Below are 111,480 nucleotides of genomic sequence, written 5' to 3' on the forward strand. Positions count from 1 at the left end.
CAAGCGCGCCGACGAGATCCAGACCTCCGAGGGCAAGGGCGACACCTACTGGTTCGCGCCGATCATTGCCGACGCCGAGGCCGGCTTCGGCGGCCCGCTGAACGCCTTCGAGCTGATGAAGGCGATGATCAAGGCCGGCGCCGCCGGCGTGCACTGGGAAGACCAGCTGGCTTCGGAAAAGAAGTGCGGCCACCTCGGCGGCAAGGTTCTGATCCCGACGCAGCAGCACATCCGCACGCTGAACGCCGCCCGTCTGGCCGCCGACACCTGCGGCACCTCGACCCTGGTGATCGCCCGCACCGACGCCGAGTCGGCGCAGCTCATCACCTCGGACATCGACGAGCGTGACCATCCCTTCATCGACTTCGACAGCGGCCGCACCACCGAGGGCTTCTTCCGCCTGAAGAAGGGCATGGGCGTCGATCACTGCATCGCCCGCGGCCTGTCCTACGCGCCGTATTCGGACCTGATGTGGTGGGAGACCTCCAAGCCGAACCTGGACGAAGCCCGCCGCTTCGCCGAGGCTGTGCACAAGCAGTTCCCGGGCAAGATGCTGGCCTACAATTGCTCGCCCTCCTTCAACTGGAAGGCCAACCTGGACGACGCCACCATCGCCAAGTACCAGCGCGAGCTGGGCGCCATGGGCTACAAGTTCCAGTTCGTCACGCTGGCCGGCTTCCACAGCCTGAACTACTCGGCCTTCACGCTCGCCAAGGGTTACGCCGAGCGCGGCATGGCCGCCTACTCCGAACTGCAGCAGGCCGAGTTCGCGGCCGAGAAGGACGGCTACACCGCCACCAAGCACCAGCGCGAAGTCGGCACCGGCTACTTCGACGCGGTCGCCACGGCGATCTCCGGCGGCACCTCCTCGACCACCGCGTACAAGGACTCCACCGAGGCTGACCAGTTCCATTGATCGCAGGTTCCGATCAACGGGATTGGTCCGTGATCCAGTGTGCGAGCTGGATCTTTTCGAACGGCTGATGCTTTGACTTGCCGACGGCCGGGGGCCTTCCCCCCGGCCGCTTTTTTTTGGCCTCGTCTCCGCCGCCACACGGTTCATTCGGAATAATCCTTCGGCGAAGCCACGCCCCTGTGGTATGGCTGACCTGCGCCGCATCAACCGGTGGTATGGGGCGGTTGGCCCGAAAGTCTTGAACTGGGCTGGTAAATGCAGTCGAATCCACCGGTTCCGGCGGAATCCGGCACGCAGCATCCTTGGGTGCGCCGCGGAATCCCTTGTTGACTTGGGGCCTCATCGGGACCAATTAAGTCCCCATGCTGAAAACAAACCGATCCGGGACGTAAAGGTCCCACACGCCGGCACCCGACTTCGGGGTCCCGGCGGGCGGAACTGGCCGCCGCGCATCCCCATGCGCGGCGATGACCGTTTCCCGACCGCCTCCCCTGCTTCGGCGGGCCCCCGGCGGGTTCTCCCCTGGCCGACATGCCATCGGAGATGCTCCGGCGTTCTATTGGTGAAACGATGAAAGGACAAGACAGTATGGATCAATCGCTCGCAGGAAAGTCCATCGCCATCCTCGTCTCCAACGGCTTCGAAGAAGCGGAGATGACCGAGCCGCAACGCGCCCTGATCAAGACCGGCGCCACGCTGCGTACCATCTCGACCGAGACGGGTCTGGTCAACGGCTGGCACGGCAAGTCCTGGGGCCATTACTTCCCGGTGGACAAGCATCTGAGCGAGGCGCTCGGCGCCGACTTCGACATGCTGCTGCTGCCGGGCGGTGAGCGCAGCGTGGCGAAGCTGCAGCAGTCGGCCCACACCCGCCGCATCGTCGGCCACTTCCTGGATGCCGGCAAGCCGATCGCCGCCATCGACCAGGGCATCCAGCTGCTGGCGATCCCCGGCAAGCTGCGCGGCCGCCTGCTGGCCGCCCCGGAGGCCTACCGCGCCGACCTGACCGCCGCCGGCGGCAAGATCAGCGACGAGGCCCTGGTCGTCGACGACATCACGGTCTCGGCGCTGGGCCAGGACCAGCTGAACGAGTTCGTCGAAGCCGTGGTGAAGCTGTTCACCGAGCTGGGTTCCGTTCGCAAGGCCGCCTGATCTCCATCCTCAGACGGTCCCGAAACGGCCGCCGCACCACCCGGGTGCGGCGGCCGTTTCGTTTTCAGCCTCCCCGCGCTGGTTGGCCTTGAGCGCCAGAACCTGGTCACCGTCGCCGCCATCCGCATGATGATCCACCGGCTCGGCTATCCCAACCGACGACATCCAACCGCTCCACAGTCTGTCGAAACGGGGACCGTCGAAATGGGGTCTTACGCGGTGTCGCGTCCCAACTTACCCGATTGCCCTGCAGTGCGCTCTTGTGACAATGTATGATCCATCAATAGTGGAGTATATTGAAAGATGAGCGTAGATATGTCTGGATTCAATGGCTTGTCCAGCAGAACGATATTTTGCGCATGGACTGGAAAAAACCCGCTTAGCCAACAAAGACTTAACTGTCTATTTTCTCTCATGCAGAACCCTTGCTGCCCAGTAATACTTTTAAAGAGCAGCACACTTTCCAATTGGATATTGCCGGACTCTCCATTGCATCCCGCTTACGAATACCTAAGCGAGACTCATAGGAGTGACTATCTCAGGTGTTATCTAATGCATCATTTCGGAGGTGGTTATTCAGATATAAAGTTGACTGGCTACAACTGGCTTCCTGCATTTTCTGCACTGGAGAACAGTGACGCAGATGGAGCTGGATACACTGAGCTTGGTCCAGGATGCGTTGCCGTTCATCCCTCATCCGATGGCCCCGCGCTGAGGGCAGCATATAAGAAATTGATCGGGAATGCAGCTTTCCTGTTCAAGAAAAGAAGCAGTTTTACAACGGAATGGTTCAAAAGAGTGAATAACGCTCTTGACGAGAAAATGGATTTACTTAAAGAAAACCCTTCAAAACACCCACAGGATGTCTTGGGAATGCAATTTAGTGATGGAACGATATCAAAATATCCACTCCGATGGGCTGAAATCCAAGGAGAGGTGTTCCATCAATTAACGTTCGAGAGAGTGGACAGCGTGATACATGTCGACATTGTGCCGTTATTGCATTCTTATCGCTAATCGTCTCCAACGGCTTCGAAGAAGCGGAGATGACCGAGCCGCAACGCGCCCTGATCAAGACCGGCACCATGCTGCGTACCATCTCGACCGAGACGGGGCTGGTCAACGGCTGGCACGGCATCAGCGACGAGGCTCTGGTCGTCGACGACATCACCGTCTAGGCGCTGGGCCAGGACCAGCTGAACGAGTTCGTCGAAGCCGTGGTGACGCTGTTCACCGAGCTGGGTTCCGTTCGCAAGGCCGCCTGATCTGCATCCTCGGACGATCCCGAAACGGCCACCGCACCAACCGGGTGCGACGGCCGTTTCGTTTTCGGGCTTCCTTCACGCCCCATTCGACTGGCAGCCTGTGACCATTGCCCGACACCCTGGATTTCCGACGAATTCACTCACCTTCCGCGTTGATAATTTTAAACATTCGGATTAGTAAGGTTGAGGGTCGAATAATACCTTCGGGTGGACAAGGTTCTTGCCGAGGGTTTGGCGGGGATGCGGGCAAAATGGCTAAAATTCGAGCATTCGGACAGTTGACCATCCGTGCCAAGATCATCGTCGCGGTGCTGGGCACTGTGGTGATGGCCGGCGCCTTCGGAATTTTCACGCTCAGCCGGCTTGAAATCCTAAACAATGCTGCCGAAACCATGCGCAGCCGTTCGCTGCCGGCGACCCAGCTGGCCGGTCAACTGACCTCCGCCGCCCAGAGCCACCGCATCGCCGAAGCCGCCTATGCGCTCGCCACCAACGAGATGCAGGTGAACCAGGCGGAAAAGGGCTGGACCGATGCGGTGACCGAGGTTGCAACGCGCCGTCAGGCAGCCGGTACCCGCTTCACCGGCGGCGACGGCGCCGCAAGGCTGGCCGCCTTCGACGAGGCCTGGACCGCCTATGCCACCGCGGCCGACCGCGTGCGCGGCCAGGCCCGCGACGGCAACGCCCAGTCCGCCGTCAGTGTCTTCAAGCGTCCCAGCGCCGTCGCCTTCGCCCGCGTGCAGGAGGCGCTCGACGCGCTGGTGGACAGCACGATGGCCGATGCCGGCGCCGTCGCCGACCAGGGGGCGGCGGTCTACAGCAGCGCCCACGGCATGGTGCTGGGCGGGGTGACGCTGTGCACCCTGCTGGCGCTGGGCTTCGGCGCCGTGCTGGTGCGCGGCATTTCCCGCCCGATCCTCGATGTCGCCGGTTCGCTGGAGCGGCTGGCCGCCCGCGACTTCACCGCCACCTTCGAAGAAGGCCGCCGCGACGAGATCGGCCGCATGGCGACCGCCGCCCGCGTCTTCCGCGACACCATGCTCGACACCGAACGCCTCCAGCAGGAGCAGGAACGGCTGAAGACCGCCGCCGCCGAGGAGCGCCGGCGCGAACTGCGCACGCTCGCCGACGGCTTCGAGGCGACGGTGAAGCGGCTGGTCGAGGCACTGTCGAATTCGACCGCCGAGATGGCCGCCGCATCCTCCGCGATGGCCGAGGGCGCCGCCGAGACGGCGCGCCATTCCGACGCGGTGTCGTCGGCCGCCGGCCGCGCCTCGGCCAATGTCGACAGCGTCGCCGCCGCCACCGCCGAACTGTCGGCCAGCTTCACCGGCATCGCCCGTCTGGTCGCCGATTCCGCCGGCATCGCCGCCGATGCCACCCGCGACGCCGAACGCAGCACCACGGTGATGGGCAGCCTCGCCGAGGCGGCGGAGGAGATCGGCAAGGTGGTGGAGATGATTTCCGGCATCGCCGGCCAGACCAACCTGCTGGCGCTGAACGCCACCATCGAAGCGGCCCGCGCCGGGGAGGCCGGCAAGGGCTTCGCCGTCGTGGCGAGCGAGGTGAAGCAGCTCGCCGGCCAGACGGCGAAGGCGACCGCCGAAATCCAGGCGCGCATCGCCGAGATTCAGAGCGCGTCGGGCACCGCGGTCGACACCATCGGTGCCGTGACCCGCACCATCGCCCGCCTGAACGAGATCTCCAGCGAGGTCGCCGCCGCGGTCGAACAGCAGACCGCCGCGGTGGGCGAGATCGCCGCCAACATCCAGGACGCCGCCGACGGCACCCGCACCGTCTCCGACAACATCGCCGCCGTCACCTCCGCCGCCGCGTCCGCCGAACGGGCCAGCGGCGTGATGGTGCGCTCAGTGGACACGGTGCAGGACGACGCCGGCCGGATGCGCCAGGAGGTCGACGGCTTCCTGGGAGCGTTGCGGGCGTCTTAACAGGCAGGAATGAAACCGCCGGTGTGCGTTTCCCTCTCCCCTTCGGGGAGAAGGCGTTTTAAGCCTGCTTGGCGTCGATGATTCCCCGGCGCACGGCGCGGGTCTTGGTGAAATGGTCCTGCAACTGCTCCCCCTCGCCCCAGCGGATGGCGCGCTGCAAGGCCGTCAGGTCCTCGGTGAAGCGCTGGAGGATTTCCAGCACCGCCTCGCGGTTGTTCAGGAACACGTCGCGCCACATCACCGGATCGCTGGCGGCGATGCGGGTGAAGTCGCGGAAGCCACCAGCCGAGAATTTGATGACCTCGGACTTGGTGTCCTCCTCCAGGTCCGACGCGGTGCCGACGATGGTGTAGGCGATCAGGTGCGGCAGGTGCGAGGTGATGGCCAGCACGCGGTCGTGGTGGCTGGCCTCCATGATCTCGACGGTGGAGCCGACGCGGCGCCACAGCTCGGTCACCTGCTCCAGCGCGTGGCGGTCGGCGCCGGGCGGCGGGGTCAGGATGCACCAGCGGCCCTGGAACAGCGTGGCGAAGCCGGCCTCCGGCCCCGAATGCTCGGTGCCCGCCACCGGATGGCCGGGGATCAGATGGACGCCGTCGGGCAGATGCGGCCCGACGTCGCGCAGGGTCGCCTGCTTGACCGAGCCGACATCGGTGACGATGGTCCCAGGGCGCAAAAGCGGCCCGATGGCCTCGGCCACCGCGGCATAGCTGCCGACCGGGGTCGACAGCACCACCAGATCGGCGCCGGCCAGTGCGGCGGCCGGATCGGTGGAGGCCTCCGCCACGATGCCCAGTTCCAGCGCCTTGGCGCAAGCCACGGCGCTGCGGTCGGTGCAGACCACCTGCCGCGCGATCCCATACTCCGCCAGCGCCCGCGCCAGGGACGAGCCGATCAGACCGATGCCGACGATGGCGACGCGGTCGAACAGGGGTGCGGTATTGGTGGCGGTGGTGGACATGACGCTGGGTGTCCCGAAAGCGGAGTGAACGGGCGAAAAACCGTCCCGTTTAAACCACCTCGCACCCGCGGGACCAAGCGAATCTTTCGCCACCGCTCCGTCAGCCGTCCTTCGCCGTCATCTCCGTCCTGAGCGCTTCGGCCAGCCGCTGGAAGGTTTCCTTCCGCCCCGAGGTTTTCCTCCAGGCCAGCGCGATCCGCCGTCCCGGCCGGTCGCCGGCCAGCGGGCGTACCGCCAGATCCAGCCCGCGCAGGATGCCGGAATCGACCGCCATCTGCGGCAGCAGCGTCACCCCCAGCCCGTTCGCCACCATCTGCACCAGCGTGTGCAGGCTGGTGCCCTGGAAGGCGGTGTTGTGCGGCGTGGCGTCCAGCGCGCAGGCCGCCATGGCGTGGTCGCGCAGGCAGTGCCCGTCCTCCAGCAGCAGCAGATCCTCCGACGGCACCGTCACCGGCTGCGCCGGATCGCCGACGCCCAGCCGGTGCCCGGTGGGGCAGACGAAGGAGAAGCGGTCCTCGGCGATGTCCTCCGTCTCCAGATCGCCCATCGGGTAGGGCAAGGCCAGCAGCGCCGCGTCCAGCTTGCCGGCGTTCAGCTGCTCCAGCAGCCGCGCCGTCTGGTCTTCGCGCAGATAGAGCCGCAGCCGCGGGAAGCTCTCGCGCAGGGCCGGCATCACGCGGGGGATCAGGAAGGGGCCGATGGTCGGGATCACCCCGAGATGGAGCGCGCCCGACATCGGGTCGGCGGCGGAGCGGGTGATGTCCACCAGCTCCTCCGCCCCCTTCAGAAGCTGGCGCGCCCTCTCCGCGATCTCGCGGCCGAGCGGCGTCGGCAGCACGGAACGGCGCGTGCGCTCCACCAGCGTGGCGCCCAGCAGATCCTCCAGCTCCTGCAAGCCGGCGCTCAGCGTCGACTGGCTGACGAGACAGGCCTCGGCCGCCTGCCCGAAATGGCAGCGGTCGACGACGGCGACGAGATAGCGGAGCTGGCGCAGGGTGGGGAGCGGTTTCATGCCCGGTTATGTAATCGGATTTATCGATCAGTTCAATTGGTATTTTCTACTTCTCTTGATCACAGATTTCCCGTATTCCTCCACGGGTCAACGGGACACAGGGAACATCGCCCCGCACACTGGCCACACGGCAGGCCCTCTTGTTCGACCCGGTGCGCCGCACTAAGTCGGGCATGTCACGGCCACCGGCCGGGGCCAACGGCCAGGGATTGGGGCGACAACCAATCATCGCATCCATCGGAGAACACAAATGTCCTTGATCAACAGCGAGATTAAGCCCTTCAAGGCGACCGCGTACAAGAACGGCAAGTTCATCGACGTTACCGACGCCGACCTGAAGGGCAAGTGGTCGGTCGTGTTCTTCTACCCGGCCGACTTCACCTTCGTCTGCCCGACGGAGCTGGAAGATCTGGCCGACAACTACGCCGAATTCCAGAAGCTGGGCGTCGAGGTCTACAGCGTCTCGACCGACACCCACTTCTGCCACAAGGCCTGGCACGACACCTCGCCGGCCATCGGCAAGATCGGCTACACCATGATCGGCGACCCGACGCTGGCGATCAGCCGCAACTTCGAGGTCCTGATCGAGGAAGTCGGTCTGGCCGACCGCGGCACCTTCGTCGTCGATCCGGACGGCAAGATCCAGATCGTCGAGATCACCGCCGGCGGCGTCGGCCGCGACGCCAAGGAACTGCTGCGCAAGATCAAGGCCGTGCAGTACGTCGCCGCCCATCCGGGCGAGGTCTGCCCGGCCAAGTGGCAGGAAGGCGAGAAGACCCTCGCCCCGTCGCTCGACCTCGTCGGCAAGATCTAAGGCTTTCCCTTAACAGGGAAACCACGGATCGGGGGCCGGCTCCGGCCGGTCCCCACCCCCGCTCCCGCGGGTTTTGAAAACGAGTACCCTTGATCGGTCCCCATGAAGCAAGGGGGCCGGCCGCAAGGCAGGTTGTTACGGGCCGGCTTTCAGAAGCCCCCCGGTTCGGGTTCCGTCATCGGTTTCCCCATCCCCGCGAAGGCGGGCATCCAGGCGCGTTTTGTCGCAGACCTTTCAAAATCTGGATCCCCGCCTGCGCGGGGAGGACGATGACGTTCCGAACCCTCCGCTGTTTCAAAACCAGACCGCCCGCCCGACCGGCTCTTCCTGCTCGGGCCACAATTTGCTCCGCCCGGACCGCCGCGACACCACGCAGGCGATCCGCCCCGGACACGAGACGTTGGGAACGAAAGCCATGCTGGACGCCAATCTGAAGACGCAGTTGAAGGCCTATCTGGAGCGCATCACCCACCCGATCACCCTGGTGGCGTCGCTGGACGACGGTGCGAAGTCGCAGGAGATGCTGGGCCTGCTGGAGGACATCGCCTCGCTGTCCGGCAAGATCACGCTGGACCGCAACGGCGCCGACGCCCGCCGGCCCTCCTTCGCCATCAAGCGCGACGGCAGCGACATCGGCGTCGCCTTCGCCGGCCTGCCGATGGGGCACGAGTTCAACTCGCTGGTCCTGGCCCTGCTCCAGGTCGGCGGCCATCCGTCGAAGGAGTCGGAGGAGCTGCTGGAGCAGATCCGCACCCTCGACGGCGATTTCCGCTTCGAGACCTATTTCTCGCTGTCCTGCCAGAACTGCCCGGACGTGGTCCAGGCCCTGAACCTGATGAGCGCGCTGAACCCGCGGATCAAGCATGTCGCCATCGACGGCGCGCTGTTCCAGCAGGAGGTCGAGCAGCGTCAGGTGATGGCCGTCCCCACCGTCTTCCTGAACGGCGAGCCCTTCGCCCAGGGCCGGATGGACGTGGCGCAGATCGTCGCCAAGCTGGACACCGGCGCCGTCGCCCGCGCCGCCGAGAAGATCAAGGCCAAGGCGCCCTTCGAGGTGCTGGTGATCGGCGGCGGCCCCGCCGGCGCCGCGGCTGCCATCTACGCCGCCCGCAAGGGCATCCGCACCGGCGTGGCGGCCGAGCGGTTCGGCGGTCAGGTGCTCGACACCATGGCGATCGAGAACTTCATCTCGGTCTCGCATACCGAGGGGCCGAAGCTGGCCGCGGCGCTGGAACAGCACGTCAAGGACTATGAGGTCGACGTGATGAACCTGCAGACCGCCACCGCCCTGGTGCCGGCCACGCAGGAAGGCGGCCTGATCGAGGTGAAGCTGGCGAGCGGCGCCTCGCTGAAGTCCCGCACCGTAGTGCTGTCGACCGGCGCCCGCTGGCGCTCGATGAATGTGCCGGGCGAGGCGGAATACCGCAACAAGGGCGTCGCCTACTGCCCGCACTGCGATGGACCGCTGTTCAAGGGCAAGCGCGTGGCGGTGATCGGCGGCGGCAACTCCGGTGTGGAGGCGGCCATCGACCTCGCCGGCATCGTCTCGCACGTCACGCTGATCGAGTTCGACAGCCAGCTGCGTGCCGACGCGGTGTTGCAGCGCAAGCTGCACAGCCTGCCCAACGTCACCGTTCTGCTGTCGGCCCAGACCACCGAGGTGCATGGCGACGGCAACAAGGTGGTCGGCCTGTCCTACAAGGAGCGCAATAGCGGCGAGCTGAAGCGGGTCGATCTGGAAGGCATCTTCGTGCAGATCGGCCTGGTGCCGAACACCGAGTGGCTGAAGGGCACGCTGGCCCTGACCCCGCGCGGCGAGATCGAGGTGGACAACCGCGGCCAGACCTCGCTGCCCGGCGTGTTCGCCGCCGGCGACGCGACGACGGTGCCGTTCAAGCAGATCGTCATCGCCATGGGCGAGGGTGCCAAGGCTGGGCTCGCCGCCTTCGACCACCTGATCCGCACCGTGCCGGCCGAGGAACCCGCCCGCGAGTCCATCGCGGCTGAGTGACCGGTTCGAGATGAAAAAAGCCGGCGATCCCGCAAGGGGCCGCCGGCTTTTTTGCTGTTCGATTCGGTGAAGAGCCTACTTCTTCACCGCCGCCTTTTCCTTCTCCGCCGCATCCAGGATCCGCTGCAAGGCCTCGGTGCTCAGGGCCGAGTCCATCGTCAGGCTGTCCCCGAACTTGCGCAGCGCGCCGATAACGCGGCGGCGCGCGACGAACTCGTCGTCGCCCTGCTCGAACGGCTCGACTACCGGACCCTTGTAATAGCCGCCGCGGAAGCTCCACTGCCGGCGGCCGTCGGCGCGCCACTCGCTGCCGTCGGACAGCACCATGCAGCGCCCTCCTTCGGTGTAGCGCTCCACCGTGGCGATGGATTGCGGAATGGACTGGCCGCTGCGGATGGTCACGCGGTCGCCGACGCGGAAGCTGGCGGCAGTGAACATGCTGTCTCCCAAATCACACCTGCTGAATGGCGTTGGCCCTCTCAACCGGAGCGCAGCGCCGCAAAAATCCCGAAGACGCTGTTGTCCACCAGTTGCGCCCCCGAATCCAGCACCATGTCCGGCCAAGTGGCCGAACGCGGCGATGGGTTCAAGGCGAAGCACCCGGCTTCGCGCCGAGTTCACGGGCGAGGCCGATGAACGCCCTGAGGGCAGCCGAGGGATTGCGCCGTCCGGGATAGTAGAGGCAGAGCCCGGCACGCACCGGGGTCCAGCCGTCGAGCACACGGACGAGGCGGCCCGCCTCGATGTCGCCACGCACGTCCTGCTCCATGAAGAAGCCGAGGCCGATGCCTTCCAGGACGGCGGTCCGTGCGAGACTGGCCTCGTCCAGGGTGATCGGTCCGCGCACGTCGATCTGCGTCGCCTGCCCGTCCTTCTCGAACTGCCAGCGATACAGGGCCCCGTTCGGCAGGCGGACACGGATGCAGGGGTGGTTGAGCAGGTCGGGCGGGACACGGGGCTTCTCATGGCCCTCGAAATAGGACGGCGAGCCGACGACGGCATATCGCTGCGGGCGGCCCAGGGAAACCGCGATCATGTCGCTGGGCACGAGGTCGGCCACCCGGACACCCAGATCGAATCCTTCGGCGACGATGTCGACCAGCCGCCCCTCGGTGACGAGATCGACATGCACCTGCGGATTCCGGCGGAGGAACTCGAGAACGAGCGGCGAGAGGATTTCACGGGCCGCCATCGCGAACGCATTGATGCGAAGCGTGCCCGACGGCGTCGTCTGCTGCGACCGCACGGCTTCCAGGGCGCCGTGGACATCCTGCAACGCCGGACCGACCTGCTCGACGAACAGCCGTCCGGCATCGGTGAGCGAGACGCTCCGCGTCGTCCGATTGAACAGACGGACGCCCAGTTCCGCCTCGAGCTTCCTGACGGCGTTGCTGAGTGCGGTCGTGGACATGCCGAGATCGAGTGCCGCGGCACGGAACGAGCCCCTGCGCGCAATGGCGAAAACGGCGTCGAGATCGTTCAGGTCAGCCCGCGTCATTGTCCCGCAAAACGAAATTCGACATCCCATTTTATCCTGATTATCGAAACCGATGTCCACGCTCATCTTGAAAGGACAGAAGACATCCCGATCAGGAGACAGCACGATGACACTCCCTGCACCGATCCTGGCCTACATCGATGCCGACCGCAGGTGCGACGGCGCGGCACTGCTCGCCGCCTTCGCGCCCGACGCGGTCGTCAGGGATGAAGGGGGGTCCCATTCCGGCCACGACGCCATCGATGCGTGGTGGCATGCGGCGAAGGCCAAGTACGCCCATGTGATCGAACCGCTTGAACTGTCCGAGACGGACGGGGTCGCCAAGGTCCGTGCAAAGGTGTCCGGGCAATTCCCCGGCAGTCCCGCCACGCTGGTCTTCGCGTTCCGGATCGAGAGCGGGCGGATTGCCGGGCTGGAGATCGCCCCATGACCGGGTTCATCAGTCTTGAAGGCAAAAGAGCGCTCATCACCTCCGGCACGCGGGGAGCCGGTGCGGCCACCGTCGCCCTGTTCCGCGAGCTCGGCGCCCGCGTGCTGACCAGCGCCCGGTCCCGGCCGGACACGCTCGGCGAGGAGATGTTTGTCGGGGCCGACCTCACCACCGCGGAGGGCTGCGCCACGCTCGCCGCCGCGGTGCGCGAGCGGCTGGGCGGGGTCGACGTCATCGTCCACATGCTGGGCGGCTCGTCATCTCCGGCGGGCGGCTTCGCGGCGTTGGGCGACGCGGAGTGGGCCAGGGAACTCGATCTCAACCTGATGCCCGCCGTCAGGATCGACCGCGAACTCGTGCCGGCGATGGTGGCGCAGGGCCACGGCGCGGTCATCCACGTCACCTCCATCCAGCGCCAGTTGCCGCTGCCGGAGGCGACGACGGCCTATGCCGCCGCGAAGGCCGCGCTCTCGACCTACAGCAAGAGCCTTTCCAAGGAGATCTCACCCAAGGGCGTGCGCGTGGTACGCGTGTCCCCCGGCTGGATCGAGACCGAGGCGTCGGTAGGGCTGGCCGAGCGGCTCGCGAAGGAGGCCGGCACCGATTACGAAGGCGGCAAGCGGATCATCATGGACTCGCTCGGCGGCATTCCGATCGGCAGGCCATCCAAACCGGAAGACGTCGCGAACCTGATCGCCTTCCTCGCGTCCGACCGTGCCGGAACGATCACCGGCACGGAATACGTCATCGATGGCGGCACGGTTCCCACCGTGTGAGCCCCGTGTGCTCCAGCCGTTTGTGCCCTACAGCACGAAACCCGCCACCACCGGCGCATGGTAGCTGACCGGCGACGGCTCGTCGGCGTGCTCGACCTCGTCGGTCAGCTCCTCGTTGTGGATCGCCACGTCGTGCAGCAACTCCGTCAGCCGCGGCGAGGCCAGCAGATGGTCGAGCAGCACCGGCGTGCCGCCATGCAGCACGGTGTAGCGCCGCTCCTCCGGGATCGCCTGCTCCAGCGGCTCCAGCACGCGGTTGGCAAGCTCGGCATTGCCGGTGAAGTCGGGCCCGGCGCGGATGATGCGGACGGCGGTCTGCTCCAGATCGGCGTTGCAGTCGCCGGCCACCAGGATCAGCGCGTCGGGATCGGCGTCGAACAGCCGGTCCACCGCCATCCGCGTCTCCAGCGCCTGCCCCGCCCGCTTGATCGAAGCGAGATAGAAGCCCTCGGCCCAGCCGGCCGCCGTCTTCCAGATCTGGGCGCCGGCCTTCTGCCCCGGCACCGGCGCGGCGATGGGGGCCCGCAGATGCAGGTCGAACACATGCAGGATGCGGCCGTCCGGCATCTCGATTTCGGCATGCAGCACCGGCCGGTCCCAGCCGACCTCCGTCTCCCCCTCCGCCGCCGGATCGGCGGTGGCGAGCCGCACGCGGGCCGGCGGCACCAGATGATGGCGCAGCAGCCTCGCCACCCGGATCGGCCAGCGGCTGACGATCACCGGATTGTGGCGGTCGGCCGGCGACGCGGCGTCGCCCGCGGTGACGTGGTAGCCGGCATAGCGCGTGTCCTCCAGCAGCCGGGTCAGCGCACGCAGGATGCGCGGCTCGCTCTTCACCGGATGCTGGGCGTCGACCTCCTGAAGGCAGAGGATGTCGGCCTCCAGCCGTTCCAGCTGCGGGCGCAGCGTGGCGATCCGCGCCTCGAAGGGCGGCTCGTCGGCATCGTCGTCCAGGTTTTCCAGGTTGAAGGTGGCGATCCGGAACAGCGTGTCGGCCATGAAGGGCTCCGCGGAAGGACGGCGGGGTGGGAGCGCGCGGCGAGCGGGCGCACCCCCGGTCGAGCCTATCAGAACAGCTCGACGTCGCCTTCGATCCGCGTCCGGCCGAGATGCTCCATGTAGGACGACTCGTTGCGGGCGATCTCGTGCAGCGTCTCGCCGCCGATCAGCCGGCGCTGGCTGCGGCCGGTGGTGGGGAAGAAGCGGACGGCGCGCGGGGTGGCGCCGCCGACGTCCCAGCTGACGGTGGGGATGCCCTCCGTCGCCAGATACTCCATGACGAACTCGACGTTGCGCTGGCCGATGTTGGCGGTGCGCAGCGTGTTCAGGTTGACGTTGGCGCCGCCGAACAGCTTGGCGCGCAGCCGGTCGCGCCGGCCGGTGACGGCCAGCAGCCGGTTGATCAGATGCTCCATCGCCGTGGCGCCATAGCGCGACGACAGCGACAGCGTGTCACTTCCGGCGTCGGGCAGCAGGAAATGGTTCATCCCGCCGATCTCCGCCATCGGATCGTACAGGCAGGCGGCGACGCAGGAGCCCAGCGTGGTGGTGATAACGACGTTCGGGTCGTCGGTGACGACGCAGCCGCCGACGACGATGTTGACCACCTCCGCCCCCAGCCGGCGGTCGTGATAGCGGTTGGCGGCCACATCCTGACGTTCCAGCCGGCGGCGCAGGACGTTGCGCGCGGGTGAGGTGGCGGAACGGTCTGTCATCATCGGGTCGGGGGCTCTCGCTGCTGGTTGCCGACGCATATGGTCCGGATAGGCCCGCGATCAATCGACGCAGGCACGGCTTTTCTCAAATCGATTTCTCATCGAATCGACTTTGATCTGCATTTTACCGGTCGGGCTATCTTCTGTCCTATGACCTATCTCAGTCAATAGGTGAGAACCCAGCGTCCCAGCGTCTCGTCCTGCACCTTGCGGGCGGCGGCGGCCCAGCCGCGCGCCTCCGCCGGAATGGCGGTCACACGGCGGTCGAGCGCGGCGTCCAGCGCCGCCCGGCGTGCCGGATCGGCGATGAACAGGACGAAGCCGAGCCGCCGGCCGCTGGCCGTCGTCAACAGTCCCGCCAGCCCCTTTACATAGGCCAGCGTGCCCGTCTTGGCATGGACGCCGGAGGGCAGCGCCTTGCCATCCTCCTCCCCCGGCAGAAGCTCCCACAAGGCGGGTCCGCCGGCCCGCAGCAGCGCCGCCATCTGCCGCGGCGTGGCGCGCGACCCGGTGCCCAGCCCCGAATGGTTGGCAAGCCGCAGCCCGCGCCAGCCAGCCGCCACCTGCCCTGCCGCCTGCCCACCCGTCTCCATCGGCTGCCGCGTCAGCCAGCCCTGCAACAGCGCCGCCGAACGCTCCAGCGTCGCGACCGACGGGTCCAGCCGCTTCGAGGCCGCCAGCCCGATCACCTCCGCCGACAAATTGTTGGAATGGCGCAGCAGCCCGCGCGCCAACTCCGACAGCGGCAGGCTGTCCAGCACCGCCAGTATTGCTGCCCCGGCCGGCGCCCGCCCGACCTCGGGCAGCGGCAGGGCGATGCCGGCATCGCCGGTCAGCCGGCGGAACAGCGTGGCGGCGGCCAGCCCCGGCCGCGCCACCGGCACCCAGGCCCCTGCCGCCTCCCCGGCGGCCGGCGGCGCCATCAGCCAGCGGTCGGCGCCGTCCGGCAGCAGCGGAAAGCCCCCGGTCCCGGCCATCGGCCGCGCGGCGACGCTGTCCAGCGGCAGGCGCCCGGCATCGGCGACCGTCAGCACCTCCGGCCCGGCGCCGCCGCGCTTCCAGTTCAGCAGGGCGCGGTTGTAGTTCAGCGACAGCGCTCCGACCCCGGTGTTGTAGGGTGCGGCCCAGGGCTGCCCGGCGTCGATCTCCGCCAGATCGGGCAGCAGCGCCGTGTCGTACAGGAACCGTCCTTCCACCCGGCGCAGCCCGGCGGCGGCCAGCCCGCCCAGCAGCTGCACCAGCCCTTCCGTCGCCAGCGCCGGGTCGCCGCCGCCTTGCAAGATCAGATCGCCGCGCAGCACCCCGCCGGTCAGCGGTCCCGTCGCCAGCAGCCGGGTGGTGAAGCGATGGTCCGGCCCCAGCAGGGCCAGCGCCGCCGCCACCGTCGGCAGCTTCGCCACCGACGCCGGGATGAAGGGGGTGTCCGCCGCCCGCGACTCCAGCACGGTGCCGCTGCCCGGCTCGAACAGGATATAACCGACCGCGGAACTTTCTAAACCATTGGTGGTGGCCGCCAGGACCGGCAGCGGGTCCAACGCCGCCGTCAGGCCCAGCGATCCCAGCAGGCCGAGGAAGGGGCGGCGGCCCAGCATCGGACGGTTTCCAGGGCGGTTATCGGGCCGGTTATCGGGTCGGCTACCGGAGCGACGGATTGCGGTCACGGTTCGGGTCTTTCCGCTTCTGATGGAAGCTTTCATAAAGTATTTTGGGAAAAAATCGCCGGGAATCGCGAACAGGGACGTAGCCGGGCGGCGGTCGGAAAAGAGCGGTCCGACACGGGCAGGCCGGGGCGGCAGGCCAAAGGGGGACGGTATGGCGATGTCCAAGCGGCGCGAAGCGCGCTTCGAGGTGGTGGTCGAGCAGGGCGGCAAGCCCAACATCGACGGCGTCTTCGAAGACGAGAAGTCGGCGACGGAACGCGCCAACTTCCTGCTGCGCCTTGCCAAGTTCCCGGTGGTGCGCGTGGTGAAGGTCACCGGCACCGGGCGGGAAGAAACCATCTTCCAGAAGACGTCCTCCGGCGGCGCCAAGCTGACGACCATCTCGCCCATCGAGACGGCCACGCTGTGCACCGACGTGTTGCAGGTTTTCTCCTTCGACAGCCGGATGACCCTGCTGCGGCTGCTGCGCGGTTACTGGGACGACCAGGGCGTCATTCCGTCGGAGCAGCTCCACCGCTACTATCCGTTGCGCTACTTCGAACGCGAGGCTCTGCTGTTCAACCCGGCGGTCAGCCGGCTCGCCACCCTCCAGGCGCCGATGCTGGGGGTGAAACCGCACGAGCGCTACGACCAGATCATCCGCCTGTTCACCGCGCTGAAGGATCTCGCCCAGAAATCCGACACGCTCGCCCCCTTCGACCAGGCGCTGATGCGCGGCGGGATTTCCGGCCTGCTGCTGGCCGCCGTCGACCGCCCGGTGGAGGAGCGCGACCGCATCGTCACCCACGCCTTCGCCACCCTGCTGGAGCCGCACCGGGAATGGGGGGCCAAGCTGACCGCCGTCCTCCGCCTCCACCGGGAGGACGATGGCGAGAACACCCGGCTGGTGGATGAATTCTCCGCGGAGATCGTCGACGGGCGGGAGCCGATCCGCGCCCTGATCGGCTATGCGCCCGATCTCGCCTCCGCCCTGCTGGCCTTGCTGGCGGCGCTGCGCGGCGATCTGGACGACCGGTTGCCCCACACCGAACCGCTGCTGGCGCTGTCGAACGCGCTGGCGTCGGACGGAACCGGCTTCGGCTTCGCCCGCACGCGCGAGGCGCTGCTGCACCGCATCCGCGGCGGGCTGGACGGTCTGACCCCGCTGACCCGCAGCGGGGCGGCCAGCGATGCCCGCGCCTTTGCCGCCATCGTCGACGGCATGATCGCCTTCGACGGCTATATGGGCGGTCCGGCCATGGCCGAGTCGCTGACCCGCCGCGGCAAGACCGTGTGGGCCACCGGCGGCACCGACCTGCCCTTCGAGGAGACGATGGCGCGGCTGGCCGGCCGTTTCAACACGGCGGCGGGGCGGCTCGGCTATCTGCTCGACCTCGGCGCCAGCGCCTATGGCCACAAGAAGATCAGCACCGTCATCCAGCGCGTCGCCGACGAATTCAACCGGGTGAAGTCCGCGGCGGAGCTGGCCGCTCCCGGCGCCTCGCTCCAAGAGGTGCGCGAGGGGCTGGGCCGCCGCCTGCGCGCCGCCGGCATCCCGCGGGCGCTGGCCGACGGGCTGATCGCCAAGATCGCCGCCATCCCCGACGACCAGCGCGTGTCGATGACCGGCATCGGCGTGGTGACCGGCATGCGGACCGGAGCCGCACTGCATGCCCGGCCGACGGACATGACGGTCGACATGCAGGCCCCGCCTGCCCCGGCGCTGCGCCTGACGCTCAGCTACCAGGGCCGGACGGTGGCGGTGCCCGATGCCGGCGGCGATCTGGTGATCGGACGCGGGGCGGATTGCGGCATCATGCTGGACCACGCCTCCGCCTCGCGCCGGCATGCCATGATCCGGCTGCGCGACGGGGTCTTCACGCTGGAGGATCTGAGCCGCAACGGCACCCGTCTGGTGCCGCAGGCCGGCGAGCAGCGCCTGCTGAAGATGGGCGACGTGGCGCCGCTGTCCGGCCGGGGCGAGATCGTCATCGGCTCCCTCGACCTCGGCGAACATCCGGCACGCATCGCCTGGAGCGTGGCCGGGGGGCGCTGACTTCCTGACGATACCGGGGGGTCAGTCCCCGGCGCAGGCCTCGGCCAGCCGGGACTCGGACTTCAGCGACTCGGACTTCAGCGAGTCAGCCGCGCGGCTGGCGGCCCGCTTGGCCGTCGCCCGGTCGTCCAGCAGCGCCACCGCCCACACCGCCAGACCGCCCAGCGCCAGCGCCGCACCGACCCAGCCGGTGGAGGTCCAGCCCCAGCCGGCGGCGATCGCCATGCCGCCCAGCCAGGGGCCGAGCGCGTTGGCGGCGTTGAAGGCGCTGTGGTTCAGCGCGGCGGCCAGCGTCTGCGCATCCTCCGCCACATCCATCAGCCGGGCCTGCAGGGGCGTGCCGAGACCGCCGCCGCAGCCGATCATGAAGACGACGATGGACACCAGCCACACATTGCCGGCGGCGAAGGGATAGAGCGCCAGCGACCCGGCGCTCCACAGCAGGGTGAAGGCGACGGTCGGCATCAGGGCGCGGTCGGCGGCCCAGGCGCTGACCAGCGTGCCGACGGTCATGCCGGACCCGAACACCGCCAGCACGACCGGCACCATCGCCGGCGACACCTGCGTCACCTCCATCAGGGTGGAGGCGACATAGGTGTAGACCGCGAACATGCCGCCGAAGCCGATGGCACCGATGCCCAGCGTCAGCCAGACCTGACGCCGCTTGAGCGCGCCCAGTTCGCGCAGCGGGCTGGCATCCGGGTGCGGCCGGTCGTTGGGGGCGAGGAACCAGACCAGCACGACGGTCAGCAGGGCCAGCAGCCCGACCACGCCGAAGCCCCAGCGCCAGCCCAGCACCTGCCCGATCCAGTTCGCCATCGGCACGCCGATGACGGTCGCCACCGTCAGCCCCAGCATGGTCCGCGCCACCGCCTGCGCCCGGCGCTGCGGCGGCACCAGCGAGGCGGCGACCAGGGCCGCGACGCCGAAATAGGCGCCGTGCGGCAGCCCGCTCATGAAGCGGAAGGCCAGCATCCAGCCATAGGAGGGCGAAAAGGCGCTGGCAACATTTGCGGCGGCGAAGACCGCCATCAGCCCGATCAGCAGGGTCCGCCGCGCCACCCGCGCCGCCAGCACCGCGATCACCGGCGCGCCCACCACCACGCCCAGCGCATAGGCGCTGATGACATGGCCGGCGGTCGGCTCGTCGATGCCCAACCCGCTGGCGAAGTAGGGCAGCAGGCTCATGGTCGCGAATTCGGTCGTCCCGATGGCGAATCCACCCATGGCGAGCGCCAGCAGCACCAGACCGGGATGGGCCGAGGCCAGCTGTGCCTCGGCACGCAGGTCGCCGTGATGGCCGGCAGACGCCATTGTCGTTTCTCCGCTGTCGCGCTGGGTCAAGGAATGCAAAGCCCGGCGGCAGGGGAATCGAAAGCAACCGGGGCAGGGTCAGGGTCAGGGTCAGGGTCAGGGTCAGGGTCAGGGTCAGGGTCAGGATATTTGCCTACCCCCCACTGAGGCAATCCGCCGCAGGCCGTTAATTCCGCAGGTGCGAAATGACCGGCGGGCATGGCTTATGCCCTCTCTCCCCCGGGGAGAGAGGGCCTTCACGCACCGTTACAGCAGGTCCTTGAACAGCGGCATCTCCGCCGCCTTGTCCCGCTTGCGCGCCTTCTTCGGCTTGGCCGCTTCCGGCTGCTCCAGCGGCAACTCCGGCGCTGCCATCGGCATCGGCGGTTCGGCAGCGGGCGGTTCGACAGCGGGCGGCTTGGCAGTGGACGGCTTAGCGGCGCGGGGTTTGGCAGCGCGCGGTTTGGCGACCGGTTCCACGGGAACCGGCGGCGCGGGCTCCGGCGCGACGACGACTTCCGGCTCCGCCGACGGCACGGGCGGCTGCACGGCCGGCTCGACTTGCGGCTCCACCGGCGCCACCACCTCGGGCGGCAAAGCGGGAGCCACGTCCGGTGCCGCCTCGGCCTCGGGCTTCGCCGTCTTCTTCCGGGACGGCCGGCGCGGCGGGATGCCGACGCCTTCCTTGGCGCGCTGCTTGGCCTGGTCGCGGGCCTGCGCCTCCGGGGCGGCAGGGTCTTCGCTCAGCCATTTGCGGCGTTTGATGACCTCGTTCACCCGGCCCTGGTTCACCCCCAGCTGGAAGGCGATCTCCTGCTGGGTCATGTTGGTGGTCTCGTGCAGGTGCAGGATCTCGGTCGCCAGCTCCGGAGTCATCTTGCGCCCGGTCAGGCGGCGCGCCGGCCGGACGGAACGCTGGGAGCGGTCGCGCGCCCGCAGGGACTCCAGGATCTCCAGCGCGGCCGTGTTGCCCGACGCCTTCAATGCGTCCTCGAATTCCTTCAGCGTCGCCATAATCCCTCCCCTGCTTTCCCCTGCCCGTCCCCGCAGCAACCGGCAAGATCACAGATAGTTCTTCCGATGGCGACGGAAAAGCCGCGATCTCAGTCGGTGCAGATGCCGCATCAGGCGGGAAAATGCAATTCGATCCGCGTGCCGGTGCCGCCGGCAAGGCCATTTGCGGGGCCATGGCTCAGCCGGCCGGACAGCTGGGCGGCCAGACTCTGGATGATCTTCCAGCCCAGGCTGGGCAACCGCTGCACGTCGAAGCCGTCCGGCAGGCCGACTCCATCGTCCACCACCAGCAGACGCAGCTGGCCGGGCTGGTCCGGCAGCTCGGTCAGTTCGATGGTGACGGTGCCGCCGTCGCGGCCGGCGAAGGCGTGCTTCAAGCTGTTGGTCAGCGCCTCCACGATCAGCATGGCCAGCGCCAGCAGCCGCTCGGGCGACTGCGGTGCCGCCTGCACGGTCACGCGGCAGGTGACGCCGGACATGCCGGCCGCCGCCAGCATGTCCCGGCACAGCCCGTCGATGTGGCTGCCGAAATCGTCGCCGGATCGCGGGTCGTGCAGGCGCCGGTGCACCCGCGCCATGGTGTCGAGCCGCCGCTCCGCCTCCTCCAGCGCCGCCATCGCGGCGTCCGGCGACCGGTCGATGGACCGCCGTTGCAGGGAGAGCAGGGCGGAGACGAACTGCATGTTGTTGGCGACGCGGTGTTGCAGCTCGTGGAACATGGTGGTCTGCGCCTCCAGCAGGGAGGCGGTGCGGCCCCGCTCCTCCTGCAACCGGGCCAGCGTCACCTGCATGCCGTGGATCAGCGCGATGTCCACCGCGACCACCACCGCATAGAAGCCCAGCGCCACCCCGACCGAGGCATCGAGGGCGAAGGAATGGTAGGGCGGAATGAAGAAATACCAGGCCGCCAGTCCGGACAGCACCGCCGTCGCCACCCCCGGCCCCCGACCAGCCATGAAGGTGGTCACGATCACCGCCGGGAAGAAGGTGAGATAGGGAAAGCCGGTGGGCAGGGTGCTGTCGGCGGCCTGCCGCACCAGCAGGGCTGCAACGAAGATCAGCAGCGCTGCGCCGTAGCGCGGCAGCGGACCGTGCCGCAGCAGCGAAAAGCGCGCGACCCACTGCCAGACCGGCCGATCGGACCCCATTGCCTCCATGACTCCCAGAACTCCCGGCGCACACATATGACCGGCACCCATCGCTTGTAAGGGCATGGGGAAGCCCGTGCACGTGAAATATCAGTAGGCTTCCGTGACCATCGGCGGGCGAAGCCCGGCCATCGCCTTCGCCGCGTGCGCAGTCCATCTGTCCAAAGCTGTTCACATCTTCGCCACATCCGTTCATGACGGGCGGGCACTTTGTTCAATCCACGGAGCGATTGTGGCGGCATGCGGCGGCCGGAGCCCCCTGCCCCGGCGCCCAACGAACCACCAAGGCTGAAGGAGCCCCGCCCCGTGAAGTCCCCTCTGAGCGCGCTCGCCATCGCGGCCACCCTGTCCGTTTCCGCCCTCGCCATTTCCGGCACCGCCCAGGCCGGCGCCACCTTCGACGGCGTGAAGCAGAAGGGCTACGTCCAGTGCGGCGTCAACCTGGGCCTGTACGGCTTCTCCGCCCCGGATGACAAGGGCAAGTGGTCGGGCCTCGACGTCGACATGTGCCGCGCCGTCGCCGCCGCCATGTTCGGCGATGCCGAAAAGGTGAAGTACACCCCGCTGTCGGCGCAGCAGCGCCTGCCGGCGCTCCAGTCCGGCGAGATCGACCTGCTGGCCCGCAACACCACCCGCACCCTGACCCGCGACACCGCCAACGGCCTGAACTTCGCGCCGACCAACTATTTCGACGGCCAGGGCTTCATGGTGTCGGCCAAGCTCGGGCTGAAGAGCGCCAAGCAGCTGAACGGCGCCACCGTCTGCGTCCTGCCCGGCACCACGACCGAGCAGAACGTGTCGGATTACTTCCGCGCCAACAAGATGACCTTCAAGCCGGTCGTCATCGAGAAGAACGAGGAGCTGAACAAGGCCTTCTTCGCCGGCCGCTGCGACGCCCTGACCTCCGACGCCTCCCAGCTGGCCGCCATCCGCGCCGCCGAGGTGCAGAACCCCAACGACTACGTCATCCTGCCCGAGCTGATCTCGAAGGAGCCGCTGTCCCCGGCCGTGCGCCAGGGCGACGAGGAATGGATGAACCTGGTCACCTGGGCCTTCTACGCCATGGTCCAGGCCGAGGAGAAGGGCCTGACGTCGGAGACCGTCGACGCCGCCATGACCTCGCCCGATCCGGACGTGAAGCGCCTGCTGGGCGTCACCGCCGGCAACGGCAAGGCGCTGGGCGTCGAGGAGAACTGGGCCTACGCCATCATCAAGCAGGTCGGCAACTACGCCCAGAGCTATGAGCGCAACGTCGGCTCGGGCTCCAAGCTGAAGATGCCGCGCGGCCAGAACGCCCTCTACACCGAAGGCGGCCTGATGTACGCCCCGCCGATGAAGTAAGGGCGCCCTCCCTCTCTTCCCCTTCCGGGGGAAGAGAGGGCCTTTCACCCCCGCACGGAGCAACACCATGACAAACCCGGTCCAGGCGCTGAATTCCGCGCGCGTGCGGGGGTGGCTGTATCAGGCTCTGTTCCTGGCCTGCGCCCTCGCCGTCGCCTGGTATCTCGTCTCCAACACCCTGACCAACCTCGCCACCCGCGGCGTCGCCACCGGTTTCGGCTTCCTGCACCGCGAGGCCGGCTTCGAGATCGGCGAGAGCCTCCTGCCCTATTCCGCCTCCGACACCTATCTGACGGCCCTGGTGGTCGGCCTCTTGAACACGCTGGCGGTGTCGGCCGCCGGTGTCGTGCTGGCGAGCGTGCTGGGCGTGCTGATCGGCATCGGGCGGCTGTCGTCCAATTGGATGGTGAACCGCTTCGCCACCCTGTATGTCGAGACGGTCCGCAACGTGCCGCTGCTCTTGCAGCTGGTGGTCTGGTACACGATCCTGAACCGGCTCCCCAGCCCGCGCGAGGCGCTGGAGGTGTTGCCGGGCATCTTCCTCAGCAACCGCGGCATGAAGTTCCCGGTCCTGGTGGAGCATGCCGGCCATGGCTGGATCCTGCTGGCGCTGGTCGCCGGCATCGCCGCCGCCATCGCCGTCGTCCGCTACGCCCGCCGCCGCCGCGAGACCACCGGCAAGCCCTTCCCGACCCTGCCGGCCGCCATCGCCGCCCTGCTGCTGCCGCCGGCCCTGGCCTTCATCGTCACCGGCGCCCCGCTGGCCTTCGACGTGCCGGCATTGGCCGGTTTCAACTTCGAGGGCGGCGGCTCGGTCACCCCGGAATTCACCGCGCTGCTGATCGGCCTGTCGGTCTACACCGCCGGCTTCATCGCCGAGATCGTGCGCTCCGGCATCCTCGCCGTGCCGCACGGCCAGACCGAGGCCGGGCTGGCGCTGGGCCTGTCGCCGGGCAAGATCCTGCGCCTCGTCATCCTGCCGCAGGCGCTGCGCGTCATCGTGCCGCCGCTGACCAGCCAGTATCTGAACCTGACCAAGAACAGCTCGCTGGCCGTCGCCATCGGCTATCCGGATCTGGTCAGCGTCTCCAACACCTCGGCCAACCAGACCGGTCAGGTGGTGGAGGCGGTGGCGATGATGATGCTCGTCTATCTCATCATCAGCCTCGCGATTTCCGGCTTCATGAACTGGTACAACCGCCGCGTGGCTCTGGTGACCCGATGAGCAAGCACTCCCCGGCCGATCAGGCCCCGATCCCCACCGGTCCCGTCTCCCCCGCCCGCTGGGCCGCCTCTTATGAAGAGGAGCCGACCCAGGCCTCCGCCCCGCCGCAGGCCAACGGCATGACGGCGCTGAAGCCCTTCGGCTGGGCCAAGGACAACCTCTTCAACACGCCGCTGAACACGGCGCTGACGCTGGCCTGCCTGTTCCTGCTGTGGCTGGTGGTGCCGCCGATGGCGAACTGGCTGCTGCTGAACGCCAGCTGGTCCGGCTCGTCGGAGGCCTGCCGCGAGGCGGCCGGCGCCTGCTGGTCGGTGATCGTGGTCAAGCACCGGCTGATCTTCTTCGGCACCTACCCCTATGACGAGCAGTGGCGCCCCTTCCTGGCCTGCGCCCTGTTCGTGGCGATGCTGGGGGCCAGCGGCGTGCGCGCCTTCTGGCGGCCCTGGCTGGCCGTCGCCTGGGCGCTGACGCTGGTCGGCATGGGCGTGCTGATGTGGGGCGGCGTCGCCGGCCTCACCTATGTGCCGAACGACCGTTGGGGCGGGCTGCCGATCACGCTGATGCTGTCGGTCTTCTCCATCGCTCTCGCCTTCCCGCTGTCGATCCTGCTGGCGCTGGGCCGCCAGTCCTCGCTGCCGGCCATCCGCACCTTCTGCGTCGGCTTCATCGAGACGATGCGCGGCGTGCCGCTGGTCAGCGTGCTGTTCATGGCCTCGGTGATGTTCCCGCTGTTCCTGCCGGAAGGCGTCACGGTCGACAAGCTGCTGCGCGCTCTCGCCGGCATGACGCTGTTCACCGCCGCCTATCTGGCCGAGGCCGTGCGCGGCGGCCTCCAGGCGATCCCCAAGGGCCAGTACGAGGCCGCCGACGCCCTCGGCCTCAGCTACTGGCAGAAGACGATGCTGATCGTCCTGCCGCAGGCCCTGCGCATCGTCATCCCGCCCATCGTCAACCAGTTCATCAGCGCCTTCAAGGACACCTCGCTGGTCACCATCGTCGGCCTGTACGACCTGCTGACCGCCGCCACCGTGGCGACGACCGACCCCGAATGGCGCCCCTACTTCGCCGAGGTCTATGTCTTCGCCGGGCTGATGTTCTGGATCTTCTGCTTCAGCATGTCGCGCTACAGCCAGTGGCTGGAGCGTCTGGCCAACCGCTACACCCGCCGCTGACCGGCTCTGGAGACCGAAAAATGACCGCCAACGCCATCATCGAACTCCGCAAGGTCGGCAAGTGGTACGCCAGCTACCACGCGCTGCGCGACGTCAGCATCAGCATCGGCAAGGGTGAGAAGGTCGTCGTCTGCGGACCCTCCGGCTCGGGCAAGTCGACGATGATCCGCTGCATCAACCGGCTCGAAGCGCACCAGACCGGCCACATCATCGTCGACGGCATCGAGCTGACCGACGACGTCAAGGCGGTGGAGAAGATCCGCCGCAAAGTCGGCATGGTGTTCCAGAATTTCAACCTGTTCCCGCACCTGACGGTGCTCCAGAACCTGACGCTGGCCCCGATCTGGGTCCGCGGCATGGCGAAGTCCGAGATCGAGGAAATCGCCATGATGTACCTGAAGCGGGTGCGCATCCCCGACCAGGCGCACAAGTTCCCCGGCCAGCTGTCCGGCGGCCAGCAGCAGCGCGTCGCCATCGCCCGCGCCCTGTGCATGCGCCCGGAGATCATGCTGTTCGACGAGCCGACCTCGGCCCTTGACCCCGAAATGGTCAAGGAGGTGCTGGACGTCATGACCGAGCTGGCCGGCGAGGGCATGACCATGGTCTGCGTCACCCACGAAATGGGCTTCGCCCGGCAGGTCGCCGACTCTATTGTCTTCATGGCCGAAGGCTCGATCATCGAGAGCGGGTCGCCGGCCGAATTCTTCGAAAACCCGAAAAGCGAGCGCACCCGCCAGTTCCTGGGCCAGATCCTGGAGCATTGAGGCTTACGGCGCGCTGAGAGGCGGACAAGAGGGTCATGGCGGCGACCATTGCCATCACCGACGACGACGCGGTGACGCGCGAGACGCTGAAGTCCTATCTGACGGATGAGGGCTTCGACGTCCTGCTGGCCCGAAGTGCGGAGGAGCTGAAGGATCTGCTGGCGGCGGCGTCGGTGGACGTGGTGCTGCTCGACATCCGGCTGCCGCGCCAGGATGGGCTGACCCTGACCCGCGAGCTTCGCGCGGTGTCGGAGATCGGCATCATCCTGGTCAGCAGCCGGGCGGAGAAGCTGGACCGCATCATCGGGCTGGAGATGGGGGCCGACGACTACATCGCGAAGCCCTTCGAGCCGCGCGAGATCCTGGCCCGGGTGCGGAACCTGCTGCGCCGGCTGAAGGCGCCGGGCGACCAGCGCGACGACCGCCGGCGCTGCTTCTCCGGCTGGACGCTGTGGCTCGACCGCATGCGCCTGACCGACCCGCAGGGCAACCCGGTGCGGCTAACCGGCGCGGAGTTCGAGCTGCTGTCGACCTTCGTCTGCAACCCCGGCCGGGTGATGAACCGCGACTACCTGCTGACGGCGACGACGCGGCGCAAGACGGACGCCACCGACCGCACCATCGACAGCCTGGTCCGCCGCCTGCGCCGCCTGATCGAGACCGATCCGGCGGACCCGAGGTTGATCGTCACCGTCCACGGCACGGGCTACCTGTTCGCCGGCGACGTCACGCAGGATGGATGAACACGCCCTCTCCCGCCCTTCGGGTCCCCTCTCCCCCCCGGGGAGAGGGTTAGGGTGAGGGGGTCGCGCGGCGAGGATTCCCAAGAACCGCGCAGCCTCATTCGCCACCAAATCCCCCCCGCATCCCCCTCACCCCGGCCCTCTCCCCGCTTTCGGCGGACCTTTGGTCCGCCTGTCGCGTCAGCGCAAACGAAGTTTGCGCGTGAGCGGGGGGGAGAGGGCGACACACCCAACCCCGAGCAAACTCCCCCGTCGCTTCAGTCTCGCGGCGGCCACGCGCTCGGCAGCCTGGGCCACGGAAATCGCGAAATTTTTTCGCGCGCTTCCGTGGCCCATTTTTTATGCATCGACGCGGGCAACCAGCCTACTCCGAAGTCAATTCACCACATCCGGTTGCTTTTCATCTTGCCGAATTCCTCCCAGGGAAAGTCATAGGCGGTCCATCCGCCCAAAATTCCGCCTGTTTTCTTGCACCGTTCATCGCCGCTTGCCTCAAATGCAAACGAAAAGACACGAACTGTTCACAAATGAACGCTAAACCGTTCAAAGGGCCCTGCGACGATGTGCGTGTAGCAATCCGTTGAAACCGTTCACTGGCGGCGGGGGTTTGGGCATGACGGCGATCTCGACGAATGCGGGCGGCACCCTGGACGATGGCGGTGCGCGCCACCGCTTCTGGACCCTGCGCCGCGCCATGGTGTCGGTGGTGGGCGTGCTGGTGGCGGTGCTGATCGCCAGCCAGGCCTGGGTGTCGCAGCGTTACACCGACTTCGCGCTGACCACCTTCAACAGCAGCGCGGCGGCCACCCTGCGGGTTCTCGCCAACGACCGCATCCGCAAGAACTACACGGACTGGCTCCAGGGCCATGCCAACGAATGGAGCCGCGACGCCTTTCTGGTCGACAGCATCAACCAGAAGGACCCGGCCAAGACGATGCTGGCGCTGAAGAACATCAACGCGCGGCCCGTGGTGGTCGACCGCGAGGTGCGGCTGGTCTCGGTCGCCGTCTATGACGCCGACATGGCCCGCATCGCCGCCACCGGCGGGGAGCAGGACAGCGTCGCCACCGTCGCCCCGCTGTTCGAGGCGCTGAAGACCCGCGACATCGCCGACAAGCGCCGACCGGCCAGCCTGCTGTGGCGCGACGGCCAGGGCCGGCCGCTGTTCAGCATGATCGTCCCCATCGGCGGCTTCCGCGTCCTGGGCTTCCTGGAGGTGGTGACCGATCCCCTGCCCGCCCTGTCCAACCTCGGCGCGGTGCTGGACGCCGACATCCGCATCACCGACGCCAAGGGCGGCGTGCTGTTCGAGGCCAAGGGCGGCGAGCCGTCGGCCCATGCGCAGCTCTCCACCACCACCGTGTCGCTCGGCGGCGACGGCGGGCTGCCCTGGGCGACGGCGGAGATCTCGCGCGACGTGTCGGACTTCGTCGACGCGACCGAGGCCCTGCGCAACGACGCCCTCAAGATGGTCGCCGCCTTCGCGCTGGCCGTCGCCATCGCCGCCGCCCTGCTGCTGCGCGTCGCCGTCATCGCCAACCTGCGCAAGTTCGCCCGCGCCATGGAGCAGATCGCCGCCGGCGACCTGTCCATCGAGGTTCCCCGCACCGGCCGCGACGAGCTGGCGGTGATGGCCGCCGCGCTCCGCCGCCTGCGCGGCAGCGTCGAGCAGGTGCTGCTGATGAAGCGGATGGTCGACAGCAGCCCGGTGCCGACCGCCCTGCTGCGCACAGATGGTCAGGTAGGGTTCGTCAATCCCGCCGCCCGGAGCTTCTGCGAGGCGCACGGCATCGACCCGGCCGGCCCCGACCTGCTGGCCCAGGGGCCGGACTTCACCGCCGCCTGCACCGACCCCGCCCGCCCGCCGATCCCGCGCCGCACCCTGACCGTGGACGAAACGACGGTGGAGGCCCATGTCGACACCGTCTTCGACGACCAGGGCAACGTGCTGGGCAAGACCCTGTCCTGGACCGACGTGACCGAGCAGATGCGCTCCGCCGCGCTCGCCCGCCAGCTGATGGAGGACGTGCATCAGGTGGCGTCGGGCGTCGCCACCCAGTCGGGCCAGCTGCGTGAGCTGGCCGACGCGCTGCGCCGCGAATCGTCCGGCACAATCGACAGCACCGTCAGCGCCGGCAGCTTCGTCGCCGAGAGCAACCGCAACGCCAACACCTGCAACGACAGCGCCGGGGTGCTGATGGACACCATCGGCACCGTCTCCAGCCTGACGAGCGAGGCGGCAGGCGTGGTCGGCGACACGCTGGGCGAGCTGACCGCCGCCCGCGAGGTGGTCGGCCAGCTGGGCGAGAACACCGAGCAGATCCGCCGCATCGTCGACGTCATCACCAGCATCGCCCACCAGACCAAGCTCTTGGCGCTGAACGCCACCATCGAGGCGGCGGTCGCCGGCGAGGCGGGCCGCGGCTTTGCCGTGGTGGCGGCGGAGGTGAAGAAGCTGGCGGAGGAGACCGCCAACGCCACCGTGCAGATCGCCAGTTCGGTCAGCGCCATCAACGGCAGCATCCAGAACACCGTCGGCACCTTCGCCCGCATCTCCGGCTCGGTCGAGCGCATCAGCGAAGTGCAGGAGCTGATCGGCGGCGCGGTGGCGCGCCAGACCGACTCCTCCACCGACATCCGCAACCGCGTCGGCGTGATCGCCGGCAACACCGGCGAGGTGGCGAGCCTGATCGACGGCGTCAGCGCCCAGGCCGCCCGCACCGGCGACATCGCCGCCTCGCTGACCGAGACGGCGAACACGCTGGCCGAGGAAGCCGCTTCGCTGCATAGTCTGCTCGGCACGCTGCGCGCCGGGCAGGCGGCCTGATCCCGCCCGCCGCGGAGGTGCGGCTGCTGAGGCTGGTCAGGGGATGGGTGTCGGGATGCGGCTGGTGTTGCTTGTGCTGCTGGCGATGGTGTCGGCCATACCGGCGCTCACATCACCGGCTTATGCCGAGGACGGCGACACGCTGGAGCGCATCCATGGCCGCGGCTTCCTGATCTGCGGCCTGCGCAGCGGCGTCAGCGGCATCTCCTTCTCCGACCCGCAGGGGCATCTCGACGGCTTCCTGGTCGATGTCTGCCGGGTCTTCGCCGCGGCGACGCTCGGCAACGCCCAGGCGATCCGCGTCGTCCGCCTGCCGGAAAAGCCGCAGGAATTCCAGGCGGTGGAGAAGCACGAGGTCGATGTGGCGCTGACCACCACGACCTGGACCTTCAGCCGCGAGCTGTCGCACGACATCGAATTCCTGATGCCGCTGCTGCATGACGGCCAGGGCTTCGCCATCCTCGGCGACGGCACGCCGCCGCCGCTCGACCGGCTGGGCGTCCGCACCGTCTGCGTCAAGACCGCCACCACCACGGTCCGCAATCTGGAGGACCATATCCGCAAGTCGGACCTGCCCTGGACGATCCGCACCTTCCAGACGCTGGACGAGGCGTTGCAGGCCTTCCTCGCCCATGAATGCGACCTGCTGACCACCGACCGCACCGTGCTGGTGACCTCGCTGGCCGGCTACCGGCAGGCGGGGATGGGCATCCACATCTACCCCGACGTGATCTCGCGCGAGCCGCTGACGCCCTACATCGCGCGCGGCGACCGCAACTGGTACGACATCACCCGCTGGGTGCTCCACGCCATCGTGCTGGCCGACGCCAAGGGCGTCACCTCGGCCGACGTTCAGGCCGGCCGCATCCCCGACGATCCCGAGCTGCACCGGATGCTTGGCCACGCCGGCAGCGTCTCCCGTACGCTCGGCCTGCCCGACGACTGGGCCTTGCAGGTGCTGGCGCAGGTCGGGAACTATGGCGAGATCTTCGACCGCAACCTCGGCACCCCCTACAGCATGGACCGCGGCATGAACAAGCCCTGGACCCAGGGCGGCCTGCTCTACGCGCCGCCGTTCAGGTAACGCACGGCGGGGACAGTCCCCCTACGCCGCCAGCGCCACGCCCAGATGCCGCTCCAGCAGCGCCGGATCGGCCTTCGCCTGCGCCGCCGGTCCGGCATGAACCACCCGGCCGCGGTCGAGGAAGACCACGCGGTCGGCGAAGTCCAGCGCGCGGTCGACCTGCTGCTCCACCAGCAGGATGGTCATGTCGAGCCTCGACAGCGCCGCCATCAGCATGTCGCAGATCACCGGGGCCAGCCCCTCCAGCGGCTCGTCCAGCAGCAGCACCGTCGGCTTGCCGAGAAGCGCGCGGGCGACCGACAGCATCTGCTGCTCGCCGCCCGACAGCTCGCCGCCGCCGTTGCGCCGCCGCTCGCCCAGCCGGGGGAACAGCTCGTACGCCTCCTCCAGCGCCGAGCGCGGCCGCCCCTTCAGCCCGGTGACGAGGTTCTCCTCCACCGTCAGCGATTTGAAGATGTCGCGCGTCTGCGGCACATAGCCGAGCCCCGCCGCCGCCCGCGCCGAACTGCTCATCCCGCCGAGTTCGACCCCGTCCAGCCGGATGCTGCCACCATGGCGGGTGGTCTGGCCGACCAGCGTCGCCAGCGTCGTCGTCTTGCCCACCCCGTTGCGACCGAGCAGGGCCAGCCGCCCGCCCGCCGGCACGGCCAGCGACACGCCGTCGAGGATCAGCGTCTTGCCGTAGCCGGCGCGCAGATCCGCGACCTCGAAAGCGCCACGCGGTTCAGTGGGCATGGGCACGGCTCCCCAGATAGACCTCGCGCACGCGCGGGTCGGCTACGATCTCCTTGGCGGTGCCGCTGCACAGCAGCCGCCCCTGCGCCAGCACGACGATGGTCCTGGCGAAGCGGAACACCAGATCCATGTCGTGCTCGATCATCAGCACCGCCAGATCCTTGGGCAGCCGGTCGATGGCGTCGAGGATGCGCTGGCTTTCCGAATGGGGCACGCCGGCCGCCGGCTCGTCGAGGATCAGCACCTTCGGCTTCATGGCGAGCGCCAGCGCGATCTCCAGCAGCCGCTGCTGCCCATAGGCCAGCGAGCCGACCGCCGTGTGCGCCGCCTGGGTCAGCCCCATGGTGTCGAGCAGCCCCGCCACCTCGTCGGCCAGCCCGGCCACCTTGGCGACGCTGGCGAACAGGCGGAAGGTGCGGCGGTCGCGCTGGAGGACGGCCAGCTCCAGATGCTCGCGCACCGTCATCGACTTGAACAGCCGCGCCACCTGGAAACTGCGGATCAGCCCCAGCCGCACGCGCTCCGCCGCCGACAGCTTCGTGATGTCGCGGCCGTCCAGCCGGATGGTGCCGGCGCTGGGCGGGATCACCCCGGTGACGAGGTTGACGAAGGTCGTCTTGCCCGCCCCGTTCGGCCCGATCAGGGCGCAACGGTCGCCGGCAGTCAGCGTCATGGTGATGTCGGACGACACCTGGAGGCCGCCGAAATTCTTGCTCAGCCCCTCGACTTCCAACAGCTTCGTCATGCCCCGCCCTCCTTCCTCCGAAACAGCCCGCCCAGCCGTTCCAAACCTGAGGCGATGCCGCCGGGCAGGAACAGGACGATGCCGATCAGGAACAGGCCGATGAAGCCCATCCAGTGGAAGGGATCGCTGGCGGCCAGGATGTGGTGGATGCCCATGAAGGCCGCCGTGCCGATCACCGCGCCATAGAGCCGCCCGGTGCCGCCCAGCACCAGCATCACCAGCGCCTCCGCCGACCAGGGGAAGCCGGCGCTGTCCAGCCCGACGATGCCGCTGGTCACCGCGGTCAGCGCTCCGGCCACCCCGGCGAACACCCCGGCCACGCCATAGAGCGCCACCAGATAGGATTTCGGCGACCCGCCGATGGCGGAGATCCGCAAGGGGTCCTCCTTCACGCCGCGGCAGGCCAGCCCGAAGGGCGAGCGCACGATCCGCCGCGCCACCACCAGCCCGACCACCAGGACCGCCAGCGCGAACAGGTAGGAGGTGCGGCCGAACATGTCGAAGCGGAACAGCCCCAGCACCGGCGCCGGGTCGATGCCCGACAGCCCGTCGCTGCCGCCGGTCCAGTCGCGCGCCTTGTTGGCGACCTCCTGCACGATCTGCCCGACCGCGATGGTCAGCATCAGCAGGGTCAGCCCGCGCGCATGCAGGATCAGCGCGCCGGTCGCCAGCGCGACCAGCCCGCCGGCCAGCCCGCCGACCGCCAGCATGACGAAGGGGTCGTTGTTCCAGTTGACCGCGACGATGCCGGCGGCATAGGCGCCGGTGCCGAACATCGCCGCCTGCCCCAGCGTGGCGATCCCGCCATAGCCGAGCACGAGGTCGAGCGACAGCACGAACAGGGCCGAGGCGGCGATGCGGGTCAGCAGCGCCAGATCGTCCGGCAGCAGCCAGAAGGCGGCCAGCCCGACCGCGGCAATTAGCGGAATGCCGATCCAGCCGAGATCGCGGCGGCGCCCGAGCGGAGCGGGTCGGGTCACCGCGCCGGCCTTTCCGTCGCGCTCGGCGACGCTCGTCATGCCGTCCTCCCTTTGAAGAAGCCGTGGGGCCAGCGGAACAGGATCAGGATCAGGGCGGCGTAGAAGAAGAACTCGCCGAAATTCGGGATCAGGTATTTGCCGGCGGTGTCGACGATGCCCAGCGCCAGCGCCGCCGCCGCCGAGCCGAAGATGCTCCCCGCCCCGCCGACCGCCACCACCGCCAGGAACAGCACGATGTAGCGGATGGCGTAATAGGGCTCCAGCGGCAGCAGCTCCGCCCCCAGCACGCCCCCCAGCGCCGCCAGCCCGGTGCCGAGCGCGAAGGTCGCCAGATAGAGCCGTTCGGTGCGGATGCCCAGCGCCGCCGCCATGGCCGGGTCATCGACCGCCGCCCGCAGCCGGATGCCGAAATCGGTGCGCTCCAAGAGCCACCACAGCCCCAGCAGGGTGGCCGCCCCGGCGCCGATGACGAAGGCGCGGTGGGTCGGGATCGACTTCGGCCCCAGCTGCACCGTGCCGGTCAGCAGGTCCGGCAGCGGAATGCGCTTCAGCGTCGGGCCGAACAGGTAATTGATGCCGGCGACGATGACGAAGGTCAGCCCGATGGTCAGCAGCACCTGCGCCAGTTCGTTGGCCGAGCCGTAGATGCGGCGGTACAGCAGCCGTTCCAGCGGCAGCGTCGCCAGCACGGTCAGCGCCACCGCCACCACCAGCGCCAGCCCATAGGGCAGCCCGGCGCTCTGTGCGGCATAGGAGGCGACATAGCCGCCGACCATGGCGAAGGCGCCATGCGCCAGATTGACCACCCGCATCAGCCCCAGCGTCACCGACAGCCCGACGGAGATGATGAAGAGGATCATGCCGTAGGCGACCCCGTCGACGGCGATCCCGAACATGGTTTCCATGATGTCTCTCCACCCGCCCATCCCCCTCTCCCCCCGGGGAGAGGGTCGGGGTGAGGGGGAAGCACCGCGTGCCTCACCCTAAAATCCTGCCGTGTGCCCCCCTCACTTCGCCAGCTTGTACCCATAGTCCGGCTGCTTCGGGAACGACTGCTTCTCGACATTCTCCAATTTGCCGTCGACCATCTCGACGGTGCGCAGATAGATCGTCTGGGTGACGTGGCGGCTGTCGGGATCGATGGTCAGGGGGCCGCGCGGGCTTTCCCAGCTCATGCCCTTCACCGACTCCACCGCCTTGGCGCCGTCGATCTTGCCACCGCTGTTCTTGATCATCTGATAGATGACGTGCGTGCCGTCATAGGCGCCGACCGAGGTGAAGGTGACGCTGTCGTAGGAGCCGAACATCTCCTTGTGCTTGGCGACGAAGGCCTTGTTCATCGCCGAATCGTGGGCGCGGCTGTAGTTGAAGCTGGTGGTGATGCCCATCGCCGCCTCGCCCAGCGCCGGCAGGTCCGGTTCTTGGGTGATGTCGCCGGGGCCGAAGAACTTGATGCCCGCCGCCTTCAGCCCGGTGTCGTTGAAGGCCTTGGCGAAGGCCAGCGTCGTCGGGCCGGCGGGCAGGAAGGCATAGACCGCCTCGGCGCCCGAATCCTTGATCCTCTGCATGAAGGGGGCGAAGTCGGTGGACTTCAGCGGCATGCGGATGGTGTCGACCACCGTGCCGCCGTTCTTCTCGAAGGTCGATTTGAAGGCGGCCTCGCCGTCGATGCCGGGACCATAGTCGCTGACCGCCGAGATCGCCTTCTTGATGCCCTGCTTGGCCATGTGTTCGGCCAGCGGCACCGTGTTCTGCCACAGCGTGAAGGAGGTGCGGACATAGCGCGGCGACTTCTCCGTGATGGCGGAGGTCGCGGCGTTGAAGATCACGCAGGGGATGTTCGCCTCGTCGATCAGCGGGGCGACGGCCAGCGCATCCGGCGTGAAGAAATAGCCGGCGAGGAAGGACACCTTCTCCTTGACGATCAGCTCTTGCGACAGCGCCTTGCTCTGCGCCGGGTTCGCCTGGTCGAGGTCCTTGTAGATGAACTCCACCGTGTCGTTGCCGACGGTCTTGCCATGCTCGGCCTGATAGACTTCGATGGCTTCCTTGAAGCTCTTGCCCACCACGCCGAACGGCCCGGAGAAGGGCGCCACGACACCGACCTTGATGGTGGCGGCACCGGCCGGACCGGCCGCCAGCGCCAGACCGAACGCCGCACCCAGCAGCGCGTTGCCCAACAGCGCGTTGCGCAGAGTCCTCGTCATTGTCCCTCCCACATGTGACCATATGCCGGCGCCGGACTTCGCTATTCCGGTCATTGACTGTTCCGTCCACCGTACTGAGGGAGGACCGAACCGTCAAGTGCGATATTTGATATTGTGTTCTATAATCGCACAAAATTGACTCTCAAGTCAAATAATTGATAAACATCAATTTTTATCAAGAAACTCACGCCAGGGACCACACGCTCCTCATGTTGCGCCGCAATATGGGCGATCATCGCACGCATAATGCTTTTTTCGCCCTTGACACCGCGGCGCACCGCTCGCCACTCTGTGCGTAACGACGAATGTTCGTGCGATTTTCGCACATCCGGGAGGTCATATGGCGAAGATCACGCCCCTGCGCGAGGCGGTGGCGAGCCTCGTGCACGACGGCGACACGGTCGCCCTGGAAGGATTCACCCACCTGATCCCCCATGCCGCCGGGCATGAGATCATCCGGCAGGGCCGGCGCGACCTGACGCTGGTGCGCATGACGCCGGACCTGATCTACGACCAGATGATCGGCATGGGCTGTGCCGCGACGCTGATCTTCTCCTGGGGCGGCAACCCCGGCGTCGGCTCCCTCCACCGCTTCCGCGATGCGGTCGAGCAGGGCTGGCCGCGCCGGCTGGAGATCGAGGAGCACAGCCACGCCGGCATGGCGAACGCCTATGTCGCCGGCGCCTCCAACCTGCCCTTCGCCCTGCTGCGCGGCTACACCGGCTCCGACCTGCCGAAGGTCAACCCGAACATCCGCTTCATCGAGTGCCCCTTCACCGGCGAAAAGCTGGCCGCAATCCCGTCGGTCCGCCCCGACGTGACGGTGATCCACGCCCAGAAGGCCGACCGCCGCGGCAATGTGCTGATCTGGGGCATCCTCGGCGTCCAGAAGGAGGCCGTGCTGGCCGCCAAACGCTCCATCGTCACGGTGGAGGAGATCGTCGACGAGCTGGACGCCCCGCCCAACGCCTGCGTGCTGCCCCACTGGGCGCTGTCGGCCGTCTGCCCTGTCCCCGGCGGTGCCTATCCGTCCTACGCGCAGGGCTATTCGGAGCGCGACAACCGCTTCTACAAGGCCTGGGACCCCATCGCCCGCTCGCGCGACGGCTTCCAGGCCTGGATGCAGCGCCATGTGCTGGACACCGACGATTTCGCCGGCTTCCGCCGGGTGCTGGCCGAAAGCATGGCCGAGAGCATGAAGGAGGGTGCGTGATGGGTTCCGAAGACTTCACCGCGACCGAGATCATGACGGTGGCGGCCAGCCGCCTGCTGAAGGACGGCACCGTCTGCTTCGTCGGCATCGGCCTGCCCTCGACCGCCGCCAACCTCGCCCGGCTGACCCATGCGCCGGACGTCGTGCTGATCTATGAATCGGGGCCCATCGGCGCCAAGCCGACGGTGCTGCCGCTGTCGATCGGCGACGGCGACCTCGCGCTGACCGCCGACACCGTGGTCGGCACGCCGGAGATCTTCCGCTACTGGCTACAGGGCGGGCGGATCGACGTCGGCTTCCTCGGCGCCGCCCAGGTCGACCGCTTCGCCAACATCAACACCACCGTCATCGGCGCCTACGACTCACCCAAGGTGCGGCTGCCCGGTGCCGGCGGTGCGCCGGAGATCGCCTCTCAGGCCAAGGAGGTGTTCATCGTCCTCAAGCAGAGCCCGAAGGCCTTCGTCGCCACGCTGCCCTTCGTCACCTCGGCCGGCTATCTCGACGGCGGCGACGCGCGGGCCAGGGCTGGCATCCCCGGCGCCGGGCCGACCGCGGTCATCACCGACCTCGGTATCCTCACCCCCGATCCGGTGACCAAGGAGCTGACCCTGACCGGCATCCACCCCGGCGTGACGGTCGAGCAGGTGAAGGCGGCCACCGGCTGGGACCTGAAGATCTCGCCCGACCTGAAGACCACCGACATCCCGGACGCCGGAACCCTGGCGGCGCTGCGCGACCTGCACGCCCGCACCGCCGCCGCTCATGGTCAGGTCGGCGGAGAAGGATGACATCATGCGTGACGCCTACATCTGCGACGCCATCCGCACCCCCATCGGCCGCTATGCCGGAGCCCTGTCGTCGGTGCGCGCCGACGACCTGGGCGCCGTGCCGATCCGCGCCTTGATGCAGCGCAACCCCTCGGTCGACTGGGCGGCGGTGGACGACGTGATTTATGGCTGCGCCAATCAGGCCGGCGAGGACAACCGCAACGTCGCCCGCATGTCGGCGCTGCTGGCGGGATTGCCCGACGCGGTGCCGGGCACGACGATGAACCGGCTCTGCGGCTCCGGCCTCGACGCGCTCGCCACCGCCGCCTGCGCCATCCGGGCGGGCGAGGCCGAGCTGATGATCGCCGGCGGCGTCGAGAGCATGAGCCGCGCCCCCTTCGTCATGGGCAAGGCCGACGCCCCCTTCTCGCGGCAGGCGGAGATCTTTGACACCACCATCGGCTGGCGCTTCGTCAACCCGGCGATGAAGGCGGCCTATGGCACCGATTCGATGCCGGAGACGGCGGAGAACGTCGCCGACGACTGGAGGATCGCCCGCGCCGACCAGGACGCCTTCGCGCTGCGCAGCCAGGAACGCGCCGCCCGCGCCATCGCCGACGGCAGCATGGCCCGCGAGATCGTCCCCGTCACCATCAAGACCCGCAAGGGCGAGACGGTGGTGACGACCGACGAGCATCCCCGCGCCACCACCATCGAGGCGCTGTCGGCGCTGAAGCCCATCGTCCGCCCAGGCGGCACCATCACCGCCGGCAACGCGTCCGGCGTCAATGACGGCGCCGCCGCCCTGCTGGTGGCCTCCGAAGCGGCGGTGAAGCGCCATGGCCTGACCCCGCGCGCCCGCATCCTCGGCGGCGCCACCGCCGGCGTGCCGCCGCGGGTCATGGGCATCGGCCCGGTCCCGGCCATCCGCAAGTTGCTGGAGCGGCTCGGCCGGACCATCGGCGGCATCGACCTGATCGAGCTGAACGAGGCCTTCGCCGCCCAGGCGCTGGCCGTCCTGCGCGAGCTCGGCCTGCCGGACGATGCCGCCCATGTGAACCCGAACGGCGGCGGCATCGCGCTCGGCCATCCGCTGGGCATGAGCGGCGCCCGTCTGGCGACCACGGCGCTCCACCAGCTCGAACGCTCCGGCGGCCGGACGGCGCTCTGCACCATGTGCATCGGCGTCGGCCAGGGGATCGCGGTGATGATCGAGCGGGTGTAGCGTCGAACCCAGTCGCGACCGCCCCACAACAAGCGAAGGCAGCCCTCATGCCCTTCATCGAAGCAGCCGGCATCACTCAGCATTACGACCTGACCGGCCCGGCCGACGCGCCGGTGCTGCTGTTCGCCAACTCCATCGGCACCAGCTTCCACATCTGGGACGCGGTGGTGCCGCACCTGTCGCAGCGCTACCGCATCCTGCGCTACGACATGCGCGGCCATGGCCTGACCCAGGTGACGCCGGTCACGGAAGATGCCGGCTACAGCATGGACATGCTCGCCGACGACGCCGCCGGCCTGCTCGACGCGCTCGGCGTCAAGCGCGCCCATGTCTGCGGCCTGTCCATCGGCGGCATGATGGCGCAGCGCCTCGCCGTCAAGGCACCGGACCGGGTGCATGGCCTGATCCTGTGCGACACCGCCGGCGTCATCGGGCCGGCGTCGGTCTGGACCGACCGCATCGCCGCCATCCGCGCCCGCGGCATGGCGGCGATTGCCGACGGGGTGATGGCCCGCTGGTTCACGCAAGGCTTCCGCGACGGCCGTCCCGACCAGATCCGCGGCTACACCGCCATGGTCGCCCGCATTCCCGAGGACGGCTATGTCGGCTGCGCCATGGCGATCCGCGACGCCGACCTGCGTGCCGCCAACGCCGCCATCACGGCGCCGACCCTGGTGATCTGCGGCGCGGAGGATGTGGCGACCCCGCCCGACGCCGCCCGCGAGCTGGCGGCCGGCATCCCCGGCGCACGCTTCGAACTGCTGCCCGGCGCCGCCCACATCCCCGGCGTCGAGAAGCCGGCGGAACTGGCCGCCCTGATCGACGGCTTCCTGAGGGACCTGTGATGGACGCCCCAGAGATGAAGGACAAGGATCTGTACGACCGCGGCATGGCGGTGCGCCGCGCGGTCCTCGGCGACGCCCATGTCGACCGCTCGCTGGAGCGCGCCACCGGGTTCGACGCCGATTTCCAGGAGTTCATCACCAAGACCGCCTGGGGCCAGATCTGGACCCGGCCGGGGCTGGACATCCGGACGCGCAGCATGCTGACCATCGGCATGCTGGCGGCGCTGGGCAAGGATGGCGAGTTGAAGCTGCACATCCGCGCCACCCGCAACACCGGCGTCACCCGCGACGAGGTGAAGGAAATCCTGATGCAGGCCGGCATCTATGCCGGCGTCCCCGCCGCCAACCACGCGATTGCGCTCGCCCGCGCCGTCTATGCCGAGATGGACGAGGAAGACGCGAAGAAGGGGTGAGCAGCATGACGACCATCCACGCCGACCCCCTCCTCGACCCGCTCTTCACCAGCGACGCGGCGGCCGACGCCTTCTCCCCCTCGGCAAGGCTGCAAGGCATGCTGGATTTCGAGGCGGCGCTGGCGCGGGCGGAGGCGGCGGTCGGCGTCATCCCGTCCCGCGCCGTCCCGGCCATCGAGGCGGCGTGCAAGGTCGGCCTCTACGACCTGACCGCATTGGGGGCGGAGGCGGCGCTGGCCGGCAACACCGCCATTCCCCTGGTCAAGCATCTGACCGCCGCCGTGAAGGCCGCCGACGAGGAGGCCTCGCGTTACGTCCATTGGGGCGCCACCAGCCAGGACGCGATGGACAGCGGCCTGATGCTTCAGCTGCGCCGCTTCCTCGACGGGCTCGACACCGATCTGGCCGCCCTCGCCGACGGTTTGGCCGACCTCGCCGAGCACCACCGCGCCACGCCGATGGTCGCCCGCACCTGGCTCCAGCACGCCCTGCCCACCACTTTCGGGCTGAAGGCCGCCGGATGGCTCGACGCGCTCGGCCGCGACCGCCAGCGCATCGCCGCCGCCCGTTCGCGCCTCGCCCTGCAATTCGGCGGCGCCGCCGGTACGCTGGCGGCGCTCGGCGACGCCGGCCCGGCGGTGGCGGAGGCCCTGGCGAAGGAGCTGGACCTCCCCCTGCCCGCCCTGCCCTGGCACGCCAGCCGCGACCGCATCGCCGAACTGGCCTCCGCGCTCGGCATCCTCGCCGGCACGCTGGGCACGCTCGGCCGCGACATCTCGCTGATGATGCAGATGGAGGTGGGCGAGACGTTCGAGCCCAGCGCCCCCGGCCGCGGCGGCTCCTCCACCATGCCGCACAAGCGTAACCCGGTGTCCTGCGCCGTCCTGCTCTCCACCGCCATCCGCGCCCCGGCGCTGGTCGGCGGGCTGCTGGCGGCGCAGGTGCAGGAGCATGAGCGCGGTCTCGGCGGCTGGCATGCCGAGTGGCAGGCGCTGCCCGACCTCTGCCGCCTCGTCGCCGGCGCCGCCCGCCATGCGCGCGAGACCATCGCCGGCCTGACCGTCGATGCGGAGCGCATGCGCGCCAACCTCGACCTGACCCGCGGCCTGATCCTGGCGGAGGCGGTGACGATGGCGCTGGGCGACCGCATGGGCCGCATGGCCGCCCATTCCCGCGTGGCCGAGGCCAGCCGCCGCGCCGCCGCCGACGCCCGCCCGCTGCGCGACGTGCTGGCCGAGGATGGGGAGGTGGTGCAGGCGCTGGGCGCGGACGGCCTCGACCGGCTGTTCGACCCGCTGCGCTACACCGGCGCCGCCTCCCACTTCATCGACCGCGTGCTCGCCGAGCACAAGACCACACCCGGCCATAAGAACACACAAGGTCGGCAAAGCTGACCGCTCCCAAGGAGGGACACCCGCGATGGACACCGCCGTTCACGAGGCTGAAGGCGATTTCACCCCCCGCGACTGGGCGCAACACCCGCCCTACCTGTCGCCGCTCTACAAATCGACGGTGCTGCGTTCGCCGTCCAAGCCGCTGATCCCGATGAAGCAGGGGCTGTCGGTCCGCACCGGCCCGGTGTTCGGCCATGACAGCCTCGATCCGCTCGACCACGACCTGACGAAGAACGGCCGCGTCAACGGCGAGCCGATCGGCGAGCGGATGATCGTCACCGGCCGCGTGCTGGACGAGAGCGGCCGGCCGGTGCCGCACACGCTGCTGGAGATCTGGCAGGCCAACGCCTGCGGCCGCTACGTCCACCGCTGGGACCAGCATGACGCGCCGCTCGACCCCAACTTCTTCGGCGCCGGCCGCTGCCTCACCGACGCCGACGGCCGCTACCGCTTCACCACGATCAAGCCCGGCGCCTATCCCTGGGGCAACCACCACAATGCGTGGCGGCCGGCGCACATCCATTTCTCGCTGTTCGGGCCGTCCTTCCTGACCCGTCTGGTCACCCAGATGTATTTCCCGGGCGACCCGCTGCTGCCGCTCGACCCCATCTACAACGGGGTGCCGGAGGGTGCGCGCGAGCTGCTGGTCTCGCGCTTCTCCATCGACGTGACCGAGCCGGTGTGGGCGCTCGGCTACGAGTTCGACATCGTCCTGCGCGGACGCCACGCCACGCCGATGGAGGGCTGACCGCCATGAGCCAGACCTTGAAACAGACCCCGTCCCAGACCGTCGGCCCCTATTTCGCCTATGCCTGGACGCCGGAACTCTACGGCCGCCGCCCGCTGGCGACCAACCGGCTGGCCACCCCCGACATGGCCGGAGAGCACATCCGCATCGAGGGCGTAGTCTATGACGGTGCGGGTGCGCCGATCCGCGACTGCGTGGTGGAGATCTGGCAGGCCGGCGCTGACGGCAAACACGCCCCCGGCGCCGCCGGCTTCGGCCGCTGCGGCACCGACGACGCCGGCCACTACTTCTTCGACACGGTGAAGCCCGGCGCCTGCGACGAGGGCCACGCCCCGCACATCGCGGTGACGGTGTTCGCCCGCGGCATGCTGAGTCATGCCTTCACCCGCCTGCACTTCTCCGACGAGACGGCGGCGAACGAGGCCGACCCGGTGCTGGCGGGCGTCCCGGCCGACCGCCGCGACACGCTGATCGCGACCCGCGCCGAGACGCCCGGCGGGGTGGTCTACCGCTTCGACATCCGCATCCAGGGCGACGGGGAAACGGTCTTCTTCGACTGCTGAGAGGCGACTGCTGACAAGGAGGGAGCCGCCGACCGGCGGCTCCCCCACCGTCACGCCTCGCGGATCGTCGCCACGAAGCGCTGCACCTCGCCGCGCAGCTGCGCCGACTGGTGCGACAGCGTGTCGGCCGCAGCACGGGCCTGGGCGGCCATGCTGCCGGTTTCGCTGGCGGCACGGGTCACGCCCTCGATGTTGGTCGACACCTCGCGGGTGCCGCTGGCGGCCTGCTGGACGTTGCGGCTGATCTCGCGCGTCGCCGCCCCCTGCTCCTCGGCGGCGGCGGCGACGGCGGTGACCGTCTCGCTGATGCCCAGGATGGTGCGGCCGATGGCCTGGATGGCGCCGACGGCGCTGCCGCTGACCGACTGGATCTCGGCGATCTGTGCTGCGATCTCCTCCGTCGCCTTGGCGGTCTGGCTGGCGAGGTTCTTGACCTCCTGCGCCACGACGGCGAAGCCCTTGCCGGCCTCGCCCGCCCGCGCCGCCTCGATGGTGGCGTTCAGTGCCAGCAGGTTGGTCTGGCCGGCGATGGACTGGATCAAACTCACCACGTCGCCGATCTTCTGCGCGGCCTGGGCCAGACCGGCCACCGTGCCGTTGGTCTTCTCGACCTCGCCCACCGCGTCGTTCGCCATGCGCGACGAGGCGGCGATGCGCTGGTTGATCTCCTCGATGGAGTGCGCCAGCTCTTCCGCTGCGGCGGCCACCGTCTGCACGTTGCCGCTGGCGACGTCGGCGGCGCTGGCGACGGCCAAAGCCTGGGCGTTGGTCTGCTCGGCGATGGCCGACAGCCCTTCGGAATCGGTGCGGATCGCCTCGGCCTGCCGGGCGACGCTGGCGACCACGTCGCCGACCGACCCCTCGAAGCGCTGGGCCAGCCCGGCCAGATCCTGCTTGCGCTGCTCGGCGGCGCGCTGCTCGTCCAGGCGGCGCTGCTCCTCCATCTCGGCGACGCGGCCGGCATTCTCCTTGAACAGCTGGAGCGCCGTGTTGATGGAGCCGATCTCATCGGCACGGTCGCGGTCGGCGACCTCCACGTCGCGCCGGCCGGCGGTCAGCGCCTGGATGGTGGCGATGATCCGGCGCAGCGGCTGGCCGACCACGACCCGGCTGGTCAGCCATAGCGCAACCAGAAGCGCGGCGGTCAGCAGCACCGCTCCCACCGCGATGAAGGTCCGCAGCTCCTGCTTCGGCACCTCGACCTTGTTGAGCGGCAGGTTGACCAGGATCGACCAGGGCGTGCCGGTGTTGCCGATGACGACCGGGCGGAACAGCTGCTTCACGTCGGTGCCCAGGCTGGCGGACACCGAGAAATGGGCGAAGGACCGGCCTTCGCGGACGGCGGGCATCGCGTCCTTCAGCCGGGCGTTGGTCTCCAGGATCGGCTTGCCCAGATGGTCGGGGTTGCTGTAGGCCGCCCAGGCGCCGGCGTTGGAGATCAGGAAGACCGACCCGGTCTCGAACGGCTTCGCCGTCTTCAGCTCGTCCCAGATGGCGTCGGTGGCGATGTCGACGCCGGCGACGCCGATGAACTTGCCGTTGTCGAGGATCGGCACCGCCAGCGATACCATCAGCACGGTCTTGCCGGCGACGACATAGCTGTAGGGTTCGACGATCACCTCTTTGCCGGTGCGCTTGGCCTGCTGGTAATAGAGGCCGTCCGGGCCGGGATCGTCATAGCCGACCAGCGATTCCAGCTGGGCCTTGCCGCTGCCGCGGTTCCAATAGGGGATGAAGCGGCCGCTGGCATCGGTGCCGGGGCTGTTGGCGAAGGCGGCGTCCTTGCCGTCCAGCGCGTTCGGCTCCATGCCGACCCAGACGCCGATCAGGCCGGTGTTGGCCTCCAGCAGGCTTTTCAGCCAGTCGTTCAGCGCGCCGCGGTCGGTCACGCCGCTCCGCTTCAGGCTGAGCAGCGTCGTGCCCATGTTGCGGCTGATGTCCAGCGCATCGTTCAGCCGGCGCTCGACCGTCGCCGCATGGTACTTGCCCAGTTCCTCGCCCACCTGGAAGGACAGCGCGTCGGTGTCGGCCCCGCTCTTGACGGAGATCACCACCGACCCGGCCCCCAGCCCGATCGTCATGACCAGTCCGATCGCGAGAACCAGCTTGGTCACCAAAGGCAGCTTCTTGAACATCGACAGTCCCCACGACACACCCGGACAAGGGCACGGACACCCCGGAGCAACTGTCTCGCAGTTCTGTTAAATTCGAGTAAATTATTCACCAATCAATCCGTCAGACCTACAGTTCCTGAGAGTTGTTCTCAAAAACCGCGAAGAACTCGGACCGGCATCGGCAAACCGTCCGTAAGGACCAATCTGAGAATCGTTCCAATCTCTGCAACCCGAACTTTGTACCCGCATGACAAAGGGGGCGGACCGGTCGATCCGGTCCGCCCCCGTCATCCCCGCAATCGGGGTCGCTGCGCTTACTTGCGCGAGGCGGCGATGGCGCCCTGCAGGTCCTTCAGCACCTCGGCACCGCCGTCGGCGGCGTACTTGTCGAAGGCCGGCTTGACCATCTCGCGCATGCGCTCCAGCTCGGCCGGGCTCAGCTCGTTGATCTGCATGCCCTTTTCCTTCAGATAAGCGATGCTCTGGGCCGAGGCCTCGCGGCTGTCCTTGCGCTCGAAATCGCGCGAGGCGACGGCGGCCTCGTTCAGCATCTTCTTCTCGTCGGCCGACAGGCCGTCGTACCAGCGCTTGCTCGCCAGCATGATCCACGGGCTGTAGACGTGGCGGGAGATCGTCAGGTACTTCTGCACTTCATAGAACTTGGACGACTGGATGGTGGTGACCGGGTTCTCCTGGCCGTCGACCGTGCCGGTCTCCATCGCCGTGAACAGCTCGGAGAAGGCCAGCGGCACCGCGTTGGCGCCGAAGCGGTTGAACATGTCGATGTAGACCGGGTTCTGCATCACGCGCAGCTTGATGCCGCCCATGTCCTCCAGCTTGGTGATCGGCCGCTTGCTGTTTGTCAGGTTGCGGAAGCCGTTCTCCCAATAGACCAGCCCGACCAGCCCCTTGTCGTTCAGCGACTTCAGCAGCTTCTCGCCGAACGGACCGTCGAGGACGGCGTCGGCCTCCTTCTCGTTGTTGAACAGGAAGGGCAGGTCGTAGACGCCGAAATCCTTGACGATGCCGACGAGGGTGGCGGTGGAGCCGACCATCATCTCCTGCGCGCCGCCGATCAGGGCGTTCTGCATCTGAATGTCGCTGCCCAGGCTGGCGTCGCCGAAGCCCTTGACCTTCAGCTTGCCGCCGCTGCGCTTGGACAGCTCCTCGGCGAAATACTTCACCGCGCGGCCCTGGTTGCTGCTTTCCGACAGGCCGTAGCCGAAGCGGATGATGCGGGTCTTCACGTCCTGCGCCGAAGCGGCGACCGGGGCGAGCAGGGCGGCGGCGATGCCGGTGGCGAGCAGCAGTTTGCGGAACATGGGGTCGATCTCCCTTGCCATTTGGTGATTGGCGTCTGGTGTTTGGTTGGTTTTGGGCTTTTGGTTTTGGGTACGCGTCAGTGGAACAGGTGCAGCGGGGCGGTGACGATCTCCGGCACGGCGATCAGCAGGCCCACCAGCACGATGTAGGTCAGCAGGAAGGGCCAGATGCCCTTGGTGGCGCTTTCCAGCGAGATGCGGGCGACGCCGCACACCACGTTCAGCACCGTGCAGACCGGCGGATGGATCAGGCCCAGCGTGCCGATCAGGACGAACATCACGCCGAAATAGGTCGGGTCGATGCCGGCCTTGATCGCCAGCGGGGTCAGCACCGGACCCAGCACCAGGATGGTCGGGGTCAGGTCCATCACCGTGCCGACGGCCAGCAGCAGGACGGCGATGGCCAGCATCAGCATCTTGGGATGGCCCATCAGCGGGGCCAGCAGCTCGGTCATCTGCTGCGGCAGGTCGGCCAGCGTCACCATGTAGGACGACACCAGGGCGGCGGCGCACAGGAACATGACGGTGCTGGTGGTGCGCGCCGCCTGGACCAGCAGCGGCACCAGCTGCGGCAGCGTCACCTGCCGGTAGATGAACAGCGCCACGAACAGCGAATAGACGGCGGCGACCACCGCGGCCTCGGTCGGCGTGAAGATGCCGCCGCGCAGGCCGCCGATGATGATGACCGGCAGGGCCAGCGCCCAGACGCCGTCGCCCAGCGCCTTCAGCCGCTCGCGCCCGCTGGCCTTCGGCTGCAGCTTCACCGTCATGTCGCGCACCACGAACATCCAGGCGCCGATCAGCCCCAGCCCCATCAGCAGGCCGGGAACGATGCCGGCCATGAACAGCGAGCTGATCGAGGTGTTGGTGGTCACGCCGAAGATGATGAAGGGCATGCTGGGCGGAATGATCGGGGCGATGATGCCGCCCGACGCGATCAGGCCGGCGGAGCGCGGCACCGGATAGCCGTGGTCGCGCATCATCGGGATCAGCAGCGTGGCGAGCGCCGCGGTGTCGGCGATGGCCGAGCCCGACAGGCTGGCCAGCATCACCGAGGCGCCGATGGTCACGAAGCCCAGGCCGCCCTTGATGTGGCCGACCAGGCTGACCGCCAGGTTGATGATGCGCTGGGAGATGCCGCCGGCATTCATCAGCTCGCCGGCCAGGATGAAGAAGGGCACCGCCATCAGCGGGTAGTTGTCGGCGCCGCTCAGCATGTTCTGGGCGACCAGCTGGGCGTCGAAGAAGTCGAGGTGGACCATCAGCGCGACGCCGGTCAGCATCAGCGCGAAGGCGATGGGCATGCCGAGCAGCATGAAGCCGAACAGCGAGCCCAGGAAAATGGTGAGCGTCATGGCGGCGTCTCCGTCCGCAAAAGGTCTTCTGGGCTGGGCTTCAGCGCTTGGCGACGGCCGGGCCGGGGGCAGCGCCGGGATGGCTGCCGGGTGCCGGCGGCGCCACGGCGGGGCCGTGCGACTCCGGATGGTCCAACATGGTGTCGGGATCGCCGGGGATGCGGGCGCCGGGCTGGCCGGTGACGATCCGCCACAGGTTCGCCAGCACGATCAGCGCCATGGCGATGGCCGGGAAGAAGCCGGCCGCGGCGTAGAAGGCCATGGGGAAGCGCAGGACGGTGGAGAAGGTCTCCATGCCGATCAGCAGCTGGATCCAGCTGCCCTGCACGAACAGATAGAGCGCGTACAGCATCATCAGGTGCGCGATCACCGCGCAGGCGCGCCGCACCTTGAAGGGCAGGCGGGCCTGCAGGATCTCCAGCCCGAGATGCCGCTGGTGGCGCAGCGCCACGGTGGCGCCCAGGAACACCAGCCAGACGAACATCAGCCGCGCGATCTCCTCCGCCGCGACGAGGCCGCTGTTGAAGATGTAGCGCAGGACGACATTGCCGAAGACGAGACCGACCATGACCGCCAGCATCGCCGCCATGATCCATTCGGTGATCCGCTCCAGCAGATCCGCAACGCTCTTCATGCGTTCCTCCCAGATTTTTCCCCGGTCTTCCGGTCGGCGATCTTCCGGTCGCCAGTCAGGCGGGCACAGGCATCGGCGACGATGGCCTCGGCCGGCAGCGTCACCTCGTAGGACAGCACGACTTCGTCGGCCATCGGCATCTCCAGGTCGGCGAACTGGCTGTCGACCAGGGCGGTGGGCATGAAATGGGCGGTGCGCGCCCCCATGCGGGACGAAATCAGCGCCTTGTCGCCATGCAGGTGCAGGAAGACCACCCGCTCGCAGTCGCCGCGCAGCCGGTCGCGGTAGCGCCGCTTCAGCGCCGAACAGGCGACGACCAGCCCGCGCTCCGCCCGATGCGCCTCGGCGATGAAGCCGGCCAGCGTCGCCAGCCAGCCGTCGCGGTCGGCGTCGGTCAGCGGGATGCCGGCCGACATCTTCTCGATGTTGGCGGGCGGATGGTGGGCGTCGCCCTCGATGAACTCGTCGCCCAGCGTCGCGGCAAGGCTCTGGCCGACGCTGGACTTGCCGCAGCCGGCGACGCCCATCACCACGACGATCAGCGGCGCGCCGCCCGACAGCTCAGGGGGAATGGTGTTCATGCCGGGGGACGGCGCGATGGGGGGACCATTCATGAGGCTCGTGTTCCCGAAGACCGGTGCGGCACCGCCGCCCTCAACCGGAGTCGCGGCGGGCCTCGCACCGACATAATTATGTTAGCGCTATCATCACCGGGTCAAAACGACGCTGGCAGCCTGCTGGCCGGAAATCGCGGATGACGCCGGGATGAGGTGGCGATACTGTTAGCGCTAACCTTGACGGCCGTAAAGAGTTTTGTTTGAGTTGCGGACAAACTGATCGGGGATGGCCGCGGGTTGCGGATCCCGGCTCCCTATGGGGGCTCCGGATGGGATGCCCGTGCATGGACCGCGGCCGTTGCCGAGTATGATACACACCGGTGACCAGCGAGCCCGCGCGACCTTCCGTCGCGCCGGCCGGAAACGGAAGGACGAAGCCCTGTGACGACCCGTGGCGGCGATGGGACGGCAACCCCGGCGGTCAAGACGCGCAAGCCGCGCTCCTCGCGCACCGGCCGCGCGACGATGGCGGACGTGGCGGAGCGGGTGGGCATCAGCGCCATCACCGTGTCGCGTGCCTTCAAGCGTCCCGAGCTGGTGATGCCGGAGCTGCGCCAACGCATCCTCGACACCGCGCAGTCGATGGGCTACGTGCCCAATCAGGCCGCCAGCGCGCTGGCTTCGGCGCGGTCGATGACGGTGGCGGTGCTGATCCCGTCGATGACCAACATGGTCTTCGTCGAGACGCTGGCCGGCATCCACGACATGCTGCTGCCGCGCGGCTACCGCGCCCTGATCGGCGTCACCCACTATTCGCCGGAGGAGGAGGAGCGGCTGATCCGCACCTATCTCCAGTTCCAGCCCGACGGCATCCTGCTGACCGGCACCGACCACACCGCGGTCGCCCGCACCTACCTGTCGGCGCTCGCCAGCCCGACCGTCCACATGATGGAGCTGCTGGACGACCCCGACAGCCTCAGCGTCGGCTGTTCGCAGGAGGAGGGCGGCCGGCTGATGACCACCCACCTGCTGGAACGCGGCTACCGCCGCATCGGCTTCGTCGCCGTGCAGCTCGACCCGCGCACGCTGGCCCGCCTCGACGGCTACCGCCACGCGCTGGAGGAAGCCGGGCTGTATGACGAGGCGCGCGTCTGGCGGCTGCCCGACCCGTCCTCCATCCATCTCGGCGCGGCGATGATCGACCGGCTGATGGCGGAGAACACCGACTGCGACGCCGTCTTCTTCTGCAACGACGATCTGGCGCAGGGCGCCCTGTTCCAGTGCCAGCGCCGCGGCATCCGCGTGCCCGACCAGCTTGCCGTCGCCGGCTTCAACGATCTGCCGGCCTCGGCCTGGACCACCCCGACCCTGACCACCGTCGCCACGCCGCGCTACGCCATCGGCCGCCATGCCGCCGCCATGCTGCTCGATTTGATGGACGGCAAGGAACCGCCGCAGCGGCGGCTCGACCTCGGCCTGACCTTCATCGCGCGGGAAAGCACATGACAGAGCATACCCCCTCCGCCCCGCCAATGATCCGGATCAACCGCAGCGCGTAAGGCCCGGCATGGCTGACGCGCAGGCTCGGCGACACTGACACGCCCGAGCAGGCGTAGACTGTGCGCATGCTGACGCTTCGACATCTGGCGATAGACACCGTCCGGGAGAACGTCGCCTTCCTCAACCGCCGCTGCACCCGCTACCATGTCGAGGATTTCCTCGGGTTGGGCCGGGTGGAGGTGCGGAACGACGGCCGGTCCCTGCTGGCGGTGCTGAACGTCGTCGACGACCCCGCCATCGTCGCCCCCGATGAGATCGGCCTGTCCGACCCCGCCTTCGGCCAGCTCGGGCTGGCGGCGGGCACCGCCGTCCATCTCGTGCCCCCGACCCCGCCGGAGAGTTTCGAACTGGTGCGCGCCAAGGTCGGCGGTGCCGCCCTGACCGACGAGCAGCTCGCCGCGATCATCCGCGACATCACCGAGCAGCGTTACTCCAAGATCGAGATCGCCGCCTTCCTGATCGCCTGCGCCAGCTTCATGACGACGGCGGAGGTGCTGGGCCTGACCCGCGCCATGATCGCCGCCGGCACCCGGCTGCACTGGCAGGATTTGGGAACCATCGCCGACAAGCACTGCATCGGCGGCATTCCCGGCAACCGCACCTCGATGATCGTCGTGCCCATCGTCGCCGCCCACGGCCTGCCGATCCCCAAGACCTCGTCGCGCGCCATCACGTCGCCCGCCGGCACCGCCGACACCATGGAGGTTCTGGCCAACGTCGATGTGCCGATGGAGCGCATGCAGGCCCTGGTGCGCGAGGCCAAGGGCTGTCTGGTCTGGGGCGGCCATGTCCGGCTGTCGCCGGCCGACGACATCCTGATCTCGGTCGAGCGCCCCCTCGCCATCGACACCCGCGAGCAACTGGTCGCCTCCATCCTGTCGAAGAAGGTGGCGGCCGGCTCCTCGCATCTGCTGATCGACATCCCCGTCGGCCCGAGCGCCAAGATCCGCACGGCCGGCGAGGCGGTGCGCCTGCGCAAGCTGTTCGAGCATGTCGGCGACCGTCTTGGCCTGACGCTGGAGGTGGCGATCACCGACGGTTCGCAGCCGGTCGGGCGCGGCATCGGCCCGGTGCTGGAGGCGCGCGACGTGATGGCCGTGCTGCGCAACGACCCGGCATGTCCCGCCGACCTGAGGGAGCGCGCCCTGCTGCTGGCCGGCCGCATCCTGGAATTCGACCCCGCCGTCCGCGGCGGCAGCGGCAACCGCCGGGCGCGCGACCTGTTGGAGTCGGGTGCCGCGCTCGCCGCCATGGAGCGCATCATCGCCCTGCAAGGCCCGCCGCCCGCCGTCGCGACGCTGGGCTCGCTGGTGGCGGAGGTGGCTTCGCCCGCCGACGGCATCGTGTCGTCGCTCGACTGCTACCGCCTCGCCCGCATCGCCCGGCTGGCCGGCGCGCCGACCGACAAGGGTGCCGGCATCGACCTGCTGCGCAAGGTCGGTGAGCCGGTACGCCGGGGCGAGCCGCTATACCGCATCCACGCCAGCACCAACGCCGACTTCACCTTCGCCCAGGCCTTCGCGGCGGAGAACAGCGGGGTGATGGTGGCGTAAGAACCTAACCGAAGGAGCCGACCCCATGTCCCTGTCGCTGACCTTCCATGGCGCCGCCGGCACGGTGACCGGCTCCTGCTTCCGCCTGTCCACGCCTGCGGGCGACGTGCTGATCGATTGCGGCATGTTCCAGGGCACCAAGACGATCCGGGAACTGAACTACCGCCCCTTCCCCTTCGATCCGTCCTCGATCCGCGCCGTCCTGCTGACCCACGCCCACATCGACCATTCCGGCCTGCTGCCCAAGCTGACGAAGCTGGGCTTCCGCGGCCGGATTTACGCCACCGGCGGAACGGTCGACCTGCTGGAATACATGCTGCCCGACAGCGGTTACATCCAGGAGGGCGAGGTCGAGCGCCTCAACCGCCGCAACCGCCAGCGCGGCCGCCCGCCGGTCCAGGCGATCTACACCCAGGACGACGCCATCCGCAGCCTGCGCCGGCTCCGCCGCGTCGAGTACGACCGCTGGACCGAGATCCTACCGGGCCTGCGCGCCCGCTTCTGGCAGGCCGGCCACATCCTGGGCTCCGCCTCCATCGAGGTCGAAGTCACCGATGGCCTTGGAAACGGCGCCGGCGACCCCACCCGCATCCTGTTCTCCGGCGACCTCGGCCCCGGCGGCAAGAGCTTCCACGCCGACGCCGAGGCGCCGGAGCGGCCGGACTGGATGGTGCTGGAGACCACTTACGGCGACCGCGAGCGCACCGACCTCGACGAGGCCGGACGGCAGGCGGTTCTGCGCGCCGAGGTATCCACCGCCCTGGCGGCCGGCGGCGTCCTGCTGATCCCGGTCTTCGCGGTGGAGCGGACGCAGGAGCTGCTCTACGACCTCGACTGCCTGTTCGACGGCGGCCAGCTGCCGGCGGTGGACGTCTTCCTCGACTCCCCCCTGGCCGACGCGGTGACCGGCGTCTTCCGCCGCCATCTCGACGATCTGGAGACCGACGGCGACCCCTTCACCCGCGCCAATTTCCACCATGTCCGCAGCGTGCCGGAAAGCCAGCGGCTGAACAGCATCGCCGGCGGCGCCATCGTCATGGCGGCCAGCGGCATGTGCGACGCCGGCCGCATCCGCCACCATCTGAAGAACCGCCTGTGGCGCCCGCAGGACACCGTGCTGCTGGTCGGCTATCAGGCCCCCGGCACGCTGGGCCGCCTGTTGCAGGAGGGCACGCCCCGCGTCCGCATCCATGGCGAGGAGATCGCGGTGAAGGCAACGGTCCGCTCCATCGACGTCTATTCTGGCCATGCCGACCGCACCGCCCTGCTGGACTGGGTGAATGCCCGCCACGGCGTCGGCCACGGCCTGTTCCTGGTCCATGGCGAGGACGCCGCCCGCGCCTCCATCCGTCAGGCCCTGCTCGACAAGGGCTGGCCGGCGGAGCGCATCGCCCAGCCGGCGCTGGACGACCGTGTCGATCTCGCCGCCCCGCGCCCGCTCGCCCCGGCCGACCGCCACCCCCGCCTCGCCCCGGCCGGCCTCGCCGGCCTCGACTGGCACAACCACTATGCCGAGGCGCTGCTGGCGCTCCGCCGCACGCTGGACGCCGCCCCCGACGACGCGGCGCGCGAGCGCATCCTGGCCGGCGTGATGGGCGCCCTCGACACCGGGAAAGACGCCGGGAAAGGAACCCAGCCATGAGCATCAAGCGCCTTCTCGTCGCCGTCGCCCTGCTGGCGATCCTCGGCGCCGGGGCCGCCTATGGCTGGCGGGCGATGCAGGGCAACCGCCTGCCCGCCGGCTTCGCCTCCGGCAACGGCCGGATCGAGGCGAACGAGATCGACGTCGCCACCAAATACGCCGCCCGCGTCCTGACCATCCCGGTCGAGGAAGGCGATCTGGTGGAGGCCGGCGCCGTCATCGCCACGCTCGACACCCGCGACCTCGAAGCGCAGCTCCGCTCCGCCGAGGCCCAGCTGCGCCAGACCCGGCGAGCGCGGGAGGAAGCCGCCGCCCTGGTCGCCCAGCGCGTCAGCGAGGCCGATTTCGCCGCCAAGGAGATGGAGCGGGCGCTGATCCTGTTCGGCAAGGGCCATGTCGCCGAACAGCGCGTCGATCAGGCCCGCAACAGCCGCCGCACCGCCGACGCCGCGCTGGAGGCCGCCAAGAGCCACCTCGCCAGCGCCGAGGAGGCCATCGCCGCCGCGGCCGGCGACGTCGACCGTCTGGCCGATCTGGTCGCCGACGGCGTGCTGAAGGCGCCGCGCAAGTCGCGCGTGCTCTACCGCCTGTCCGAACCCGGCGAGGTGCTGGCGGCCGGCGGCAAGGCGGCGACTCTGCTCGACCTGTCGAACGTGTACATGACCTTCTTCCTGCCGACCGACACGGCGGGGAACCTCGCGCTCGGTGCCGAGGCCCGCCTCCTGCTGGACGCCGTTCCCGACACCGCGATCCCCGCCGCCGTCACCTTCGTCGCCCCGCGCGCCCAGTTCACGCCCAAGCAGGTGGAGACCAAGTCCGAACGCGACCGCATGATGTTCCGCGTCAAGGCCCGCGTTCCGGAAGCGCTGGTGACCCGCTACATCGAGCGGGTGAAGACCGGCCTGACCGGCATGGCCTATGTGAAGCTGGACGACAAGGCGGTCTGGCCCGACTGGCTGGAATCGAACCTGACGCGGGAGGCGACCTCTTCACCCCTGATGCCCCCCTCTCCCCCCCGGGGAGAGGGTCGGGGTGAGGGGGACGCAGCGCGTGACTTTGCACAGAAATCATCACCTTTAGAACACGCTTCAACCGCCCCCCAATCCACCCCACGGATCCCCCTCACCCTAACCCTCTCCCCGGGGGGGAGAGGGAACACCTCCGCGGGCGAAAGATCATGACTCCCGCCCCAGCCGTCTCGCTGTCGGGCGTGCGGCACCGCTATGGCGGGACGGTGGCGCTGGCGGACGCCTCGCTCGACATCGCTCCCGGCACCAGCGTCGCCGTCATCGGCCCCGACGGCGTCGGCAAGTCGACCCTGCTCGGCCTGATCTCCACGGCGAAGAAGATCCAGCAGGGCAGCGTCCGCGTCCTCGGCACCGACGTTGCCGACCGCCACGGCCGCGCCGCTCTCCAGCCGCGCATCGCCTACATGCCGCAAGGGCTCGGCCGCAACCTCTACGCCGATCTCAGCGTCGCCGAGAATCTCCAGTTCTTCGGCCGCCTCTTCGGCCTCGACGCCGCCGAGCGCCGGCGCCGCATCGCCGACCTCTTGGAGTCCACCGGCCTCGCCCCCTTCCCCGACCGCCCGGCCGGCAAGCTGTCGGGCGGCATGAAGCAGAAGCTCGGCCTCTGCTGCGCCCTGCTGCACGACCCCGACCTGCTGATCCTCGACGAGCCGACGACCGGCGTCGATCCGCTGTCCCGCCGGCAGTTCTGGGACCTGATCGCCCGCATCCGCGCCGGCCGACCCGGCATGACCGTGCTGGTCGCCACCTCCTACATGGACGAGGCGGAGCGCTTCGACCAAGTCGTCATGATGAACGCCGGCCGCCTGCTCGCCCACGACACCCCGGCGGCGGTGAAGGCGCGCACCGGCGCCGCCGATCTGGAGGAGGCCTTCGTCGCCCTGCTGCCGGACGATGCCAAACGCGGTCATCGGCGCCTGACCGTGCCGCCCCGCCCGCCCGAGCCGGCCGGCGCCGAACCCGCCATCGAGGCCATCGGCCTGACCCGCCGCTTCGGCGACTTCACCGCGGTGTCGGACATCAGCTTCCGCATCGGCCGCGGCGAGATCTTCGGCTTCCTCGGATCCAACGGCTGCGGCAAGACCACCACGATGAAGATGCTGACCGGCCTCTTGCCCGCCAGCGCCGGGGAGGCGCGGCTGTTCGGCCGGCCGGTGGACGCCACCGATCTGGAGAGCCGCCGCCGCGTCGGCTACATGGCGCAGGCTTTCTCGCTCTATGGCGAGCTGACGGTGCGCCAGAACCTCGACCTGCACGCCCGGCTGTTCGACCTGCCCGACGCCGACACCCGGCTGGCGGCGCTGGTCGAGCGGTTCGGCCTGTCGCCCTACATCGACGCGGTGGCCGACCGGCTGCCCTTGGGCGTGCGCCAGCGGCTGTCGCTGGCCGTCGCCATCCTGCACGAACCGGAACTGCTGATCCTCGACGAGCCGACCTCCGGGGTCGATCCGGTGGCGCGCGACCAGTTCTGGCGCGACCTGATCGCGCTGTCGCGCGACCAGCGGGTGACGATCTTCGTCTCCACCCATTTCATGAACGAGGCGGCGCGCTGCGACCGGGTGGCCTTCATGAACGCCGGCCGCGTCATCGCCGCCGGTCCCCCCGACGAGCTGCGCCGCCAGCAGCAGGCCGAAACGCTGGACGACGCCTTCATCGGGTTTATGGGTGATGCTCAAGCCGACACCCCACCAAATCCCCCTCTCCCCCCCGGGGAGAGGGTCGGGGTGAGGGGGACGCACCGCGTGCCTTCCCTAGGAATCCCCGCCACACCACCCCCTCACCCTAACCCTCTCCCCGGGGGGGAGAGGGGATCCCGCACCGTAAATCCCCCCCTCTCCCGCCGCCGCCTGCTCGCCTACGCGTGGCGCGAGACGCTCGAACTGCGCCGCGATCCCGTCCGCCTGACCGTCGCCCTGCTCGGCACCGTGCTGCTGATGCTGGTCTTCGGCTTCGGCATCACCATGGATGTGGAGAACCTGACCTTCGCCGTCCTCGACCACGACCGCTCCCCCGAAAGCCGCGCCTACATCGAGCAGTTCGACGGCTCCCGCAGCTTCCGCCCCACCCCGCCGGCCATCGATGCCCGTGACCTCGCGCTCCGCCTGCAACGGGGCGAGGCGTCGCTGACCATCGAGATCCCCGAAGGCTTCGGCCGCGACCTCCGCCGCGGTCGCATCCCCGAGGTGGCGGTGCGCATCGACGGCGCCATGCCCTTCCGCGCCGAGACCATCCAGGGCTACGTTTCCGGCCTGCACCAGCGCTTCATCCAGGACGCCGCCACCGCGTCCGGCATCGCCCTGCCCGCCCCGGCCGCCACTCTTGAGATGCGTTACCGGTACAACCAGGCCTTCCGCAGCCTCGACGCCATGGTGCCCGCCACCATCGGCCTGCTGCTGGTCTTCATCCCCGCCATCCTTGCCGCGCTGGGCGTGGTGCGGGAGAAGGAACTGGGCTCCATCACCAACCTCTACGTCACCCCGGTGACGCGGCTGGAATTCCTGCTGGGCAAGCAGTTGCCCTACATCGGGCTCGCCGCCTTCAACCTGCTGCTGATGGTGGCGATGGCCGTCACCCTGTTCGGCGTGCCGGTGAAGGGCAGCCTGATCGGGCTGCTGCTCGGCGGGCTGGTCTATGTGGTGGCGACGACGGCCTTGGGGCTGCTGATCTCGGTCTTCACCGCGACCCAGACGGCGGCGGTGTTCGGCACCGCCATCGTCACCATGCTGCCGGCCACCCAGTTCTCCGGCATGCTGCAACCGGTGGCGACGCTGGAAGGCGGGGCGTGGCTGTTCGGCACGCTGTTCCCCACCACCCATTTCCTGAAACTGTCGGTCGGCGCCTTCACCAAGGGCCTCGCCCTGCCCGAACTCATCCCCTTCATCCTGGCGACCGTCGCCTTCATCCCGGTCTTCCTGGCGCTCGGCGTCGCCTTCCTGCCGAAACAGGAACGCTGAACGATGACGCGCTTCCTCCGCAACAGCCTGACACTGGCGCGCAAGGAATGGATCAGCCTGCTGCGCGACGTCTTCATGCTGGGCTTCGTCGTCTATTCCTTCACCTTTTCCGTCTACAGTCAGGCCACCGGCATCTCGCACGAGCTGCGCAACGCCGCCATCGCCATCGTCGACGAGGACCGCTCGACCCTGTCGCAGCGTCTGGCCTCCAGCTTCCACGGGCCGGAATTCCAGACCCCGGCGATGATCGGCCATGCCGAGGTCGATCCGGCGATGGATTCCGCCCGCTACACCTTCGTCCTCGACATCCCGCCGAACTTCCAGGCCGACGTGCTGGCCGGCCGGAGCCCGGCGATCCAGCTGCTGATCGACGCCACCGCGATGATGCAGGCCGGCATCGGCGCCGGCACCATCCAGGGCATCGTCGACGACGAGGTCGGCCGCTTCGTCCGCCGCGAGGCCGACGGCAGCGCCGCCCCGGTCAGCCTGCAACTCCGCGTCGCCTACAACGAGGCGCTGGATACGAAATGGTTTACCGGCACCATGTCGGTGGTCAGCAACGTCACCATGCTGGCGGTTCTGCTGGCCGGCGCCGCCCTGATCCGCGAGCGCGAACACGGCACGCTGGAGCATCTGCTGGTGATGCCGGTCCGCCCGGCCGAGATCATGGCCGCCAAGGTGCTGGCGAACGGTGCGGTGATCCTGGGTCTGACGCTGGTGGCGCTCTATGCCGTGCTGCGCGGCCTGCTGTCGGTGCCGCTGGCCGGATCGGTCCCGCTGTTTTTGGCCGGGACGGCGCTCTACCTGTTCTTCGCGACGGCGCTCGGCATCTTCCTCGGCACGGTGGCGCGCTCGATGCCGCAGCTGGGGCTGCTGTTCATCCTGATCGTGCTGCCGATGAACATGCTGTCCGGCGGCTTCACCCCGCTGGAAAGCGAACCGGAGTGGCTGCAATGGGCGATGCAGCTGTCACCCTCGACCCATTTCGTCGCCTTCGCCCAGGCGATCCTGTTCCGCGGGGCGGGGTTCGACGTGGTGTGGCCGCGCTTCGCCGCGACGGCCGGGATCGGCGCTCTGTTCTTCGCCTGGAGCCTTGCCCGGTTCCGGCGGCATCTGACGAGTTTCCGGTGAGGGGGAACGCCCCCCTCACCGTCACTCTACCTCAGTGCGAGCCGCCGCCCTCGAAGGACGGTGCGCTCAGCCCCGACGCCACCAGCTGCTCGATCAGCGCGCCCTTCAGCCGCTCCAGCCCGTCCTGGCTGTAGGACTCGGCGCGGGCCACCAGCACGTCCTGGGTGTTGGACGCGCGCAGCAGCCACCAGCCGTCGTCGGTCGTCACGCGGACGCCGTCGATGTCGTTGACCTTGGCGCCCGACGCCTTGACGCGGCCCTTGACCTCCTCGACCACGGCGAACTTGCGTTCCTCGTCGATCTGGAAGCGGGTCTCCGGCGTGTTGACCATGTCCGGCAGGCCGTCGCGCAGGTCCGCCAGCGTGGTGCCCAGCTTGCTGACCAGCCCGGCGAGGCGCACGCCGCAATAGAGCGCGTCGTCGAAGCCGTACCACTTGTCGGCGAAGAAGATGTGGCCCGACATCTCGCCGGCCAGCGGCGAGCCGGTCTCGGCCATCTTGGCCTTCAGCAGCGAGTGGCCGGTCTTCCACATCAGCGGGGTGCCGCCATGCTTGGCGATCTCGTCGAACAGGGCCTGGCTGGCCTTGACGTCGGCGATGATGGTGGCGCCCGGATGGCTCTTCAGCACGTCGGCGGCATAGAGCGCGACCAGCTGGTCGCCCCACACCACGCGGCCCTTGTGGTCGATGGCGCCGATGCGGTCGCCGTCGCCGTCGAAGCCGATGCCGATGTCGCAGCCATGCTCCGCCACCGCCTTCTTCAGGTCGACCAGATTGGCCTCGACCGTCGGGTCCGGGTGGTGGTTGGGGAAGTTGCCGTCGATGTCGTCGAACAGCAGGACATGCTTGCCCGGCAGCTTGGCGGTCAGGCGGCGCAGGATCTCGCCCGACGCGCCGTTGCCGGCGTCCCAGGCGATCTTCAGGTCGCGCGTGCCGTCATAGTCCTTCAGCAGGCGGGCGACATACTCGTCCTGGACGTCGATCTTCTCCGACGAGCCCTGGCCCTGCTCCCAGTCGGACTTGGCCGCCATGGTGCCGAGTTCCAGGATCTGCTGTCCATAGACCGGCCCCTTGCCCAGCATCATCTTGATGCCGTTGTAGTCCGGCGGGTTGTGCGAGCCGGTGATCATGATGCCGGCCGCCGCCTCGCGGTCGCGGGTGGCGAAATACAGCATCGGCGTGGGGCCGAGCCCGATGCGCAGGACGTGCAGGCCGGTGGAAACCAGCCCCTCGACCAGCGCTTCCTCCAGCTCCGGCGAGGACAGACGGCCGTCGTAGCCGACGCAGACCGTCTTGCCGCCCTTGCGCACCACAACGGTGCCGAAGGAGCGGCCGACCGCGCGGGCGTCCGCCGGGGTCAGCGTCTTGCCGACGATGCCGCGGATGTCGTACTCGCGCAGCACCGTGGGGTGGAAGGTATGGGCTTCGCTCATCGTCTCGTTAGTCCTCTGTTGGACGCCGTCTTTGGACCGTTAGCCACGGTCCATCCCGCCGGCCGGCGATGGCCGGCCGATGGAGCTATAGGTGAAGCCGGCCTTCGCCATGTCCTCGGGGTTGTAGATGTTGCGCAGGTCGATCATCACCGGCCGCTTCAGCATCGACTTGACCCGACGCAGGTCGAGCGCACGGAATTCGTTCCACTCCGTGAGAATAGCGACGCAATCGGCCCCTTCCAAGGTGCCGTAGGCGTCCTTCGCCCATTCCACGCCGGGAAGCAGCTTTTCGGCCTCGTGCATCGCCGCCGGATCGAAGGCGCGCACGTGCGCGCCGGCCGCCTGGAGCGCCGGGACGATGTCGAGCGACGGGCTGTCGCGCATGTCGTCGGTGTTTGGCTTGAAGGCGACGCCCAGCACCGCGACGGTCTTGCCGTCCACCGACCCGCCGCAGGCGGCGACGATGCGCTCGGCCATCTGCTTCTTGCGCTTGTCGTTGATGTCCACCACCGTCTCGATGATGCGCAGCGGGCTGCCGACCTGCTGGGCGGTGCGGACCAGCGCCAGCGTGTCCTTCGGGAAGCAGGAGCCGCCGTAACCCGGACCGGGGTGCAGGAACTTCTTGCCGATGCGGCCGTCCAGCCCGATGCCGCGCGCCACGTCATGCACGTTGGCGCCGACCTTCTCGCACAGATCGGCAATCTCGTTGATGAAGGTGATCTTGGCGGCCAGGAAGGTGTTGGCGGCGTATTTGGTCAGCTCCGCCGTCTCCAGCGAGGTCACCACGATCGGCGTCTCGATCAGGTAGAGCGGCCGGTAGAGCCGGCGCATCACCTCGCCGGCGCGGTCGGACGTGGCGCCGATGACGACGCGGTCGGGCCGCATGAAGTCGCCGATGGCGGAGCCTTCGCGCAGGAATTCCGGGTTGGAGGCGACGTCGAACTCGGCCTCGGGGCGGACGCGGCGGATGATCGCCTCGACCTCGCGGCCGGTGCCGACCGGGACCGTCGATTTGGTCACCACCACCGTGTAGTGGTCGAGATGCTGGGCGATCTCCTCGGCGGCGCCATAGACGTAGGAGAGGTCGGCATGGCCGTCGCCGCGGCGCGACGGGGTGCCGACCGCGATGAACACGGCGTCGACGCCCTGCATCGCCTCCTTCAAATCCAGGGTGAAGGACAGGCGGCCGGCGGCGACGTTGCGGGCGACGAGGTCGTCCAGGCCGGGCTCGTAGATCGGAATCTCGCCGTTCTTCAGCCGCTCGATCTTGCCGGCGTCCTTGTCGACGCAGGTGACGTGCACGCCGAATTCGGAAAAGCAGGCGCCGGAGACCAGGCCGACATAGCCCGTGCCGATCATCGCAATGCGCATCGCGTCCCCCTCATGTCCTTGAAAAAAGGAAAACCTGTATGTTCTCGGGATGCCCTGGCGGGTCTTCGCCGCGAGGCGTTCCTCACGGCCGGCCTTTTCGACTCTGGCCGGCTCTTTTTGAAATGCAGTGCAAACGCGTGCGCCCGCCCCCATCCGGATCAGGGGACGGGGGCGGGCACCGCGTCAGGCGTGCTGCCCGTCGGTCAGCAATATTTACGCAGCATGGCACGCACCTTGTCGGCCATGTCCGGCCGGTTCAGCGCGTGGGCGAGCGTCGCCTCGATGAAGCCGACCTTGTCGCCGCAGTCGTAGCGGGTGCCTTCGAAGCGCAGGCCGTGGAACGGCTGGTTGCCGATCAGGTTGGCCATGGCGTCGGTCAGCTGGATTTCGTTGCCGGCGCCGCGCTGCTGCTTTTCCAGATGGTCGAAGATTTCCGGCTGCAGGATGTAGCGGCCGATGATCGACAGGGTCGACGGCGCGTCTTCCGGCTTCGGCTTCTCGACGAGGCCGCGGACGGTGGCCAGACGGCCGTCGTCCTTCTCGACGTCGAGGATGCCGTAGCTGCTGGTCTTTTCGCGCGGCACGTCGACGACGGCGACGATGTTGCCGCCGACCTCCTCGTACGCCTCGACCATCTGCTTCAGGCAGGGGGTCTTGCCCTGGACGAAGTCGTCGGGCAGCACGATGGCGAACGGGTCGTTGCCGATCAGGGCGCGGGCGCACCACACGGCATGGCCGAGGCCCAGCGGAACCTGCTGGCGGGTGTAGAAGCAGCGGCCGGGAGCGATCTCGCTGTGGCGGACCTCTTCCAGCGCGTCCATCTTGCCGCGCTCTTCAAGCGTGCGGTTCAGTTCGGTGTCGGCGTCGAAATGGTCTTCGATGGCGCGCTTGGAGCGGCCGGTGACGAAAACGAAGTCCTCGATGCCGGCGGCGCGCGCCTCTTCGACGGCGTGCTGCAGCAGGGGGCGGTCGACCAGCGGCAGCATCTCTTTCGGGATGGCCTTGGTGGCCGGCAGGAAGCGCGTGCCGAGACCGGCGACCGGGAACACCACCTTGCGCACGGGTTTCCGCATTGGACGTCTCTTGTGGTTGAGGCGAAGTCAAATCCATGGTTCCACGGCGGCACCCGACCGCAAGCGAAGCCTGCGGAAGCACGACCGTGGTTCCGGCTTTCTGCCACGCCTTCCGTCACTGCGCAACAAACCTTCCGAGACCGGGCAAAAGGCTAGTCCTAGAGGCCGAAATCAAATGAAAACCGGCTGAAACTCCTCAATCAAGCCGATCTTTATCCATTACGTCCAGGCCGGCACCAAACCTTTCTCATAGGCTGGACCGCTTGAAAAAGCGGTGGATTCCAGCGGCGCGACACCGTGCCGCTGCCTGTACGGCGTCATGGCTTTACAAACGAACTTTCCGTATGACGTTTTATTGCGAATACTTGCACGAAGGGTGCGTCCGCGGTCATGGTGCCGGCCATGATCCCCGACTCGCTTACCCCGACTCCCCCGACTCAGGCGCTGCCGGCGTCCGGCTCGCTCACCGCGGACCAACTGCGCGCCCGCGTGCTGCACCGGGACGAGCTGTGCCTGGTCATCGACAAGCCGGCCGGTCTGGCCGTCCACAAGGCAGGGCGCATCACCGACCATCTGGAACTGTACCTGCCCCATCTGGCGGAGCCGGACGAAGAGCCGCCGAAGCTGGCCCACCGGCTCGACCGCGACACCGCCGGCTGCCTGATCCTGGGCCGCACGCTTTGGGCGCTGAAGCGGCTGGGCCAGATGTTCGCCGCCGGTCATGTCGAGAAGACCTATTGGGCGGTGGCCGAGGGCATCCCGGAGACCGAGACCGGCGTGATCGACCTGCCGCTGCTGAAGCGGATCGAACCCAAGTCCGTCGCAGGGGCCGGCCGCTCCTCCTGGACCATCCTGCCCGACCCGGCCGGCCAGCCGGCGGTCACCGACTACCGGGTTCTCGGCACCGGCAACGGCCGCTCCTGGCTGGAGCTTCGCCCGCGCACCGGCCGCACCCACCAGATCCGCGTCCATTGCGCCGCCATCGGCTGCCCGCTGCTGGGCGAGCCCTTCTACGGTCCGGAGCGCCGGCCGCCCGGCAACCTGCACCTGCTGGCCCGCTCCGTCGCCTTCCGCATGGCCTTCGAATACGCCCCCGTCAGCGCCGTCGCCCCGGCCCCGGAGCATATGCGGGACGCGCTGTCCGCCTGCGGCTGGCAGGGAGAGTAAAAAAAAATGGGGGCTGCCGGCCTCTTCGCCGTCCCCCATCTGTTGACGGGAGAACCCCAAGATAGATGGGCCCCACAACCGATGGAGAGCAAGGCATGGCACAGGCGGTCACAGACAACCGCGCGATGAACCGGTTCGAACTGGCGGTCGGCACCCAGACGGTGTTCGCCAACTACCGCCGCAACGGCCAGACCCTGGTGATTTCCTATGTCGAGGCCCCGCCCTCGCTGCGCGGCACCGGCGCCGCCGGCCGCCTGATGGAAGGCGTGGTGGCGACCGCCCGCACCGAGGGGTTGAAGATCGTCCCGCTGTGCAGCTACGCCGCCCTGTGGATGCGGCGCAACCGCCAGGACGATCTGCTGGCCTGAGGCCCGCCGCCCTCCATTGATAAAATCAATGGAAGCGCTGAAAACTATCAATTTCCCATGAGAAAGATACCCCGTTAGCGTCCGCCCCATGGGTTTCCGCACTGCGGCAAGACCCGTGCAGACGATCGAAACGAGGGACGATTCATCATGGACACGCTGCTGTCGGCACCGATTCTGTTCTTCGGCCTCGGTGCCGTCATCGCGCTTACCGGGGCGCGCATTCCGTTCCCGGAGGGCTTCGGCAAGGCGCTGGCCGCCTACCTGCTGGTCGCCATCGGCCTGAAGGGCGGCGTGGCGCTGGCCGGCGCCGATGTCGGCACCGTGCTGCCGCTGCTGCTGACCGCCGGGCTGCTCAGCCTGCTGATGCCGGTCCTCGGCTTCGGGCTGCTGCGCTCGGCGGTCGGGCTGGATCAGGTCAATGCGGCTGCCATCGCCGCCCATTACGGCTCGGTCAGCCTCGTCACCTTCGTCACCGCCACCAAGCTGCTGGAAAGCCAGGGCGTCACCGTCGGCGGCCACATGGTCGCGGCGCTGGCGATCATGGAAGGCCCGGCCATCGTCAGCGGCCTGCTGCTGGCGGGCGCCGCCGGCATGGTGTCCGGCGTGGCGGCGGGCGGCGGCGGAGGCAGCCTGTCGGTCCCTCTCGGCGTTTCCGCCACCGGGACCGGCGGCTCGATCAAGGGCGCCATCCGCGAGGCCGCCTTCAACGGCTCGGTCCTGCTGCTGGCCGGGTCGCTGCTGGTCGGGCTGGTCATCGGCAAGCCCGGCCTGCAAAGCCTGCACGGCCTGTTCATCGCGCCGTGGGACGGCGTGCTCTGCCTGTTCCTGCTGGAGATGGGCTATCTCGCCACCTCCCGTCTGCGGGAAGCGGTGTCGCTCAGCCCGCGGCTGATCGCCTTCGGCATCGTCATGCCGCTGGCCGGCGCGGTCATCGGCCTTGCCGCCGCCGCTTCGCTGGGGCTCGGTCTCGGCGACGCCGCCCTCTTGGTGACGCTGTGCGCCAGCGCCTCCTACATCGCGGTGCCGGCGGCGCTGCGCCACGCCCTGCCGGCGGCGGAGCCCGGCCTGTCGCTTCCGCTGTCGCTGGGCATCACATTTCCTTTCAACATCCTCGTCGGTATTCCACTCTATCTCGCAGTGAGCCGGGCGGTGCTGACCTGACCGGCCGAACCGGAACCGCCGCCATGCCCGCTCCGCTGCCGCCCTTCGACCTCGACCTGCTGCGCAGCTTCGTGACCATCGTGGACAGCGGCGGCTTCACGCGGGCGGCGGAGCGGCTGGGCCGCACCCAGTCCACCATCAGCCTGCAGATCAAGCGGCTGGAGGACGGGCTGGGCAAGCGCCTGTTCCTGCGCGAGGGCCGCGGCCTCGACCTGACCCCCGACGGCGAGATCCTGCTGACCTACGCCCGCCGCCTGCTGGGCATGGCGGGCGAGGCCTGCGCCCTGCTGATGGAGCCGGAGGTGGGCGGCGTGGTGCGGCTCGGCACGCCGGAGGATTTCGCCACCGCCCATCTGCCCGACGTGCTGTGGCGCTTCTCCCGCGCCCATCCCCAGGTGGCGCTGGAGGTGCAGTGCGACTTCACCGTCAACCTGCTCGACCGTTTCGCCCGCGGCGAATACGACCTCGTGCTGTGCAAGCGGGAGCCGCAGGGTCCGGCCGGCGGCGTCCGGGTCTGGCGCGAGCCGCTGTTCTGGGTGGCGTCGGACCGGCTGATCCTCGACGCGGGCGCCCCGGTCCCGCTGGTCCTCGCCCCGGCGCCGGACATCCACCGCAAGCGCGCCATCGACGCGCTGGACGCCCATGGCCGCCCCTGGCGCATGGCCTACACCAGCCCCAGCCTCGCCGGCATCAAGGCCGCGGTGACGGCCGGGCTCGGCGTCACCATCCTGCCGAAGGACATGCTGGCCCCCGGCTTCCACATCGTGAACGCCGAACACGGCCTGCCCGACCTGCCCGACATCGAAACCGCCCTCTACCGCCAGCCCGGCCCGCTGCCCAAGGCGGTGGATCTGCTTGCCGAGCACATCGTCCGCTCGCTCGAAAGGACGGCCGAGAGAACGGCGGACAGGACGGCGGCGGGGTGAGGGGCTCCCACGTTTCTGGGCAACGGCGACACACGAACTCAGTCAGGACAAGGGAATGCACATGACAGTGGTGAAAAGGCTGTTGCCCGACGATGCGGAGGAGTACCGCTCGCTCCGCCTCGAAGCCCTGCACCGCCATCCGGAGGCGTTCGGATCGAGCCATGCCGAGGAAAGCAGCCGTCCCCTTTCCAGCTTCGCAGACAGAATCGCGGGCGGTTACATCGTCGGCGGCTTCGTCAACGGGATACTTGATGCCACAGCCGGGCTGCTGATTCCCACCCAGGCGAAATCGCGGCACAAGGGCATGCTTTGGGGGGTCTATGTTCGCGGGAACAGGCGGGGCAGCGGTCTGGCAGATGCGGTCATGACCGCCCTGCTCGCCCATGCCGCGGAGCATGTCGAGCAAATCCATCTCTCCGTCGCCGCGACCAACCGGCAGGCCATCGGCCTGTACGAACGGCTGGGCTTCGAAGTATACGGCACGGAACCGCGGGCGCTGAAGGTGGACGGGAGCTACATCGACGAACGTCTGATGGTGAAATTCATGGGCATTTAAGCAGGTTTTCCGAGCCCGCCCATCTGTGGGCGGAGTTCGGAAAACCTGCTTAGATGCCCCGCGCCGGCCGCGTCCCCTCACCCCAGTTCGAAGCTCGTGATCCCGAACACCCGCCCCAGCCCGGTTGCCGGAGCCGGCCCCAGATACATCCGCGCCGTCTCGAACTGCGGCGACAGCCCCACCTCCTCCGCCAGCCGCACCCCTGCCGCGTTCGGCTCCGGCACGTCGAGGAACACCGGCCCGACTCCACCCTTGGCCCCGGCCGTCCGGCCCAGCGCCAGCACCAGATCCCGCGCGACCGCCGCGTCGGCGGCATAGAGCGGGCCGATCTTCCAGCCGTCGTGGCAGGGCCGGATCACCCCGAAGCCCCTCACATCGCCGTCCCCCACCGCCGCCAGCGCCGTCGCACCGGGAAGGGAGATCCAGTTAGCGAGGAAACCGGGGCGGGACGCCGGGAACAGCGCGGCGTCCAAGGCCGTCAGCCGGTCGAAGGGCACGGTGCGGGCGTCCACCAGCCTCGTCGCGCCGGCCCCACCCTCCGGCAGGCTGCCGCCGAAGCGGATGTTGCGGTGGGACAGGGCGAAGCCGGATTTGCGGTAATTGTCCTGCTGCGCGACCACGCCGTCGAGCCCGACGGTGCAGCCCTCCAGATGGCGCAGCCCCGCCTGCCACAGCGTCCAGCCATAGCCGCGCCCACGCGCCTCCGGCCGCACGATGTAGAAGCCGAGGAAGCCGAAATTCCCCGGGTAGCGGACAACCGACAGCGAGGCGACCGGCTGTCCGTCCAGCAGCCCGACCAGGAAGCCGGCCGGATCGACGGCATGGAAGGCGCCGGCATCGTGCAGGCCGGGGTTCCACCCCTCCAGCCGCGCCCACTCGACGGCCAGATCCAGCTCGCCCCGGCTCATCACACGCACGCTGTAACTGCCGGTCCCCTGCCCCTCGCTGCGTTCCATCTCCGCCCCCTTCGAACACATGAAACAGAGCGTAACGCAATCCACGGCGCGCTGGGAGCCATCCAGCGACACGACCAAAGTCCCCTCTCCCCCCGGGGAGAGGGTCAGGGTGAGGGGGATGCATGGCGAGGATCCTCAAGCATCGCGTACCCGCCGCTCCTTGCTTTCGGCCGACCGAGTAAGCAGAGAGAAGCAGTCCCACCCGCAATTTTCATCCACCCTTTCCCCAAGCCGCGACAACCATGATAGGACTATCATCCTTGCCACTGCCGGTCAGGACCCGCCATGACCCACCGGTTGCCGCTCACCCGATCTGCGTTTCCCACCAACGGCTTAACTCCAGATGAGACAGTGGAACACTTCCGGATTTCTGTTCCACGCTGTTTCAAACCGTCAGTTTGCCCCGCGCCCCCCGGCACCGTCCCGGCGCCCATGAAACACTGGAACAACCTCCGCAAACCCGTTCCACGCTGTTTCAAGCCTCCCGGACGGCGCCCGGCCTCCGCCGACCGCGCGTCGTTGCTTTCGTGGCGGGAGTGCGGTTAAGTCGCCGCCGGTTTCCGCTGATCCGCGTCAAGGTCATGCCCGTCGAGTCCCTGGACGCCACCGCGTCGCGCCCCGCTCCCCCAGCCCCCCGCCCGTCTCCCGCCGGCCGCGGGGTCGATGCCGTGTTGCACGGCGTGGCCGGGGCCGCGGCCCTGGTGCTGGGACCGCTGGCGGCGCTCGCCCCGCGCGGGCTCCCGGTCTTGGCCATCCTCGTGCTGGTGCTGTCGCTCGCTGGTTTGGCCCGGCGTGGGGCCTTCGGGCGCATCCTGCGCCTCACACCGCCGGTCGCCGCCGTCGGCGCCTTCCTTCTGCTGGCCCTGGCCTCCACCCTGTGGAGCCCGTCCGACCGCGCTCTCGCGACGGTGCTGGAGATTGGCTACATCGCGCTCGGCGCGCTGGCCGGCGGCGGCTGGATCGCCGGGCTGCCGGCGGCCGAGGCGCGCCGGCTGGCCAAGCTGTTCCTGGCCGGCGGGCTGGCCGGCGGGCTGCTGTTCGCGGTGGAGGCGGCGCTGGACTTCCCGCTGAACCGCTGGTGGAACGGCGTGCCCGACGACCAGCTGCCCAACCTGCTGAACGGCAATGTGCCGAAACGGACGGCGGCGCTGCTCTGCCTGCTGGTCTGGCCCGCCGCCCTGGCGGTGGACCGCTTCGGGCGCAAGGCGCTGGCCCTGCTGGTGCCGGTCGGCTACGCGCTGGCCTGCCTGCCGCTGACCAGCCGGTCGGCCATGCTGGGCATCGCCGCCGGGCTGGTCACGCTGGCCGCCGCCCGCGCGTCCGCCACCTGGACCCGCCGGCTGTTCAGCGCCGCGGTGACCGCCGCCTTCCTGCTGGTGCTGCCCGCCGCCCTGCTGTTCTCCGGCCCGCTCGACCTCGACCATTCCGGCCTGCTTTTCCGCTCCGCCCAGCACCGGGTGGAGATCTGGGGCCATGCGGCGGACCGCGCGCTGCGCACGCCGGTGTTCGGCCAGGGCATCGACGCCTCGCGCTCCCTGCCGCCGGAAGGCGCGGTGTCGGAGTTTTCGCCGATCGGCGACAGCCTGCTGCCGCTGCATCCGCACAACGCCTTCCTCCAGCTCTGGCTGGAGACCGGGGCGGTCGGGGCGGCGCTGGCCCTGGCGGCGATGCTGCTGCTGCTGGCCGCCACCGCCCGGCTGGAGCGCCGCGACCAGCCCTTCGCGCTCGCCCTGTTCGCCACGGCGATGGCGATGGGCAGCACCGCCTACGGCATCTGGCAGCCCTGGTGGATGGCGGGCTTCCTGTCCGCCGCGCTGATGCTGCGGCTGGCAACCCGCATCGGGGCCCCTATCGGGAACAAGACACGATGAGCAAGCGTCCGCTCCGCATCCTGGTCATCAAGCTGGGCGCCTTCGGCGACTTCTTCCTGGCCCAGACCGCCTTCGCCGCCATCCGCCGCCATCATGCCGGCGACCGGCTGACCCTGCTGACCCTGCCCTCGCTCGCCCCGCTCGCCCGGATGAGCGGCCTGTTCGACGAGGTGCTGGAGGATCCGCGCGACCGCTCGCTGTCGGCCTATCTGGCGATCCGCCGGGCCTTGCGCGCCCACCGCTTCGACCGCGTCTACGATCTCCAGGCGCAGACGCGCACCGACCTCTATCACCGTCTGCTGTTCCCCGGCCCCTGGCCGGAATGGTCGGGCACCGCCCGCGGCGCCTCGCATCCAGACCGCTACGAAGGCCGGCGCAAGGTGCCGGTGCGCGACCGCTATATCCGCCAACTTGCCCCCTTCGGCATCGTCCCGGACGAGACGCCGGACCTGTCCTGGCTCGACGCCGACATCGCCAAATTCGGTCTGCCGGAGCGCTTCGCCCTGCTGGTCCCCGGCTCCTCCCCCGGACGGCCGGACAAGCGCTGGCCGGCCCGCCGCTATGCCGAGGTGGCGGCGGCGCTGGCGGAGCGCGGCATCGTGCCGGCGGTGATCGGCACCGGCATTGAGCGCGACCTCGCCCGCGTGATCGCCCAAACCTGCCCGCAGGCGGTCGACCTCACCGACCGCACCAGCGTGCCGGAGCTGGGCGGGCTGGCGCGCCGGGCCTGGGGCGCCGTCGGCAACGACACCGGCCCGACCCACCTGATCGCAGCCGTCGGCTGCCCCACCGTCGTGGTGTTCTCCGACGCCTCCAACCCGATCCACAGCACCGGCCCGCGCGTGCTGATCCACCACCGCCCCGACTTCAACGACATCGACAGCGCCGGCGTGGTCGAGGCGCTGGACCGCGCGCGGGAAATGGGAGGCGGCTAACGGCAGAAGGGGAACGGCGCCACCTTGGGCATGTAGATCGGGATCCACTCGCAATGCGTCGCCGGGTTGGGCAGCTTGCGGGTTTCGATGACCGGCCAGGCATGGGCGGCGACGACGACCAGCGCCACGCCCGCCAGGATCCAGCGCCGCGGCCCGGTCCGGTCGAGCAGACCCGGCATCCGCGCCAGCACCCAGGCCGCCGACAGGATCGCCAGCGGGTCGGTGTAGGCGGCATAGGCGCGCTGAAATCCGCGCAGCGAGAACAGCGACTCCAGCCCCCAGGCGACCAGCAGCAGGAACAAGGCCTGCACCGCCGCCAGCCTCTCCCCCCGCCGCCACAGCACCACGGCACCGGCCAGCGCGAACCACTCCACGACGATGGTCTGCGGGATGTTGTCGGGGTGCAGGACGATGGTGCGGATCGCCAGCGTCCGGCCGATGCCGGCCAGCAGCAGCCCGAGCGTCCCCTGCCCGACCACATTCCCCTGGCCCTGCAATTCCGCCCCATGCCGCCAGGAGGAGAAGACGAACATGTGCTCGACGAAGTTCGCCACGGCGATGGCGTTCTGCTCGTTCCAGCGGATGTCGAGCGCCAGCAGCCCGACCGCCAGCCCCAGCAGCACCGCCGCGGCTCCGGCGACCGCACGGGCGGCCGGCACCCGGTGGACCGCCGCATGGACCAGGATGCCGGCCAGCACCCAGCCGGCAACGATGTTCTGATAGCCGCCGCCCGACAGCCCGCCGCCAACCGGCGTGTAGGGATAGACCGCCCGCCCCCAGCCGGCCAGCCCGGCCTGGATCAGCCCGAAGGCCGGCACCGCGGCGGCCACCGCCAGCAGCCCGACCAGCGCGGCAACGCCCCAGCCCTTTTCATCAGGTGCAGCCTCCGCCCGCCGCCCGAACAGGATCGCCGCCACCGGCAGCCCCATCGCCAGGAAGACCGCCTGCACCTTGGTCACCATCGCCAGCCCGACCAGCAGGCCGCCCAGCGCCAGTTGCAGCAGCGATGCGCCGCCGCACGGCCTGCCGTCCGCCGGCCGCACCGCCCGCAGGACCAGCAGCAGCCCCAGCACGACGAAGCCGGCCGACAGCAGGTCGGTGCGCATCTGCCGCCCCTGCGCCGTCAGCCCGACGCCGAAGGCCAGCAGGATGCCGGCCAGCAGCGCCACCCGCCGGTCCTCCACCAGCCCGCGCAGCAGCGTGGCATAGCTGACGGCGAAGGCGGCGGTCAGCAGGATCGACAGCGCCCGTCCGGCCTGGACCAGCGACTGCCACACCGCTTCGGTCGCGGCGACGTCGCTGCCCGGCGGCAGGGCCGACAGGCTGGCGACCGGCAGCAGCCCAACCGCATGCAGCAGCCGGTACCAGAGGTCGATCACCAGGAAATAGCCGTAGCCGGGATGGTCGAAATACTCCTGCGGCAGCCCGTCGCCAAACAGCAGCCCGTGATAGGCCAGCACCAGATCCTGATCGGAATGCACCCAGTAGGGCAGCCGGAACCCGACCAGCAGGACCGACAGCGCCATCGCCGCCGCCAGCCCGGCGCACAGCAGCCACCAGGGCGCCGCCGCGACGCGGTCGAGCAGGGAGGGACGGGCGGCGGAGGGTGCAGGCATCATGATTGGCACGGCTCAAGGGTCGGGTCGGCCGCCTTGTGGCACGGAACAGGCCGGTTGGGAACCATCTCCCGTTTCCCTCGAGACTCATCTCCCATTCCCTTCGGGAACCAGACGCCTGCTCCGGTGTTGCCCTCATGGAACGGCGGAGTCGGGAGTCTCCGTCTCTTTCGTGGTGCCTCCCACGAGTGGCTTTGCAACGTTGGCGGGGCGCTGCCACAAAATACGGTATGGCAGACCCGCCGGGCAGACAATTGCCGCACAGACACATGGGGAACTCGATGGCCGATACCGACGATATCCAGGAGCGTATCCGACGCCGCGCCCACGAGTTGTGGGAGAGCGAAGGCCGTCCGCACGGCCGCGACTCCGACCATTGGACCCAGGCCGAGGCGGAAGTCCGCGGCGCCGGGGCGCTGGAGCCGACCGGCAAGGTCGCCGGCTCGCGCAAGAAGCCCCCCATGTCCAAGGCCACCGCCAAGACCGCCGGCAAGAGCACCCGTGCCGCCGCCGAATCTCTGTCGGAGGTCGCGAGCGCCCCGGCGGAGAGCGCCAAATCCGAAGCGGCCAAGCCTGCGAAGGCCAAGCCGGCCGCCTCCAAGGCGACTGCCTCCAAGCCGAAGGCCGATGCCGCTCCGGCCGAACAGGCCACCTCCGTCAAGGCTCCGGCGAAAACCACCGCCAAGGCGCCGCCCACCAAATCCACAGCCGCCAAGACTCCGGCCGCGAAGCCCCCGCGCAGCTCGAAGAAGGACGGCGGCAAGAGCGCCACGGCCGGCTGACCCCAGCCTCCCTTGCCGGAACCCAGCGGCCCCGGAGCCGGTTGTCAGGTCATCCCTGCACTCTTCTCCGGAGGAACCGTCATGGCCGGCACGCCGTCGATGGACGACTGCATCCGCAACTGCACCGATTGCCACACGATCTGCCTTGAAACCGTATCGCACTGCCTGACCAAGGGCGGTGCGCATGCGGAGGCCGGGCATGTTCGCCTGATGCTGGACTGCGTCGACATCTGCCGCACCAGCGCGGATTTCATGATCCGCGGCTCCCGCTTCCACCATCTGACCTGCGGTGCCTGTGCCGAGATCTGTGCGGCCTGCGCCGGCCAGTGCGACCGCATGGCCGACGACGCCATGATGAAGCGCTGCGCCGAGATGTGCCGCCGCTGCGCCGAAAGCTGCCGGGCGATGTCGAGCATGGCCGCCTGACAGGAGCAGCGCCCCTACTCCATCACCGCTGCTTCCTCCGGGGCCGGGGCTCCCGCCTTCGGCCGCCGGAGCAGCAGCAGCATCGGGATGACCAGCAGGGCGACATACATCATCAGCTTGAAGTCGTCGATGTAGGCGATCATCGCCGCCTGCTGCGTGACCTGGGCGTTCAGCATCGCCAGCGCCTCGGGCGTGGCGGTCACCTGCTCCGTCATCATCGGCGAGAAGGGCGTCAGGTGCGCGGCGAGGCTGGCGTGGTTGATCTGGGTGTTCTGCGACAGCAGGGTCATCACCACCGAGATGCCGACGCTGCTGCCCAGGTTGCGGACCAGGCTGAACAGGCTGGCGGCGTCGGTGCGCAGCCGCGGCTCCAGCGTGGCGAAGGCGATGGTGCTGAGCGGCACGAACACCAGCCCTAGGCCCAGCCCCTGCACCACGCCGCTGATGATGATCGGCTCGCGGTCCATCACGATGGTGAAGCCGGTCATGTACCAAAGCGACCAGCTGGTCAGCAGCACGCCGGCCAGGATCAGCAGCCGTGCGTCCACCCTGCGCACCAGCCGTCCCACCATCAGCATCGAGATCATCGTGCCGACGCCGCGCGGTGCCAGCACCAGCCCGGTGGTGACCGTCGGGTAGCCCAGCAGGTTCTGCAGCATCGGCGGCAGCAGCGCCATGGTCGCCAGCAGGATCACGCCGATCACGAAGATCAGGACCAGCCCGGTGACGAAATTGCGGTCGCGCAGCAGGGCCGTGTCGATGAAGGGCTCGGTCTTCGTGTTGCCATGGGCGGTGGCGATGTGGATGGCGAAGACCCAGAAGGCGCAGGCGGCCAGCGCCGTCTCGATCCAGATCTCGGTCGCGCCGAACCAGTCCAGCTGCTCGCCACGGTCCAGCAGCATCTGGAAGGCGCCGACCGCCAGACCCAGCATGGCGAAGCCGAAGAAATCGAAGCTGCGGATGCGGCCCTTGGTCTCGTGCAGGAAGACCGCCATGCCGGCGAAGGCCAGCAGCCCGACCGGCAGGTTGATGTAGAAGACCCAGCGCCAGCTGAAGCTGTCGGTCAGCCAGCCGCCCAGCGTCGGCCCGGCAATCGGGCCGACCATGATGCCGGCCCCCCACAGCGCCATCGCCTGCCCATGCCGCTCCTTCGGGTTGATGTCGAGCAACACCGACTGCGACAGCGGCACCAGCGCCGCGCCGAAGATTCCCTGCACCAGCCGGAAGGCCACCATCTGCGTCAGACTGCCGGCCAGCCCGCACAGCACCGACGCCGCGGTGAAGCCGGCCACCGCGATCAGGAACAGCCGCTTGCGCCCGAACCGATCCGCCATCCAGCCGGTGGCCGGCGTCGCGATGGCCGCCGCGACGATGTAGGAGGTCAGCACCCAGGTGATGGTGTCCTGCGCCGCCCCCAGGCTGCCCTGCATGCTGGGAAGCGCGACGTTGGCGATGGTGGTGTCCAGCACCTGCATGATGGTGGCGAGCATGATCGACACGGTGATCATGCCGCGATGCTTCACCTCATGCGGGGCTGCCGGGGATTGGGGGACGGCCATGGAATGCCTGCGGATGAGAGGGGCGTGATTGCCTTACCGGATCGCCGCGACCGCGTTGCCGATGGCGCCCGGCAAGGGCCGGCTGTAGTGGGTGTCGACCTCCACCTCGGCGCTGAGGCCGGTACGCAGCGGCACGGCCTCGCCCTCCGTCCGGTCGATGCGGAGGCGGACCGGCACCCGCTGCACCACCTTCACCCAGTTGCCGGTGGCGTTCTGGGCGGGCAGGACCGAGAATTCCGATCCGGTGCCGGCGCCGATGCTCTCGACATGGGCGGTCAGGGCGCGGCCCGAATAGGCGTCCAGCACCACCGTCGCGGTCTGGCCGACCGCCATGTGGGTCAGGTCGGTTTCCTTGAAATTGGCCTCGACCCAGCTCGACCCGCTCATCACCAAGCTGACCGCCGACAGCCCGACCGAGGCGTATTGCCCGACCAGAAGCCGGTCGGTCTGGCTGACCACGCCGTCGGCCGGCGCCACCACCACCGTGTGATCGAGGTCGCGCTGCGCCGATGCCTTCTTCGCCAGCGCCTCCAGCACCGTCGGATGGCGGTCGGTGGGGATATCGGGATCGCCGCCAAGGGCAGCGCGGGCGCTGATCACCGCCTGCTTTTCCGTGTTCAGATCCTGCTGCGCCGCCATCAGGTCGTGGCGCACCGAATCATAGGTGGCCCTCGCGGCGACGCCGGTCTTCAGCAGATCCTGCTGGCGCTGGAACTCGCGCTGCTCGAAGGAGACCTTCTCCTCCGCCGCTGCCTGCTTGGCCTGCGCCTCGCCCAGGTCGGCGCGCAGCTGTTCCACCTTCAGCCGGGCAGAGGCGAGTGCCGCATCGGCCTGCTGCAAGGCCAGCCGGTAGGGCTCGTCATCGATGCGGAACAGCAGGTCGCCGCGATGGACCGGCTGGTTCTCATGCACCGCCACCTCGACGATGCGGCCGGAGATATCCGGGCTGATCGTCACCTTGTCCTGCTGGACATAGGCATTGTCGGTCGAGACATAGCGTCCGCCCACGACATACTCATAGCCGCCGCCGACCGCCACCAGCAGCGGCAGGGCGGCCATCAGCAGCCAGCGGCGCCAGCGCGCCCTTCGGACGGGCTTGGCTGCCGGATTCTGGGCATCCGGGCGGGTATCGGTATCGCGGTCGGTCACGGCGGTCATGGCGGTCGGGTCCCGAAGAAAAAGGCGGGGTCGTCAGGCTTTGGCGGCGATCTTTTGAGATGCGGTCTTCGCGGGCGGCTCGGCCCGGCGGTCGGAAAGGTTGGCGCGCATGTGGGCCAGCATCTCGACCAGCATGGCTTCGGCATCGGGCGGCAAGCCGGCGAGCGCCTCCGCATAGAGCCCGGTGGCGAGCGTCCGGCCCTGCTCCAGCACCGCATGCGCCTTCGGCGTCAGGTGCGGCAGCCGGGCGCGCCGGTCGGTCGGGTCGGTGCGGCGTTCGATCCAGCCGCCTTCCTCCATGCGGTCGATCTGCCGGCAGAGCGTGATCGGCTCGATCTCCAACAGGTCGGCCAGCGCCGCCTGCTTGATCCCCTCGTTCCGCGCCAGCGTGGCGATCACCGACCATTGTGCGCGGGTCAGTCCGAGATGGCGGGCGCGCTGGTCGAAGCGGACGCGCATAAGGCGCGCCGTGTCGGTCAAAACGGCGCCCAGACTCGTCGAATGGGCATTTACGGAGCGGGGATCGGCAGGGGAGGACATCGGCGGATCGTAAGCTTGCTTATCGGTTCCTCAAAACTAATAAGCATGCTTATCATCGGCAATCCTCGCGGCGTGCATGGCAGGGCCACGCCCGCGTCGCGCCTCCGGTGCCCTGGACGGGATCGCGCCTCTGGCGCGCGCGACAGGAGATTGCTAAGGTGCCCACCCGTTTCGTTCCATTCCTTTCGCCAATTCGCCAAAATCGACCAGCTGAGGACCGATCCATGCCGCACTACCGTTCCCGCACCTCCACCCACGGCCGCAACATGGCGGGCGCGCGCGGCCTGTGGCGGGCAACCGGCATGAAGGACGGCGATTTCGGCAAGCCGATCATCGCCATCGCCAACTCCTTCACCCAGTTCGTCCCCGGCCACGTCCATCTGAAAGATCTGGGCCAGCTGGTGGCGCGCGAGATCGAGAAGGCCGGCGGTGTGGCGAAGGAGTTCAACACCATCGCCGTGGACGACGGTATCGCCATGGGCCATGGCGGCATGCTGTACAGTCTGCCCTCGCGCGAGCTGATTGCCGACGCGGTGGAATACATGGCCAATGCCCATTGCGCCGACGCGCTGGTCTGCATCTCCAACTGCGACAAGATCACGCCCGGCATGCTGATGGCCGCGATGCGCCTGAACATCCCGGCGGTCTTCGTGTCCGGCGGCCCGATGGAGGCCGGCAAGGTCAAGTGGCGCGGCAAGATCAAGTCGGTCGACCTGATCGACGCCATGGTCGCCGCCGCCGATCCGACCGTCTCGGATGAAGAGGCGGCGGAGATGGAGCGCGGCTCCTGCCCGACCTGCGGCTCCTGCTCCGGCATGTTCACCGCCAACTCGATGAACTGCCTGACCGAGGCGCTGGGCCTGTCGCTGCCCGGCAACGGCACCATCCTGGCGACCCACGCCGACCGCAAGGAGCTGTTCCTCGCCGCCGGCCGCATGGCGGTCGATCTCTGCCGCCGCTGGTACCAGGAGGAGGACGCCACCGCCCTGCCGCGCGGCATCGCCACCAAAGAAGCGTTCGAGAACGCGATGACGCTCGACATCGCCATGGGCGGCTCGACCAACACAGTCCTGCACATCCTGGCGGCGGCGCAGGAGGGCGGCATCGATTTCACCATGGAGGACATCGACAGGCTGTCGCGCCGCGTCCCCAACGTCTGCAAGGTCGCTCCCGCCGTGTCCGACGTGCATATCGAGGACGTCCACCGCGCCGGCGGCATCTTCGGCATCCTTGGCGAGCTGGACCGCGCCGGCCTGCTGAACCGCGAGGCCCCGACCGTCCATGCCCCGACGCTGGGCGAAGCGCTGGACCGCTGGGATGTGATGCGCACCGAGGACCAGTCCGTCCACACCTTGTATCGGGCCGCCCCCGGCGGCATCCCGACCGTCGTGCCCTTCAGCCAGGAACGCCGCTGGCCTGAGTTGGACCTCGACCGTGAGAAGGGCGTGATCCGCAAGGCCGAGAACGCCTTCAGCCAGGACGGCGGCCTCGCCGTGCTGTACGGCAACATCGCGGAGAATGGCTGCATCGTGAAGACGGCGGGCGTCGACGCCTCCAACCTCGTCTTCGCCGGCCCGGCCCGCGTCTTCGAAAGCCAGGACGATGCCGTCGCCGGCATCCTAGGCGACGTGGTCAAGGCTGGCGAGGTGGTGGTCATCCGCTACGAGGGCCCGCGCGGCGGTCCCGGCATGCAGGAAATGCTGTACCCGACCAGCTATCTGAAGTCGAAGGGGCTGGGCAAGGCCTGCGCGCTGGTGACCGACGGCCGTTTCTCCGGCGGCACGTCCGGCCTGTCGATCGGCCACGTCTCTCCGGAAGCAGCCCAGGGTGGCGCCATCGGGCTGGTGCAGGATGGCGACCGCATCGAGATCGACATTCCCAACCGCATCATCCGTCTCGCCGTCGACGACCAGGAGATGCAGCGCCGCCGCGACGCGATGAACGCCAAGGGCATGGATGCCTGGAAGCCGGTCAACCGCGACCGTCTGGTTTCCCCGGCACTGCGCGCCTATGCCGCCCTGACCACCAGCGCCGACCGCGGCGCCGTGCGTGACGTGACCCAGGTGGAGAACATCGCCGTCCGCCGCTGACATGGCTTAGGCGACGGGCGCCGACAGCGCCGCAATCAGGCACAACGGACATTCATCACAAGTAACAATCAAAGCGCCGCGCAAGTCGCGGCGCTTTCTTTTTGCCAGGAATTACATACACAGATATGTTACTTTCCGTTGGCGGGAAAATCTTCGGGTGTCGCATCGCTCGGATGTTCGCAAAATTCGAAATGCATGCTCTAATATGCCAACGCGAATTCCGCGAGGGGGGCGGACGTGGCGGACACCATGTTGGGCGCAGCGACGGACGAAGGCCGTCCCTGGCAGGAGGCATCTCGCCTGCCGGGCGATAAGCCGCGCGAACGCAAGGTCGTCACGGCGATGTTCGTCGACATCGTCCGTTCCTCCGCCATGGTGGCAGGCCGCGATCCCGAGGATGCGGACGATCTGCTCCTTTCGATCCTGAACCGTGTGACGGAGGCCGTACCGCGCTTCGAAGGCACGGTGACCCAGATGCTGGGTGACGGCTTCCTGGCGACCTTCGGCGCCCCCGGCGCCAAGGAGGACCATGCGCTGCGCGCCTGCCTTGCCGCCCAGGACATCCTCAGCGCCACCCGCGACGAACAGGGGCGGCCTCTCTTCCACATCCGCATCGGCATCAGTTCGGGTGACGTCGTCGCCCATGTGGTGACCAATGGTCTGTGGACCGACTATCGCGCGGTCGGCGAGTGCGTACATATGGCCGCCAAGCTGCAGCAGCGCGCGGCTTCCGACACCGCGCAGCTCAGCCGGGACACGCTTGACCTGATCCCGGTCGGGGTGGCGGTGCGCCCGATGGGAAGCCTGCGCCTGTCCGACGAGGTGGAGCCGATGCCGGCCTTCCTGCTCGACGGGGCGCGTGCCATCCGCCGCACCGCCACCGATCTGCTGTCCGCCACCGACGCCCCGCATGTCGGCCGGGAAGAGGAGGTGGCAACCCTGTTCGCCATCGCCGATTCGGTGGAAGCCGGGGCACCCGCTCAGCTTCTGCTGCAGGGAGAGGCCGGAATCGGCAAATCCCGCCTCGTCGGCGAGTTCCTGCGCGACCCGCGCAGCCGGCGCTGGACCCTGCTGCAATGGCCGCAGATGCCGATCCGCCGGCTGGCCGATCCCGACGACCTCGAGGCGGTGGCGCTGAGCCTGGCCGAACAGGTGGCCGGCTGCGCCAGCGAGGAAGGCATCGGCTGGGTCTGCGAGGCGGCACGCCGCCGGTCCGGTTCGCTGGCGGGCGATGCCGTGCGCGCGCTGTTCGGCCGGCCCGGGCTGGATCCGCTGTGGAGCGGCCTGGACGCGGCGCAGCGCCTGTCCTTGGGCATCGAAGGTCTGGTAGGGGCGACGCTGGAACTGGCGGCACCGCCCGGAGCCGGCGGTGGAAACGACTCGGGGGATGGGACGGCGAGCGGGGCAGTGGGCCGACCACTGCTGGTGCTGGTGGAGGATGCCCATTGGGCCCGACCGGTGATGGTGCGGCTGCTGGACCGGCTGGCCCAAGCGCTGCCGGGGTCGAGGGCCCGGCTGTTGCTGCTCGCCACCCGACGGCCACCCCCGCTGGGACCGGAGTCGGAAGAGCGGGGCTGGAGCGGCCGTCCGGGCGGGCGCCGCATCGATCTGGGTATGCTGTCACCGGATCAGGTGCAGAGTTTCCTGGCCCACTGGCTCGGCCCCGACTGGTCGCTGGTGGAACTGAAGGCTCAGGTCGCCAGCCGCTGCCAGGGCGTTCCGCTCTATCTGGAGGAGGTTCTGCGCACGCTTGAGGCGTCGAACGCCATCGAGGGCACACCGGGCGCCTACCGGCTGATCGATCCGCTGGTTGTCCACAAGCTGCCGCGCACGCTTCACGCCCTGCTGGCCGAGCGTATGGACATGATGACGCTGGAGCGGCGCCGGCTGCTGATGAATGCCGCCGTGATCGGCACCACCTTCGACGTCGGGCTGCTCCAGGCGCTGACCGGACTGTCCACGCTGGTCCTGTCCGACTCGCTGGCCTATCTGGAGCGCGCCGGCTTTGTGCTGCGCACCCGTCTGCTGCCCAACCTGGAATATTCCTTCAAGCATGCACTGATCCAGGAAGTCGCCTACGCCACCCTGACCAAGTCCGACCGCCGGGCGCTGCATGCCCGCGTGCTGGAAGCGTTGCGCCACCGCCGCGACCACGACCTGCCGAACCGCCTGGACCTGCTGGCCCACCATGCCTTCATGGCGGAGAATTGGCCGGCCGCACACCTGTTTGGCCGGCGGGCGGGCGAACGGGCCGAGGGCCGCTCCAAACTGGAGGACTCCAGCCGGCACTACGGCAACGCCCTGGCCGCGGTGCGGCATCTGCCGGATCATCCAAGGAACACGGCGCGCCAGATCGATCTGCTGATCGCACTTCCGCGGTCGCTCCTGCCACGTGGGTCGATGGGTGTTGACGACCATCTGCAACGGGCCATCGCCATGGCGCGGGAGTCGGGCGACCGCGTCCGCTATGCCCGCGCCTGCTCGATGCTGGCGTCGTTCCTGTGGACTTTCGGCGATCTGGATCAGGGGCTGGCACTTTGCCGGGACGGCTTGTCCGCACTGGACGAGCGGGACGACCGCCGCACCCGCGTCCAGCTTCTGTTCCGGCTGGGCGGCCTGCAAACGGACAAGGGACTTTTCGTCGACGCCCTGGAAACGTTCGAGCTTGGCGCCGCCATGCTCACCACGTCCCGCCCGCACGACCGCTACGGACTGGCAACCGTCGCACAGGTGCATATGGGAAGCATCGCGGCACGCTGTCTTGCCCAACTGGGACGTGCCGAAGAGGCGGTGGAGGCCGGTCGCCGGTCGGTCGAGATCGCCGAGGAAAGCAATCACCTTTTCTCGAGATTGTTTGCCCTGACGCATCTGGGATGGACGCAGATCATCTGCGGGCATTTGAAAGACAGCGTCCCAGCATTTGAAACCGCATTGTCCATCGGACACGCAATCCATGCTCCGTTGCTGCTGCCGCTGGTCATGGGCGGCATCGGGTATGCGTCGGTCCTGACGGGAGACCGGGACGCCGGTTTCGCGATGTTTGATCGCAGCTTCGCGCTTTTCCACCAGCAGGGAGCGATTAGGGGCAAGCCGCATCCGTTGGGATGGTTGCCTCATGTCCAGATCTGGTATGCGGACGCCCTGGAATCTGTGGGAAAGCGCGTGGAAGCGCTCAAAATGGCGGATGCTGCCTTGGAAACCGCGCTGCTGACGACCCAGATCTCAAGCCAAGCGCGTGCAAGGGCACTGTTGTCTCGCCTGAATGGCAGACAGAAGGCTCCCCGAACCAGTGAGAATATTTCTCTTTGAAATCTACTTAAGCGACTTCGAATCCCCGAAAATATTCCAGTACAAAAGTGCGAATTGTGGAGCTGAGCGCCGTGGTCTTCAGGCGCTTTTCCTCCAACTCAGCACATAACTGCTGCGTCGGCTTTCCTTCAATTTTTGCAATGGCATCCAACCCTTCCCATACCGCCTTTTCAAGGCGCAACCTGGATCTTGCGCCGTTCATAAAAACGACACGGTCGGAGAGCTGTGGCCAAACCATCAGGTCTTCGAGGTCGGCGGAGCCGTGACCGGATGCGATACTGCCCCGTTTCTTGTTGGTGGCTCGCAGCATGTTCGTTTCTCCGCTCAATCCATCACCGCTCGCGACCCCATGGCACCCTGACAAGCCCATGAGATGCGCAACCGCTCAGCACACCTGATACCCGCCGCCCCCAAGTCACGAAGTGAAAAACTTCACAGACCGAACCCGTTCGAATCCTAAGAATTGCCGACATCACCAAGCCAGATAGGAGTTCATCCAAGATGTCGCTCTCCATCTCCCAGTCGTCGATGATCCGCGGCGCCGACGGTCGCCTGTATGCCGTGTCCGCTCAGGGCGTCACGGAAATCGCCGAGATCCAGGCCTCCACCGTCCGGAATCTGGTCCGCTCGGGTGACCGCAGCACCTTCGATGCCGCCGATCACGAGGCCGGCCGCTTCAGCATCACCCCGGGCGCCTGATCGGAATCCCGGTACCGGTTTTTGGACCGTGGCCACCAGCACCGATGAGGTGCTGACCGGCCACGGACCCGGAAACAGGACGCCTCTTCGATTTTCCTCCGCCCCGGATCAGTTGCGATGCCCTTCGATCTGCTCGATATCAAAGCCTCCGTTTCGGATGCGGTGAAGGCCCATACGGTCGGCACCCACCGGGTCGTGGCACCCGAACAGACCCTGGCGCGGGTCGCCCCGTTCCTGCCGATCATGGGGATCACCCGGGTCGCAAACGTCACCGGACTGGATGCCGTCGGCATTCCGGTGGTGATGGTGACGCGGCCGAATTCGCGCTCCATCTCGGTGTCGCAGGGCAAGGGAGTGACGCTCGCCGCCGCCAAGGCGTCGGGGGTCATGGAATCGATCGAGAGCTATCACGCCGAACGCATCACCCTGCCGCTGAAGTTCGCCAGCTTCGAAGAACTGCGCTGGACCCATCCGGTGGTGGATGTCGACCGCCTGCCCCGGCTGTCGACCGGAAGCTTCAATCCCCACAGCCCCATCCTGTGGATCGAGGGTCAGGACTTGCTGAACGGCGGCCCGAAATGGGTGCCGTTCGAAATGGTCCACCTGAATTTCACCGTGCCGATGGCCCCCGGCCACGGCGCCTTCCTGGCCGGCTCCAACGGTCTGGCATCCGGTAACCACAAGGTCGAGGCGATCAGCCACGCGGTCACTGAACTGGTGGAGCGCGACGCGACCACCCTGTGGCACCTGCAGGAGCCCGCTGCCCAAGCGGCGACCCGCATCGACCTGGACAGCATCGACGATCCGGTCTGCCGCTCGCTGATCGACCGCTTCGAGGCGGCCGGCGTCGCCGTCGGCGTGTGGGAAACCACAAGCGACGTCGGCTTGCCCGCCTTCCTCTGCCGCATCGTCGAGCGGGAGGAGCTGCCCCAGCATTCCATCCGCCCGGCCACCGGCATGGGCTGCCACGTGGCGCGCGAGATCGCCCTATCCCGCGCCCTGACCGAGGCGGCGCAGAGCCGCCTGACCTTCATCGCCGGCGCCCGCGACGACATGCCCCGTGCCGAGTATGAGCGCCACCTCGACCCCGCCCACCATGCCCGCTGGAAGGCGATGATCGTGGAGGGCGCCGGCAGGCGGTCCTTCCACCACTGCCCGACCGGCGCCGCGCCCACCATCGAGGCCGATCTCGCCCATCAGCTCGACAGGCTGCGCGCCGTCGGCATCGAGGAGGTGGTGGCGGTGGACCTGACCAAGCCGGAATTCGGCATTCCGGTCGTGCGTGTCGTCGTGCCCGGACTGGAGGGTGCCAACGAATCCCCCGATTACCTGCTGGGCGAACGCGGCCTGCGCGCTCTCGGCAGCCAAGCCATGGAGAAGGCGGCATGAGCGGCGTCTATGTCTTTCTAGGCCCCACCCTGCCGCGCGAGGATGCGGCGCTGGAGTTGGACGCCACCTATCTGCCACCGGTCGCCCAGGGCGACGTTCTGCGGCTGTGCGCCGAAAAGCCGGCGGCCATCGGCATCATCGACGGCTTTTTCGAAAGCGTGCCGTCGGTCTGGCACAAAGAAATCCTCTACGCCATCCACGCCGGCATCCCGGTGTTCGGCGCCTCCAGCATGGGCGCCCTGCGTGCGGCGGAACTGTATCCCTTCGGCATGATCGGCGTCGGCGCCATCTTCGAGGCCTTCCGCGACGGCCGGCTGGAGGACGATGACGAGGTGGCGGTGATCCACGGCCCGGCCGAGCTGGGCTACACTTCCCTGTCGGAGGCGATGGTCAACATCCGCCGCACCCTCTCCGACGCGGTCGCCGACCGGGTGCTGACCGCCGGGACGGCCCTGCGTCTGGAGTCCATCGCCAAGGAGCTACCCTATCGCGAGCGCGGCTATGGCCGGATGCTGCGGCTGGGCAGCGACATCGCCCTGCCGCCTTCCGAGCTCGCGGCTTTTCGCGGCTGGCTGCCGCAGGGTCGTTTCGACCAGAAGCGTGAGGACGCCAAGGCGATGCTGCGCACCATGGCACGCCGGCTGGGCCGCGCGACGAGCGACGACGCGACGACCGAAGCCCGTTTCCATTTCGAACACACCGTCCTGTGGGAGCGCGCTCTGCGCGATGCGGCACCGCTCGCGATGTAAGCGCGTTTTGGCTAGACTGATCGCGCCGGGGTGGCGATGACCGCCAGCCCGGCGCGAAACTGTGTCTGGGCGGACGGATGAACGCGCCTGTGGATGTCGCATCGGTTCTGAGGCGCAACCGGCTGCTCGGGGAACTCGATCCCGAGCAGATGGCCGAGATGGTGACTCTGGGCCGCATGGCACGCTTCGATGCCGACCAGATCATCTTCGACAAGGGCGACCCCGGCGACAGCCTGTTCGCCGTGCTGAAGGGCCAGATCGCCATCCGCACCTCCTCGGCGGATGGCAAGACCATGCTGCTGAACATCCTGGAAGCCGGCGATGTGCTGGGCGAGATCGGGCTGATCGACGGCCGAGAGCGGACCGCCGCCGCGGTCGCCCTGCGGCCGGTCGAGCTGTTCCGAATCGACCGCGCCGACTTCATCCCCTTTCTGGAGCGCCACCCGCGCCTCTGCACCCGCATGATGATCGTTCTTTGCGACCGGCTGCGCTGGGTGTCGGAGAACATCGAGGACGCCGTGTTCCACGATGTTCCACGCAGGCTCGCGCGCCGGCTGCTGCTGCTGTCGGACAGTTACGGGCAGCCGACCCCTGCCGGTCTGCGGCTGACTTTGCCCCTGTCCCAGGAAGCATTGGCAAACATGCTGGGCGTCACCCGTGAAATGGTGAACAAGTGTCTCGGCGCCCTGCGCAGGACTGGAACGGTGACATATGCCAAAGGTTTTATCGTGATCAACGATCTGGCTTTGCTCAAGGACATGGCCGGGGATCCGGAACGCATCCCCTAGGGGGAATCCTTACATGCCTAAAGTTTTGTTCCCAAAACCGGTTGTGGTCGCGTTATAGTGTTCATGCGTTGGGGGCAATCGCACGGGTAGCACGAGGGCATACGAACATGTCGAGCGTTGGGGACAGCAAATCTCACGTCGATCAATCCATAGGTGCCGCTTCTCTGGCCTCTCGCACGCTGAAATTGTCTGGACGTGACGTTTCGATCCGGCTTGAGCCTTCCTACTGGGAGGGGCTGGAGGAGATCTGCCGGCGGGAAGTTATGACGGTGGACGAGTTGTGCGACGACGTGCGTGACCGCATGGAACGGCAGGCCCGCCATTCATCCCGGTCGGGCGTTTCCCTTGCGAATGCCCTGCGCGTGTTCGTTGTCGGCTATTTCCGGCAGGCGGCGACCGAACGCGGTCATGCCCGCGCCGGCCACGGACAGGGCCGCCCCTTCATCGCGACGCCCTTCGACACGGTTCCGGCCACCAGCGACACCTGATACCGGACAGAAGCAGCCCCGGAAACGGACCTTTCGATCTGTTCCCGGGACGCTTCGGTGCCCGTCCAGCCCAAGCGGCTTCAATACCGCTTGGGCCGACGGTTCATTTACTGGGCGGTCCAGCCGCCATCCATGGTCAGAGCCGCGCCGCGCATGTTGCCGGCAGCCTCGGAACACAGGAACACCGCCAGCTCGCCGAGTTGCTCCGGCGTGACGAAGGATTTGGACGGCTGCTTCTCGCTGAGCAGTTCACGTCCGGCCTCCTCCACCGACAGGCCCCGCGTGGCGGCCAGCGCGTCGATCTGCTTCTGCACCAGCGGCGTCAGCACCCAGCCCGGGCATATGGCATTGCAGGTGATGTTGGTCTCCGCCAGCTCCAGCGCCGTCACCTTGGTCAGGCCGATCACGCCATGCTTGGCGGCGACATAGGCCGACTTGTTGACCGAAGCCACAAGCCCATGGACCGAGGCGATGTTGATGACCCGGCCCCAGCCGCGCGCCTTCATGCCCGGCAGAGCGGCGCGGGTGCCGTGGAAGACGGCCGACAGGTTGATGGCGATCACCGCGTCCCAGCGCTCCACCGGGAAGGCATCGACAGGCGACACATGCTGGATGCCGGCATTGTTGACCAGCACGTCCAGCCGGCCATAGGCCGCTTCGGTGGCGGCGACCATCGCCTCGATCTCCTCGGGCTTCGACATGTCGGCGCCGTTGTGGGCGACGCGCACGCCGAACTCCTTGGACAGCGACTGGCACAGCTCGGCGATGTAGCCGGCATCGCCGAAGCCGTTCAGCATCAGGTCGGCACCCTGGCCCGCCAGTTGCCGTGCGATCCCGAGGCCGATCCCGCTGGTGGACCCAGTGACGAGCGCAGCCTTCCCCTTCAGATTGGTCATTCTTCTTTATCCTTCGATCGGCATGGAACGGAGGTCCGGGGCGACGATCAGTTCGCACCCGGTGTTGGCGATCACCTGCTCCACCGTGACACCGGGGGCGGTTTCCTTCAAGACGAGGCCGGCGTCGGTCGGCTCGATGACGGCGAGGTCGGTCACCACCAGATCGACCCGGCGGACCGAGGTCAGCGGCAGGGCGCAGCGTTCGACGATCTTCGCCTCGCCCTTGGCGCTGTGCTGCATGGCGACGATCACCCGGCGGGCGCCGGTGACGAGGTCCATCGCACCGCCCATGCCCGGCACCATCTTGCCCGGCACCATCCAGTTGGCCAGCCGCCCTTCGCGGTCCACCTGCAGGCCGCCCAGCACGGTGACGTCCAGATGGCCGCCGCGGATCAGCCCGAAGGAGAAGGCGCTGTCGAAGGACGCCGCCCCCGGCAGGGCCGAGATGGGCGAGCCGCCGGCGTCGGTCAGGTCGTGGTTTTCCGCCCCGGTGATCGGGCCGGACATGCCGACGATGCCGTTCTCCGACTGGAAGAACACATGGCGGCCGGGGGGGACATAGCGGGCGACCAGGGTCGGCAGGCCGATGCCCAGGTTGACGAGGTCGCCGTCCATCAGCTCCAGCGCGACGCGCTTGGCGATCAGGGTCTTTTCATCCATGGCTCTCTACTCCCCGATCAGCGCGGCGTTGCGGCGACGATGTAATCGACCAGCACCGACGGCGTCATCACCGCGTCGGGCGGGATGCAGCCGACCGGCAGGATGTCCTCGGCCTCGGCGATCACGGTGGCGCCGGCCATCGCCATCAGCGGGTTGAAGTTGCGGGCGGTCAGCGCGTAGGTCAGGTTGCCGTACAGGTCGGCCTGCTTGGCGGCGACCAGCGCGAAATCGGCCTTGATCGGCATTTCCAGCAGGTAGGTGACGCCGTCGATCTCGACCGTGCGCTTGCCCTCCTCCACAATGGTGCCGACGCCGGTGGCGGTCAGAACGCCGCCCAGCCCGACGCCGCCGGCGCGGATGCGCTCGGCCAGCGTGCCCTGCGGCACCAGCTCCACCTCGATGGCGCCGGCGATCATCTGCTTCTGCGTTTCAGAGTTCAGGCCGATGTGGCTGGTGACGACGCGACGGACCAGCTTCTCCACCACCAGCTTGCCCAGGCCATTGTTGGGCCGGGCGGTGTCGTTGGCGATGATGGTCAGGTCGCGCTTGCCCTGGCGGATCAACTCGTCCACCAGCCGGTTGGGGCCGCCGACGGCCATGAAGCCGCCGATCAGCAGGGACGCCCCATCGGGAATGCGCGCGACGGCGTCCTCCAGGGAAATGAGCTTGTTCTTCATGATCAGACGATCCCGGTCAGGTAGTAGACGGCGATCACGAAGAAGACCGCCAGCGTCTTGATGCAGGTGACGGCGAAGATGTCGCCGTAGGATTGCCGGTGCGTCAAGCCGGTGACGCCCAGCAGGGTGATGACGGCGCCATTGTGCGGCAAGGTGTCCATGCCGCCGCTGGCCATCGAGGCGACGCGGTGCAGGACCTCCATCGGGATACCGGCGGCATTGGCGGCGGTGATGAACTGGTCGGCCATCGCTGCCAGCGCGATGCTCATGCCGCCCGACGCCGATCCGGTGATGCCGGCCAGCGCGGTGACGGTCACCGCCTCGTTCACCAGCGGGTTGGGAATGGCGGCCAGCGCGTCACGGATCACCAGGAAGCCCGGCAGCGCCGCGATCACCGCACCGAAGCCGTATTCCGACGCCGTATTCATCGAGGCCAGCAGCGAACCGCCGATGGCGGCCTTGGTGCCTTCCGCAAAGCGCTGGGACACCGGCTTCCAGGCGAAGGCCAGCACCAGCAGGATGCCGCAGAGCAGCGCCCCTTCCACCGCCCAGATGCCGGCGACGGCGGAGACCTGCGTCACCAGCGGCTTGGCGCCGGGGGTCAGGGCCACCTCATTCGTGGCGCCGTAGACGCTGGGAATCGCCATGGTGAACAGCTTGTTCAGCACGCCGACGGCAACCAGCGGCGACAGCGCCAGGATCGGGTTCGGCAGCGCCTCGGACGCCACGGCTTCCGGCTCGTTGGTGTGGCCGCTGCCATAGCCCTCGCCGCGCGCGATGGCCGAACGGACGCGCCATTCCAGATACAGCAGGCCCAGCGTCAGGATGAAGACCGAACCGATCAGGCCCAGCCAGGGAGCGGCATAGGCGTCGGTCTTGAAGAAGGTGGTGGGGATGATGTTCTGGATCTGCGGCGTGCCCGGCAGCGCATCCATGGTGACGGTGAAGGCGCCGAGCGCGATCACGCCGGGGATCAGGCGCTTGGGGATGTCGCCCTGCCGGAACATCTCGGCCGCGAAGGGATAGACGGCGAAGACCACGACGAACAGCGACACGCCGCCGTAGGTCAGCAGAAGGCAGACCAGGACGATGGAGGTCACCGCACGCTCGCGCCCGACCAGCTTGATGACGGCCGAGACGATCGACTTGGAGAAGCCGGACAGCTCGATCACCTTGCCGAACACCGCGCCCAGCAGGAAGACCGGGAAGTACAGCTTCACGAAGCCGACCATCTTGTCCATGAACAGGCCGGTGAAGATCGGCGGCACCGCGGACGGGTCGGTCAGCAGCACGGCCCCCAGCGCCGCCACCGGCGCGAAGAGGATGACGCTGAAGCCCCGATAGGCGACCAGCATGAGGAACGCGAGCGCTCCCAGGCAGATCAGGAAACTCATTTGGACGATGCTCCCTCGGTTATTCTTTTCCGACGCTTGGCGTCTGGAGTGTCGTTTTCGCGATTCACGGATGAAGCAGAGTGCGGAGCCGGGCCATGCCGGCGTCGTAGAGGTCGCGGACGAACCGTTCGGCATCCGCCTCCGTCCCCTCCTGCGGGCGGGAGGCATAGGGATGGAAGGTGGCGGTCCAGTGAAGCACGGCCTGCCCCTCCCCATCGGCCCGCAGGCGGATTTGCGCCAGCAGGTCGGCGACCGGATACGGCCCCTCGATCACCGCATAGGTATAGGCGTCGTCGACCCGGCTGACATGTTCCAGCCGGTGGACGACCGGCGAGCCGTCGTAAAGCCGCAGGCGCCTGAGCGCGCCCTTTTCCGTCCCGTCCACGGTCATGGAAACCGCACCGGGATACCATTCACCGACAGCGCCATCCCACCGCACCAGCGGCCACACGTGGCGCGCCGGGACAGGCAGAAGGGTTGTGGCGGTGACAAGCGGCATCGCGGCGCTCTTTCCTAAAAGTCCCGGGCCTGGAAAATCCCGGGATGGGGCGCATGCATCCGTATCAGCAAGGGCTATGCCAGGACGGACTTGACAGGTTGTCGCAGGCGAAACCTTTGGAATATCGGACTTTTTGCAGTGCACACTAAAATCGCCATGGACCGAAACTTCTCTTTTTCGAGATTATCGGCCGACGAATTGTCTCGTTTTCAAGATTTAGTCTTTTTTTCGAGATGACGCTTCGAGGTGTGACGATCAGGGCGGCAGGTGGTTGAGCGGACCTGCGGAATGCCGCTTGACCTTCCCGTTGCTGGAAGGTGCAGCCTTTCCAAAGCACCTGTGCTCCTCAACCCCTAAGGGAGAAGATCCATGCTGACGTTGAAGGTTTCCGGAATGACCTGTGGCCATTGCGCCCAGACCGTGACCAAGGCCGTAGAGGCCCTCCCCACCGTGGAACGCGCCCTGGTCGACCTGAAGGCCGGCGAAGTCGCGATCGAAGGCAGCGCTGACGAATCCGCCATCCGCCAAGCCATCGAAGATGCCGGCTATGAGGTACAAGGCCGGGCGTGAAAGGTCATCATAAAAAAGAAAATGGGCGCCGGGCCATTGTGGCCGGCGCCCATTCTCGGTGACGTTTTTCCCGGAAGGTTCTTTGAAGGTCGTTTTATTTGGTCAGGATCAGCTTGTTGGCGCGGGTCACACGCAGGCGGTAGCTCTGCCCGGCGTGCTGGATCACGATCTCGCGGCTGCCCGACATCAGGCGGCCGGATTCGACCACCGGCAGGGATGCGGCGAAGGAAGCGGGAACGGAGACGGCGCTGTCGTGCATGGCGAGTCTTTCTTGCTGGACGGACGTTGCGGTTGGCGATGTCCGGGCGTGAACCCTGAACAGGACCCTAACCCTGCCCACGACCAATTGCAAGTCATTCTCATTCGCTTTTGGAGGCCGGGGCCTTTTTTCAGGATCAGTCCCGAACCGCGCGGCGGACCGCCCAGCGCAGCCCCACCACCAGCAGCTTGTTGTATTCGTTGACCAGCAGGTTGGCGGTGCCGGGCCACATCCACCAGTCGTCGAGATGGACGGTGGGGGCGACGACGGGATGGGGAACCAGTTCCACATCCGGCATTGCCATCGACAGTTCCAGCAGGCTGCGGCGCATGTGGTAGTTGGCCGTCACCAGCCGCAGCGACCGGAATCCCTGGTCGCGCATCCAGTCGGCCGTCTCATAGGCGTTGCCGATGGTGCTGTCGGCGGAATAGCCCAGCGTGATGCAGCACTCCATTTCGGTCGGGGAATGGCGGGACAGCTTCAGCAGTTCCTGCACATCCACCCCGTCATAGACGCCGGAGACGAACAGCTTCTTCGCGCGGCCGGCGGCGAGCAGTTCGAGCCCGGTGCCCAGCCGGTGGCTGCCACCGGTCAGCACGACGATGGCGTCGGTCGGACGGTCGGCCTCGGCGCCGCTGGGGGACGAGCGCGGCACGTCGGCCGCATACCAGAACAGCCCGCCCAGCCAGACGGCCGCCAGCACCAGCATGCCGGCGATCACATGCGCAATCGCCCGCGCCATCATTCCGCCGCCGCGCCGCCGGTGACCGTGGCTCATCATGGTGCCGCCCAACCCCCAATCCCACTCATGGCTCCACTCACGGCATGGACTCCAGCGTGCGCAGCACGGTCCAGCGCGCGGTGACCAGCGCCAGAAGGGCAAGCCCGGCCGGCACCAGCAGCAGAGCCCCCCATTGCCAGGGCTGCAACGCCAGGTCGGGCAGCAGGCTGGCCCGCAGCCCCTGGGAGGCGCGGTGCAACCCATACATCGTGCCGCCGGCCAGCAGCAGCCCGATCCCGCCGCCGCGCAGGCTGCGGCCCACCACATGCCGTTCGAACTGGCGCGAGACATAGCGGTCGGTGGCGCCCATCAGATGCAGCAGTTCCACCACCGGCCGGTGGATGGCGAGGCCGGTGCGCACGGCGAAGACCACGGTCATCACCGCCGCCGCCCCGATCAGCACCACCACGCCCAGCGCCGCCAGCCGGATCGCCCCGGCGAAGGAGCGCAGATCGGCCAGCCACACCGCATGGTCGTCCAGCGTCGCCCCCGGCGCGGCGGAGGTCAGGCGCAGGCGGAGCGCCCCGACATCGACCGGCCCGTCGGCGACGACGTCGATCAGCCGCGGCATCGGCAGCAGCGGGTCCGCCGCCCCCGCCCCCAGCCAGGGCTCCAGCAGCCGGGCGATCTCCCCCCCGCCCAGCAGGGTCGCCGAGCGGATGCCGGGGACGGAGCGCAGGACGGTCAGCGCCGCCTCCGCCCGCTCGTCCAGCGGGGCGACGGGAGCGCCCGGCATCGGCGCCACCTGCACGGTCAGGCCGCCGGCCAGCCCGCTGTCCCAGCGCTGGGCCATGTCCGTCACCAGCATGGCGCCGGCCAGCGCCAGCGCCGCCAGGAACACCATCAGCGCGGTGATCCAGCCGAGAAAGCGCGAGGAGGGATCGACCGCCAGCGGCAGGTCGGAACGGGGCCGCACCGGACGAAGCGCCATGCCGCTACTCCCACCTCGAATCGATGGGGCCCGGATCGCTGGCCCGCGCGTCCTTCGCGCGGGCCTCGACGCGACCGCGCGCCGGCAGCACCATCAGCCGGCCGTTGTCGAGATGAAGGCGCGGGTGGTCGAAACGGCGGATCAGCGCTTCGTTGTGGGTGGCGATCACCACGGTGGTCCCCAGCTTGTAGAGTTCCTCGAACAGATAGAGCAGCCGCATGCCGATGCCGTCGTCGACGTTACCGGTCGGCTCGTCGGCCAGAAGCAGCCGCGGCCGGTTGATCACCGACCGTGCGATGGCGACCCGCTGCTTCTGCCCGCCCGACAGGGTGGAGGGCGTGGCGTGCAGATGGTTGCCCAGCCCGACCCAGCGCAGGATCTCGCTGCAATGGGCGACCACATCGGCCTCCGGCGTGCCGGCCATGCGCAGCGGCAGCGCCACATTGTCGAGCGCCGACAAATGGTCGAGCAATGCGAAATCCTGGAACACCACGCCGATCTGGCGGCGCAGTTCCGGCAGGTCGCGGCGGGTCACCATCGCCATGTCGCGGCCGAACAGGGTGACCAGCCCGCGCGACGGCCGGTGGGCCAGATACATCAGCTTCAGCAGCGACGATTTGCCCGCCCCGCTGGTACCGGTCAGGAAATGGAACGAGCCCGGCTGAAGGGTGAAGCTGATGTCCCGCAGCACCTCCGCCTCGGTGCCGTAGCGCAGGCCGACATTCTCGAAACGGATCACGGTTCCACCACAGCTCGCCGCCCTTTCGCGCCCCACCCCTCCATGCCGGGGACAATGCACCCGGTGGGGAGCGGAGTCCACCCTGCCCGGCAAACGGCCGCCATCCGCCGGCCGTCCTCTCCCGCACCGCGCGGAATACTTGAGAAGTCGATGAAGACCTGACAAGTTGCCGGCCATGATCTGGATCCGGTCCCTCGCCTTCAACATCGCGTTCCACCTCTGGACCGCGCTGATGTGCTTCGCCCTGCTGTGGATGCTGCTGCTGCCGCGTCCGCAGATGGTCGCGGTGGTGAAATGGTATCTCAGCACCGTCGGCTGGCTGGAGCGCACGCTCGTCGGCATCCGCTACGAGGTGCGCGGGCGGGAGAACCTGCCCGACGGCCCCTTCCTGCTGGCGGCCAAGCACCAGTCGGCATGGGAAACCATGAAGCTTCACCTGCTGGTGAAGGATCCCGCGATCATCCTGAAGCGCGAGCTGATGTGGATCCCGATCTGGGGCTGGTACGCCGCCAAGGCGAAGATGATCCCGGTCGACCGCGGCGCCGGCGGGGCGGCGATCAAGTCGCTGATCCGCAACTCCCGCCCGGTGCGGGACGAGGGCCGCCCCATCGTGATCTTCCCCCAGGGCACCCGCGTGGCGCCGGGCACCTACCGGCCCTACCGCATCGGCGTCGGCATGCTCTATGACAGCCTCGGCATTCCCATCGTGCCGATGGCGCTGAATGCCGGCCTCTATTGGCCGCGCCACAGCTTCCTGAAGTACCCCGGCACGGTGGTGGTGGAGTTCCTGCCGCCGATCATGCCCGGACAGCCGCGCGCCGAAGCGATGCGCGACCTGGAGGAGCGGCTGGAGGCCGCAAGCGACCGCCTCGTCACCGCAGCCGGCGGTCCGCCCACCCTGCGCCCGCCGCCGCCGGAACCGGCACAGAGCAAGCGGACGGCGACCGCCGTCTCCTGACGGAAGGCATAGGGGCCGGTGGCGACGGTTAATTCCTTGAGCGCCGCTGCGTATCTGCCTACCCTCGCGCAACGAATCGCCGGGAGGGCCGGTTGAACCGGCTCCGGATGACGCGCGAGAGGATGGATGACGCAGACCGCGAAGCCCCCCAGGCCCAGCCAGTGCCCCACCCGGTATCGGGACCGTTGGACGGAGCGATGGCGCGCAGCCGCCGTCGCCCTGCTGATGATGGTGCAGCCGCTGGCGGCTCCCGTCGCCACCGTCCTGACCGCCCCCGCGGCCCCCGCCCCGCTTGCCGCAACCGTCATCGCCGCTGTCACCGCAGCAGCCGTCACACTGACGCCGGCCGAGGCCGAGGCCCGCGCCGGGTCCAGCAGCCGGTCGTCGGGCGGCTATTCGCGCCCGTCGCGTACCCCCTCCATCGGCAGCAGCGGCGGCAGCGGCGGATACTCCCGCCCTTCCACCTCGCGCACGCCGTCCACCGGAAGCGGCGGCGGCTGGTTCTCCGGCGGGTCCTCCAATTCCAGCGGCGGCTATGCCCGGCCGGGCAACAGCGCCCCGTCGGTCGCCGCCCCACCGACCTCGGCGGGCGACCGGACCTTCAGCCAGCAGGGCTCGGCCGATGCGCTGAACCGCTACCGCACCAAGCAGGAGGCCGACCGCACCCCGCCGGCCCAGCCGGGCGCGCCGCCGCCCGCCGCCTCCACCCAGGGGCGGACCGGCGGGTCGAGCAGCTCCGGCGGGTCCAGCTGGGGCTGGGGCTGGGGCGGGTCCTCCTACCGCACGCCATCGACGCGCCCGGCGCCGGCCAACCCCTATGGCGGCTATGGCTGGAGCCCGCCGCCCTACACCGTCAGCGCCCCGCGCCGCTTCGGCGTCTGGGACGGGCTGTTCCTGTGGTTCATGCTCGATACGCTGACCCGGCCGGGCCATGCCGCCTTCTTCCACAACAACGCCGACGACCCCGGCTATCGCGAATGGCGCCAGGAGGCCGACCGGCTGGCCCGCGACAATGCGGAGCTGCGCGGCAAGCTGGACCAGCTCGACCAGTCGGTGGCTGCCCAGGCCGGCACCCCGCGTCAGGCCGGGCAGCTGCCGCCCGACGTGCCGGCGGATCTGGCCCGCGCCGATTCGGCCAGCTCGGCCAGTTCGGTGGACAGCGCCAGCGCCGCGCAGGCGTCGCGCAGCTCCGGGCACGGCTTCTGGTGGTGGGGCCTGCTGCTGCTGGGAGCGGCGGTGCTGTTCCTGCTGTGGCGGGCGCGGCGGCGGATGGATGCGCCATCCAAACCAAATGCAGTCGCCGACAGCCCTGTTTCCAAGGGCTCCGGCGCCAAGGGAGGATCTGACGTGCCCCTGTTCGGAACGCTCGGCAACTACGTGAACCAGAAGCTCGGCGGCAAGACCTACAGCCCGTCGCTGTTCCGGCTGGGCATGACGGTCACCATCGACCCCACCCCCTTCCTGCTGGCGGAGAGCGCCACCAAGGTCAAGGCGCCGGACACCGGCACCGACCGGCTGGTGTCGATCGAGGCGGTGGGAACCGTCACCTCCGGCCCGGCCACCGTCTACCGCCTGCATCTGCCGGGAGGAGGCTTCTTCCAGATCCATCTCGGTCCCGACGGGCAGCCGGACGAGTGCCGCTATTTCACCCCCATCGACAGCGTCACCCCGTCCGACGAGGGCGAGTGGGGCTTCTGGCTGGACGATGCGGAGGGGATGATCGGCTGGCCGGAGTTCCAGACCAAGGACGGCAAGCTCTATCCACGCATCTGGCAGCCGGGCGCCAGCCGCATCCAGCCCTTCACCCTCAGCGAGGCGCGCCAGACCCTGCGCGGGACCGAGACGGTGACCAGCCAGTCGATGCTGTACGGCGCCCCGACGAACGCCGGGGATCCGGCGCCGGCCACCGAGTACATCCTGGTGGAGGCGGTGGAGCGCGCCGGCCGCGCGTCGGTCGAGATCGCCGCCGGCATCGACGTGAACCCCGCCTCCCTCTCCCTGTCCTAACCCCCCACACGACAAGAGTGCCGGCCCCATGGAAAGCACCTTCGGTTCCATCCTGACCGCGCTCGGCACCGGCCTTCCGGTGCTGCTGGTCCAGCTCGCCGTCACGCTGGCGCTGCTGGCGGTCGGCGTCGCCGTCTATACCCGCATCACCCCCTTCGACGAGCGCCGGCTGGTGGCGGAAGGCAATGCCGCCGGCGGCCTGACGCTGGCGGGGTCCATCGTGGCGATCGCCATTCCGCTGGCGGCGACGCTGGCGACCAGCAGCTTCCTGCTCGACATCCTGCTGTGGGGCGTAGTGGCGGTGATCCTCCAGCTGGTCGCCTTCGCCGTGGCGACCCTGCTGATCCGCGACCTGCGCGGCCAGATCGAATCCGGCAACGTCGCGTCGGCGGCGACGCTGGTCGGCGTCCAGCTCGGGGTGGCGGTGATCAACGCCGCCGCCATGGCCGGATAAATCTCCCCCGAGAGGTAAGGATGGGGGTCTGGTTCCCGGATCGCCCCCACCCCATCTGTGCAGGCGAAGCGTCCGCGGTCTTGGTCCGGGGGCGCCTCCAACAACCCTCCTTCGACAGGAATCAGCCATGCTTGCCTTCATCCGCAACCTTATGGGTGTCAAGACCGACCAGGCCGTCCAGGGCGCCATGGAGGCGCTGGTCCGCTGGGATCCGAAGTCCGCGACCGAGGCGGAACTGCGGACCATGGAGCAGCATCTCGACGGGCTGGGCCGGCAGGTGGCGGAAGCCCGCGCCATCCATGACCGCGAGCAGCGCGAGGCCGACGAGATCAAGGCCCTCTCCGCCCAGCGCATGGCCGCGGCCGAGCATCTCCAGCGCCAGATCGACGGCGAGACCGACCCGTCGCGCAAGGCCGGGCTGGAGAAGAGCCTGGAGACCGTCGTCGCCATGCTGGAGGAGATGGCCCCCGACATCGAGCGCGAGGTCCGCGACGCGGTCGAGGCGCGCGAGTTCCTGGAGATGCTGGAGAAGAACTACGCCGAGGCCGGCGCCAAGCTGAAGGCCGCCCGCGCCGACCTGACCCGTGCCCAGCGCGACATGGGCCGCGCCGACCAGCAGCGCGCCATGGCCGAGCGTCAGGCCGAAGCCGCCCGTCAGGCCGCCGGCCTCGCCGGCGCCACCAGCGGGCTGACCGTCGCGCTGAAGGCGATGCAGGACACGGCGGCCAAGGATCTGGCCGCGGCGGAGGCCGCCAACGCCAAGGCCAAGCTGCTGCGCCCGTCGACCCCGGAAAAGGAAGACCCCAACATCGCCGCCGCGCTGGCCGCCGCGTCGGGCAAGACCGCCCCGACCAGCCTGTCCGATCGTCTGGCGGCGCTGAAGGCCAAGCAGGGCTGAGGATTCGGGGGATCGGCGGGGGAAGACTCCGCCGATCCTTACTTCCTGGGGGCCTTCCTGGGGATGAAACAGCGTGGAACGGTTTCCGGCTGCTGTTCCATCGTCCCCGCCCCGCCCGCCTCACAGACGGTCGCCTTACAGACGGTCGAAGGCGGCCTTGCCGCCCTTGCGCTCCAGCGCCGAGCCGAGGGTGGGATAGGGATCGTCGGGGTTGAGGGTATAGGGATAGACGCCCTTGGGTCCCACCGCTTCCGGGCGGGCGAGGATGGCGGCGACGGCGCGCGGATCGGGCGGGGTGCGTTCGCGGAAGGCACCGGGGATGCTGTCGTCGTCGAGGTCGGCAATGAGGTCTGCGGCAGGGTCAGCCGCAGGGTCGGTGGCAGACAGGTCTTCCGACGGCTGCGGGGGCTGCGGCTGATGCGCCGGCTGGGCGGCGAGCCCGTCGAGGATACCGAGCCGGTCGGCCAGCCAGCGCACGGTGGACGGATCGCCGGAGGAGACCAGCCGTTCGATCTGCTCGACCACCAGACTGCGCAGCGACGAGAGGCGCAGGTCGGCCTCGCGGCGCAACGCCTGCCGCTCCCACCACACCCTGTGACGGAAATCCTTGGAGCCGTAGTAAGCGCGCCAGAGGGTGGTGCGGCTGCATCCCATGGCACGGGCGACATAAAGGAAGCTGCTGCCGCGCGCCAGCATGCCGGCGGCCATGATCCATTGTTCCTCATGGAACTGCGAACCGGGGACCAGCGAGCCGTCCGACGGCACCGGCGGCTCTTCGGCCCAGACGGGGAAATTGTCGTTCTGGAAGGTACGGCTGTCGAGGGCCATGGCGTCGCTCCACAAGCTGGTGAAAGGTTTGCGGAGAGGTTATAGGATTTTGATCCTTGCTTGGTGGATTTTATGCAAAACGGGAGCGCGGACCGCTTACGGGGGCGCGCTTGGCGTCGACAGAAATGGAACCTCCGATGATTTCATTCATCGGAAATCCCTGTCTCGCAGAATAAAACTATCTTCCGCACTTCATGCTGTTTAACCAAATGCGAATCGGCACTTTCTGAACGATAACAATCATCTTTATTTCATATATTGAAAAGCAGGAAACCGGCATTTTCGCCCGATAATATGTGAGGACCAATACACGAATAGGCATTCGATAAGATTGAATCAAAAATTCATGTTTCAATTCAGTAAGTAAAATTTTGCATAATCTCGGATTCACCCTGATAGACAGATTTTCCGCTTTCAATACGATCCAGAACATACCGGCGCATTCATGTGGAGAAGGACCGATGTTCGGACGGGGAAAGCACACTCTGGCACTCAAGCGCAGGATGGCGGCGCTCGATGCGCTGCGCGCCAAGGTGATGGTGGCGGATGCCGATCTGACCATCGTCCATGTCAACCCCGCCGTGGTCGCGCTGCTGCGCGAGGCGGAGGGCGATCTGCGCAAGGAGTTGCCGCGCCTGGACGTCAATCGTCTGGTCGGCAGCAACATCGACGTCTTCCACAAGAACCCCGGCCATCAACGCAGCATGCTGGCGGCGCTGACCAAGCCGCACAGCGCCACCATCAAGGTCGGCGGGCATCAGTTCGACCTGCTGGTCACACCGCTGACCGAAGACGGCCAGCGCATCGGGTTCGTCGCCGAATGGGCCGACGCCAAGGAGCGGCTGGAAAACCTCGACTATGCCACGCAGATGACGGCGATCAGCCGCTCGCAGGCGGTGATCGAGTTCACCACCGAGGGCGTCATCACCAGGGCCAACGACAATTTCCTGACGGTGATGGGCTATCGCCTGGACGAGGTCGTCGGCAAGAACCACAGCATGTTCGTCGAGGCCGCCTATCGCGATAGCCCGGACTATGCCCGTTTCTGGGAGACGCTGCGGCGGGGCGAATTCCAGGCGGCGCAGTACAAGCGGATCGCCAAGTCCGGCAAGCCGGTGTGGATCGAAGGCGCCTACAACCCGATTCTCGACGAGAAGGGCCGGGTGGTCAAAGTGGTCAAGTTCGCGGTCGACGTGACCGCCCAGGTCATGCTGCTGAACAACCTGAAGATCATGATCGACAAGAATTTCGGCGAGGTCGATCAGGCGCTCCGCCTGTCGATGGGGGAGGCGGAGTCCGCCAACAACGCCGCCGGCTCCACCTCGGCCAGCGTCCAGGCGGTGGCCGCGAGTGCGGAGGAGCTGGTCGCCTCCATCGGCGAAATTTCCCAGAGCATGACCCGTGCCCGCGCGGCGACCGATGGCGCCTTCGACCGCACGGTGACGGTGGCGGAAAGCACCGACCGGCTGGCGGCGGCGGCCCAGGCGATGAACGGCATCGTCGGGATGATCAACAGCATCGCCGGCCAAATCAACCTGCTGGCGCTGAACGCCACCATCGAAGCGGCCCGCGCCGGTGAGGCGGGCAAGGGCTTCGCCGTCGTCGCGTCCGAGGTGAAGAACCTTGCCAACCAAGCCGGCAAGGCGACCGAGCAGATTTCCACCGAGATCGAAGGCATCCAGTCGACTTCGACCGAGGTCGCCAACGCGCTGAGCGCCATCCGCGAGGCCGTCGCGGTGGTGCGGGAGCATGTGACCGGCACGGCGTCGGCGGTGGAGGAACAGAGCGCCGTCACCCAGGCCATGTCGTCCAACATGCAGAGCGCATCCGCCGCCGTGGCGACCGTCACCTCCAACGTCGCCGCCATCTCCAGCGCGGTCAGTCAGGTGTCCGGCGCGGTCGAACGGACCAAGGAGGCGGCGCACGTCCTGGTGCGGTGACCCTGGTACGATGACAGCGAAGCCGTGCGGTGACGCGTGGTGTGAAGCGCGGGCTCCCGATCCTTACGCCTCGGGGGAGGCTGCCTTCGCCGTCTTCGCCTTGCGCGCCGCCACTTCGAACGCGACGTCCTCGATCAGCCCGCCGGTCAGCGAGGACAGGGCCGACTTCAGGCTCGGCCAGTGGTTCATGCGGGCGGTGTCGGCGACGGCGGCGTTCCTGGCCATCAGGACGAGGCGGCGGCCGCCCTGGGGGGCTTCCTCCACCCGGTCCGGCTCTAGCTCGGCCAGCAGCGGGGCGGGCACCTTGCCCTTCAAAGCATGCAGGACGGCGGCCCACAGGGCGGTCACGTCGTCGGCATCGGGCAGCGGGCCAAGATCGGCGAGGCCGGCCTCCACCGGATCGGCGGGGGCCACGGTGTCGACCTTGCCGATGCGGCGCGCCCGGCGGCCGGCGCTGTGGCGTTCGCGCTCCAGATAGGTTTCTGCCGCCTCCTCCTCGTCCTTGGCGAGGAATTCGAGGGTCACCGCCTCAATCTTGCGGCCTTTCCGCTTCATCTTGTCTTCCGGCATGCTGACGCGGAAGGGGGCGAGCTGGTTCACCTCGGCAATCGCGCGGTCGATGGTGCGGGTGCGCAGGATGCCGAAATCCTTGTAGGCGCCCTCCGGCACGTTCATCAGCTTGCGCAGCGTGTCGATGTCCAGTTCCAGCGACGGATAGTCCATCTGGTAGCGCTGCATGCCGATCTCGTACAGCTTCAGCGCGTAGGTGCTGGTGACCTTGACCATCGCCGGCCCGGACAGCTTGGCCCAGAGCTGCGACGAGCGCTGGATTTCCAGGAAGGCATCGGTGAACTGGAAATGGATGTCGGCGGCGTCGCTGTCCTCCTCCTCCTCCGGCCGGACATAGCTGGAGAGGATGCGCAGTTCGGCGCGCGACCGCCGGCCACGGAAGGGGCCGATTACCACGAGACTGGAATCGAAGATTTCCTTCAGCGCGTCGAAGATGCGCTCGTTGCCCTTGTGGTTGCCGCGCACCACGCGCTTGGGCATCCGGTAGAGCTTGTTGGCGAAATTCTGGCTGCCGGCGAGATGGATCATGAAATTCAGCATCTTCTGCGCCGGCAGCGACAGGCGCGTGCCGTTGGCGGGATAGCTGTAAACCGCCTCCGCCGCCTTGATCAGATGCTTGTAGCCGTCGCGCTCGAAGGTGGCGCTGGCGACGCGGGCGGTCAGGCCGGCGACCGGCGCCGCAGAGTCGGCACTGACGGCCGGCAACGTCGCCGCACCGCCGTCGCCGTCGATCACCGCGCCGCCGGCCAGATCCTGCGGGCCCAGAACCACCAGTCCCGGTCCGCCCTTCGCCGATTCAGCTGTGATTGAGGCCATCGGGGCCGCCATGGGCGCAGCCGCGTCCGACGGGACGGACTCCTCCGCCACCGTGCTGCGCGCCTTCCTGCGCCCCGTCCCCGCCATAGCCGTCCTCCGCCAGAATCGGGGGAGGCTAAATCAATCCTTACCAGAAAAACAAGTAAGGAAAGGGTCGCGCCGCAGAATCCTTTTCATCCTTACGCCCTGGGGGCAGAACCCTTACGCCCCGGGGGGTGTGCGAATCGCCCCCACCCCGTAAGGCTGTTTCCCCCAGGCTGTAAGGAAGATTCGCAGCGACTCGCGGACTCCCCTGGAGATTCGCGCCGACGAATCCTCTTAAAAGGGAAAGGGAGTCGCAAGCGCTTGCCAAGTGCCGGATCCGCAAGGGCTTCCCCAAGGCCTCATAAGTGCGAATCTCGCCTGAAGCTGTCCCTCCGCATCCTTACAGACCCCGAATCGGACCGACTCGATTCGCCAAAGACGCCTCCGGGGGGATGCGCTCCATCCTTACTCCGTGGGGGAACGACGCCATTTTTGCTGTCCGGGGCTCTGTGGGCAAGCTCAATCCTTACGGCTTGGGGGCGCTTGGAGCCGGATCCAGGCCCCCAGGAGGTAAGGATCGGGGCATTCAAGGGAGTGTGTCGTCCGATTCTGGACAGTGCGAGGAGTCACACGGGCTTAAACGCCCCCAGGATGTAAGGAAGCCCGCCCCCAAGCCGTAAGGATCGGGGAGCGGGCCTGTGGTTCGTATCGGGGCGGAATGTGGCCCCCAGGGAGTAAGGATAGGGAAGAGGGAATGGAATAAGACTTTGTTATATAATGTTTTTTCTTAATGGGCCGCCAGCAGGAGAAGCCCCTGGCCGAGATAGACGCTGGCGGTTCCCATCACCAGATAGCGGCTCCACAGGCGGAACTGGGCGTCGCTCATGCGGTCAAGAACGCGGCGGGAGAGATTCGTGCCGATCAGCGCCATGGCGATCGACATCAGGATCACCGTCGATTCCACCGTCTCGTCGCCGCTGCCGGCCACCAGCGGGGCGAAATAGACGATCTTGACCAGATGGCCGACCGACTGGATGGCGGCCTTGGTGGCGACCACGCTCTGCCGGGTCATGGCGCTGCGGATGAAGAAGGTGTCGAGCAAGGGACCGGAGATGCCCGCCAGCAGCTGGATGCCCATGCACAGGAAGCCGCCCAGCACGCCATGCAGCGGCTTCTGCGCGTTCAGCGCCCAGCGGGCGGGGATGGCCAGCGCCAGGAAGGGCGTCAGCCCGAGGATCAACAGCGACACCGCGCGGTCCGGCACGGCGCCGGCCAGGGCGAACAGCAGGCCGGCGACCGAACCGCCCAGCGCGAAACGCAGGATGACCGGCCAGACGACATGGTTCCGCCACAGCCATGCCCGCCAGCCGTTGGAGGCGAACTGCGTCACGCCATGCAGAAGCATCGCCGACGGCACCGGCAGCAGGATCAGCAGCAGGCCCATCAGCACCATGCCGCCGGCCATGCCGAACAGGCCCGACAGAAACGAGGTCACGAGAACGGTGAGGCCAAGCCCCACCATCAGCGGAAGCGTCAGCATGAATCGCCTGAATGCAAGAGAGGGAATGCCAGAGAGGATGCCCGGAAACTCTCACGCGCACGGTTGCGCCGCAAACGGCATTGTTCGATGCTCAGCCCCAGGAAAAGTTGGGGTGGGATCGGAATGACCTTGGGGATGGACGCATGCGCCGCCTGCCCTCGCTGAACGGGCTGCGCGCCTTCGAGGCGGCGGCCCGCCATCGCAGCTTCACCGCGGCGGCGGCGGAGCTGCATGTCTCGCAGGCGGCGGTCAGCCGGATGGTGAAGCTGCTGGAGGACCGGCTGGGCTTCGCCCTGTTCGACCGGCGGGCCAACGCGCTGGAGCTGACCGAGCGCGGACGGGCGCTCCAGCCGGCGCTGACCGAGGCGTTCGACGGCATCGCCCGGCGGGTCGAACAGGTGTCGGCGATGCGGGCCGGGCCGGTGCTGACGGTCGGCATGGGGGCGACGGTGGCGGTGCGCTGGCTGATCCCGCGCCTGTCGGGCTTCCACCTCGACCATCCGGAGATCGAGGTGCGGATCGCCACCGGCGGGGCGGGGGCACCGATGAACGACGACTGGACCTGCGCCGTCCTGCTCGGCGATGGCCAGTGGCCCGGCTATGAGGCGGAGCGGCTGTTCTCCTCCAGCCTGGAGCCGGTCTGCGCGCCGCGGCTGGCGGCGGCCTTGTGCAAGCCGGCGGATCTGGCCGGCGCCACGCTGCTGCACGTCTCCCATTGGGGGGAGGACTGGCCGCGCTGGCTCGATGCCGCCGGGGTGGCGGACCCGATGCTGGCCTCGGGAACGCGGGGGCTGTCCTTCGGCAGCTATGCCATGACCTTGCAGGCGGCCATCGACGGTGTCGGGGTGGCGCTGGCGCCGCGGCTCTACAGTGCGGACGACATCGCCGCCGGGCGCCTCGCCGCGCCCTTCGCGCTGGCGGTGCCGATGGTCCATTCCTGGTATCTGGTCTATCGCGCCTCGCGCCGGGAGGATGGCGGCTTCGGCGCCTTCCGCGACTGGCTCTACCGGCTGCGCGCCGAGATCGCATGAGGCGGCGCATGGCCGGGCGGCGCAATTGACCGATGCGCCGGCCGCGGGTGCCGACATAGGCTGTGCGCTGTTCTGTCACAGCTTCGACCCGTCATGACCGCACAGGACCGCGCGATGCCGCCCACCGCTGCCCCTCTCTCTACCGAAGACGCCGCCCACCCTGCCCTCTCCCGCTCGCTCGTCCTGCTGATGGCGCTGGCCTGCGGCGTGGTGGTCGCCAACATCTATTACGCCCAGCCGCTGGTCGGGCTGATCGGCCCGGCGGTCGGGCTGTCGCCGGAGACCGCCAGCCTCGTCGTCACCCTGACCCAGGTCGGCTATGGCGCTGGGCTGATCCTGCTGGTGCCGCTGGGCGATCTGCTGGAGAACCGCCGGCTGGTGGTGGTCACCCTGTGCAGCACGGTCGCGGCCCTGCTGGTGGCGGCGGTCGCCCCCACCGCGTCCCTGTTCCTGGCGGCGTCCTTCCTGATCGGCGTCACCTCGGTCGCCGTGCAGATGCTGGTGCCGCTGGCCGCCCACATGGCGCCGGAGGCCTCACGCGGGCAGGTGGTCGGCAATGTGATGAGCGGGCTTCTGCTCGGCATCCTGCTGGCCCGCCCGGTGTCGAGCCTGATCGCCGACAGTCTGGGCTGGCGGGCGGTGTTCGGCCTGTCGGCGGTGGTGATGGTCGGCTTCGCCCTGCTGATGCGGCGGGTGCTGCCGCAGCGGCGGCCGACGGGCCGGTCGAGCTACGGCGCGCTGCTCGGCTCGCTGGGGCGGCTGCTGGTGCGGACGCCGGTGCTGCAACGGCGCACCGTCTACCAGACCATGATGTTCGCCGCCTTCAGCCTCTACTGGACCTCCGTCCCGCTGCTGCTGGCGGGGGCGCCCTTCCATCTCAGCCAGCGCGGCATCGCGCTGTTCGCCCTGTCGGGGGCGGCGGGCGCGCTGGTGGCACCCATTGCCGGGCGGATCGCCGACCGCGGCTGGACCCGGCCGGCCACCGGCTTCGCGCTGGCGATGGCGGCGCTGTCCTTCTTCGTCGCGCGGGCGGGAGAGGGCTCCATCGCGCTCTTGGTGCTGGCCGGGCTGCTGCTCGACATGGGCGTGCAGATGAACATGGTGCTGGGGCAGCGCGCCATCTATTCGCTGGGGGCGGAGACTCGCAGCCGGATGAACGCCATCTATATGGCGATCTTCTTCCTGGGCGGTGCCGCCGGCTCGGCGCTCGCCGGCTATGCCTTCGCCGTCGGCGGCTGGACGCCGGTGACCTGGATCGGCTTCGCCTTTCCCGCCATCGGCCTGCTGTTCTACCTGACCGAATTCCGCGGGCGGCCCGCCGCCTGACCGGTAATCTTCAAAGGAGACGATGCAATGGATCAACGCCCGCTTGGCCATAGCGGCCTGACGGTGTCCCCGCTCTGCTTCGGCGGCAACGTGTTCGGCTGGACCGCCGACGAGGCCACCTCCTTCCGGCTGCTCGACGCCTTCGTCGATGCCGGCTTCAACTTCGTCGACACCGCCGACGTCTATTCGGCCTGGGCGCCCGGCAACACGGGCGGCGAGTCCGAGACCATCATCGGCAAATGGATGAAGAGCCGCGGCAACCGCGACCGCATCGTGCTGGCGACCAAAGTCGGGTCGGAGATGGGGCCGGGGAAGAAGGGGCTGTCGCCCGCCTGGATCCGGACGGCGGTGGAGGACTCGCTGCGCCGACTCCAGACCGACCGGATCGACCTCTACCAGTCGCACTGGGACGATCCCGAAACCCCGTTCGAGGACACGCTCGGCACCTACAAGGAGCTGATCGACCAGGGCAAGGTCCGGGCCATCGGCGCCTCCAACCTGACCGCGCCCCGGCTGCGCGAGGCGCTGGAGGTCAGCGCCCGCACCGGCCTGCCCCGTTACGAGACCCTCCAGCCGGAATACAACCTCTACAGCCGCGAAGGCTACGAGGCGGAGCTGGAGGGGATTTGCCGGGAGAATGGACTGGGCGTCATCACCTACTATTCGCTGGCCGCCGGCTTCCTGACCGGCAAGTACCGTTCGGCGGACGATGTGGGCAAGAGCGCGCGCGGCAACGGGGTGGTGTCGAAATACCTGAACGAGCGCGGCCGGGCGATCCTGGCGGCGCTGGACGAAGTTTCCGGCCGGCATGGGGCGACGCCGGGACAGGTGGCGATTGCTTGGCTGATCGCGCGGCCGGGCCTGACCGCCCCCATCGCCAGCGCGTCGAAGCCGGAGCAAATGGGCGACCTGATCGCCGCCGCCCGGCTGAGGCTCGATGCTGACGACATCGCGCAGCTGGACCGGGCGAGCGCTTACTGAGGGTGCTTACCGAGGCGTCAGATCACGGCGAGGGGATCGCCGCCGCCTTGGGCGGGGCCGGCTTGCCGGCCTCGTCGGTCCGCAGAACCGCCAGGAAGGCGTCGGCCATGGCGTGGTAGACCGAGTGCGGGCAGACCAGACGCGAGAGCGTGGTGGCAAGGGCGGCGCTCAGCATCAGCGGCAGCAGCATGTCGGGCGAGGCGCTCATCTCCGTGACGATGACGACGGCGGTCAGCGGCGCCTGCACCACGCCGGCGAAATAGGAGACCATCGACAGCAGCACCACCGCCTCCAGCGAGGTGCCCGGCAACAGCCCGCCGATGATCGAGCCGATGCCCGCCCCCACCGACAGCGAGGGGGAGAAGATGCCGCCGGGGATGCCGCAGATGCCCGACAGGGCGGTCGCCAGCAGCTTGGCCGGGGCGTAGTACCAGGGCAGCGTCTCCACCCCGTCCAGCACGGCGCGGGCCTGCTCGTAGCCGGTGCCGAAGGTCAGGCCGCCGGTGGCGGTGCCGATGACGGCCAGCGCGAGGCCGCAGCCGAGCGCGACGAACACCGGATGGCGGCCGATCCGCCCGCCCAGGCCGCAGCGGATCCAGCGCGACAGCCACAGCAGCAGGCTGCTGAAGCCGCCGCCGGCCAGCCCGCCGACGAGGCCGGTCGCCAGCACCGCCTTCCAGTCCTGCCAGCTGGCCGAGGCGGCGGTGTGGCCGAAATAGGCGTAGTTGCCGAGCAGGGCCACGGCGACCAGACCGGCCGCCACCACCGCGACCAGCACGAGGCCGCTGGTCCGCTTCTCGAAGCTGCGGGCCATCTCCTCGATTGCGAAGACGATGCCGGCCAGCGGCGTGTTGAAGGCGGCGGCGACGCCGGCCGCCCCGCCGGCAAGGATCAATCCGGGCTCGCGCCCCAGCCCGGCGAGGGAGCCGGCCATCAGCATGATCGAAGCGCCGACCTGCACCGTCGGCCCCTCGCGCCCGATGGAGGCGCCGCAGGCCAGCCCGACCAGGGTCAGCAGGATCTTCCCCACGGCGATGCGCGGCGACAGCAGCCGGCGCTTGGCCACCGGATCTTGGACATGGCGGGCGGCGATGGCCTGGGGGATGCCGCTGCCCTGCGATCCCGGCACCACCCGCAGCGCCACCCAGGCCGAGAGGGCCAGCCCCAGCGGGGTCAGCAGGAAGGGCAGCCAGGGCGATGCCGCCTCCGCCAGCCGGAACAGCTGCTGGGCGTAATCGGCGGCGCGGGCGAACAGCACGGCGACCAGACCGACCACGCCGGCACCGGACCAGAACAGCAGGCGCCGACGCCAGTTCCTGGGCGACATCCAGACATGGCGGGGGCGGCGCAGCCCCTGGGTTAGCCGGGGAGGCAGCGGGTGGTGCAGGCGGTTGGAAGGCATTGGACGGGCCGGACGCGGGGGGAACAGACGGGTGAAACGGCGGGAGGCCGAATTTAGGTCCGTCTTTCTCCGCAGAACCAGCGGCAGTCATGCAGATCTGGGGTCACACGGGTCCGGGGGCAGGCCCTCTCACGCGTGAAAATCGGGCATCAGCGGCGGACGACGGTGACCGGCTGGGACCTCGAAGCGGAACGGTTGCTGCGCGAGGCGATGGCGGCGCCTTGCAGGGTCTGCTGGCTGCGGCGCTTCTGCGCCTGCTCGACCTCGCGGCGGAAATTGGGGCCGAGAGCCTCGTAGGCGGCCTTCAGCTCCGGGTCGTTCATCCAGATTTCGCGACGATCCATGGTTTCCTCTTATATTGGCTGGCCGCCGGCCGGATGCCGGACAGATCTGCAGCGTGCCGCCCTTGCAGAGATCTGCATCGCGGGCGGGTCATCCGGCGTTTTTATCGGGATGACGCCCGCGTTCCTTTTGGAAGGCGGGAGCGGCATGACGACTGACAGGTTGGGGCGCTGAGTCTTCACTTCAAGATACGCCCGGTGTCGGATCGGGCCACTTTTCGAAAGCCATAACGCCCTGTCAGAGCCAAGGTTCCAGCCGGAGGCTTATCGGCCGCAGGTGATAGGTCTGGGGGATCCCCCTCTCCCCCGCTCACGCGCAAACTTCGTTTGCGCTGACGCGACAGGCGGACCTTCGGTCCGCCGAAAGCGGGGAGAGGGGCGGGGTGAGGGGGATGCAGAGGGAGGAGCCGGTGGGGAATGGGGACTGCGCGGTTCTTGAGGATCCTCAGCCGCGCGCCCCCCTCACCCTAACCCTCTCCCCGGGGGGGAGAGGGGATATGTCCCCGTCGTGGGAGAGGGGCCCCCATCGCGGGACGGCAGGATCAGGCGTGCAGCAGGCCGATGTCGCTGAAGGCGATGTGGTCGAAGCCCAGGCCGTAGACCGGCGAGTTCGACGCCAGGCTGAAATCGTCCGCACCCGGATTGACGAAGGCCGGGTTCAGGATCACCGAGCCCTTGTCGTAGCCGGCGGCCTGCCAGTTCGACAGCGTGCCCCAGGCGCCGCTCGACATCACCTGCGGCCAGGCGTCGAATTCCTTCTCGGCGGTGTTCAGGCTGCTGTAGAAGTTGTTGTGCAGGTTGCCGACATTGGCCGGGCCGTAGATGTGGACGGCCGTGCCCTCGCGCACGTCGATGACGTTGCCCGAGATGTCGTTGCTGGTCATCGTGTGGCCCTTCCAGCCGCTCCAGGCGACATCCTGCTGGAGGCCGATCTGGGCGCCGCTGTTGCCGGCGATGACGTTCTCGGTGACCGTGTTGTTCCAGCCGCCATGCAGGAAGACGCCGCCGATGTTGTCGTGGACGACGTTGCCCTTCACCGTGGTGCCGCTGGTCCAGTCGTCGAGATAGATGCCCCAGCTCGCCACCTGGCTCGACGGGTTGGTCGCGGTGGTGCCGGACACGTCGTTGTTGATGACGGTGTGGTTGGCCAGATCCTGCTGGCGGTTGATCAGGTAGATGCCGCCGCCGTCGTTGGATTCGAGGTTGGCGTTGATCACCTTGTTGTAGGAGATGGTCACGCGGTAGGCGGCGTCGCTGCCGTCCGTCTGGACCGAGCCGACGGCGATGGCCTTCTCCGGCGAGTTCTCGATCTGGTTGTGGGTGACCTTGACGTCGGAGCTGCCGTTGATCCAGATGCCGGCGTCGCCGCGGTCGGCGGCGTTCGGATGGCGGATCAGGTTATCGGAGACCAGCGTGGCGTTGGAACCGGCCTTGACGAAGATCGACTCGGCGCCGGTGTTGTCGAACTGGTTGCCGGTGACCTTGCTGTTGGCGCTGTTCTGCACCGTGATGCCGTAGCCGCCGCCCTTGACCACATTGTTGGCGAAGGTCAGGCCGGCCGCGTTGTCGGCGTAGACATAGTGGCCGCCGACGACGCCGTCGGCGAAGTTGAGCCCCTCGATGGTGACGTTCTTGGCGCCGCCGAGGCCGAAGGACACCGTGGCGTTGGAGCCGCCGTGGATCACCGCCTTTTCGCTGCCGTAGCCGACGAAATGCACGCCGCTGTCCTGGCTGTCCAGCCACAGCCCGTTCTGGCGGTAGTCGCCGCCGCGGATGTAGGTGGTGTCGATGTTCGGGTCGGCGCGCATCGCCAACTGGGCCTTCTGCAGCGAGGCGAAGGGACCGTCGGTGCCGTCGGCATTCGGCGCCGCCAGCTTGCCCGACCAGCTGTCCTTGCCGTTGGTGGCGACGTAGAAGGCCGGGCCGGTCGGGGTCGGATTGGTCGGCGTGGTGGGAGTCGTCGGCGTGGTGGGCGTGGTCGGGGTCGTCGTGGTGCCGGCCGGGAAATCGGAGGCCGGGGCGTTCACCACCAGCGTGCCATTCCACCACATGCCCTTCTGGCCGGCCACCACGTCCTTGCCGTCGAGCGCGCCCTTGTCATAGCTGACGGCGCTGTCGGTCGCGGCGTATTTGTGGCCGTTGATCGAGATGCTGTTGACGGTCAGGCTGCGGTCCTGGCCGTTGATCACCGCATCGTTGTCGTACTGGATCTGCACCTTGTGCGCGACACGGTCGGCGACGTCGGCGGTGAAGCTGAAATCCTTGGCGGCGGTGCCGGCGGTGCCCTCGCCGATCTGCTTGCCGTCGACCAGCACCTTGAAGTGGGCGTTGACGCCGCCCGCCGGGGTGCCGGAGGCGTTCACCACGATGGTGTCCTTGGCCGACGCCGGGGTCGCGGTGACGGCGGTGGGGAAATAGCTCTTGTCGGCGTTGACGACCAGCGTGCCGTTCCACCACAGGTTCGATTGGCCGGCGACGACGTCCTTGCCGTCCAGCGCGCCCTTGTCGTAGCTGACGATGCCGGCGGTCGGCGCGATCGTCTTGCCGCCGATCGAGATGCTGTTGACGGTCAGGCTGCGGTCCTGGCCGTTGATGACGGCGTCGTTGTCGTACTTGATCTGCACCTTGTGCGCGACGTCGCTGGTCAGCACGGGCGTGAAGACGAAATCCTTCGCCGTCGTGCCGGCGGTGCCCTCACCCACCTTCTGGCCGTCGACCAGCAGGGTGAAATGGGCATTCACGCCGCCTGCGGCCTTGCCGAGCGCGTTCACGACGATCTTGGTAGCGGAAGTGGCCATCGGTTCGGTGTCCTCGCCTGATGTGCCCGTCTGCCTTGGCCGTTGCTTGGGGGCCGGCTTTCGGGGCCTGATGTCCGTTTTGGGCCTGAACCCGGATGCGGGACGCAGGATGGCGGGGAGCTGCGGGATCTTTGTGTGATGTTTGCCCTAAAAAGAGCGGAATCCGCGACAAATTGCGGACATCCGGGCCGGGGGCCTGTTGCGGCCGTTGTCGTGATTGCAGTGCAGCATTTCCGCAACAGCGTAGGCTACGAAACTTG

101 protein-coding genes (1 of these 101 cut by a window edge) are annotated in these 111,480 nt (G+C 68.4%); 56 read left to right on the plus strand and 45 right to left on the minus strand.

Annotated features, from left to right (window positions below):
* Together aceA and ABNQ39_RS32185 are read left to right on the plus strand one after the other, a co-directional pair.
* Positions 1-916: the 3' portion of an isocitrate lyase gene (gene aceA, locus ABNQ39_RS32180; protein WP_012977719.1), read on the plus strand. Its footprint begins 362 nt before the window's first position; the window shows 916 of its 1,278 coding nt (coding positions 363-1,278); its start codon lies beyond the left edge, outside the window; it ends in the stop codon at positions 914-916.
* 588 nt (positions 917-1,504) lie between these two features.
* Complete coding sequence (locus ABNQ39_RS32185; RefSeq protein WP_109048549.1) at positions 1,505-2,068, plus strand: DJ-1/PfpI family protein; 564 nt, start codon at positions 1,505-1,507, stop codon at positions 2,066-2,068.
* A gap of 9 nt (positions 2,069-2,077) precedes the next feature.
* Here the strand turns inward: ABNQ39_RS32185 and ABNQ39_RS32190 are convergent, their stop codons facing one another.
* Positions 2,078-2,233: a hypothetical protein gene (locus tag ABNQ39_RS32190; protein WP_376966204.1), complete on the minus strand. Its 156-nt coding sequence runs from the start codon at positions 2,231-2,233 to the stop codon at positions 2,078-2,080.
* Between the two features lie 423 nt (positions 2,234-2,656).
* On the opposite strand from ABNQ39_RS32190, the gene ABNQ39_RS32195 reads away from it, so the two are divergent.
* From ABNQ39_RS32195 to ABNQ39_RS32205, 3 genes are all read left to right on the plus strand, one after another.
* On the plus strand, positions 2,657-3,085 hold the full coding sequence (locus ABNQ39_RS32195) for a hypothetical protein (protein ID WP_376966206.1): 429 nt from the start codon (positions 2,657-2,659) through the stop codon (positions 3,083-3,085).
* A 29-nt stretch (positions 3,086-3,114) separates the two neighbouring features.
* Positions 3,115-3,246, plus strand: a complete 132-nt coding sequence (locus tag ABNQ39_RS32200; protein ID WP_376966208.1) for a hypothetical protein — start codon at positions 3,115-3,117, stop codon at positions 3,244-3,246.
* 365 nt (positions 3,247-3,611) lie between these two features.
* Positions 3,612-5,282, plus strand: coding sequence for a methyl-accepting chemotaxis protein (locus tag ABNQ39_RS32205; protein ID WP_376966210.1), 1,671 nt, complete (start codon positions 3,612-3,614; stop codon positions 5,280-5,282).
* A 58-nt stretch (positions 5,283-5,340) separates the two neighbouring features.
* Here ABNQ39_RS32205 and ABNQ39_RS32210 read toward each other — a convergent pair whose 3' ends face one another.
* Together ABNQ39_RS32210 and ABNQ39_RS32215 are read right to left on the minus strand one after the other, a co-directional pair.
* Positions 5,341-6,243, minus strand: coding sequence for a prephenate/arogenate dehydrogenase family protein (locus ABNQ39_RS32210; protein ID WP_376966212.1), 903 nt, complete (start codon positions 6,241-6,243; stop codon positions 5,341-5,343).
* 100 nt (positions 6,244-6,343) lie between these two features.
* Entirely contained in the window at positions 6,344-7,255 is a 912-nt protein-coding gene (locus ABNQ39_RS32215; RefSeq protein WP_376966213.1) for a hydrogen peroxide-inducible genes activator, read from the minus strand.
* Positions 7,256-7,505: 250 nt separating this feature from the next.
* Here ABNQ39_RS32215 and ahpC point away from each other — a divergent pair, with 250 nt between their 5' ends.
* Both ahpC and ahpF read left to right on the plus strand, forming a co-directional pair.
* A complete protein-coding gene (gene ahpC / locus ABNQ39_RS32220; protein WP_042697589.1) occupies positions 7,506-8,069 on the plus strand; it encodes an alkyl hydroperoxide reductase subunit C in 564 nt (187 codons plus the stop codon).
* A 415-nt stretch (positions 8,070-8,484) separates the two neighbouring features.
* Positions 8,485-10,080: an alkyl hydroperoxide reductase subunit F gene (gene ahpF / locus ABNQ39_RS32225; protein WP_376966215.1), complete on the plus strand. Its 1,596-nt coding sequence runs from the start codon at positions 8,485-8,487 to the stop codon at positions 10,078-10,080.
* A 75-nt stretch (positions 10,081-10,155) separates the two neighbouring features.
* On the opposite strand, the gene ABNQ39_RS32230 is transcribed toward ahpF, so the two are convergent.
* Both ABNQ39_RS32230 and ABNQ39_RS32235 read right to left on the minus strand, forming a co-directional pair.
* Positions 10,156-10,518, minus strand: coding sequence for a hypothetical protein (locus tag ABNQ39_RS32230; RefSeq protein ID WP_376966217.1), 363 nt, complete (start codon positions 10,516-10,518; stop codon positions 10,156-10,158).
* A 148-nt stretch (positions 10,519-10,666) separates the two neighbouring features.
* Positions 10,667-11,683: a LysR family transcriptional regulator gene (locus ABNQ39_RS32235; RefSeq protein WP_376966219.1), complete on the minus strand. Its 1,017-nt coding sequence runs from the start codon at positions 11,681-11,683 to the stop codon at positions 10,667-10,669.
* Position 11,684: 1 nt separating this feature from the next.
* On the opposite strand from ABNQ39_RS32235, the gene ABNQ39_RS32240 reads away from it, so the two are divergent.
* Complete coding sequence (locus ABNQ39_RS32240) at positions 11,685-12,008, plus strand: nuclear transport factor 2 family protein (RefSeq protein ID WP_376966221.1); 324 nt, start codon at positions 11,685-11,687, stop codon at positions 12,006-12,008.
* Positions 12,005-12,784 (plus strand): SDR family oxidoreductase, encoded by a 780-nt coding sequence (locus ABNQ39_RS32245; RefSeq protein WP_376966223.1) that lies wholly within the window; start codon positions 12,005-12,007, stop codon positions 12,782-12,784. The genes ABNQ39_RS32240 and ABNQ39_RS32245 overlap by 4 nt, the downstream gene beginning before the upstream one ends.
* A gap of 27 nt (positions 12,785-12,811) precedes the next feature.
* Here the strand turns inward: ABNQ39_RS32245 and ABNQ39_RS32250 are convergent, their stop codons facing one another.
* The 3 genes from ABNQ39_RS32250 to ABNQ39_RS32260 form a co-directional block, all read right to left on the minus strand.
* Positions 12,812-13,783: an endonuclease/exonuclease/phosphatase family protein gene (locus ABNQ39_RS32250; protein ID WP_376966225.1), complete on the minus strand. Its 972-nt coding sequence runs from the start codon at positions 13,781-13,783 to the stop codon at positions 12,812-12,814.
* Positions 13,784-13,851: 68 nt separating this feature from the next.
* On the minus strand, positions 13,852-14,502 hold the full coding sequence (locus tag ABNQ39_RS32255; RefSeq protein WP_376966227.1) for a chemotaxis protein: 651 nt from the start codon (positions 14,500-14,502) through the stop codon (positions 13,852-13,854).
* Positions 14,503-14,663: 161 nt separating this feature from the next.
* Positions 14,664-16,091 carry a D-alanyl-D-alanine carboxypeptidase/D-alanyl-D-alanine-endopeptidase gene (locus tag ABNQ39_RS32260; protein WP_376966229.1) on the minus strand — a complete coding sequence of 476 codons (1,428 nt, stop codon included), beginning with the start codon at positions 16,089-16,091 and terminating at the stop codon, positions 14,664-14,666.
* A gap of 220 nt (positions 16,092-16,311) precedes the next feature.
* Here ABNQ39_RS32260 and ABNQ39_RS32265 point away from each other — a divergent pair, with 220 nt between their 5' ends.
* Positions 16,312-18,195, plus strand: a complete 1,884-nt coding sequence (locus ABNQ39_RS32265) for an FHA domain-containing protein (protein WP_376966231.1) — start codon at positions 16,312-16,314, stop codon at positions 18,193-18,195.
* A 21-nt stretch (positions 18,196-18,216) separates the two neighbouring features.
* On the opposite strand, the gene ABNQ39_RS32270 is transcribed toward ABNQ39_RS32265, so the two are convergent.
* The 3 genes from ABNQ39_RS32270 to ABNQ39_RS32280 all read right to left on the minus strand — a co-directional run bounded on the left by ABNQ39_RS32270 (position 18,217) and on the right by ABNQ39_RS32280 (position 21,650).
* Positions 18,217-19,509, minus strand: a complete 1,293-nt coding sequence (locus tag ABNQ39_RS32270; RefSeq protein ID WP_376966233.1) for an MFS transporter — start codon at positions 19,507-19,509, stop codon at positions 18,217-18,219.
* Between the two features lie 246 nt (positions 19,510-19,755).
* Positions 19,756-20,502, minus strand: a complete 747-nt coding sequence (locus ABNQ39_RS32275; RefSeq protein WP_376966235.1) for a hypothetical protein — start codon at positions 20,500-20,502, stop codon at positions 19,756-19,758.
* A 110-nt stretch (positions 20,503-20,612) separates the two neighbouring features.
* The gene (locus ABNQ39_RS32280; RefSeq protein WP_376966237.1) at positions 20,613-21,650 is read right to left on the minus strand and encodes a sensor histidine kinase; all 1,038 of its coding nucleotides are present in this window, start codon (positions 21,648-21,650) and stop codon (positions 20,613-20,615) included.
* A 306-nt stretch (positions 21,651-21,956) separates the two neighbouring features.
* On the opposite strand from ABNQ39_RS32280, the gene ABNQ39_RS32285 reads away from it, so the two are divergent.
* The 7 genes from ABNQ39_RS32285 (at position 21,957) to ABNQ39_RS32315 (ending at position 30,806) form a co-directional block, all read left to right on the plus strand.
* On the plus strand, positions 21,957-22,991 hold the full coding sequence (locus ABNQ39_RS32285; protein WP_376966239.1) for an amino acid ABC transporter substrate-binding protein: 1,035 nt from the start codon (positions 21,957-21,959) through the stop codon (positions 22,989-22,991).
* 67 nt (positions 22,992-23,058) lie between these two features.
* Positions 23,059-24,216 carry an amino acid ABC transporter permease gene (locus tag ABNQ39_RS32290; protein WP_376966241.1) on the plus strand — a complete coding sequence of 386 codons (1,158 nt, stop codon included), beginning with the start codon at positions 23,059-23,061 and terminating at the stop codon, positions 24,214-24,216.
* Positions 24,213-25,388 carry an amino acid ABC transporter permease gene (locus ABNQ39_RS32295; protein ID WP_376966243.1) on the plus strand — a complete coding sequence of 392 codons (1,176 nt, stop codon included), beginning with the start codon at positions 24,213-24,215 and terminating at the stop codon, positions 25,386-25,388. Before ABNQ39_RS32290 ends, ABNQ39_RS32295 begins: the two co-directional genes overlap by 4 nt.
* Positions 25,389-25,408: 20 nt before the next feature.
* Entirely contained in the window at positions 25,409-26,152 is a 744-nt protein-coding gene (locus ABNQ39_RS32300) for an amino acid ABC transporter ATP-binding protein (RefSeq protein ID WP_012977697.1), read from the plus strand.
* A 35-nt stretch (positions 26,153-26,187) separates the two neighbouring features.
* A complete protein-coding gene (locus ABNQ39_RS32305; protein WP_098735879.1) occupies positions 26,188-26,895 on the plus strand; it encodes a response regulator in 708 nt (235 codons plus the stop codon).
* Positions 26,896-27,508: 613 nt separating this feature from the next.
* Complete coding sequence (locus ABNQ39_RS32310; RefSeq protein ID WP_376966246.1) at positions 27,509-29,722, plus strand: methyl-accepting chemotaxis protein; 2,214 nt, start codon at positions 27,509-27,511, stop codon at positions 29,720-29,722.
* Between the two features lie 55 nt (positions 29,723-29,777).
* Positions 29,778-30,806 (plus strand): amino acid ABC transporter substrate-binding protein, encoded by a 1,029-nt coding sequence (locus tag ABNQ39_RS32315; RefSeq protein WP_376966248.1) that lies wholly within the window; start codon positions 29,778-29,780, stop codon positions 30,804-30,806.
* 21 nt (positions 30,807-30,827) lie between these two features.
* Here ABNQ39_RS32315 and ABNQ39_RS32320 read toward each other — a convergent pair whose 3' ends face one another.
* The 5 genes from ABNQ39_RS32320 to ABNQ39_RS32340 all read right to left on the minus strand — a co-directional run bounded on the left by ABNQ39_RS32320 (position 30,828) and on the right by ABNQ39_RS32340 (position 35,473).
* Positions 30,828-31,541 (minus strand): ABC transporter ATP-binding protein, encoded by a 714-nt coding sequence (locus ABNQ39_RS32320; RefSeq protein ID WP_376966250.1) that lies wholly within the window; start codon positions 31,539-31,541, stop codon positions 30,828-30,830.
* The gene (locus ABNQ39_RS32325) at positions 31,531-32,286 is read right to left on the minus strand and encodes an ABC transporter ATP-binding protein (protein ID WP_376966252.1); all 756 of its coding nucleotides are present in this window, start codon (positions 32,284-32,286) and stop codon (positions 31,531-31,533) included. The genes ABNQ39_RS32320 and ABNQ39_RS32325 overlap by 11 nt, the downstream gene beginning before the upstream one ends.
* Positions 32,283-33,305 carry a branched-chain amino acid ABC transporter permease gene (locus tag ABNQ39_RS32330; protein WP_376966254.1) on the minus strand — a complete coding sequence of 341 codons (1,023 nt, stop codon included), beginning with the start codon at positions 33,303-33,305 and terminating at the stop codon, positions 32,283-32,285. The genes ABNQ39_RS32325 and ABNQ39_RS32330 overlap by 4 nt, the downstream gene beginning before the upstream one ends.
* Positions 33,302-34,171 (minus strand): branched-chain amino acid ABC transporter permease, encoded by an 870-nt coding sequence (locus ABNQ39_RS32335; protein ID WP_109048582.1) that lies wholly within the window; start codon positions 34,169-34,171, stop codon positions 33,302-33,304. The genes ABNQ39_RS32330 and ABNQ39_RS32335 overlap by 4 nt, the downstream gene beginning before the upstream one ends.
* A gap of 102 nt (positions 34,172-34,273) precedes the next feature.
* Positions 34,274-35,473, minus strand: a complete 1,200-nt coding sequence (locus ABNQ39_RS32340) for an ABC transporter substrate-binding protein (protein WP_376966256.1) — start codon at positions 35,471-35,473, stop codon at positions 34,274-34,276.
* Between the two features lie 340 nt (positions 35,474-35,813).
* Here ABNQ39_RS32340 and ABNQ39_RS32345 point away from each other — a divergent pair, with 340 nt between their 5' ends.
* From ABNQ39_RS32345 to pcaG, 8 genes are read left to right on the plus strand one after another with little or no spacing between them, the layout of a single operon-like run.
* The gene (locus ABNQ39_RS32345) at positions 35,814-36,686 is read left to right on the plus strand and encodes a CoA transferase subunit A (RefSeq protein WP_376966258.1); all 873 of its coding nucleotides are present in this window, start codon (positions 35,814-35,816) and stop codon (positions 36,684-36,686) included.
* Entirely contained in the window at positions 36,686-37,474 is a 789-nt protein-coding gene (locus tag ABNQ39_RS32350; RefSeq protein WP_376966260.1) for a CoA-transferase subunit beta, read from the plus strand. The genes ABNQ39_RS32345 and ABNQ39_RS32350 overlap by 1 nt, the downstream gene beginning before the upstream one ends.
* Before the next feature lie 4 nt (positions 37,475-37,478).
* Complete coding sequence (gene pcaF, locus ABNQ39_RS32355) at positions 37,479-38,678, plus strand: 3-oxoadipyl-CoA thiolase (protein WP_376966262.1); 1,200 nt, start codon at positions 37,479-37,481, stop codon at positions 38,676-38,678.
* 47 nt (positions 38,679-38,725) lie between these two features.
* Positions 38,726-39,523: a 3-oxoadipate enol-lactonase gene (gene pcaD, locus ABNQ39_RS32360; protein WP_376966264.1), complete on the plus strand. Its 798-nt coding sequence runs from the start codon at positions 38,726-38,728 to the stop codon at positions 39,521-39,523.
* Positions 39,524-39,537: 14 nt separating this feature from the next.
* A complete protein-coding gene (gene pcaC / locus ABNQ39_RS32365) occupies positions 39,538-39,936 on the plus strand; it encodes a 4-carboxymuconolactone decarboxylase (protein ID WP_376966266.1) in 399 nt (132 codons plus the stop codon).
* Positions 39,937-39,941: 5 nt separating this feature from the next.
* Positions 39,942-41,330, plus strand: a complete 1,389-nt coding sequence (locus ABNQ39_RS32370; RefSeq protein WP_376966268.1) for a 3-carboxy-cis,cis-muconate cycloisomerase — start codon at positions 39,942-39,944, stop codon at positions 41,328-41,330.
* 25 nt (positions 41,331-41,355) lie between these two features.
* Positions 41,356-42,078 carry a protocatechuate 3,4-dioxygenase subunit beta gene (gene pcaH, locus ABNQ39_RS32375; protein WP_376966270.1) on the plus strand — a complete coding sequence of 241 codons (723 nt, stop codon included), beginning with the start codon at positions 41,356-41,358 and terminating at the stop codon, positions 42,076-42,078.
* A 5-nt stretch (positions 42,079-42,083) separates the two neighbouring features.
* Positions 42,084-42,641 (plus strand): protocatechuate 3,4-dioxygenase subunit alpha, encoded by a 558-nt coding sequence (gene pcaG / locus ABNQ39_RS32380; protein WP_376966272.1) that lies wholly within the window; start codon positions 42,084-42,086, stop codon positions 42,639-42,641.
* A 50-nt stretch (positions 42,642-42,691) separates the two neighbouring features.
* Here pcaG and ABNQ39_RS32385 read toward each other — a convergent pair whose 3' ends face one another.
* The 5 genes from ABNQ39_RS32385 to ABNQ39_RS32405 all read right to left on the minus strand — a co-directional run bounded on the left by ABNQ39_RS32385 (position 42,692) and on the right by ABNQ39_RS32405 (position 48,680).
* Positions 42,692-44,776, minus strand: coding sequence for a methyl-accepting chemotaxis protein (locus tag ABNQ39_RS32385; RefSeq protein WP_376966274.1), 2,085 nt, complete (start codon positions 44,774-44,776; stop codon positions 42,692-42,694).
* 293 nt (positions 44,777-45,069) lie between these two features.
* Entirely contained in the window at positions 45,070-46,077 is a 1,008-nt protein-coding gene (locus tag ABNQ39_RS32390) for a TRAP transporter substrate-binding protein (RefSeq protein WP_376966276.1), read from the minus strand.
* A 77-nt stretch (positions 46,078-46,154) separates the two neighbouring features.
* A complete protein-coding gene (locus ABNQ39_RS32395; RefSeq protein ID WP_376966278.1) occupies positions 46,155-47,432 on the minus strand; it encodes a TRAP transporter large permease in 1,278 nt (425 codons plus the stop codon).
* 40 nt (positions 47,433-47,472) lie between these two features.
* The gene (locus ABNQ39_RS32400; RefSeq protein ID WP_376966280.1) at positions 47,473-48,066 is read right to left on the minus strand and encodes a TRAP transporter small permease; all 594 of its coding nucleotides are present in this window, start codon (positions 48,064-48,066) and stop codon (positions 47,473-47,475) included.
* The gene (locus ABNQ39_RS32405; protein WP_376966282.1) at positions 48,063-48,680 is read right to left on the minus strand and encodes a gluconokinase; all 618 of its coding nucleotides are present in this window, start codon (positions 48,678-48,680) and stop codon (positions 48,063-48,065) included. Before ABNQ39_RS32405 ends, ABNQ39_RS32400 begins: the two co-directional genes overlap by 4 nt.
* A 384-nt stretch (positions 48,681-49,064) precedes the next feature.
* On the opposite strand from ABNQ39_RS32405, the gene ABNQ39_RS32410 reads away from it, so the two are divergent.
* The 6 genes from ABNQ39_RS32410 to ABNQ39_RS32435 all read left to right on the plus strand — a co-directional run bounded on the left by ABNQ39_RS32410 (position 49,065) and on the right by ABNQ39_RS32435 (position 58,491).
* On the plus strand, positions 49,065-50,129 hold the full coding sequence (locus ABNQ39_RS32410) for a substrate-binding domain-containing protein (RefSeq protein WP_174474906.1): 1,065 nt from the start codon (positions 49,065-49,067) through the stop codon (positions 50,127-50,129).
* Positions 50,130-50,248: 119 nt separating this feature from the next.
* On the plus strand, positions 50,249-51,736 hold the full coding sequence (locus ABNQ39_RS32415; RefSeq protein ID WP_376966284.1) for a thymidine phosphorylase family protein: 1,488 nt from the start codon (positions 50,249-50,251) through the stop codon (positions 51,734-51,736).
* 25 nt (positions 51,737-51,761) lie between these two features.
* Positions 51,762-53,378, plus strand: coding sequence for an MBL fold metallo-hydrolase (locus ABNQ39_RS32420; protein ID WP_376966286.1), 1,617 nt, complete (start codon positions 51,762-51,764; stop codon positions 53,376-53,378).
* Positions 53,375-54,559 carry an HlyD family secretion protein gene (locus tag ABNQ39_RS32425; protein ID WP_376966288.1) on the plus strand — a complete coding sequence of 395 codons (1,185 nt, stop codon included), beginning with the start codon at positions 53,375-53,377 and terminating at the stop codon, positions 54,557-54,559. The genes ABNQ39_RS32420 and ABNQ39_RS32425 overlap by 4 nt, the downstream gene beginning before the upstream one ends.
* Entirely contained in the window at positions 54,556-57,360 is a 2,805-nt protein-coding gene (gene rbbA, locus ABNQ39_RS32430) for a ribosome-associated ATPase/putative transporter RbbA (RefSeq protein ID WP_376966290.1), read from the plus strand. Before ABNQ39_RS32425 ends, rbbA begins: the two co-directional genes overlap by 4 nt.
* Before the next feature lie 3 nt (positions 57,361-57,363).
* Positions 57,364-58,491, plus strand: a complete 1,128-nt coding sequence (locus ABNQ39_RS32435; RefSeq protein ID WP_376966292.1) for an ABC transporter permease — start codon at positions 57,364-57,366, stop codon at positions 58,489-58,491.
* Positions 58,492-58,522: 31 nt separating this feature from the next.
* On the opposite strand, the gene pgmG is transcribed toward ABNQ39_RS32435, so the two are convergent.
* From pgmG to galU, 3 genes are all read right to left on the minus strand, one after another.
* The gene (gene pgmG, locus ABNQ39_RS32440; RefSeq protein ID WP_376966294.1) at positions 58,523-59,923 is read right to left on the minus strand and encodes a phosphoglucomutase/phosphomannomutase PgmG; all 1,401 of its coding nucleotides are present in this window, start codon (positions 59,921-59,923) and stop codon (positions 58,523-58,525) included.
* Between the two features lie 39 nt (positions 59,924-59,962).
* Positions 59,963-61,294: a UDP-glucose dehydrogenase family protein gene (locus ABNQ39_RS32445; protein WP_376966296.1), complete on the minus strand. Its 1,332-nt coding sequence runs from the start codon at positions 61,292-61,294 to the stop codon at positions 59,963-59,965.
* 203 nt (positions 61,295-61,497) lie between these two features.
* Entirely contained in the window at positions 61,498-62,367 is an 870-nt protein-coding gene (gene galU, locus ABNQ39_RS32450; protein WP_098735854.1) for a UTP--glucose-1-phosphate uridylyltransferase GalU, read from the minus strand.
* A 402-nt stretch (positions 62,368-62,769) separates the two neighbouring features.
* Here galU and ABNQ39_RS32455 point away from each other — a divergent pair, with 402 nt between their 5' ends.
* From ABNQ39_RS32455 to ABNQ39_RS32475, 5 genes are all read left to right on the plus strand, one after another.
* A complete protein-coding gene (locus tag ABNQ39_RS32455; protein ID WP_376966299.1) occupies positions 62,770-63,534 on the plus strand; it encodes an RluA family pseudouridine synthase in 765 nt (254 codons plus the stop codon).
* A 95-nt stretch (positions 63,535-63,629) separates the two neighbouring features.
* Complete coding sequence (locus ABNQ39_RS32460) at positions 63,630-63,902, plus strand: GNAT family N-acetyltransferase (RefSeq protein ID WP_098735853.1); 273 nt, start codon at positions 63,630-63,632, stop codon at positions 63,900-63,902.
* A gap of 147 nt (positions 63,903-64,049) precedes the next feature.
* Positions 64,050-65,063 carry a sodium-dependent bicarbonate transport family permease gene (locus ABNQ39_RS32465; protein WP_376966301.1) on the plus strand — a complete coding sequence of 338 codons (1,014 nt, stop codon included), beginning with the start codon at positions 64,050-64,052 and terminating at the stop codon, positions 65,061-65,063.
* Between the two features lie 23 nt (positions 65,064-65,086).
* Complete coding sequence (locus tag ABNQ39_RS32470) at positions 65,087-65,989, plus strand: LysR substrate-binding domain-containing protein (RefSeq protein ID WP_376966303.1); 903 nt, start codon at positions 65,087-65,089, stop codon at positions 65,987-65,989.
* Positions 65,990-66,050: 61 nt separating this feature from the next.
* Positions 66,051-66,545, plus strand: coding sequence for a GNAT family N-acetyltransferase (locus ABNQ39_RS32475; RefSeq protein WP_376966305.1), 495 nt, complete (start codon positions 66,051-66,053; stop codon positions 66,543-66,545).
* Between the two features lie 77 nt (positions 66,546-66,622).
* On the opposite strand, the gene ABNQ39_RS32480 is transcribed toward ABNQ39_RS32475, so the two are convergent.
* Entirely contained in the window at positions 66,623-67,501 is an 879-nt protein-coding gene (locus tag ABNQ39_RS32480) for a GNAT family N-acetyltransferase (protein ID WP_376966307.1), read from the minus strand.
* Positions 67,502-68,082: 581 nt separating this feature from the next.
* Here ABNQ39_RS32480 and ABNQ39_RS32485 point away from each other — a divergent pair.
* Positions 68,083-69,372 carry an O-antigen ligase family protein gene (locus ABNQ39_RS32485; RefSeq protein WP_376966309.1) on the plus strand — a complete coding sequence of 430 codons (1,290 nt, stop codon included), beginning with the start codon at positions 68,083-68,085 and terminating at the stop codon, positions 69,370-69,372.
* The gene (locus ABNQ39_RS32490) at positions 69,369-70,307 is read left to right on the plus strand and encodes a glycosyltransferase family 9 protein (RefSeq protein WP_376966311.1); all 939 of its coding nucleotides are present in this window, start codon (positions 69,369-69,371) and stop codon (positions 70,305-70,307) included. The genes ABNQ39_RS32485 and ABNQ39_RS32490 overlap by 4 nt, the downstream gene beginning before the upstream one ends.
* On the opposite strand, the gene ABNQ39_RS32495 is transcribed toward ABNQ39_RS32490, so the two are convergent.
* Complete coding sequence (locus ABNQ39_RS32495) at positions 70,304-71,926, minus strand: glycosyltransferase family 39 protein (RefSeq protein WP_376966313.1); 1,623 nt, start codon at positions 71,924-71,926, stop codon at positions 70,304-70,306. The genes ABNQ39_RS32490 and ABNQ39_RS32495 overlap by 4 nt on opposite strands.
* 278 nt (positions 71,927-72,204) lie before the next feature.
* Here ABNQ39_RS32495 and ABNQ39_RS32500 point away from each other — a divergent pair, with 278 nt between their 5' ends.
* Positions 72,205-72,705 (plus strand): DUF2934 domain-containing protein, encoded by a 501-nt coding sequence (locus tag ABNQ39_RS32500; RefSeq protein WP_376966315.1) that lies wholly within the window; start codon positions 72,205-72,207, stop codon positions 72,703-72,705.
* 81 nt (positions 72,706-72,786) lie between these two features.
* On the plus strand, positions 72,787-73,131 hold the full coding sequence (locus ABNQ39_RS32505; RefSeq protein WP_376966317.1) for a four-helix bundle copper-binding protein: 345 nt from the start codon (positions 72,787-72,789) through the stop codon (positions 73,129-73,131).
* Positions 73,132-73,145: 14 nt separating this feature from the next.
* Here the strand turns inward: ABNQ39_RS32505 and ABNQ39_RS32510 are convergent, their stop codons facing one another.
* The 3 genes from ABNQ39_RS32510 to ABNQ39_RS32520 are packed head-to-tail and all read right to left on the minus strand — an operon-like array spanning position 73,146 to position 76,307.
* Positions 73,146-74,690: a DHA2 family efflux MFS transporter permease subunit gene (locus tag ABNQ39_RS32510; RefSeq protein ID WP_376966319.1), complete on the minus strand. Its 1,545-nt coding sequence runs from the start codon at positions 74,688-74,690 to the stop codon at positions 73,146-73,148.
* A gap of 33 nt (positions 74,691-74,723) precedes the next feature.
* Positions 74,724-75,848 carry an HlyD family secretion protein gene (locus tag ABNQ39_RS32515; protein ID WP_376966321.1) on the minus strand — a complete coding sequence of 375 codons (1,125 nt, stop codon included), beginning with the start codon at positions 75,846-75,848 and terminating at the stop codon, positions 74,724-74,726.
* Positions 75,849-75,881: 33 nt separating this feature from the next.
* The gene (locus ABNQ39_RS32520) at positions 75,882-76,307 is read right to left on the minus strand and encodes a MarR family winged helix-turn-helix transcriptional regulator (protein WP_376966323.1); all 426 of its coding nucleotides are present in this window, start codon (positions 76,305-76,307) and stop codon (positions 75,882-75,884) included.
* A gap of 305 nt (positions 76,308-76,612) precedes the next feature.
* On the opposite strand from ABNQ39_RS32520, the gene ilvD reads away from it, so the two are divergent.
* On the plus strand, positions 76,613-78,478 hold the full coding sequence (ilvD, locus tag ABNQ39_RS32525) for a dihydroxy-acid dehydratase (RefSeq protein WP_376966325.1): 1,866 nt from the start codon (positions 76,613-76,615) through the stop codon (positions 78,476-78,478).
* 237 nt (positions 78,479-78,715) lie between these two features.
* Entirely contained in the window at positions 78,716-81,787 is a 3,072-nt protein-coding gene (locus ABNQ39_RS32530; RefSeq protein WP_376966327.1) for an ATP-binding protein, read from the plus strand.
* Positions 81,788-81,794: 7 nt separating this feature from the next.
* Here the strand turns inward: ABNQ39_RS32530 and ABNQ39_RS32535 are convergent, their stop codons facing one another.
* Positions 81,795-82,097 carry a ribbon-helix-helix domain-containing protein gene (locus tag ABNQ39_RS32535; RefSeq protein WP_158285408.1) on the minus strand — a complete coding sequence of 101 codons (303 nt, stop codon included), beginning with the start codon at positions 82,095-82,097 and terminating at the stop codon, positions 81,795-81,797.
* A 191-nt stretch (positions 82,098-82,288) separates the two neighbouring features.
* Between ABNQ39_RS32535 and ABNQ39_RS32540 the strand changes: the two genes are divergently transcribed.
* The 5 genes from ABNQ39_RS32540 (at position 82,289) to ABNQ39_RS32560 (ending at position 85,900) form a co-directional block, all read left to right on the plus strand.
* Positions 82,289-82,486, plus strand: coding sequence for a hypothetical protein (locus tag ABNQ39_RS32540; RefSeq protein WP_376966329.1), 198 nt, complete (start codon positions 82,289-82,291; stop codon positions 82,484-82,486).
* A 117-nt stretch (positions 82,487-82,603) separates the two neighbouring features.
* Complete coding sequence (locus tag ABNQ39_RS32545; RefSeq protein ID WP_376966331.1) at positions 82,604-83,875, plus strand: YcaO-like family protein; 1,272 nt, start codon at positions 82,604-82,606, stop codon at positions 83,873-83,875.
* The gene (locus ABNQ39_RS32550; protein WP_376966333.1) at positions 83,872-84,624 is read left to right on the plus strand and encodes a TfuA-like protein; all 753 of its coding nucleotides are present in this window, start codon (positions 83,872-83,874) and stop codon (positions 84,622-84,624) included. Before ABNQ39_RS32545 ends, ABNQ39_RS32550 begins: the two co-directional genes overlap by 4 nt.
* Positions 84,625-84,701: 77 nt before the next feature.
* Positions 84,702-85,412 (plus strand): Crp/Fnr family transcriptional regulator, encoded by a 711-nt coding sequence (locus ABNQ39_RS32555; RefSeq protein ID WP_376966335.1) that lies wholly within the window; start codon positions 84,702-84,704, stop codon positions 85,410-85,412.
* A gap of 107 nt (positions 85,413-85,519) precedes the next feature.
* Positions 85,520-85,900, plus strand: a complete 381-nt coding sequence (locus tag ABNQ39_RS32560) for a ribbon-helix-helix domain-containing protein (RefSeq protein WP_376966337.1) — start codon at positions 85,520-85,522, stop codon at positions 85,898-85,900.
* Positions 85,901-86,007: 107 nt separating this feature from the next.
* On the opposite strand, the gene ABNQ39_RS32565 is transcribed toward ABNQ39_RS32560, so the two are convergent.
* The 5 genes from ABNQ39_RS32565 to ABNQ39_RS32585 form a co-directional block, all read right to left on the minus strand.
* On the minus strand, positions 86,008-86,796 hold the full coding sequence (locus ABNQ39_RS32565) for a 3-hydroxybutyrate dehydrogenase (RefSeq protein WP_376966340.1): 789 nt from the start codon (positions 86,794-86,796) through the stop codon (positions 86,008-86,010).
* Between the two features lie 6 nt (positions 86,797-86,802).
* Positions 86,803-87,456, minus strand: a complete 654-nt coding sequence (locus ABNQ39_RS32570; protein WP_376966343.1) for a 3-oxoacid CoA-transferase subunit B — start codon at positions 87,454-87,456, stop codon at positions 86,803-86,805.
* Between the two features lie 17 nt (positions 87,457-87,473).
* Positions 87,474-88,133: a CoA transferase subunit A gene (locus ABNQ39_RS32575; RefSeq protein WP_376966345.1), complete on the minus strand. Its 660-nt coding sequence runs from the start codon at positions 88,131-88,133 to the stop codon at positions 87,474-87,476.
* A gap of 2 nt (positions 88,134-88,135) precedes the next feature.
* Positions 88,136-89,527: a GntP family permease gene (locus ABNQ39_RS32580; protein ID WP_098735834.1), complete on the minus strand. Its 1,392-nt coding sequence runs from the start codon at positions 89,525-89,527 to the stop codon at positions 88,136-88,138.
* 64 nt (positions 89,528-89,591) lie between these two features.
* Positions 89,592-90,026, minus strand: coding sequence for an SRPBCC family protein (locus ABNQ39_RS32585; RefSeq protein WP_376966348.1), 435 nt, complete (start codon positions 90,024-90,026; stop codon positions 89,592-89,594).
* 369 nt (positions 90,027-90,395) lie between these two features.
* Here ABNQ39_RS32585 and ABNQ39_RS32590 point away from each other — a divergent pair, with 369 nt between their 5' ends.
* A complete protein-coding gene (locus ABNQ39_RS32590; protein ID WP_376966350.1) occupies positions 90,396-90,596 on the plus strand; it encodes a heavy-metal-associated domain-containing protein in 201 nt (66 codons plus the stop codon).
* Between the two features lie 94 nt (positions 90,597-90,690).
* On the opposite strand, the gene hemP is transcribed toward ABNQ39_RS32590, so the two are convergent.
* The 4 genes from hemP to ftsE form a co-directional block, all read right to left on the minus strand.
* Positions 90,691-90,855, minus strand: coding sequence for a hemin uptake protein HemP (hemP, locus tag ABNQ39_RS32595; RefSeq protein WP_098735831.1), 165 nt, complete (start codon positions 90,853-90,855; stop codon positions 90,691-90,693).
* Between the two features lie 136 nt (positions 90,856-90,991).
* Complete coding sequence (locus tag ABNQ39_RS32600) at positions 90,992-91,633, minus strand: YdcF family protein (protein WP_376967165.1); 642 nt, start codon at positions 91,631-91,633, stop codon at positions 90,992-90,994.
* Positions 91,634-91,673: 40 nt separating this feature from the next.
* Positions 91,674-92,567 (minus strand): cell division protein FtsX, encoded by an 894-nt coding sequence (locus tag ABNQ39_RS32605; RefSeq protein WP_376966352.1) that lies wholly within the window; start codon positions 92,565-92,567, stop codon positions 91,674-91,676.
* Positions 92,568-92,571: 4 nt separating this feature from the next.
* On the minus strand, positions 92,572-93,306 hold the full coding sequence (gene ftsE / locus ABNQ39_RS32610) for a cell division ATP-binding protein FtsE (protein WP_376966354.1): 735 nt from the start codon (positions 93,304-93,306) through the stop codon (positions 92,572-92,574).
* 175 nt (positions 93,307-93,481) lie between these two features.
* On the opposite strand from ftsE, the gene ABNQ39_RS32615 reads away from it, so the two are divergent.
* From ABNQ39_RS32615 to ABNQ39_RS32630, 4 genes are all read left to right on the plus strand, one after another.
* The gene (locus ABNQ39_RS32615) at positions 93,482-94,264 is read left to right on the plus strand and encodes a lysophospholipid acyltransferase family protein (protein WP_376966357.1); all 783 of its coding nucleotides are present in this window, start codon (positions 93,482-93,484) and stop codon (positions 94,262-94,264) included.
* A 126-nt stretch (positions 94,265-94,390) separates the two neighbouring features.
* Positions 94,391-96,271, plus strand: coding sequence for a DUF2491 family protein (locus ABNQ39_RS32620; RefSeq protein ID WP_376966359.1), 1,881 nt, complete (start codon positions 94,391-94,393; stop codon positions 96,269-96,271).
* Between the two features lie 28 nt (positions 96,272-96,299).
* Positions 96,300-96,725 carry a DUF350 domain-containing protein gene (locus tag ABNQ39_RS32625; protein WP_376966361.1) on the plus strand — a complete coding sequence of 142 codons (426 nt, stop codon included), beginning with the start codon at positions 96,300-96,302 and terminating at the stop codon, positions 96,723-96,725.
* A 127-nt stretch (positions 96,726-96,852) separates the two neighbouring features.
* Positions 96,853-97,623: a hypothetical protein gene (locus tag ABNQ39_RS32630; protein ID WP_376966363.1), complete on the plus strand. Its 771-nt coding sequence runs from the start codon at positions 96,853-96,855 to the stop codon at positions 97,621-97,623.
* Between the two features lie 135 nt (positions 97,624-97,758).
* Here ABNQ39_RS32630 and ABNQ39_RS32635 read toward each other — a convergent pair whose 3' ends face one another.
* Complete coding sequence (locus ABNQ39_RS32635) at positions 97,759-98,451, minus strand: hypothetical protein (RefSeq protein WP_376966365.1); 693 nt, start codon at positions 98,449-98,451, stop codon at positions 97,759-97,761.
* Positions 98,452-98,912: 461 nt separating this feature from the next.
* On the opposite strand from ABNQ39_RS32635, the gene ABNQ39_RS32640 reads away from it, so the two are divergent.
* Positions 98,913-100,391 (plus strand): methyl-accepting chemotaxis protein, encoded by a 1,479-nt coding sequence (locus ABNQ39_RS32640; RefSeq protein ID WP_376966367.1) that lies wholly within the window; start codon positions 98,913-98,915, stop codon positions 100,389-100,391.
* 63 nt (positions 100,392-100,454) lie between these two features.
* Here ABNQ39_RS32640 and ABNQ39_RS32645 read toward each other — a convergent pair whose 3' ends face one another.
* On the minus strand, positions 100,455-101,864 hold the full coding sequence (locus ABNQ39_RS32645; protein ID WP_376966369.1) for a replication initiation protein: 1,410 nt from the start codon (positions 101,862-101,864) through the stop codon (positions 100,455-100,457).
* Positions 101,865-102,588: 724 nt separating this feature from the next.
* Positions 102,589-103,341, minus strand: a complete 753-nt coding sequence (locus tag ABNQ39_RS32650) for a TSUP family transporter (RefSeq protein ID WP_376966371.1) — start codon at positions 103,339-103,341, stop codon at positions 102,589-102,591.
* 143 nt (positions 103,342-103,484) lie between these two features.
* On the opposite strand from ABNQ39_RS32650, the gene ABNQ39_RS32655 reads away from it, so the two are divergent.
* The 3 genes from ABNQ39_RS32655 to ABNQ39_RS32665 all read left to right on the plus strand — a co-directional run bounded on the left by ABNQ39_RS32655 (position 103,485) and on the right by ABNQ39_RS32665 (position 106,679).
* Entirely contained in the window at positions 103,485-104,372 is an 888-nt protein-coding gene (locus ABNQ39_RS32655) for a LysR substrate-binding domain-containing protein (protein ID WP_376966374.1), read from the plus strand.
* Positions 104,373-104,486: 114 nt separating this feature from the next.
* Complete coding sequence (locus ABNQ39_RS32660; protein ID WP_376966376.1) at positions 104,487-105,698, plus strand: MFS transporter; 1,212 nt, start codon at positions 104,487-104,489, stop codon at positions 105,696-105,698.
* A gap of 27 nt (positions 105,699-105,725) precedes the next feature.
* Positions 105,726-106,679 (plus strand): aldo/keto reductase, encoded by a 954-nt coding sequence (locus ABNQ39_RS32665; protein ID WP_376966378.1) that lies wholly within the window; start codon positions 105,726-105,728, stop codon positions 106,677-106,679.
* Between the two features lie 22 nt (positions 106,680-106,701).
* Here ABNQ39_RS32665 and ABNQ39_RS32670 read toward each other — a convergent pair whose 3' ends face one another.
* The 3 genes from ABNQ39_RS32670 to ABNQ39_RS32680 form a co-directional block, all read right to left on the minus strand.
* Complete coding sequence (locus ABNQ39_RS32670; protein WP_376966380.1) at positions 106,702-108,081, minus strand: chloride channel protein; 1,380 nt, start codon at positions 108,079-108,081, stop codon at positions 106,702-106,704.
* A 149-nt stretch (positions 108,082-108,230) separates the two neighbouring features.
* Positions 108,231-108,425, minus strand: coding sequence for a hypothetical protein (locus ABNQ39_RS32675; protein WP_376966383.1), 195 nt, complete (start codon positions 108,423-108,425; stop codon positions 108,231-108,233).
* 539 nt (positions 108,426-108,964) lie between these two features.
* Positions 108,965-111,220: a carbohydrate-binding domain-containing protein gene (locus ABNQ39_RS32680; protein WP_376966386.1), complete on the minus strand. Its 2,256-nt coding sequence runs from the start codon at positions 111,218-111,220 to the stop codon at positions 108,965-108,967.
* Positions 111,221-111,480: the final 260 nt, after the last annotated feature.

The organism is Azospirillum sp. A26, assembly GCF_042604635.1.
Lineage (GTDB): Bacteria > Pseudomonadota > Alphaproteobacteria > Azospirillales > Azospirillaceae > Azospirillum > Azospirillum palustre.

Excerpts from the sequence above, each read along its gene's own strand:
- ABNQ39_RS32315 (WP_376966248.1), top strand. The coding sequence starts at position 29,778 with ATGCGGCTGGTGTTGCTTGTGCTGCTGGCGATGGTGTCGGCCATACCG.
- ABNQ39_RS32675 (WP_376966383.1), bottom strand. The coding sequence starts at position 108,425 with ATGGATCGTCGCGAAATCTGGATGAACGACCCGGAGCTGAAGGCCGCC.
- ABNQ39_RS32395 (WP_376966278.1), bottom strand. The coding sequence starts at position 47,432 with ATGACGCTCACCATTTTCCTGGGCTCGCTGTTCGGCTTCATGCTGCTC.
- ABNQ39_RS32500 (WP_376966315.1), top strand. The coding sequence starts at position 72,205 with ATGGCCGATACCGACGATATCCAGGAGCGTATCCGACGCCGCGCCCAC.
- rbbA (WP_376966290.1), top strand. The coding sequence starts at position 54,556 with ATGACTCCCGCCCCAGCCGTCTCGCTGTCGGGCGTGCGGCACCGCTAT.
- ABNQ39_RS32680 (WP_376966386.1), bottom strand. The coding sequence starts at position 111,220 with ATGGCCACTTCCGCTACCAAGATCGTCGTGAACGCGCTCGGCAAGGCC.
- ABNQ39_RS32405 (WP_376966282.1), bottom strand. The coding sequence starts at position 48,680 with ATGAATGGTCCCCCCATCGCGCCGTCCCCCGGCATGAACACCATTCCC.
- ABNQ39_RS32350 (WP_376966260.1), top strand. The coding sequence starts at position 36,686 with ATGGGTTCCGAAGACTTCACCGCGACCGAGATCATGACGGTGGCGGCC.
- ABNQ39_RS32555 (WP_376966335.1), top strand. The coding sequence starts at position 84,702 with ATGAACGCGCCTGTGGATGTCGCATCGGTTCTGAGGCGCAACCGGCTG.
- ABNQ39_RS32575 (WP_376966345.1), bottom strand. The coding sequence starts at position 88,133 with ATGAAGAACAAGCTCATTTCCCTGGAGGACGCCGTCGCGCGCATTCCC.
- ABNQ39_RS32455 (WP_376966299.1), top strand. The coding sequence starts at position 62,770 with ATGATCCCCGACTCGCTTACCCCGACTCCCCCGACTCAGGCGCTGCCG.
- ABNQ39_RS32330 (WP_376966254.1), bottom strand. The coding sequence starts at position 33,305 with ATGACGAGCGTCGCCGAGCGCGACGGAAAGGCCGGCGCGGTGACCCGA.
- ABNQ39_RS32545 (WP_376966331.1), top strand. The coding sequence starts at position 82,604 with ATGCCCTTCGATCTGCTCGATATCAAAGCCTCCGTTTCGGATGCGGTG.
- ahpC (WP_042697589.1), top strand. The coding sequence starts at position 7,506 with ATGTCCTTGATCAACAGCGAGATTAAGCCCTTCAAGGCGACCGCGTAC.
- ABNQ39_RS32580 (WP_098735834.1), bottom strand. The coding sequence starts at position 89,527 with ATGAGTTTCCTGATCTGCCTGGGAGCGCTCGCGTTCCTCATGCTGGTC.
- ABNQ39_RS32550 (WP_376966333.1), top strand. The coding sequence starts at position 83,872 with ATGAGCGGCGTCTATGTCTTTCTAGGCCCCACCCTGCCGCGCGAGGAT.
- ABNQ39_RS32325 (WP_376966252.1), bottom strand. The coding sequence starts at position 32,286 with ATGACGAAGCTGTTGGAAGTCGAGGGGCTGAGCAAGAATTTCGGCGGC.
- ABNQ39_RS32570 (WP_376966343.1), bottom strand. The coding sequence starts at position 87,456 with ATGGATGAAAAGACCCTGATCGCCAAGCGCGTCGCGCTGGAGCTGATG.
- ABNQ39_RS32480 (WP_376966307.1), bottom strand. The coding sequence starts at position 67,501 with ATGGAACGCAGCGAGGGGCAGGGGACCGGCAGTTACAGCGTGCGTGTG.
- pcaD (WP_376966264.1), top strand. The coding sequence starts at position 38,726 with ATGCCCTTCATCGAAGCAGCCGGCATCACTCAGCATTACGACCTGACC.
- ABNQ39_RS32650 (WP_376966371.1), bottom strand. The coding sequence starts at position 103,341 with ATGCTGACGCTTCCGCTGATGGTGGGGCTTGGCCTCACCGTTCTCGTG.
- ABNQ39_RS32185 (WP_109048549.1), top strand. The coding sequence starts at position 1,505 with ATGGATCAATCGCTCGCAGGAAAGTCCATCGCCATCCTCGTCTCCAAC.
- ABNQ39_RS32255 (WP_376966227.1), bottom strand. The coding sequence starts at position 14,502 with ATGATGACAGACCGTTCCGCCACCTCACCCGCGCGCAACGTCCTGCGC.
- ABNQ39_RS32590 (WP_376966350.1), top strand. The coding sequence starts at position 90,396 with ATGCTGACGTTGAAGGTTTCCGGAATGACCTGTGGCCATTGCGCCCAG.
- ABNQ39_RS32260 (WP_376966229.1), bottom strand. The coding sequence starts at position 16,091 with ATGCTGGGCCGCCGCCCCTTCCTCGGCCTGCTGGGATCGCTGGGCCTG.
- ABNQ39_RS32585 (WP_376966348.1), bottom strand. The coding sequence starts at position 90,026 with ATGCCGCTTGTCACCGCCACAACCCTTCTGCCTGTCCCGGCGCGCCAC.
- ABNQ39_RS32275 (WP_376966235.1), bottom strand. The coding sequence starts at position 20,502 with ATGGCGACGCTGAAGGAATTCGAGGACGCATTGAAGGCGTCGGGCAAC.
- ABNQ39_RS32370 (WP_376966268.1), top strand. The coding sequence starts at position 39,942 with ATGACGACCATCCACGCCGACCCCCTCCTCGACCCGCTCTTCACCAGC.
- ABNQ39_RS32485 (WP_376966309.1), top strand. The coding sequence starts at position 68,083 with ATGCCCGTCGAGTCCCTGGACGCCACCGCGTCGCGCCCCGCTCCCCCA.
- ABNQ39_RS32540 (WP_376966329.1), top strand. The coding sequence starts at position 82,289 with ATGTCGCTCTCCATCTCCCAGTCGTCGATGATCCGCGGCGCCGACGGT.
- ABNQ39_RS32535 (WP_158285408.1), bottom strand. The coding sequence starts at position 82,097 with ATGCTGCGAGCCACCAACAAGAAACGGGGCAGTATCGCATCCGGTCAC.
- ABNQ39_RS32290 (WP_376966241.1), top strand. The coding sequence starts at position 23,059 with ATGACAAACCCGGTCCAGGCGCTGAATTCCGCGCGCGTGCGGGGGTGG.
- ABNQ39_RS32660 (WP_376966376.1), top strand. The coding sequence starts at position 104,487 with ATGCCGCCCACCGCTGCCCCTCTCTCTACCGAAGACGCCGCCCACCCT.
- ABNQ39_RS32335 (WP_109048582.1), bottom strand. The coding sequence starts at position 34,171 with ATGGAAACCATGTTCGGGATCGCCGTCGACGGGGTCGCCTACGGCATG.
- ABNQ39_RS32310 (WP_376966246.1), top strand. The coding sequence starts at position 27,509 with ATGACGGCGATCTCGACGAATGCGGGCGGCACCCTGGACGATGGCGGT.
- ABNQ39_RS32465 (WP_376966301.1), top strand. The coding sequence starts at position 64,050 with ATGGACACGCTGCTGTCGGCACCGATTCTGTTCTTCGGCCTCGGTGCC.
- ABNQ39_RS32270 (WP_376966233.1), bottom strand. The coding sequence starts at position 19,509 with ATGGCGTCTGCCGGCCATCACGGCGACCTGCGTGCCGAGGCACAGCTG.
- ABNQ39_RS32510 (WP_376966319.1), bottom strand. The coding sequence starts at position 74,690 with ATGGCCGTCCCCCAATCCCCGGCAGCCCCGCATGAGGTGAAGCATCGC.
- pcaC (WP_376966266.1), top strand. The coding sequence starts at position 39,538 with ATGAAGGACAAGGATCTGTACGACCGCGGCATGGCGGTGCGCCGCGCG.
- ABNQ39_RS32560 (WP_376966337.1), top strand. The coding sequence starts at position 85,520 with ATGTCGAGCGTTGGGGACAGCAAATCTCACGTCGATCAATCCATAGGT.
- ABNQ39_RS32345 (WP_376966258.1), top strand. The coding sequence starts at position 35,814 with ATGGCGAAGATCACGCCCCTGCGCGAGGCGGTGGCGAGCCTCGTGCAC.
- pcaH (WP_376966270.1), top strand. The coding sequence starts at position 41,356 with ATGGACACCGCCGTTCACGAGGCTGAAGGCGATTTCACCCCCCGCGAC.
- ABNQ39_RS32655 (WP_376966374.1), top strand. The coding sequence starts at position 103,485 with ATGCGCCGCCTGCCCTCGCTGAACGGGCTGCGCGCCTTCGAGGCGGCG.
- ABNQ39_RS32300 (WP_012977697.1), top strand. The coding sequence starts at position 25,409 with ATGACCGCCAACGCCATCATCGAACTCCGCAAGGTCGGCAAGTGGTAC.
- ABNQ39_RS32240 (WP_376966221.1), top strand. The coding sequence starts at position 11,685 with ATGACACTCCCTGCACCGATCCTGGCCTACATCGATGCCGACCGCAGG.
- ABNQ39_RS32435 (WP_376966292.1), top strand. The coding sequence starts at position 57,364 with ATGACGCGCTTCCTCCGCAACAGCCTGACACTGGCGCGCAAGGAATGG.
- ABNQ39_RS32305 (WP_098735879.1), top strand. The coding sequence starts at position 26,188 with ATGGCGGCGACCATTGCCATCACCGACGACGACGCGGTGACGCGCGAG.
- ABNQ39_RS32390 (WP_376966276.1), bottom strand. The coding sequence starts at position 46,077 with ATGTTCCGCAAACTGCTGCTCGCCACCGGCATCGCCGCCGCCCTGCTC.
- ABNQ39_RS32625 (WP_376966361.1), top strand. The coding sequence starts at position 96,300 with ATGGAAAGCACCTTCGGTTCCATCCTGACCGCGCTCGGCACCGGCCTT.
- ABNQ39_RS32280 (WP_376966237.1), bottom strand. The coding sequence starts at position 21,650 with ATGGGGTCCGATCGGCCGGTCTGGCAGTGGGTCGCGCGCTTTTCGCTG.
- ahpF (WP_376966215.1), top strand. The coding sequence starts at position 8,485 with ATGCTGGACGCCAATCTGAAGACGCAGTTGAAGGCCTATCTGGAGCGC.
- ABNQ39_RS32520 (WP_376966323.1), bottom strand. The coding sequence starts at position 76,307 with ATGCGCGTCCGCTTCGACCAGCGCGCCCGCCATCTCGGACTGACCCGC.
- ABNQ39_RS32320 (WP_376966250.1), bottom strand. The coding sequence starts at position 31,541 with ATGCCCACTGAACCGCGTGGCGCTTTCGAGGTCGCGGATCTGCGCGCC.
- ABNQ39_RS32250 (WP_376966225.1), bottom strand. The coding sequence starts at position 13,783 with ATGGCCGACACGCTGTTCCGGATCGCCACCTTCAACCTGGAAAACCTG.
- ABNQ39_RS32515 (WP_376966321.1), bottom strand. The coding sequence starts at position 75,848 with ATGACCGCCGTGACCGACCGCGATACCGATACCCGCCCGGATGCCCAG.
- ilvD (WP_376966325.1), top strand. The coding sequence starts at position 76,613 with ATGCCGCACTACCGTTCCCGCACCTCCACCCACGGCCGCAACATGGCG.
- ABNQ39_RS32190 (WP_376966204.1), bottom strand. The coding sequence starts at position 2,233 with ATGTCGTCGGTTGGGATAGCCGAGCCGGTGGATCATCATGCGGATGGC.
- ABNQ39_RS32230 (WP_376966217.1), bottom strand. The coding sequence starts at position 10,518 with ATGTTCACTGCCGCCAGCTTCCGCGTCGGCGACCGCGTGACCATCCGC.
- galU (WP_098735854.1), bottom strand. The coding sequence starts at position 62,367 with ATGCGGAAACCCGTGCGCAAGGTGGTGTTCCCGGTCGCCGGTCTCGGC.
- ABNQ39_RS32460 (WP_098735853.1), top strand. The coding sequence starts at position 63,630 with ATGGCACAGGCGGTCACAGACAACCGCGCGATGAACCGGTTCGAACTG.
- ABNQ39_RS32385 (WP_376966274.1), bottom strand. The coding sequence starts at position 44,776 with ATGTTCAAGAAGCTGCCTTTGGTGACCAAGCTGGTTCTCGCGATCGGA.
- ABNQ39_RS32615 (WP_376966357.1), top strand. The coding sequence starts at position 93,482 with ATGATCTGGATCCGGTCCCTCGCCTTCAACATCGCGTTCCACCTCTGG.
- pcaG (WP_376966272.1), top strand. The coding sequence starts at position 42,084 with ATGAGCCAGACCTTGAAACAGACCCCGTCCCAGACCGTCGGCCCCTAT.
- ABNQ39_RS32495 (WP_376966313.1), bottom strand. The coding sequence starts at position 71,926 with ATGATGCCTGCACCCTCCGCCGCCCGTCCCTCCCTGCTCGACCGCGTC.
- ABNQ39_RS32400 (WP_376966280.1), bottom strand. The coding sequence starts at position 48,066 with ATGAAGAGCGTTGCGGATCTGCTGGAGCGGATCACCGAATGGATCATG.
- ABNQ39_RS32470 (WP_376966303.1), top strand. The coding sequence starts at position 65,087 with ATGCCCGCTCCGCTGCCGCCCTTCGACCTCGACCTGCTGCGCAGCTTC.
- ABNQ39_RS32665 (WP_376966378.1), top strand. The coding sequence starts at position 105,726 with ATGGATCAACGCCCGCTTGGCCATAGCGGCCTGACGGTGTCCCCGCTC.
- ABNQ39_RS32620 (WP_376966359.1), top strand. The coding sequence starts at position 94,391 with ATGACGCAGACCGCGAAGCCCCCCAGGCCCAGCCAGTGCCCCACCCGG.
- pgmG (WP_376966294.1), bottom strand. The coding sequence starts at position 59,923 with ATGAGCGAAGCCCATACCTTCCACCCCACGGTGCTGCGCGAGTACGAC.
- ABNQ39_RS32635 (WP_376966365.1), bottom strand. The coding sequence starts at position 98,451 with ATGGCCCTCGACAGCCGTACCTTCCAGAACGACAATTTCCCCGTCTGG.
- ABNQ39_RS32340 (WP_376966256.1), bottom strand. The coding sequence starts at position 35,473 with ATGACGAGGACTCTGCGCAACGCGCTGTTGGGCAACGCGCTGCTGGGT.
- ABNQ39_RS32200 (WP_376966208.1), top strand. The coding sequence starts at position 3,115 with ATGACCGAGCCGCAACGCGCCCTGATCAAGACCGGCACCATGCTGCGT.
- pcaF (WP_376966262.1), top strand. The coding sequence starts at position 37,479 with ATGCGTGACGCCTACATCTGCGACGCCATCCGCACCCCCATCGGCCGC.
- ABNQ39_RS32210 (WP_376966212.1), bottom strand. The coding sequence starts at position 6,243 with ATGTCCACCACCGCCACCAATACCGCACCCCTGTTCGACCGCGTCGCC.
- ABNQ39_RS32645 (WP_376966369.1), bottom strand. The coding sequence starts at position 101,864 with ATGGCGGGGACGGGGCGCAGGAAGGCGCGCAGCACGGTGGCGGAGGAG.
- ABNQ39_RS32600 (WP_376967165.1), bottom strand. The coding sequence starts at position 91,633 with ATGAGCCACGGTCACCGGCGGCGCGGCGGCGGAATGATGGCGCGGGCG.
- ABNQ39_RS32415 (WP_376966284.1), top strand. The coding sequence starts at position 50,249 with ATGCTGACGCTTCGACATCTGGCGATAGACACCGTCCGGGAGAACGTC.
- ABNQ39_RS32630 (WP_376966363.1), top strand. The coding sequence starts at position 96,853 with ATGCTTGCCTTCATCCGCAACCTTATGGGTGTCAAGACCGACCAGGCC.
- ABNQ39_RS32505 (WP_376966317.1), top strand. The coding sequence starts at position 72,787 with ATGGCCGGCACGCCGTCGATGGACGACTGCATCCGCAACTGCACCGAT.
- ABNQ39_RS32565 (WP_376966340.1), bottom strand. The coding sequence starts at position 86,796 with ATGACCAATCTGAAGGGGAAGGCTGCGCTCGTCACTGGGTCCACCAGC.
- ABNQ39_RS32425 (WP_376966288.1), top strand. The coding sequence starts at position 53,375 with ATGAGCATCAAGCGCCTTCTCGTCGCCGTCGCCCTGCTGGCGATCCTC.
- ABNQ39_RS32265 (WP_376966231.1), top strand. The coding sequence starts at position 16,312 with ATGGCGATGTCCAAGCGGCGCGAAGCGCGCTTCGAGGTGGTGGTCGAG.
- ABNQ39_RS32640 (WP_376966367.1), top strand. The coding sequence starts at position 98,913 with ATGTTCGGACGGGGAAAGCACACTCTGGCACTCAAGCGCAGGATGGCG.
- ABNQ39_RS32245 (WP_376966223.1), top strand. The coding sequence starts at position 12,005 with ATGACCGGGTTCATCAGTCTTGAAGGCAAAAGAGCGCTCATCACCTCC.
- hemP (WP_098735831.1), bottom strand. The coding sequence starts at position 90,855 with ATGCACGACAGCGCCGTCTCCGTTCCCGCTTCCTTCGCCGCATCCCTG.
- ABNQ39_RS32215 (WP_376966213.1), bottom strand. The coding sequence starts at position 7,255 with ATGAAACCGCTCCCCACCCTGCGCCAGCTCCGCTATCTCGTCGCCGTC.
- ABNQ39_RS32475 (WP_376966305.1), top strand. The coding sequence starts at position 66,051 with ATGACAGTGGTGAAAAGGCTGTTGCCCGACGATGCGGAGGAGTACCGC.
- ABNQ39_RS32670 (WP_376966380.1), bottom strand. The coding sequence starts at position 108,081 with ATGCCTTCCAACCGCCTGCACCACCCGCTGCCTCCCCGGCTAACCCAG.
- ABNQ39_RS32605 (WP_376966352.1), bottom strand. The coding sequence starts at position 92,567 with ATGGCGCTTCGTCCGGTGCGGCCCCGTTCCGACCTGCCGCTGGCGGTC.
- ABNQ39_RS32445 (WP_376966296.1), bottom strand. The coding sequence starts at position 61,294 with ATGCGCATTGCGATGATCGGCACGGGCTATGTCGGCCTGGTCTCCGGC.
- ABNQ39_RS32490 (WP_376966311.1), top strand. The coding sequence starts at position 69,369 with ATGAGCAAGCGTCCGCTCCGCATCCTGGTCATCAAGCTGGGCGCCTTC.
- ABNQ39_RS32295 (WP_376966243.1), top strand. The coding sequence starts at position 24,213 with ATGAGCAAGCACTCCCCGGCCGATCAGGCCCCGATCCCCACCGGTCCC.
- ABNQ39_RS32420 (WP_376966286.1), top strand. The coding sequence starts at position 51,762 with ATGTCCCTGTCGCTGACCTTCCATGGCGCCGCCGGCACGGTGACCGGC.